116 protein-coding genes, 2 riboswitches and 2 other annotated features (2 of these 120 cut by a window edge) are annotated in these 115,343 nt (G+C 41.6%); of the genes, 30 read left to right on the top strand and 86 right to left on the bottom strand.

What is annotated here, in order from left to right; translation table 11 throughout:
• Nucleotides 1-28 carry the end of a long-chain fatty acid--CoA ligase gene (locus tag L1765_RS01190; protein WP_236403519.1) on the top strand. Its footprint begins 1,589 nt before the window's first position, so 28 of the gene's 1,617 nt are visible here — the last part of the coding sequence; its start codon lies off the left edge, out of view; it ends in the stop codon at nucleotides 26-28.
• 84 nt (nucleotides 29-112) lie between these two features.
• Nucleotides 113-262: a tetratricopeptide repeat protein gene (locus L1765_RS01185; protein ID WP_236403517.1), complete on the top strand. Its 150-nt coding sequence runs from the start codon at nucleotides 113-115 to the stop codon at nucleotides 260-262.
• 54 nt (nucleotides 263-316) lie between these two features.
• Here L1765_RS01185 and L1765_RS01180 read toward each other — a convergent pair whose 3' ends face one another.
• From L1765_RS01180 to L1765_RS01165, 4 genes are all read right to left on the bottom strand, one after another.
• Nucleotides 317-1,291, bottom strand: coding sequence for an electron transfer flavoprotein subunit alpha/FixB family protein (locus tag L1765_RS01180; RefSeq protein ID WP_236403514.1), 975 nt, complete (start codon nucleotides 1,289-1,291; stop codon nucleotides 317-319).
• A 20-nt stretch (nucleotides 1,292-1,311) separates the two neighbouring features.
• Complete coding sequence (locus L1765_RS01175) at nucleotides 1,312-2,079, bottom strand: electron transfer flavoprotein subunit beta/FixA family protein (RefSeq protein ID WP_236403510.1); 768 nt, start codon at nucleotides 2,077-2,079, stop codon at nucleotides 1,312-1,314.
• A gap of 14 nt (nucleotides 2,080-2,093) precedes the next feature.
• Nucleotides 2,094-2,873: an enoyl-CoA hydratase gene (locus L1765_RS01170; RefSeq protein WP_236403508.1), complete on the bottom strand. Its 780-nt coding sequence runs from the start codon at nucleotides 2,871-2,873 to the stop codon at nucleotides 2,094-2,096.
• Nucleotides 2,874-3,177: 304 nt separating this feature from the next.
• A complete protein-coding gene (locus tag L1765_RS01165; protein WP_236403506.1) occupies nucleotides 3,178-3,765 on the bottom strand; it encodes a TetR/AcrR family transcriptional regulator in 588 nt (195 codons plus the stop codon).
• Between the two features lie 339 nt (nucleotides 3,766-4,104).
• Here L1765_RS01165 and L1765_RS01160 point away from each other — a divergent pair, with 339 nt between their 5' ends.
• From L1765_RS01160 to L1765_RS01145, 4 genes are all read left to right on the top strand, one after another.
• Nucleotides 4,105-5,493, top strand: a complete 1,389-nt coding sequence (locus L1765_RS01160; protein WP_236403505.1) for a cbb3-type cytochrome c oxidase subunit I — start codon at nucleotides 4,105-4,107, stop codon at nucleotides 5,491-5,493.
• 11 nt (nucleotides 5,494-5,504) lie between these two features.
• Entirely contained in the window at nucleotides 5,505-6,011 is a 507-nt protein-coding gene (locus L1765_RS01155; RefSeq protein WP_236403504.1) for a cbb3-type cytochrome c oxidase subunit II, read from the top strand.
• Between the two features lie 105 nt (nucleotides 6,012-6,116).
• Nucleotides 6,117-6,572 (top strand): c-type cytochrome, encoded by a 456-nt coding sequence (locus tag L1765_RS01150; protein ID WP_236403503.1) that lies wholly within the window; start codon nucleotides 6,117-6,119, stop codon nucleotides 6,570-6,572.
• Nucleotides 6,573-6,583: 11 nt separating this feature from the next.
• A complete protein-coding gene (locus L1765_RS01145) occupies nucleotides 6,584-7,069 on the top strand; it encodes a hypothetical protein (RefSeq protein ID WP_236403502.1) in 486 nt (161 codons plus the stop codon).
• 10 nt (nucleotides 7,070-7,079) lie between these two features.
• On the opposite strand, the gene L1765_RS01140 is transcribed toward L1765_RS01145, so the two are convergent.
• The 8 genes from L1765_RS01140 to L1765_RS01105 all read right to left on the bottom strand — a co-directional run bounded on the left by L1765_RS01140 (nucleotide 7,080) and on the right by L1765_RS01105 (nucleotide 17,232).
• Nucleotides 7,080-8,771, bottom strand: a complete 1,692-nt coding sequence (locus L1765_RS01140; protein ID WP_236403501.1) for a long-chain-fatty-acid--CoA ligase — start codon at nucleotides 8,769-8,771, stop codon at nucleotides 7,080-7,082.
• Nucleotides 8,772-8,952: 181 nt separating this feature from the next.
• Entirely contained in the window at nucleotides 8,953-10,434 is a 1,482-nt protein-coding gene (locus L1765_RS01135; RefSeq protein WP_236403495.1) for a spore germination protein, read from the bottom strand.
• Nucleotides 10,435-10,552: 118 nt separating this feature from the next.
• The gene (gene thiE, locus L1765_RS01130; protein WP_236403997.1) at nucleotides 10,553-11,185 is read right to left on the bottom strand and encodes a thiamine phosphate synthase; all 633 of its coding nucleotides are present in this window, start codon (nucleotides 11,183-11,185) and stop codon (nucleotides 10,553-10,555) included.
• A gap of 31 nt (nucleotides 11,186-11,216) precedes the next feature.
• Nucleotides 11,217-12,026, bottom strand: a complete 810-nt coding sequence (gene thiD / locus L1765_RS01125) for a bifunctional hydroxymethylpyrimidine kinase/phosphomethylpyrimidine kinase (RefSeq protein ID WP_236403494.1) — start codon at nucleotides 12,024-12,026, stop codon at nucleotides 11,217-11,219.
• 107 nt (nucleotides 12,027-12,133) lie between these two features.
• A riboswitch (TPP riboswitch) is annotated at nucleotides 12,134-12,235 on the bottom strand.
• Between the two features lie 86 nt (nucleotides 12,236-12,321).
• On the bottom strand, nucleotides 12,322-12,822 hold the full coding sequence (locus L1765_RS01120; protein WP_236403491.1) for an OsmC family protein: 501 nt from the start codon (nucleotides 12,820-12,822) through the stop codon (nucleotides 12,322-12,324).
• A gap of 85 nt (nucleotides 12,823-12,907) precedes the next feature.
• On the bottom strand, nucleotides 12,908-14,524 hold the full coding sequence (locus tag L1765_RS01115; protein ID WP_236403488.1) for a sodium:solute symporter family protein: 1,617 nt from the start codon (nucleotides 14,522-14,524) through the stop codon (nucleotides 12,908-12,910).
• A gap of 163 nt (nucleotides 14,525-14,687) precedes the next feature.
• Nucleotides 14,688-14,801, bottom strand: a riboswitch (SAM riboswitch).
• A 203-nt stretch (nucleotides 14,802-15,004) separates the two neighbouring features.
• Nucleotides 15,005-15,901, bottom strand: a complete 897-nt coding sequence (locus tag L1765_RS01110) for a cation diffusion facilitator family transporter (RefSeq protein WP_236403486.1) — start codon at nucleotides 15,899-15,901, stop codon at nucleotides 15,005-15,007.
• A gap of 365 nt (nucleotides 15,902-16,266) precedes the next feature.
• Nucleotides 16,267-17,232 carry an LCP family protein gene (locus L1765_RS01105; protein ID WP_236403484.1) on the bottom strand — a complete coding sequence of 322 codons (966 nt, stop codon included), beginning with the start codon at nucleotides 17,230-17,232 and terminating at the stop codon, nucleotides 16,267-16,269.
• A gap of 143 nt (nucleotides 17,233-17,375) precedes the next feature.
• Between L1765_RS01105 and csaB the strand changes: the two genes are divergently transcribed.
• The 4 genes from csaB (at nucleotide 17,376) to L1765_RS01085 (ending at nucleotide 20,546) form a co-directional block, all read left to right on the top strand.
• A complete protein-coding gene (gene csaB, locus L1765_RS01100) occupies nucleotides 17,376-18,473 on the top strand; it encodes a polysaccharide pyruvyl transferase CsaB (protein ID WP_236403482.1) in 1,098 nt (365 codons plus the stop codon).
• A 297-nt stretch (nucleotides 18,474-18,770) separates the two neighbouring features.
• A complete protein-coding gene (locus tag L1765_RS01095; protein WP_236403478.1) occupies nucleotides 18,771-19,217 on the top strand; it encodes a hypothetical protein in 447 nt (148 codons plus the stop codon).
• A gap of 42 nt (nucleotides 19,218-19,259) precedes the next feature.
• Entirely contained in the window at nucleotides 19,260-20,306 is a 1,047-nt protein-coding gene (locus tag L1765_RS01090; protein ID WP_236403475.1) for a cytochrome b N-terminal domain-containing protein, read from the top strand.
• A gap of 6 nt (nucleotides 20,307-20,312) precedes the next feature.
• Nucleotides 20,313-20,546 carry a hypothetical protein gene (locus L1765_RS01085; protein WP_236403472.1) on the top strand — a complete coding sequence of 78 codons (234 nt, stop codon included), beginning with the start codon at nucleotides 20,313-20,315 and terminating at the stop codon, nucleotides 20,544-20,546.
• Between the two features lie 203 nt (nucleotides 20,547-20,749).
• On the opposite strand, the gene murJ is transcribed toward L1765_RS01085, so the two are convergent.
• Together murJ and L1765_RS01075 are read right to left on the bottom strand one after the other, a co-directional pair.
• Nucleotides 20,750-22,270, bottom strand: coding sequence for a murein biosynthesis integral membrane protein MurJ (gene murJ / locus L1765_RS01080; protein ID WP_236403468.1), 1,521 nt, complete (start codon nucleotides 22,268-22,270; stop codon nucleotides 20,750-20,752).
• Nucleotides 22,271-22,272: 2 nt separating this feature from the next.
• On the bottom strand, nucleotides 22,273-23,409 hold the full coding sequence (locus L1765_RS01075; protein ID WP_236403994.1) for a glycosyltransferase: 1,137 nt from the start codon (nucleotides 23,407-23,409) through the stop codon (nucleotides 22,273-22,275).
• Between the two features lie 350 nt (nucleotides 23,410-23,759).
• On the opposite strand from L1765_RS01075, the gene L1765_RS01070 reads away from it, so the two are divergent.
• Genes L1765_RS01070 through L1765_RS01055 form a run of 4 tightly spaced genes read left to right on the top strand, consistent with a single transcriptional unit; the run spans nucleotide 23,760 to nucleotide 29,084 of the window.
• Nucleotides 23,760-24,995, top strand: coding sequence for an O-antigen ligase family protein (locus L1765_RS01070; RefSeq protein WP_236403465.1), 1,236 nt, complete (start codon nucleotides 23,760-23,762; stop codon nucleotides 24,993-24,995).
• A complete protein-coding gene (locus tag L1765_RS01065; protein WP_236403462.1) occupies nucleotides 24,988-26,634 on the top strand; it encodes a hypothetical protein in 1,647 nt (548 codons plus the stop codon). Before L1765_RS01070 ends, L1765_RS01065 begins: the two co-directional genes overlap by 8 nt.
• Nucleotides 26,624-27,496, top strand: coding sequence for a hypothetical protein (locus tag L1765_RS01060; RefSeq protein ID WP_236403451.1), 873 nt, complete (start codon nucleotides 26,624-26,626; stop codon nucleotides 27,494-27,496). Before L1765_RS01065 ends, L1765_RS01060 begins: the two co-directional genes overlap by 11 nt.
• A complete protein-coding gene (locus tag L1765_RS01055) occupies nucleotides 27,459-29,084 on the top strand; it encodes a glycoside hydrolase family 88 protein (protein ID WP_236403448.1) in 1,626 nt (541 codons plus the stop codon). Before L1765_RS01060 ends, L1765_RS01055 begins: the two co-directional genes overlap by 38 nt.
• Before the next feature lie 135 nt (nucleotides 29,085-29,219).
• Here the strand turns inward: L1765_RS01055 and L1765_RS01050 are convergent, their stop codons facing one another.
• The 8 genes from L1765_RS01050 to L1765_RS01015 form a co-directional block, all read right to left on the bottom strand.
• Entirely contained in the window at nucleotides 29,220-29,924 is a 705-nt protein-coding gene (locus tag L1765_RS01050; RefSeq protein ID WP_456238226.1) for an ABC transporter ATP-binding protein, read from the bottom strand.
• Nucleotides 29,902-31,698 carry a branched-chain amino acid ABC transporter ATP-binding protein/permease gene (locus tag L1765_RS01045; protein ID WP_236403442.1) on the bottom strand — a complete coding sequence of 599 codons (1,797 nt, stop codon included), beginning with the start codon at nucleotides 31,696-31,698 and terminating at the stop codon, nucleotides 29,902-29,904. The genes L1765_RS01050 and L1765_RS01045 overlap by 23 nt, the downstream gene beginning before the upstream one ends.
• A gap of 1 nt (nucleotide 31,699) precedes the next feature.
• Nucleotides 31,700-32,584 (bottom strand): branched-chain amino acid ABC transporter permease, encoded by an 885-nt coding sequence (locus L1765_RS01040; protein ID WP_236403439.1) that lies wholly within the window; start codon nucleotides 32,582-32,584, stop codon nucleotides 31,700-31,702.
• A 143-nt stretch (nucleotides 32,585-32,727) separates the two neighbouring features.
• A complete protein-coding gene (locus L1765_RS01035) occupies nucleotides 32,728-33,987 on the bottom strand; it encodes an ABC transporter substrate-binding protein (RefSeq protein WP_236403436.1) in 1,260 nt (419 codons plus the stop codon).
• A gap of 49 nt (nucleotides 33,988-34,036) precedes the next feature.
• The gene (locus tag L1765_RS01030; RefSeq protein WP_236403434.1) at nucleotides 34,037-35,608 is read right to left on the bottom strand and encodes an acyl CoA:acetate/3-ketoacid CoA transferase; all 1,572 of its coding nucleotides are present in this window, start codon (nucleotides 35,606-35,608) and stop codon (nucleotides 34,037-34,039) included.
• A 297-nt stretch (nucleotides 35,609-35,905) separates the two neighbouring features.
• Nucleotides 35,906-36,646: a 3-oxoacyl-ACP reductase FabG gene (fabG, locus tag L1765_RS01025; RefSeq protein ID WP_236403431.1), complete on the bottom strand. Its 741-nt coding sequence runs from the start codon at nucleotides 36,644-36,646 to the stop codon at nucleotides 35,906-35,908.
• A gap of 117 nt (nucleotides 36,647-36,763) precedes the next feature.
• Entirely contained in the window at nucleotides 36,764-38,119 is a 1,356-nt protein-coding gene (locus tag L1765_RS01020) for a sigma-54 interaction domain-containing protein (RefSeq protein WP_236403429.1), read from the bottom strand.
• A 54-nt stretch (nucleotides 38,120-38,173) separates the two neighbouring features.
• Nucleotides 38,174-38,494, bottom strand: a complete 321-nt coding sequence (locus tag L1765_RS01015; RefSeq protein WP_236403992.1) for a type II toxin-antitoxin system VapC family toxin — start codon at nucleotides 38,492-38,494, stop codon at nucleotides 38,174-38,176.
• A gap of 95 nt (nucleotides 38,495-38,589) precedes the next feature.
• Nucleotides 38,590-38,825 (top strand) — a binding site (T-box leader).
• A 24-nt stretch (nucleotides 38,826-38,849) separates the two neighbouring features.
• Between L1765_RS01015 and proB the strand changes: the two genes are divergently transcribed.
• On the top strand, nucleotides 38,850-39,986 hold the full coding sequence (gene proB / locus L1765_RS01010; protein WP_236403414.1) for a glutamate 5-kinase: 1,137 nt from the start codon (nucleotides 38,850-38,852) through the stop codon (nucleotides 39,984-39,986).
• Nucleotides 39,983-41,230 (top strand): glutamate-5-semialdehyde dehydrogenase, encoded by a 1,248-nt coding sequence (locus tag L1765_RS01005; protein WP_236403409.1) that lies wholly within the window; start codon nucleotides 39,983-39,985, stop codon nucleotides 41,228-41,230. Before proB ends, L1765_RS01005 begins: the two co-directional genes overlap by 4 nt.
• Before the next feature lie 6 nt (nucleotides 41,231-41,236).
• Here the strand turns inward: L1765_RS01005 and L1765_RS01000 are convergent, their stop codons facing one another.
• The 9 genes from L1765_RS01000 to L1765_RS00960 form a co-directional block, all read right to left on the bottom strand.
• On the bottom strand, nucleotides 41,237-41,896 hold the full coding sequence (locus L1765_RS01000; RefSeq protein WP_236403407.1) for a response regulator: 660 nt from the start codon (nucleotides 41,894-41,896) through the stop codon (nucleotides 41,237-41,239).
• Complete coding sequence (locus L1765_RS16050) at nucleotides 41,865-43,142, bottom strand: sensor histidine kinase (protein ID WP_236403406.1); 1,278 nt, start codon at nucleotides 43,140-43,142, stop codon at nucleotides 41,865-41,867. Before L1765_RS16050 ends, L1765_RS01000 begins: the two co-directional genes overlap by 32 nt.
• Nucleotides 43,143-43,253: 111 nt before the next feature.
• A complete protein-coding gene (locus L1765_RS00990) occupies nucleotides 43,254-44,723 on the bottom strand; it encodes a NarK family nitrate/nitrite MFS transporter (RefSeq protein ID WP_236403405.1) in 1,470 nt (489 codons plus the stop codon).
• A 16-nt stretch (nucleotides 44,724-44,739) separates the two neighbouring features.
• A complete protein-coding gene (locus tag L1765_RS00985; protein ID WP_236403404.1) occupies nucleotides 44,740-46,047 on the bottom strand; it encodes a NarK family nitrate/nitrite MFS transporter in 1,308 nt (435 codons plus the stop codon).
• Between the two features lie 119 nt (nucleotides 46,048-46,166).
• Nucleotides 46,167-46,874 (bottom strand): respiratory nitrate reductase subunit gamma, encoded by a 708-nt coding sequence (gene narI / locus L1765_RS00980; RefSeq protein ID WP_236403402.1) that lies wholly within the window; start codon nucleotides 46,872-46,874, stop codon nucleotides 46,167-46,169.
• Nucleotides 46,871-47,422: a nitrate reductase molybdenum cofactor assembly chaperone gene (gene narJ / locus L1765_RS00975; protein ID WP_236403400.1), complete on the bottom strand. Its 552-nt coding sequence runs from the start codon at nucleotides 47,420-47,422 to the stop codon at nucleotides 46,871-46,873. Before narJ ends, narI begins: the two co-directional genes overlap by 4 nt.
• Before the next feature lie 3 nt (nucleotides 47,423-47,425).
• Nucleotides 47,426-48,907 carry a nitrate reductase subunit beta gene (gene narH, locus L1765_RS00970; protein ID WP_236403396.1) on the bottom strand — a complete coding sequence of 494 codons (1,482 nt, stop codon included), beginning with the start codon at nucleotides 48,905-48,907 and terminating at the stop codon, nucleotides 47,426-47,428.
• Complete coding sequence (locus L1765_RS00965; protein ID WP_236403394.1) at nucleotides 48,897-52,586, bottom strand: nitrate reductase subunit alpha; 3,690 nt, start codon at nucleotides 52,584-52,586, stop codon at nucleotides 48,897-48,899. Before L1765_RS00965 ends, narH begins: the two co-directional genes overlap by 11 nt.
• A 28-nt stretch (nucleotides 52,587-52,614) precedes the next feature.
• Complete coding sequence (locus L1765_RS00960) at nucleotides 52,615-53,499, bottom strand: GAF domain-containing protein (protein ID WP_236403393.1); 885 nt, start codon at nucleotides 53,497-53,499, stop codon at nucleotides 52,615-52,617.
• A gap of 704 nt (nucleotides 53,500-54,203) precedes the next feature.
• On the opposite strand from L1765_RS00960, the gene L1765_RS00955 reads away from it, so the two are divergent.
• Nucleotides 54,204-54,605, top strand: coding sequence for a hypothetical protein (locus L1765_RS00955; RefSeq protein ID WP_236403390.1), 402 nt, complete (start codon nucleotides 54,204-54,206; stop codon nucleotides 54,603-54,605).
• Nucleotides 54,606-54,977: 372 nt separating this feature from the next.
• Here the strand turns inward: L1765_RS00955 and L1765_RS00950 are convergent, their stop codons facing one another.
• The 8 genes from L1765_RS00950 to L1765_RS00915 form a co-directional block, all read right to left on the bottom strand.
• The gene (locus tag L1765_RS00950) at nucleotides 54,978-56,339 is read right to left on the bottom strand and encodes a glycosyltransferase (protein WP_236403384.1); all 1,362 of its coding nucleotides are present in this window, start codon (nucleotides 56,337-56,339) and stop codon (nucleotides 54,978-54,980) included.
• Nucleotides 56,340-56,399: 60 nt separating this feature from the next.
• Nucleotides 56,400-57,698 (bottom strand): nucleotide sugar dehydrogenase, encoded by a 1,299-nt coding sequence (locus tag L1765_RS00945; protein WP_236403381.1) that lies wholly within the window; start codon nucleotides 57,696-57,698, stop codon nucleotides 56,400-56,402.
• A 199-nt stretch (nucleotides 57,699-57,897) separates the two neighbouring features.
• Entirely contained in the window at nucleotides 57,898-59,448 is a 1,551-nt protein-coding gene (locus tag L1765_RS00940) for a polyamine aminopropyltransferase (RefSeq protein WP_236403991.1), read from the bottom strand.
• A 104-nt stretch (nucleotides 59,449-59,552) separates the two neighbouring features.
• The gene (locus L1765_RS00935; RefSeq protein ID WP_236403376.1) at nucleotides 59,553-59,954 is read right to left on the bottom strand and encodes a DUF350 domain-containing protein; all 402 of its coding nucleotides are present in this window, start codon (nucleotides 59,952-59,954) and stop codon (nucleotides 59,553-59,555) included.
• Between the two features lie 47 nt (nucleotides 59,955-60,001).
• Nucleotides 60,002-60,568, bottom strand: coding sequence for a DUF4247 domain-containing protein (locus tag L1765_RS00930; RefSeq protein ID WP_236403990.1), 567 nt, complete (start codon nucleotides 60,566-60,568; stop codon nucleotides 60,002-60,004).
• 31 nt (nucleotides 60,569-60,599) lie between these two features.
• A complete protein-coding gene (locus tag L1765_RS00925; RefSeq protein WP_236403373.1) occupies nucleotides 60,600-61,274 on the bottom strand; it encodes a PspA/IM30 family protein in 675 nt (224 codons plus the stop codon).
• 51 nt (nucleotides 61,275-61,325) lie between these two features.
• The gene (locus L1765_RS00920; protein WP_236403366.1) at nucleotides 61,326-61,835 is read right to left on the bottom strand and encodes a DUF4178 domain-containing protein; all 510 of its coding nucleotides are present in this window, start codon (nucleotides 61,833-61,835) and stop codon (nucleotides 61,326-61,328) included.
• Nucleotides 61,836-61,974: 139 nt separating this feature from the next.
• Nucleotides 61,975-64,335, bottom strand: coding sequence for an endonuclease MutS2 (locus L1765_RS00915; protein WP_236403987.1), 2,361 nt, complete (start codon nucleotides 64,333-64,335; stop codon nucleotides 61,975-61,977).
• Between the two features lie 156 nt (nucleotides 64,336-64,491).
• Here L1765_RS00915 and L1765_RS00910 point away from each other — a divergent pair, with 156 nt between their 5' ends.
• Nucleotides 64,492-64,887, top strand: coding sequence for a phage holin family protein (locus L1765_RS00910; RefSeq protein ID WP_236403363.1), 396 nt, complete (start codon nucleotides 64,492-64,494; stop codon nucleotides 64,885-64,887).
• Nucleotides 64,888-64,963: 76 nt separating this feature from the next.
• Here the strand turns inward: L1765_RS00910 and L1765_RS00905 are convergent, their stop codons facing one another.
• The 11 genes from L1765_RS00905 to L1765_RS00855 all read right to left on the bottom strand — a co-directional run bounded on the left by L1765_RS00905 (nucleotide 64,964) and on the right by L1765_RS00855 (nucleotide 72,238).
• Entirely contained in the window at nucleotides 64,964-65,140 is a 177-nt protein-coding gene (locus L1765_RS00905; RefSeq protein ID WP_236403361.1) for a hypothetical protein, read from the bottom strand.
• A 253-nt stretch (nucleotides 65,141-65,393) separates the two neighbouring features.
• Complete coding sequence (locus L1765_RS00900; RefSeq protein WP_236403359.1) at nucleotides 65,394-65,864, bottom strand: TlpA family protein disulfide reductase; 471 nt, start codon at nucleotides 65,862-65,864, stop codon at nucleotides 65,394-65,396.
• Between the two features lie 59 nt (nucleotides 65,865-65,923).
• Entirely contained in the window at nucleotides 65,924-66,061 is a 138-nt protein-coding gene (locus L1765_RS00895) for a CcmD family protein (RefSeq protein ID WP_236403357.1), read from the bottom strand.
• A gap of 57 nt (nucleotides 66,062-66,118) precedes the next feature.
• Nucleotides 66,119-66,802, bottom strand: a complete 684-nt coding sequence (locus tag L1765_RS00890) for a cytochrome c biogenesis protein (protein ID WP_236403355.1) — start codon at nucleotides 66,800-66,802, stop codon at nucleotides 66,119-66,121.
• Between the two features lie 3 nt (nucleotides 66,803-66,805).
• The gene (locus L1765_RS00885; protein ID WP_236403351.1) at nucleotides 66,806-67,459 is read right to left on the bottom strand and encodes a heme exporter protein CcmB; all 654 of its coding nucleotides are present in this window, start codon (nucleotides 67,457-67,459) and stop codon (nucleotides 66,806-66,808) included.
• The gene (locus L1765_RS00880; protein ID WP_236403348.1) at nucleotides 67,452-68,114 is read right to left on the bottom strand and encodes an ABC transporter ATP-binding protein; all 663 of its coding nucleotides are present in this window, start codon (nucleotides 68,112-68,114) and stop codon (nucleotides 67,452-67,454) included. Before L1765_RS00880 ends, L1765_RS00885 begins: the two co-directional genes overlap by 8 nt.
• A complete protein-coding gene (locus L1765_RS00875) occupies nucleotides 68,111-69,016 on the bottom strand; it encodes a hypothetical protein (protein WP_236403345.1) in 906 nt (301 codons plus the stop codon). The genes L1765_RS00880 and L1765_RS00875 overlap by 4 nt, the downstream gene beginning before the upstream one ends.
• Nucleotides 69,013-69,375 (bottom strand): c-type cytochrome biogenesis protein CcmI, encoded by a 363-nt coding sequence (gene ccmI, locus L1765_RS00870; RefSeq protein WP_236403341.1) that lies wholly within the window; start codon nucleotides 69,373-69,375, stop codon nucleotides 69,013-69,015. The genes L1765_RS00875 and ccmI overlap by 4 nt, the downstream gene beginning before the upstream one ends.
• 36 nt (nucleotides 69,376-69,411) lie before the next feature.
• Nucleotides 69,412-69,882, bottom strand: a complete 471-nt coding sequence (locus L1765_RS00865) for a cytochrome c-type biogenesis protein (RefSeq protein WP_236403336.1) — start codon at nucleotides 69,880-69,882, stop codon at nucleotides 69,412-69,414.
• Nucleotides 69,879-71,834 (bottom strand): heme lyase CcmF/NrfE family subunit, encoded by a 1,956-nt coding sequence (locus tag L1765_RS00860; protein WP_236403333.1) that lies wholly within the window; start codon nucleotides 71,832-71,834, stop codon nucleotides 69,879-69,881. Before L1765_RS00860 ends, L1765_RS00865 begins: the two co-directional genes overlap by 4 nt.
• The gene (locus L1765_RS00855) at nucleotides 71,834-72,238 is read right to left on the bottom strand and encodes a cytochrome c maturation protein CcmE (RefSeq protein WP_236403330.1); all 405 of its coding nucleotides are present in this window, start codon (nucleotides 72,236-72,238) and stop codon (nucleotides 71,834-71,836) included. Before L1765_RS00855 ends, L1765_RS00860 begins: the two co-directional genes overlap by 1 nt.
• Nucleotides 72,239-72,503: 265 nt before the next feature.
• On the opposite strand from L1765_RS00855, the gene L1765_RS00850 reads away from it, so the two are divergent.
• A complete protein-coding gene (locus tag L1765_RS00850) occupies nucleotides 72,504-73,556 on the top strand; it encodes a cell wall-binding repeat-containing protein (protein WP_236403984.1) in 1,053 nt (350 codons plus the stop codon).
• 67 nt (nucleotides 73,557-73,623) lie between these two features.
• Here the strand turns inward: L1765_RS00850 and L1765_RS00845 are convergent, their stop codons facing one another.
• Nucleotides 73,624-73,929 carry a nucleotidyltransferase family protein gene (locus L1765_RS00845; RefSeq protein WP_236403328.1) on the bottom strand — a complete coding sequence of 102 codons (306 nt, stop codon included), beginning with the start codon at nucleotides 73,927-73,929 and terminating at the stop codon, nucleotides 73,624-73,626.
• The gene (locus L1765_RS00840; RefSeq protein ID WP_236403325.1) at nucleotides 73,926-74,318 is read right to left on the bottom strand and encodes a nucleotidyltransferase substrate binding protein; all 393 of its coding nucleotides are present in this window, start codon (nucleotides 74,316-74,318) and stop codon (nucleotides 73,926-73,928) included. The genes L1765_RS00845 and L1765_RS00840 overlap by 4 nt, the downstream gene beginning before the upstream one ends.
• 822 nt (nucleotides 74,319-75,140) lie before the next feature.
• Between L1765_RS00840 and L1765_RS00835 the strand changes: the two genes are divergently transcribed.
• Complete coding sequence (locus L1765_RS00835) at nucleotides 75,141-75,959, top strand: ExeA family protein (protein ID WP_236403324.1); 819 nt, start codon at nucleotides 75,141-75,143, stop codon at nucleotides 75,957-75,959.
• A 1,137-nt stretch (nucleotides 75,960-77,096) separates the two neighbouring features.
• Nucleotides 77,097-77,471 carry a hypothetical protein gene (locus tag L1765_RS00830; protein ID WP_236403322.1) on the top strand — a complete coding sequence of 125 codons (375 nt, stop codon included), beginning with the start codon at nucleotides 77,097-77,099 and terminating at the stop codon, nucleotides 77,469-77,471.
• Nucleotides 77,472-77,542: 71 nt separating this feature from the next.
• Here L1765_RS00830 and L1765_RS00825 read toward each other — a convergent pair whose 3' ends face one another.
• Together L1765_RS00825 and L1765_RS00820 are read right to left on the bottom strand one after the other, a co-directional pair.
• Nucleotides 77,543-77,968 carry a tetratricopeptide repeat protein gene (locus L1765_RS00825; RefSeq protein ID WP_236403320.1) on the bottom strand — a complete coding sequence of 142 codons (426 nt, stop codon included), beginning with the start codon at nucleotides 77,966-77,968 and terminating at the stop codon, nucleotides 77,543-77,545.
• 8 nt (nucleotides 77,969-77,976) lie between these two features.
• Nucleotides 77,977-78,438 (bottom strand): helix-turn-helix domain-containing protein, encoded by a 462-nt coding sequence (locus L1765_RS00820; RefSeq protein ID WP_236403317.1) that lies wholly within the window; start codon nucleotides 78,436-78,438, stop codon nucleotides 77,977-77,979.
• Nucleotides 78,439-79,111: 673 nt separating this feature from the next.
• On the opposite strand from L1765_RS00820, the gene L1765_RS00815 reads away from it, so the two are divergent.
• Nucleotides 79,112-79,657 (top strand): hypothetical protein, encoded by a 546-nt coding sequence (locus tag L1765_RS00815; protein WP_236403314.1) that lies wholly within the window; start codon nucleotides 79,112-79,114, stop codon nucleotides 79,655-79,657.
• Nucleotides 79,658-79,820: 163 nt separating this feature from the next.
• Here the strand turns inward: L1765_RS00815 and L1765_RS00810 are convergent, their stop codons facing one another.
• The 7 genes from L1765_RS00810 to L1765_RS00780 form a co-directional block, all read right to left on the bottom strand.
• A complete protein-coding gene (locus L1765_RS00810; protein ID WP_236403313.1) occupies nucleotides 79,821-80,129 on the bottom strand; it encodes a hypothetical protein in 309 nt (102 codons plus the stop codon).
• Nucleotides 80,130-80,500: 371 nt separating this feature from the next.
• Nucleotides 80,501-80,923, bottom strand: coding sequence for a DUF1284 domain-containing protein (locus tag L1765_RS00805; RefSeq protein WP_236403312.1), 423 nt, complete (start codon nucleotides 80,921-80,923; stop codon nucleotides 80,501-80,503).
• Between the two features lie 28 nt (nucleotides 80,924-80,951).
• On the bottom strand, nucleotides 80,952-81,665 hold the full coding sequence (locus L1765_RS00800; RefSeq protein ID WP_236403311.1) for a cytochrome c biogenesis CcdA family protein: 714 nt from the start codon (nucleotides 81,663-81,665) through the stop codon (nucleotides 80,952-80,954).
• 46 nt (nucleotides 81,666-81,711) lie between these two features.
• Nucleotides 81,712-82,440, bottom strand: a complete 729-nt coding sequence (locus tag L1765_RS00795; RefSeq protein ID WP_236403310.1) for a hypothetical protein — start codon at nucleotides 82,438-82,440, stop codon at nucleotides 81,712-81,714.
• Nucleotides 82,437-82,973: a TlpA family protein disulfide reductase gene (locus L1765_RS00790; protein WP_236403309.1), complete on the bottom strand. Its 537-nt coding sequence runs from the start codon at nucleotides 82,971-82,973 to the stop codon at nucleotides 82,437-82,439. The genes L1765_RS00795 and L1765_RS00790 overlap by 4 nt, the downstream gene beginning before the upstream one ends.
• Nucleotides 82,970-84,382: a HAMP domain-containing sensor histidine kinase gene (locus tag L1765_RS00785; protein WP_236403307.1), complete on the bottom strand. Its 1,413-nt coding sequence runs from the start codon at nucleotides 84,380-84,382 to the stop codon at nucleotides 82,970-82,972. Before L1765_RS00785 ends, L1765_RS00790 begins: the two co-directional genes overlap by 4 nt.
• The gene (locus L1765_RS00780; RefSeq protein ID WP_236403303.1) at nucleotides 84,379-85,071 is read right to left on the bottom strand and encodes a response regulator transcription factor; all 693 of its coding nucleotides are present in this window, start codon (nucleotides 85,069-85,071) and stop codon (nucleotides 84,379-84,381) included. Before L1765_RS00780 ends, L1765_RS00785 begins: the two co-directional genes overlap by 4 nt.
• A 103-nt stretch (nucleotides 85,072-85,174) precedes the next feature.
• On the opposite strand from L1765_RS00780, the gene L1765_RS00775 reads away from it, so the two are divergent.
• The gene (locus tag L1765_RS00775) at nucleotides 85,175-85,738 is read left to right on the top strand and encodes a QcrA and Rieske domain-containing protein (RefSeq protein ID WP_236403301.1); all 564 of its coding nucleotides are present in this window, start codon (nucleotides 85,175-85,177) and stop codon (nucleotides 85,736-85,738) included.
• A 118-nt stretch (nucleotides 85,739-85,856) separates the two neighbouring features.
• On the opposite strand, the gene L1765_RS00770 is transcribed toward L1765_RS00775, so the two are convergent.
• Nucleotides 85,857-86,114 carry a metal-sensitive transcriptional regulator gene (locus L1765_RS00770; protein WP_329609971.1) on the bottom strand — a complete coding sequence of 86 codons (258 nt, stop codon included), beginning with the start codon at nucleotides 86,112-86,114 and terminating at the stop codon, nucleotides 85,857-85,859.
• Between the two features lie 116 nt (nucleotides 86,115-86,230).
• Here L1765_RS00770 and L1765_RS00765 point away from each other — a divergent pair, with 116 nt between their 5' ends.
• Both L1765_RS00765 and L1765_RS00760 read left to right on the top strand, forming a co-directional pair.
• Nucleotides 86,231-86,977 (top strand): cytochrome c biogenesis CcdA family protein, encoded by a 747-nt coding sequence (locus tag L1765_RS00765; RefSeq protein WP_236403294.1) that lies wholly within the window; start codon nucleotides 86,231-86,233, stop codon nucleotides 86,975-86,977.
• Nucleotides 86,978-87,109: 132 nt separating this feature from the next.
• Nucleotides 87,110-88,426, top strand: coding sequence for a YVTN family beta-propeller repeat protein (locus L1765_RS00760; RefSeq protein ID WP_236403292.1), 1,317 nt, complete (start codon nucleotides 87,110-87,112; stop codon nucleotides 88,424-88,426).
• 36 nt (nucleotides 88,427-88,462) lie between these two features.
• Here the strand turns inward: L1765_RS00760 and L1765_RS00755 are convergent, their stop codons facing one another.
• The 3 genes from L1765_RS00755 to L1765_RS00745 form a co-directional block, all read right to left on the bottom strand.
• Entirely contained in the window at nucleotides 88,463-89,122 is a 660-nt protein-coding gene (locus tag L1765_RS00755; RefSeq protein ID WP_236403290.1) for a response regulator, read from the bottom strand.
• A gap of 14 nt (nucleotides 89,123-89,136) precedes the next feature.
• Nucleotides 89,137-90,342: a sensor histidine kinase gene (locus tag L1765_RS00750; RefSeq protein WP_236403288.1), complete on the bottom strand. Its 1,206-nt coding sequence runs from the start codon at nucleotides 90,340-90,342 to the stop codon at nucleotides 89,137-89,139.
• Nucleotides 90,343-90,520: 178 nt separating this feature from the next.
• A complete protein-coding gene (locus tag L1765_RS00745; protein ID WP_236403286.1) occupies nucleotides 90,521-91,690 on the bottom strand; it encodes a cupredoxin domain-containing protein in 1,170 nt (389 codons plus the stop codon).
• 263 nt (nucleotides 91,691-91,953) lie between these two features.
• Here L1765_RS00745 and L1765_RS00740 point away from each other — a divergent pair, with 263 nt between their 5' ends.
• Nucleotides 91,954-92,433: a hypothetical protein gene (locus tag L1765_RS00740; protein WP_236403284.1), complete on the top strand. Its 480-nt coding sequence runs from the start codon at nucleotides 91,954-91,956 to the stop codon at nucleotides 92,431-92,433.
• A gap of 7 nt (nucleotides 92,434-92,440) precedes the next feature.
• Here the strand turns inward: L1765_RS00740 and L1765_RS00735 are convergent, their stop codons facing one another.
• From L1765_RS00735 to L1765_RS00705, 7 genes are all read right to left on the bottom strand, one after another.
• Complete coding sequence (locus L1765_RS00735) at nucleotides 92,441-93,193, bottom strand: sulfite exporter TauE/SafE family protein (protein ID WP_236403282.1); 753 nt, start codon at nucleotides 93,191-93,193, stop codon at nucleotides 92,441-92,443.
• A 43-nt stretch (nucleotides 93,194-93,236) separates the two neighbouring features.
• The gene (locus L1765_RS00730) at nucleotides 93,237-93,827 is read right to left on the bottom strand and encodes a CvpA family protein (RefSeq protein ID WP_236403280.1); all 591 of its coding nucleotides are present in this window, start codon (nucleotides 93,825-93,827) and stop codon (nucleotides 93,237-93,239) included.
• A complete protein-coding gene (zapA, locus tag L1765_RS00725; RefSeq protein ID WP_236403278.1) occupies nucleotides 93,828-94,091 on the bottom strand; it encodes a cell division protein ZapA in 264 nt (87 codons plus the stop codon).
• A gap of 70 nt (nucleotides 94,092-94,161) precedes the next feature.
• Complete coding sequence (pheT, locus tag L1765_RS00720) at nucleotides 94,162-96,597, bottom strand: phenylalanine--tRNA ligase subunit beta (protein ID WP_236403276.1); 2,436 nt, start codon at nucleotides 96,595-96,597, stop codon at nucleotides 94,162-94,164.
• Between the two features lie 13 nt (nucleotides 96,598-96,610).
• Nucleotides 96,611-97,645: a phenylalanine--tRNA ligase subunit alpha gene (gene pheS, locus L1765_RS00715; protein WP_236403275.1), complete on the bottom strand. Its 1,035-nt coding sequence runs from the start codon at nucleotides 97,643-97,645 to the stop codon at nucleotides 96,611-96,613.
• Between the two features lie 46 nt (nucleotides 97,646-97,691).
• Nucleotides 97,692-97,923: a binding site (T-box leader), on the bottom strand.
• 97 nt (nucleotides 97,924-98,020) lie between these two features.
• Nucleotides 98,021-98,869, bottom strand: coding sequence for a TrmH family RNA methyltransferase (locus L1765_RS00710; RefSeq protein ID WP_236403269.1), 849 nt, complete (start codon nucleotides 98,867-98,869; stop codon nucleotides 98,021-98,023).
• A gap of 5 nt (nucleotides 98,870-98,874) precedes the next feature.
• A complete protein-coding gene (locus L1765_RS00705; RefSeq protein ID WP_236403980.1) occupies nucleotides 98,875-99,534 on the bottom strand; it encodes a potassium channel family protein in 660 nt (219 codons plus the stop codon).
• A 157-nt stretch (nucleotides 99,535-99,691) separates the two neighbouring features.
• On the opposite strand from L1765_RS00705, the gene sspI reads away from it, so the two are divergent.
• Nucleotides 99,692-99,943, top strand: a complete 252-nt coding sequence (sspI, locus tag L1765_RS00700; protein WP_236403267.1) for a small acid-soluble spore protein SspI — start codon at nucleotides 99,692-99,694, stop codon at nucleotides 99,941-99,943.
• 197 nt (nucleotides 99,944-100,140) lie between these two features.
• Here the strand turns inward: sspI and L1765_RS00695 are convergent, their stop codons facing one another.
• The 4 genes from L1765_RS00695 to L1765_RS00680 form a co-directional block, all read right to left on the bottom strand.
• Entirely contained in the window at nucleotides 100,141-100,659 is a 519-nt protein-coding gene (locus L1765_RS00695; protein ID WP_236403266.1) for a cysteine hydrolase family protein, read from the bottom strand.
• Between the two features lie 29 nt (nucleotides 100,660-100,688).
• Nucleotides 100,689-101,510: a hypothetical protein gene (locus tag L1765_RS00690; RefSeq protein ID WP_236403265.1), complete on the bottom strand. Its 822-nt coding sequence runs from the start codon at nucleotides 101,508-101,510 to the stop codon at nucleotides 100,689-100,691.
• A gap of 478 nt (nucleotides 101,511-101,988) precedes the next feature.
• Nucleotides 101,989-102,528: a hypothetical protein gene (locus L1765_RS00685; RefSeq protein ID WP_236403263.1), complete on the bottom strand. Its 540-nt coding sequence runs from the start codon at nucleotides 102,526-102,528 to the stop codon at nucleotides 101,989-101,991.
• A gap of 442 nt (nucleotides 102,529-102,970) precedes the next feature.
• Nucleotides 102,971-103,411 (bottom strand): hypothetical protein, encoded by a 441-nt coding sequence (locus L1765_RS00680; protein WP_236403262.1) that lies wholly within the window; start codon nucleotides 103,409-103,411, stop codon nucleotides 102,971-102,973.
• Between the two features lie 251 nt (nucleotides 103,412-103,662).
• On the opposite strand from L1765_RS00680, the gene L1765_RS00675 reads away from it, so the two are divergent.
• Nucleotides 103,663-104,049, top strand: coding sequence for a transposase (locus L1765_RS00675; RefSeq protein WP_407942171.1), 387 nt, complete (start codon nucleotides 103,663-103,665; stop codon nucleotides 104,047-104,049).
• A gap of 179 nt (nucleotides 104,050-104,228) precedes the next feature.
• On the opposite strand, the gene L1765_RS00670 is transcribed toward L1765_RS00675, so the two are convergent.
• Nucleotides 104,229-104,657, bottom strand: a complete 429-nt coding sequence (locus L1765_RS00670; protein WP_236403254.1) for a hypothetical protein — start codon at nucleotides 104,655-104,657, stop codon at nucleotides 104,229-104,231.
• Between the two features lie 73 nt (nucleotides 104,658-104,730).
• Nucleotides 104,731-105,051, bottom strand: coding sequence for a hypothetical protein (locus L1765_RS00665; protein ID WP_236403252.1), 321 nt, complete (start codon nucleotides 105,049-105,051; stop codon nucleotides 104,731-104,733).
• A gap of 572 nt (nucleotides 105,052-105,623) precedes the next feature.
• Between L1765_RS00665 and L1765_RS16155 the strand changes: the two genes are divergently transcribed.
• Nucleotides 105,624-106,205, top strand: coding sequence for an accessory gene regulator ArgB-like protein (locus L1765_RS16155; RefSeq protein WP_407942170.1), 582 nt, complete (start codon nucleotides 105,624-105,626; stop codon nucleotides 106,203-106,205).
• Here L1765_RS16155 and L1765_RS00660 read toward each other — a convergent pair.
• Nucleotides 106,122-106,601, bottom strand: a complete 480-nt coding sequence (locus tag L1765_RS00660) for a hypothetical protein (RefSeq protein ID WP_236403249.1) — start codon at nucleotides 106,599-106,601, stop codon at nucleotides 106,122-106,124. The genes L1765_RS16155 and L1765_RS00660 overlap by 84 nt on opposite strands.
• A 346-nt stretch (nucleotides 106,602-106,947) precedes the next feature.
• Here L1765_RS00660 and L1765_RS00655 point away from each other — a divergent pair, with 346 nt between their 5' ends.
• A complete protein-coding gene (locus L1765_RS00655) occupies nucleotides 106,948-108,231 on the top strand; it encodes an APC family permease (RefSeq protein WP_236403247.1) in 1,284 nt (427 codons plus the stop codon).
• 160 nt (nucleotides 108,232-108,391) lie between these two features.
• Here the strand turns inward: L1765_RS00655 and L1765_RS00650 are convergent, their stop codons facing one another.
• The 7 genes from L1765_RS00650 to L1765_RS00620 all read right to left on the bottom strand — a co-directional run.
• The gene (locus L1765_RS00650; protein ID WP_236403245.1) at nucleotides 108,392-109,477 is read right to left on the bottom strand and encodes a M42 family metallopeptidase; all 1,086 of its coding nucleotides are present in this window, start codon (nucleotides 109,475-109,477) and stop codon (nucleotides 108,392-108,394) included.
• Between the two features lie 150 nt (nucleotides 109,478-109,627).
• Complete coding sequence (gene cysK, locus L1765_RS00645) at nucleotides 109,628-110,548, bottom strand: cysteine synthase A (RefSeq protein WP_236403244.1); 921 nt, start codon at nucleotides 110,546-110,548, stop codon at nucleotides 109,628-109,630.
• Complete coding sequence (locus L1765_RS00640; protein ID WP_236403243.1) at nucleotides 110,541-110,882, bottom strand: rhodanese-like domain-containing protein; 342 nt, start codon at nucleotides 110,880-110,882, stop codon at nucleotides 110,541-110,543. The genes cysK and L1765_RS00640 overlap by 8 nt, the downstream gene beginning before the upstream one ends.
• 123 nt (nucleotides 110,883-111,005) lie before the next feature.
• Entirely contained in the window at nucleotides 111,006-112,751 is a 1,746-nt protein-coding gene (locus L1765_RS00635; protein WP_236403242.1) for a B12-binding domain-containing radical SAM protein, read from the bottom strand.
• Nucleotides 112,752-112,837: 86 nt separating this feature from the next.
• On the bottom strand, nucleotides 112,838-114,136 hold the full coding sequence (locus tag L1765_RS00630) for a sensor histidine kinase (protein ID WP_236403241.1): 1,299 nt from the start codon (nucleotides 114,134-114,136) through the stop codon (nucleotides 112,838-112,840).
• A gap of 19 nt (nucleotides 114,137-114,155) precedes the next feature.
• Complete coding sequence (locus tag L1765_RS00625) at nucleotides 114,156-114,827, bottom strand: response regulator transcription factor (RefSeq protein WP_236403240.1); 672 nt, start codon at nucleotides 114,825-114,827, stop codon at nucleotides 114,156-114,158.
• A protein-coding gene (locus L1765_RS00620) for a ferric reductase-like transmembrane domain-containing protein (RefSeq protein ID WP_236403238.1) crosses the window boundary here: on the bottom strand, nucleotides 114,802-115,343 show its 3' portion. 49 nt of this gene lie beyond the right edge of the window; only the last 542 of its 591 coding nucleotides appear in the window; its start codon lies beyond the right edge, outside the window; the stop codon is at nucleotides 114,802-114,804. The genes L1765_RS00625 and L1765_RS00620 overlap by 26 nt, the downstream gene beginning before the upstream one ends.

Here is a 115,343-nt window from a genome sequence, read left to right as displayed (position 1 = left end):
GGTGAAAAGTCTGTATAAATCTTCATAGTTTTATACCATAGTAAAAAAATGCAATAATCTCCTCAATACGTCCTTAAAAACAGAAGAAAAAGCGGTAAATGCCTTCAATCAAATGTTGGAATTATTGAAAAATGATTGTTCAATAAATGTTCTGCATAACGATCTACCAGACATTGCCCATCTGTTTTATGAAAAAGGTGAATATAAACATGCGGCTCATTTTTATCATTTTGCTTACAAAAACCCGCCTCCTGTCCAATGACAGAAAGCGGGTTTTTTTCAAATCTGGCTATTATTCACTTATTCGCTTATTCACTTATTCACTTAACAGTTTCTTAAATTCTTCTGTTAATAAGGGAACCACTTCAAATAAATCTCCTACGATCCCGTAATCGGCCACCTGGAAGATGGGGGCTTCCGGATCCTTATTGATTGCTACAATCACCTTGGAGTTGGACATACCGGCTAAATGCTGGATCGCTCCGGAGATTCCGCAGGCGATATACAGGTCTGGAGTAACTACCTTGCCTGTCTGCCCAATCTGCAAGGAGTAATCGCAGTATTCGGCATCACATGCCCCGCGGGAGGCTCCAACTGCACCGCCCAACAGATCAGCCAATTCCTGAAGGGGCTTGAATCCGTCGGCACTTTTCACTCCCCGCCCCCCGGAAACAACCACCTTGGCTTCGGAAAGATCCACGCCGGTGGAAGCTTTTCGCACCACTTCCTTTACAAGGGTACGCAGATCCTTGATATCCACAGAAAAGTTGACCACTTCTGCTGTTTTTCCTGTCTCCGGTTCATCGAGGGCTATGTTGTTGGGACGAATGGTAGCAAAGATGGTTCCGTCTACCACTTTCTTTTTGGCAAAGGCTTTCCCGGCATAGATGGGACGGGTAAAAATCACCTCATCTCCCTCTACAGAAATGTCTGTACAATCAGATATGAGTCCCAACCCCAGCTTTGCTGCCACTCTGGGTGCCAAATCCCGACCAATGGAAGTATGCCCCATGAAGATGGCATCCGGTTTTACCGCATCGATCACCTGTACAAAGGCCTGGGTATAGGCGTCATTGGTATATTGTTTTACCTGCTCATGTTCTACCAGATATACCTGATCCGCCCCATATTGAGCTAATTTATCTGCTATTGCAGATGCTTCTCTTCCGAATAGTACGGCAGCTACTTTTCCGCCATTGGCCACTCTCCGGGCCGCAGACAGGGATTCCAGGGATACATTGCGCAATTGTCCATCTCTTGTTTCGGCAAATACCAATATATTTTTACTCACGGTTTCTTCCCCCTTCTCTACTATATGACTTTGGCTTCATTGCGAAGAAGCTGTACCAGTTCTTTTACCTGATCTCCAATTTCACCCTGAAGGATTTTTCCTGCTTCTTTTTTGGGTGGAAGATATTGATCAACCAATTCGGTTTTACTCTTGATCACGGACAGGTCTAATCCGAGGTCACCGGCGCCTAATCTTTCAAGGGGTTTCTTTTTTGCCTTCATGATCCCGGGCAAGGAGGGATATCTTGGCTCGTTTAATCCTTGCTGGGCCGTGACCAGAACGGGAAGATGAACTTCGATCACTTCGGTGTCTCCCTCCACATCCCTTTCTACACGGGCTTTGTTCCCTTCCACATCCAACTTGACAATAGTGGAGACATGGGGAATTCCCAGCTCTTCGGCCAACCTTGGCCCCACCTGGGCGGAACCATCATCCACCGCCATATTTCCGCCGAGGATGATATCGTATTCCCTTTGTTTTACGACGGCTGCCAATACTTTGGCAATGGTGTACTCATCTCCAAAGAGACTTTCATCATCGACGATCACCGCTTTATCTGCTCCCATGGCTAAGGCGGTGCGCAAGGCAGATTCAGCCCGGGTTGGTCCAACGGTTATCACGGTCACTTCTCCGCCGTGCTGTTCCTTTAATTTCAGGGCTTCTTCCACGGCATATTCGTCATAGGGATTGATGATAAATTCAACCCCTTCTTCACTGATTTGACCATTCTGAATGACAATCCTTTCTTCTGTATCAAAGGTTTGTTTTAGACATACTAGTATGTTCATATATTAGATCCTCCTTAGCGGTTTTTAAATTGAGGGGGTCTTTTCTCTATAAATGCTTGAACCCCTTCCTTTTGATCTTCTGTTGTAAAGGCTTTTCCGAATAAAGCCGCTTCCTTTATAAGTCCCTCCTGCAGATTGCCTTTTTGAGCCGCGGCAATGGCTTCCAAAGCCAAAGCTATCGTTGCACTGGATTTGCCGGCAATCTTTTCCGCCAATTGCTGAACCGTATTTTCCAGCTCTTCCAATGGAACTGAATAGTTGACCAACCCCATTTTTTCAGCCTGTTCTCCTGAGACCATTTCACTGGTAAGAATCAGTTCAGTAGCTTTGCTAAAACCAACGATGCGTGGTAAACGCTGGGTGCCACCAAATCCGGGAATTAAACCTAAATTAAGTTCAGGAAGTCCTAATTTGGCTGAATGAGCACTGACTCGAATGTGACATGCCATCGCTAACTCTAATCCACCGCCTAAACAGGCTCCATTAATTGCCGCAATCACAGGTTTCTTCAAATTTTCAATCCGATCAACCAGCTGCTGTCCAACCCGAGCCATCGCTTCTCCTTGTTCGCCATCTTTAACTTGAGTAAATTCCTTAATATCCGCACCAGCAACAAAAAATTTACCTGCTCCGGTAATGATAATTACCTTTACCTGATCGTTGGCCTCAATGGTTGATATGGCATCATCTAAGCCTTTCAGGGTAGCGGTACTAAGGGTATTGGCCGGCGGGTTATCGACGATAACCTTGGCAATGGAATCCACTATCTCCACTTTCACATTGGTAAATCCCATATATTTCCTCCTATCCCGTTTTAAAATTTTCATATAGTTAAGGTTATTCAGTTTAATTATATAGGAAACTTACTTCAGGCGGAATGTATTCTCCATATGAAGTTTAGTTGATCTTATCCAGAGGCATAGCGCCATTAATTTAATATGAACGGAAGCTAATGAATTTACTAAGAACAGCCTTCGATTTCTATGCCAAACTTTGGGACTAAAAAACGGAAATTAGTCCTCAAACTGACCCCATTGATATGAAAATACATTTCATATCAATTTGTGATCCTTTTGGTTATGGATGTTTAATTCCGCTTCATTTCCCAGACAATCCAGATAAGAAAAGTGAATGGATGGAATCAACACCTTCCAGCAAATCAAATTTTCCATCTTTCATGACCCACGCCGTTACGGTTTCATCTAAAGTCCCAAAAATCATCATGCGAGCCATTCTGAGATCAATATTTTCAGAGAATACTCCTTCTTCAATTCCCAACTTAACTATGGAATCAATAATTCGGAAATATTGCTTTAGAGTTTCACTAATCGCCTCCCGAACAATGGGATTGGATTGGCGCAATTCAATCTGAGTCACAATGGCCAAATCCTTATCTGCAGCCAGTTGGGCAAGATGGGTCCGAATCAATTCGTGCAATTTTTCTTTGGCAGTTATCCTTCTCCCAATATTCTCCTGAACCGTTGCAACAAACTGACCCATTTTTTCTTGAAAAAGTGAAATTAAAACATCATCTTTGTTTTCAAAGTAGAGATAGATGGTCCCATCAGCTACATTTGCTTCCTTTGCAATTTTAGTAACATGGGCATTGTGATACCCGTGTTTAGCGATGACCCTAACAGCTGCTTCAATAATTGCATCATACTTTTCTCCGGTTCGTTTCGCCATACTTATCCCCCCAATTACACAAACTTGACATTCTCCAATTCTTGGCGAAGGTCAAAGATGCAGAACAAATTAGCTTTGCCATTTACTCAGATACCAAAAAATGAATGACTATTCATTCAGTATACATTTATTATATCTATCTGAAAATTTAATTGTCAATCATTTTTCTAAATTATTTTAACATGTTTTTATATGCATGGGTATCTTTTTTTATTCATGTTATTCCCTCTTTTCCTTGCATTAGAATATTTTTACCACCGTTGGAAAATATATAAAGAAGTATCGTATGCCAAGTGAGTCGGTAAGATTTGTGTGTGAGCCAGAAAGGAGTTATTTGTCATGGCTGCTGATACAGGAACAATTCGCGCAGTGAAATATTTTTATTACTCTTCTTTTATTTGGCTTTTAATCGGGATGTTAGTTGGTCTTATTGTCGCCATAAAATACATTGCTCCAGATTTTCTAGTTTGGGGTCCCTTGGGGAAATTCCTATCTTATGGAAGAATCAGGCCCATTCATACAAATGGAGTGTTGTTCGGTTGGTTATCAATGGCTTATGTTGGAGGAATTTTTTATGTTCTCCCTTCGTTAACGAGGACTCCTTTAAGTAATCCTCGATTAGCCGTTGCAACTGGGGTACTATGGAATATTTTTATGGTTCTTGCTGTCGTTGTCCTGCTGTTGGGATATACCACTTCTATTGAATACGCAGAGCTGCCCCTTTTCATGGATGTCTATGTCGTAATTCTTGTTGCCCTGGTTATCTTTATTTCTTTTCGAACGATCGTCAACCGTAATGAAAAGAAACTATATGTAAGTATTTGGTATATTATGGGCTCCTTATTGTGGCTCCCCCTGTTATACATTGTGGGAAATCTTCCCTATCGCTGGATCGGAGGAGTTCCTCAGGCCAATATGGCCTGGTTTTACGGCCATAATGTGATTGGATTATGGTTTACCACTGTTGGTGTTGGTTTCATTTATTTCTTACTACCAAAACTGACAAAAAACCCATTATACAGCCACAAGCTCTCTTTAATCGGCTTTTGGACCATCGCCACTTTCTATGTCTGGAACGGTCCGCACCATTTGCAAAATGGGCCAATTCCACTGTGGCTGATGAAGGCAGGAGTGATCCCTTCCGTTCTTCTCATCATTCCGGTTTGGACAGTTTTGGCTAATGTTTTTGGAACCATGAAGGGGAAATGGCATGTGGTGGCAGACAGTATTCCCCTTAAATTTATGATTGTTGGAGCTATTTTTTATCTGATCACATGTTTGCAAGGCCCTTTTCAATCACTTATGGGACCCAGTGCCATCCTGAAATTTACCAACTGGGTCATTGGACATGCCCATATGCCCTTGTTTGGAGCCTTTTCTTTTGTAGTGTTTGCCCTAATGTATTACAGCCTTCCGAAAATGACGGGAAAACAGATATATAGTACATCGTTAATGAATTGGCATTTTTGGCTTTCTACTGTGGGATTTCTCCTCTTTGCCTTCAGCATGTGGGTGGCTGGAGTATTGCAAGGTTTTGCCTGGGCAGAAGGCAAGCAGTACGGAATGCAGTTCGTGGAAGTCATCCTTGCCTTAAGGCCCTTTAGCATGATTCGGGCCATCGGAGGCGGAATGATGTTTATCGGGCAATTTATCTTTGTATATAACGCCATTCGATCGGTGAGGGACGGAAAACCAATCCCTCAACAACCAACAGCACTAATTAAATAGGGGGAAAATAGATGGCAAACAATCATGAACAATCCATGTTTCCTTTTATCTTGGGTTCCCTGCTTCTTTTCTTAATAGGAGTAATTGGTACAGTTCTCTTACCCTTTTATGATGCTTCCATGCAGGAACCAAATATAAATGCGGATGCCCGCAACTATGATTTCAACACTGCTGAGTACAGGGGAAGGCAGATCTATATCAGGGAAGGGTGCCATACCTGTCATACTCAATATGTAAGACCGGTAAAAGCAGATACGGCCCTTGGTCCGGTAACCGTTCCTCAAGACTATTATTATGACAAACCCCACTTACTGGGTTCGGTAAGAACCGGTTCCGATTTAATGTGGGTAGGAGCCCGTTGGAATGAAGAATGGCACAGGCGACATTTGCTTAATCCAAGGGAAATGTTGCCTGGATCTATCATGCCAAGGTATGATTACTTATCTGATGCGGAACTGGACGATTTGATCACTTATCTCATGAGTCTAAAGCCCGCTTCACAGGCACAGGGAAGATAAAGAAAACTTCGTTTAGCTGTGTATATGGTAGGAACTCTCGCGTCATAAGAAGTATATAAAGGGCGGTAAACGGCATAAATAAACTTCAGATGGAGGTGTCGCATCTTGACCGATAAGGAACATAATATAGGGAACGAAATCGAAAAGAAAGTATTAACTCAGCCAAAAAATGAAAAGAAAGAATACTATGATGAAGTGTCAGGAATTCGAATGGGAAATGCCAAAGTTCCTAAATTTTTGATGTTCGTGTACGTGACGTTAGCCATTTGGGGGGTGGTTTATGCTCTTACGGCAAAACCGTTAAATGACCGGTTGGAAGCCACTCAGGACCCTAAATCCATCAACGGGGAGCAAATCGTAAAACAAACCTGTCTCGGCTGCCACAACTTAACCGCAGAGATGAAAGTAGGACCAGGACTTAAAGGAGTTTCTACCCGTTTGACCGAGGATCAGTTAAACGATGTATTAGACAACGGCCGCGGTGCCATGCCGGCTTTGCCCACTTTAGGATTGAACACAGAGCAAATCAATGCAGTAAAAGGATTCTTAAAAGGATTATAAGGAGGAATACCATGAAACCTCATCTCATCGCTACTTTTCCAGACCCAAAACAGGCTGAAGAAGCTTTTCATCAATTGAAACATTGGGTGAAACAAGAGGATATCTCCTTCATTCATAAACCGGAAGAAGAAAAGTCCCCAACAGAAGATGCCAGTGCAGATTCCATTGGGGACGGAGTAACCTGGGGAAGTGCCATTGGAGGAGTAGTAGGATTAACTGTTGGTATGAGCACACTGCTTGTTCCAGGTATTGGACCAATTATGGCCGCCGGTCCAATTTATGCGGCATTGGCAGGGGTAACCACCGGCGGTATTCTGGGAGGCCTGCTCGATTTGGGAATCAACCGATACACTGCCGAAAAAATTGAAGAACATCTTCAATCGGGAAATATCGTCATTACCGTTGAAGTTCCTAATGAATCACTTCATTATCAAATTGCGGAAATATTAAAGAATAATGGGGCGATCGATATCCATGATGAGCTGGTAAAACCATAAACCTGACTTTTTATCCAGTGGTATCGTTCTTCATTTCTATTTTCTTTTTTTCCTCTTCCAATAGTGCCCGGCGCAGAACTTTGCCTACCATGGTTTTTGGGAGCTCTTCTCTAAATTCATAAATTCTAGGAGCTTTATAGGAAGCCAATTTGGAACGGCAAAAATTGTTTAGTTCCTCTTCAGAAACGGACTGGCCCTTTTTCAATACAATAAATGCCTTCACCGTTTCTCCCCGGTAAGGATCAGGAATTCCAATCACCGTTGCTTCCTGCACAGCAGGATGTTCAAAAAGAACCTCCTCTACTTCACGCGGGTAAATATTAAATCCCCCGGCAATAATCATGTCCTTCTTCCTGTCTACAATGTAAAAATATCCATCCTTATCCATATAAGCCATATCGCCGGTCAAAAACCAACCATCCCTCATCACTGCACTGGTTTCCTCCGGCATGTTCCAATAGCCTTTCATCACCTGGGGTCCACGGATCGCTAATTCTCCAATTCCTCCAACAGGAATTTCTTCTCCATTGCCTGGATCAACGATTTTACATTCCGTATCCGGCCAAGGAAGCCCTATGCTTCCATTAACTCTTCTATCCCATATGGGGTTGGCGTGGGTAACCGGGGATGTCTCTGATAACCCGTAGCCTTCAACAAGCCTTCCTCCGGTTAGTTCTTCAAAACGTTCCTGAACCTCAATGGGTAGAGGAGCAGACCCACTTAAACAAGCCTCGATTGAAGACAGATTATATTTCTTAATATCTGGATGATTAATGATTCCAATGTACATCGTAGGGGCTCCAGGAAAGAGAGTCGGTTTTTTTGTTTCAATTATCTTCAATATTTCTCCCGCATCAAATTTAGGAACTAAGATCATGGTGCTTGCAAGATAAACAGCCAAATTCATGACGACACTCATTCCATACACATGAAAGAAAGGTAAGACTCCCAAAATCGTTTCTTTTCCATATTGGGATTTATACATCCAGGCTCTTCCCTGGACCACGTTGACCACTAAATTACGATGGGTCAGCATGACTCCCTTCGGCAATCCTGTTGTACCTCCGGTGTATTGGAGCAAAGCGAGATCATTTGAATCAACTTCAGCCTCTATCGCTTCGTTTGAAACCGATTTCATAATGGATACAAATGAATGAATCCCCTTTTGCGGCTCAAAAGAAATTTTAGGGATATTCTTCTGTATCAAAGGATATAAAATGTTTTTAGGAAAAGGCAAAAAATCCTTTATACTGGTGACAATCACGTGCTCTAAAGGTACTTTATCTCTTACCTTCTCTACTTTCGGATAGACCAAGTCTAATGAAACAATAACCTTAGCCCCAGAATCGGTCAATTGATGAAGCAGCTCTCTCTCCATATACAGAGGATTGGTTTGGACGACTACCGCTCCAAGCAGCAAGGATCCATAATAACTGATCACACCTTGAGGGCAATTTGGGAGCATAATGGCAACCCGATCTCCTTTTTGTACCCCAAGAGTTTGAAGATAACGAGCAAACCGGTAAGCGAAATTTAACAACTGCCTGTACGTGATTTCTTTCCCCATAAAGTGTATGGCTACTTGTTCTGGAAGCTTTACTGCTGCATCCTTTAAAAAATGAGTAATGGGCACCTCCGGATAGTCAATGGAAGCCGGAACTTGGGGAGGGTAAAACTTAAGCCAGGGTTTTTCGTGATACATCATCATTCCTCCTTTCATCTATTATCATGAATATCCCCGTGGAACAAAAAATGAATGAGTATTCATTCTTTAACTTGTATTATACTGAATATTTATTGTTTTTTAAATAGATTGTACAAAAAATATTGAATTAAAAAAATCCCCCTTACACATGATTATGTAAAGGAGATTGTCTCTTTTCCTATCTTCTTGTTGGATCCTCAGGAGATAACATGCTGGGTCTTGAACTTTTTGCCGGAACCGGGGCTCTTATTAAAATATCCATTAACGCTTTTCCATTAAAGGGAATCAACGGCCACAGATAGGGGGTATTTAATGATTTTGTAAAAGTAAGAAGTAAAAACCACAGTCCAGTACCAATTAGCAAACCTGGAAGTTTCCATAAGTAAACAAAAACCAGCAGGACGATTCGCACCAATCGATTGGCCAGACTTAATTCATAAGATGGGGTAGCAAAGTTTCCAATAGCAGCAACAGCCAAATAGAGAATTACTTCTTTGGTGAACAAACCCACATCCACCGCCATTTGTCCGATAACGATGGCTGCCACCAGTCCCAAAGCCGTTGCCAATGGACTGGGAGTATGGATAGCTGCCATTCTTAAAATATCTACTCCAAATTCCGCAAACAAAAACTGCCAAAATAGCGGAACATTTCCTTCTTTCTTCGGACCAATGTAGTCTAACCAATCCGGAAGGATGGAAGGATCTAATACCGCCAAAAACCAGAGGGGAAGAAGAAACACAGATATCAGCATGGCGGCAAACCGTACCCAGCGCAGATAGGCACCCACCACAGGCTTCTGCCGGTATTCCTCGGCATGCTGAACATGGTGAAACAGGGTGGTTGGGGTAATCATTACACTCGGGGACGTATCCGTATAGACAAGAACATGTCCTTCCAGGAGATGGATCGCTGCCACATCCGGCCTTTCCGTATACCGTACCATAGGATAGGGGTTCCAATGATTTTTAAAGATATATTCTTCAACGGTTTTTTCCGCCATTGGCAATCCGTCTATTTCCATGGTTATCAGTTCATCTCTGATGGAACGGACCAGATCGGGATCTGCCACATCTTCTAAATAAGCAATACAAAGATCTGTCTTTGAACGTGTTCCAACCTGGATATATTCCATTCTCAAGGAAGGGTCCCTTATCCGCCGCCGGGTAAGGGCGGTATTAAAAATCAGTGTCTCGGTAAACCCATCCCTTGCCCCTCTAACAACCCGCTCAATATCCGGCTCTTCCGGACTACGGGCAGGATATTCTCTGGCATCAATCAGAATGGCTTCCCCTTGCCCATCAATAAATAAGGCAAGGGGACCGGATAAAATAGCCGTGATTATTTTTTCAATATTATCAGTTGACTCTACTTCCAGATATCCAATATGGGTCGTAAGCAGCTTCTTCAACGAATCAGGTGCCAAATCGCCGTGATTCAATCTTCCTAAATACATCATCAGTTGATTCATGATGTAATCCTTGGCAAAACCGTCTACAAAATAAAGGGCAAATTCCTTTCCCGCGTAGTGGAGCTCTCGATAGATGACATCAAAGCTTTTTTCCACACCTAAGGCATCATTCATGTATCTGACATTATCTTTGATTTTCTTGCTAACTTTTTGTTGCAATTGATCCTTTCTTGAATCTGGATTCGCCATGAACGGTACCTCCAATAAAATGAAAATTTATAAGCCTTCATACCCATTCATTATTGACAAATCCAGGAAGAAAAAAACCAACTCAAACGAAGCTGGCGATTGATTGAAACGACAATAATTAAACACGCTCTCTTAATTGTTCTACCCCTTTTCTAGGTGAAGAATTTTGTGTAATCGCAGATATAACCGCTATCCCATCCGCCCCTGCCTGGATCACTTCTTTAGCATTGTCCGCGGTAATCCCGCCGATTCCAACGATAGGAATGTCTATTCCGTTCTCCCTTAAGAAACGAATCCCTTGAGGGCCCTGTACCTCTTTTGCATCTTCTTTTGTTTTGGTCGTGTACATAGGGCCTACTCCCAGATAGTCTGCGCCATAGCTAACGGCTTCTTTTGCCTCTTCTAAATTGTGAGCAGAGACCCCTAATATTTTGCTGCCAATCTTCATCCGAACTTTCTCTACAGACCCATCATCCTGTCCAATATGAACCCCATCCGCATCAAGTAATAAGGCCAACTCCACATCATCATTGACGATAAAAGGAATCCCTGCTTTTTTGCAGATCTGCTGCAGTCTTTTACCCAAACGATATTTTTCTATTCCTTCCAGGGCACCACTTCCCTTTTCCCTATATTGAAAAAGCGTAATCCCACCCTCAATAGCTTCCAACAGAACCTTCTCAGGAGAATTGATACAATTGACACTTCCCATCACGAGGTATACTTTTAGTAAATCTTTCATCTTTTCCATCTCCCAATGTCCATACTTTTGACGATTGATTTTAATATTCGTCTCTTTTTTTGCGGTAAGCCCAATGGTTGGTAGGTCCATGTCCTCCTCCAATGCCAAGCCCATCTTCGATTGCCGCATGGATAAATTCTTTTGCCTTTTTCACGGCATTATTTATGTTTTCTCCTTTAGCTAATTGAGCGGTAATCGCAGCAGAAAAGGTGCATCCGGTACCATGGGTATGCCTTGTATCCACTCTCTGATATTCCAGTTGTGTAAATTGGGTTCCATCATAGATCAAGTCTAGTACCTTTTCTCCTTCTTCATGGCCGCCCTTAATCACTACCGATTTAGCACCCCATAAAACAATTTTTTTTGCCACTTCTTTCCTGTCGTCCATCGTACGAATGGACATTCCCGTCAGAACTTCTGCCTCCGGAATATTTGGAGTGACGATCTTCGCCAAAGGAATCAGATCCCTTCTTAGAGCTTCTACAGCCTCTTCCTGAAGAAGGGAGGCCCCTCCCTTGGCAATCATCACTGGGTCAACCACAAGGTTTTTCCATCGGAATTTTTTTACTTGTTCGGCTACTCCCTGAATGATTTCTCTGTTAAACAGCATCCCGGTTTTTACAGCATCAGCCCCTAAATCTGATCCGACAGATTCAATTTGTTGGATAATCCCTTCAACCGGAAGGGGATATATCCCTTGCACACCCAGGGTGTTTTGGGCCGTCACTGCGGTAATCGCAGTCATTCCATATACCCCCAACTCCTGGAATGTTTTAAGATCGGCCTGGATTCCTGCTCCTCCTCCGCTATCTGACCCGGCAATCGTCAAGGCTTTATAAACCGTCGCCATTTCTTGAATCCTCCTTTCTGAACTGATTTCTTAAAAATTAAAAAACCATCCCGAAAGTGGGATGGCATATCATCTTGAATGATGATCAATAAGAGTCTTGACAATATTCATCTGCACTTCCACTTCCCTACGCTGGTGTGATCCAGATCAGGTTCCAAGGGTCGAAGCAGTCTCCTCTCAGCTCTGTCAGAGCTCCCCTAGTGGTCTGAACAAAAATATTCAGTTGAATGATGTCCGATGGCTAACCACCACTAAAACTCTTACTTCTTGAAGTGAAAAATAAGTGGCACTAAGTCTACTTTAGACTAGAGCATGAACTATCGTCAATAGAAAAACGTTCGATTTTCCAGTCCAAATTTACCGGAATTCCGGTATCTTTGATCAAATTATACAGTGGACACCTTTTTTTTACGGTTTTCTTCAGTTGTTCAAGTCGCTCCGGTGATTCAGACGTGTAAAAAACAATAGAATTATACACTTCCTTGTAGTAAGGAGATACATTTTCCACCCCATAAAGTCCGCGGCGGTCCACCCAGGCAGTGCTGGATATTTTTACATCATCAAATCGAAACCCAATCTCCTTTGCCACCATTTCAATCACGACAAAGATGCAGCCGTTAAAAGCACCCATCACATATTCCAAAGGAGTAGGCGCCTGGTTATCTCCTCCTATTTTTTCCGGCTCATCTACCAGAAAGGAAAAGTCCCTCACCTGATGTTCTGTTTGAAATTTTCCCTTCCAATCGGATTGGACCTCTATTTTTCTTAAGTCTTTATTCACTGAAGTTTGTGTCATTCTGCCCATTCCTTTCCCATAGCAAATTCTCTTATTCCATCCATAGACTGACCTGTTTCTTGAAGCAATTATCCATCAAACAATCTTAAGCCTGATGCACCGACACCCCAGCCACAACCTCTTTTTGTTTGACAAAACTGATCAGGCTGATAAAAATACCCACGACGATAAAGAAAAGAACCATACCAAGGAGACCGGAAGAATAAAGAACTTCATAAGAATTCCCCAGATAGATCCCAAGACTTCCTGAAAGAATAAGTCCAAAATACCCGGCTTTTTTAAAGGGTCCCTTCCATTGCCAGCTCGTTACTCCCGCCGTCTCTATTAACGTGACAAGGCTCAGAGTCAAAATATTGGCAATCATCCCTATCCATACCGGATGAGTGTTCAAATAGAAACTAGAAACTTCCCATCCTCCCAAGTGATACCATAATAGTCCTGCAAATGAGCCCATAAACAAGGATGCCAAAACGGCCCGTCTGGTCACGATTGGCCAAAATAATGCCGCAATCACAGGAGCAAAGGTAGCAGAATTTCTAGCAACCCATGCAAGGATATTCCACCATGCTGACTGCTCAGGCCTTAATACGGCGAAAACAATCATTAGTAAGGTAAGAAGAAGCAAGGACCATTTGGTATAACGAATCAAATCCGTTTCTGTCGCCTTAGGACGAATCGCCTTTCCCACATCCCTTCCAAGGCTGGTTGCACCAGAAAACTGGCAGGGGGCTCCCCAACTTAATGCCGCGGCCCAGAATCCAAGGAAAAACAATGCAACGAGAGGTGCAGGCAAGGTTTCCATGAGATAAAGGGGAACAGCAACAAGTCCCTTCGTTTCTCCGGGCACCACATAGGCAGCCGCTAATCCGAACAATACTGCGCCTATGATAAGGGGTACTCCAATAATCGCAGCTATGACTAGTCCTCTCTGCCCTTCTCTTTCTGTTTTGCAGGAAAGGGCCATTTGAAAAGCGGCCTGAGCCAATATTACATTTAAAATAAAGGTACCAAACCAGGCTACGATGGTTTGTATCCCCACAGTTGCAGGTTCAAAAAGCTCCGGCCTTTGCTGAAATAATTCTTTTAAACCGTTGATGCCAGGGTTGATGAAAAAGGCATATACGCCAATTGCCAGCATGATAAAAAATACGATAACATTGCTTAGCTGGGTAAAACCAATGGACCACATTCCTCCAAATTGAAGATATAGAAGGAGAAGCAATGCCGTTAAGGCCACTGACCAAACAATGGAAATCCCGGTAAATACACTTAGTGCTGAAGCAAAGGCTAGGGCTGTTGCCACAGACCACATGGGAAACGTTAAACCAGTAATAAGACCGGCTAATCCCCTGACTTTATCACCAAAGTGATCCCCAAGCAGACCGGAAATGGTGACCAATGCTCTTTTTCGAAAAGGAGCAACAAGAACCAAAGCGATAATTAAGACCTGAATTGTCTCGGCTACCCCATACCATATGGCAGAAACCCCTTTAAGATACGCCAGTTCCAGAATCGCTATATAAGAAGATCCGGAAAAAAGGCCGGTGATGCATACCGCTACAAAAAGGGTACTGAAATTTCTCCCTCCAACAAAGAAGCCATTCCCATCAACCGCTCTCGTTTTAGCAATACGACCCGCTGCAATTAACAGAACCGTATAAGCTAGTGCAATTCCAATAAACCAATAACCAACACTCGTCATCTGACTTTCACTCCTCTTCTCATCAATCTAAATGAATAATCAATTTCTCGTTATTGTCTTTAGTCTTCAGTTACGAGTAACCTAATCGAAAATTAAGATATTTTTGTTCAAAATGAAAACCCCCTTCGAGAAGGGGGTTAAGCAATCAAATAACCGACACCTCCCCTTATCTCTCAGAAATTGCATTTCTGCAGGAATTGGCACCATCTCAAACGTTGTAACGCTTGAAGGTTGCCGGGTTTCATCGGGCCAGTCCCTCCACCTCTCTGGATAAGAAGCAATAAAGATTATGAAATTGTGGTAAATTTAGATATGATTCTAATAGAGTGTACTTGTCTATGTCAATCCTTTTTTACAGTTTTGTTTTTTGCAAAATATTACATATCTGTTACAAGCAAAAACTCCCCATGCCGGGGAGTTGATCTGGACCGTGGATGAAATGGTATTATTTAAGACGAACATGGGATTTTCACCCATGTATCAGCCCATTTCTGTTTTTCCGTTCGGCAATAAATAAGGTTCTACATGAACATGGACATACTCGATATCATCAAAGCCGATTAATGCATCTTCAATATTTTCCGTCAGTTCATGACTTTCCATTACGGTTAATTCATGGTCCACTTCAATGGTTGCATCCACATACACGCTACTGCCATGATATCGTCCTTTCACATCAACCACCGTTCTGACCCCTTCAATGGATTTAATTTTGTCTTTAATTCTCTTTAATCGGGCCTCATCAAATCCATCGGTCAAGGAGAAAGATGCATGATATCCAATGCTCCAAGCGGTATGGACAATTAAAATCCCAACGATTAAAGCGGTAAGCGAATCCAACCAGAACCAACCAAAAGTTGAACTAAAAATACCAACCGCTGCACCCAAACTGACCAGGGCGTCGGAACGGTTATCATAAGCCGCAGCCATGATCGCCTGGCTTTTCACCTTACGGGCCAATTGTTTGTTATAACGGTAAACAAAATACATGACGATTGATGATGCGATGGCTACCCATCCCGCCAGGGGGTGGGGGGCGATTTTACCCTCATCCCAAAGGGAACGGAATGCTCCCCAGATCACATCTAATCCAACAAGGGCCATAATGCTTGCTGCAATGATAGCAGCCACCGTTTCTGCCTTATAATGCCCGTAACGATGATCCCGATCGGCCGGCCGGATGGCAATTCTTAAACCTACTAAAATGGCGATAGAACTGATAATGTCCGTTGTATTATTTAATCCGTCAGCTACCAATGCTTCTGACGCAGCCCAAATTCCTATGGAAACTTTAATGATCGATAAAATAATATAGGCGATTATACTAATCCATGCACCCTTTTGTCCCTGCTTTAACCTTAACCCTTGTTCCCCCATAATCTCCTCCCAAATAAATAAACTCCCCCCATATCCATGATAAGTAACAAAGTGTAAGTTAGTCCAGAGAAACGTTTTTTCATAAACGAATCAAAAATGTGATATAGAAAAAAAATTAACTTCGAGCAAAAATTATGGTACAAAATACCAATACAGGAAACGCCTTATTTTCAGATTTGTCCGTATAAATTGCACGTGTTATTTCTTCTTTCTTACCATAAACCAGAACAAACCTAGGATTGCTCCCAGTGGAAGCAGGACTAAAATAAACAAGTTTCTATAAGCTATAAAAATGGGATCATCCATGAACTTTCTCCTTCCGGTTTTTTCATTTTTTTAATTTCGAGGAGTACTAGCACCCCCGATTAATTCAGAACTTTCTCTATCATTTCTTTTAAACGTGCCTTTTCCCCATCGTCCACCACATAAAACCATAACGATAAGTTTTCGGTATATGGCATTCTCTGGCTAACTCCGCGAACGTCAGTGGTTTCAATTTTATCGGAAGAAAAGTCGGCAAATCTAGTAATTAAGGTGGAAATCTGTTTTTGTGTCAAATCCGTCCGTACATGATCCCCCATAATATCCATAATGGAAAAAACCTTGAAAAGCGAAGTAAACTGGGTCCCTTTGTCAATCATGGCTTTGATTACTTTTTGCTGTCTTTCCATCCGCTGAAAATCACTGTCATTACCTCCGATGCTGCTCAATCTGTATCTTGCATAGTCCAAGGCATTTTTTCCGTCCAAAATCTGTTCCCCCGGCTGCAAGTCGATATTGGTCCCATCGGTTGGATCTATATATTTCATCCGTTTTTCCACGTCGATTTCTATTCCTCCCAATTCATCAATGACCAGACGAAACCCCTCAAAATCTACTGTGACATAATGATCGATCTTTATATCGAGAAATTTTTCAACGGTTTGTTTTACCAGTCCCGGGCCTCCAAAAAACATTGAATGATTTAGTTTCTCATACCCGTAGCCCGGAATGTTGACATAGGTATCCCTTGGCAACGAAAAAAGAAGCACCTTCTGTTTTTCCGGATTAACCGCAGCCAGCATGATGGTGTCTGACCTAGAATTCTTCTCCCCCCTCGAATCCACCCCCATCATTAAAATCGTAAACGGTTCCATCGGTTCCCTCTCAGTGACGGGTTGAGGTTCGGATGAATGGTCGGTTCCGGTTGTCCCATGGTCTTCAACTGAAGGCGGATTTAACGGTTGATACCACCTATTGTTCAGCGTGTTATATTGATACGCCCCATAACCCACCAAAAAAAAGGAAGAAAGAATAAGAATAGTTACCATATATAAAAAAAACTTTTTCACTAGATCACCTACATACAAAAAACGAAGTATTTTTCAAATGTCAGTCTTTCTCATTATACCCTAATAAAAAAAGGGATTTCCATTCGTTTGAGGAAATTGTTATACTAAAGTGTGCACTGTGTATGGAAAGAAGGTACCTTAACATGGCAAAAATTCTAATATCCGGTTATTACGGATTTGATAATACTGGAGATGACACGGTTCTTTTTGGAATCATTTCATCCCTAAAAAAACAGCATCCTGATGCAGAAATTACCGTGCTATCAAATAAGCCTGATGAAACTGCATCTCTGTTTGGCATCAAATCCTATAACCGATGGAAAGTAAGTGAAATCATAAAACAAATAAAAGAATGCCAATTGTTAGTCATGGGGGGAGGTAGCCTCCTTCAGGATGCCACCAGTCCTCGCAGTGTCATTTATTACCTTGGAATCATTTTGCTCGCTAAACTTTTTAGAAAATCGGTTGCTTTTTATGGCCAAGGAGTGGGGCCAATTTCCCATCCCCTTAGCAAATGGTTGATCAAGCAAGTGGTCAATCGTATCGATGTCATCACCGTCAGAGATGCCCAATCCGGAGAGGATTTTCGCTCTTTTGGGGTAAATCAGGTGCCGATTTACGTTACCGCAGACCCTGCGGTAACCATTAATCCGAACGAGATAGATCTCTCCATTGGAAAATCAATATTAGAGCAGCATCAAATTGATGCAGCCGATCAAATATTAGCTATCTCAGTCCGTGATTGGAAGAACCAGCAGAAGTACAAGAAAGAAGTGGCCCGTTTCGCCGATAACATGGGCGAAAAAGGCTGGAAAATTGTGTTTATTCCCATGCAATATCCTTCCGATGTAGAGCCATCAAAAAAAATCGCCAGTTTTATGAAACATCCATCCGTAATCATTGAAGAGAAACTGAACTTCAAAGAGATTATGAGCATGATTGGAAATGTGGATATGGTTCTTGGTTTAAGATTGCATGCGGTGATCTTGTCTGCGGTCATGAATACTCCATTTATCAGCATTTCTTATGATCCGAAAATCGATCGTTTTGTCCAGCGCTTGGGATTGAAAACGGCTGGGCATATCGAATCCCTTACCTACGAGGATTTAATGAAATCAATGCACTACATACAGAAAGACGTTGCCGCTTTTAAACAATTGGTTCAGATAAAGATGAAAGGACTCGTGGAAGAGGCGGAAAAAAGTTCAGTTTTAGCATTAAGCTGTTTGCCCGATAATTAAGAACAGATGAATAAAATAAAAACAACGACCACACTACCTCCTTCAGGTCATCCTGAAAGGAGGTTTTTTGTATTCATATCATTGTGTGTTAAGTATTATTTTAATTATATGGTAAGCATCATTTTAAAAAACCACCTTTTCTTAACCCTTTTAATCATACCGTAACAATCATGTCACAAATTACGAATAAAAATATGACAATTTTTTGATTAAATATAACTATCCTAAAATAGTAATACTTCCATGGAAAATATTACTGATTACTTTGGGAGAACATAGATAAAGGAGGTCTATATATTGCGTTACTTTCTCATTCTAACCGCACTATTTCTGACAATAGCTTCATTCTCTCCCGTGTTTGCCGACGGCGGAGGTGAAGAAGCAGATATGGATGCTGTATTACTCACAAAACAGGCCATCGCCTTTTTATTAAGTGAACAATACAGTGAGACAGACAGGGCCATGTATGCCATGGAAAAGGTAAAAGATGCACTGGAAGATGATGAACAAGAGGGAGTAAATCTTGATGCCCTGAAAAAAGCTTTGACGCTACTGCAGGAGGAAAATAATGAGGAGGCAAAAAAAATTCTGTATGAGGCTCTAATAAATCCTTCTGACAGAAATTCCTTTGTTGAACCCGTTGAAAAAAAGTTTAAGGGAACATCTCAGGAATACAGTTTTCTTGCTGCTGCCGGAATTAGTATTTTACTTGGCGGATTCATCTTAAGGCGTAAAAATGAGTAAATGATGTTTTTCTATACGAAGTCATTAAAGAGAGGTGTAAATATGGCACAACCATTCACCCAACGCAACTGGGTTATCAAATTAAATGAACGTCTCCGTTTTCTGGACATGAATTATGAGGTTCCCTCCCATGCCAATACCATCTGGTATTCATTGGGCGGCATTACCTTAATCGGAATTGTTTATCTTTTTATCAGCGGGGTGTGGATGACCCAATTTTATGCACCCCTGCCTGATCAGGCTACAGCAAGTGTAAACCAGATGATTAATCAATCTTCATTTAATAATCTGATAAGAAGTATCCACTATTGGGCGGCACAGTTTGTGATCTTATCCATGGCTCTGCATCTTCTCAGGGTATTTATCTCTGGTTCCTTTAAAAAACCTAGGGAAGGCAACTGGTACATCGGAGTGATACTGTTTGGAATCATGTTTGGGTTGTATTTCTCCGGAACCATCATTAAATGGGACCAGGAAGCTTATGAAGCATTGCTTCATGCAGCTGCTTTAAAAGATTTCATCGGGGTTCTTGCCCTTTGGTTTACTGATGAATTTGCTCCAGGAATCCCAGTGCTCCTGAGAATTTATGGGCTTCATGTAGCCATTTTACCTGCCCTCTTATTGGTATTTATTGGAGGACATCTCTACTTGATCAATAAATTAAAGATATCCCCCCTTCCAAAGGAACACGAAAGACTGGCTTCCAACAAAAAACAAACTTTTGGTGGACATGCCAAAAAGCTAACGGGGTATGCCTTTGTGATTCTGGGTTTATTAATCGCCGTTTCTGTCCTCCTTCCCCCAGGTTTAGGTTTTTCACCGGTTGAGGGATTGGAAGTCACCAAACCGCCAGGTTGGTTCCTATGGATTTACACGGTAGAAAATTTCTTCGGTTTACCTGGACTTGTTTGGTCTTCAGTCATTATCGGGGTTTCCCTGCTTTTGGTCCCGTTCATTGACAGAAAAATTTCCCCTCATTTGAGCGAAAGAAAATTGGTGTTATCCATAGGGATGATTTTAACTTCTGTTCTGGTCGTTGCCATTATTGCTGGATATTTCTCAGCTCCGGTACCCCATATAGGGATGTGATTTGAGATGAAAAAGAAAGGAAAGGGTTTATTCATTTTCTATACCCTCCTCTTGTTTGCCACTTTTATGTTGGGAAAAATCTCAGCGATATTAAAAACCCATCCATTCCTAAAGTATGGTTGGCACGACATCTTATTCTTCGTTCTATTTGTGATTTCTGGTTTACTTTTAGTCCGGATTATTTATCAGGTGGAAAAGAGAAAATATGAAATGAAAAAGCAGCAGGTGATCACTGGCTAGTTAAAAACGGAACACAGCCCTCAAACTAACTCCATCCTTTGATATACTCAGATGTTTTTGAGGGCTCCGTTCTTTAGACTTGAAGCGGACCTGAATTACATCCTTGACGAACTCGACTAGCGGACGAATAAATCTTTAATCCATCTATATAGAATTGGAGGCTTCTTTATTTTTATCTTGTGAGTTGAATTAGACCTGTTTTCTTATTTTCTCCTGAAAATCCTCCCAAGCATTTCGAATAACATGGGTTCTTTAAGGATCCAAAGAAATAACACATACAATACGGCTCCAATGACAATATAACTGGGAACAAGAATAAGAACCGATGGATACCAAATAGATTTCAAATAAACTAAAACTCCTCCCATTCCAGCTGCAGCCACGCCCCCCCGGATAAAAAGGAAGCCTAGGGATTTGTGAATTTTCCATTTCTGCCTTTTTATCAGTATCACCCATAAAAAAATCATGCTGAAGATGGCCGCAAGGGAAGCTCCCAGGGCAATGCCCCCATGCTCAAAATAGGGGATGAAGAGTAGGCTGCCCCCAATATATAAAAATATATTGATTATCCCGATCATCACAGGAGTTTTGGTATCCTCCAGGGCATAATAAACTCGGGTCAGCAGATCCCTTCCAGCCAGGCCAAACATCCCGATACTGTAAAAAAGAAGAGCTCCATTCGTAAGGACGGTATCCTCAGCAGAAAATTCCCCCCGTTGAAAAAGAAGCTGAATCAGTTCATTCCCCAGAACCAACAAACCACCCGTGGTTGGAATCAACACCAGCCATAACAAACCGATTCCTTTTTCCACAGTGGTTTGCAGTCTCCTCCACTCCCCCTGTTTTACATATTCAGAAAGAAGGGGAAACAGGGGAACAGTAAAAGCCCCCACAAAAACAGCCATTGGAAGCTGCATCACCGTAAACCCATAATTTAGGGCAGATATCCTTCCGGCTTCCATTTGGGAAGCAAGAAACCGATCAATAAAAACGGTAAGCTGAGTAATTCCCGCACCGATTAGAATCGGGACAAACCGTTCTCCCATTCCCTTTATTTCCGGGTGTCGATAAAAATGGGGATCTACAGAAAGAGAATAGGATCGTTTCAAAACAGGCGCAACCAAAAGCAATGCATACCCGGCAAACCCCAACATTGTTCCCAGGGCAAGACCCTCTATTCCTAAATACGGAGTCAACCAGATAATTGAGGCAATGACGATCAGACTGTTAACCACTGTCCCAAAGGTGGGTATAAAAAAATGATGGTGGGCATTCAATACGCTGGAAAACAAACCAATAATACCGATAAACCAAAGGGAAGGCACCATCCAATTAAATAACTGAATCGCAAGTTCCAATGCCTGGTCAGAAAAACCAGGAGCCAACAGAGAAATCACCCGCTCCCCCTGCCAATAAAAAAGAAGCGCGATCAATAAAAATATGACAAATACCATGGTCCACATCGCCCGAAACAGTGATTGTTGTTCAGAGCGTTGCCCCTTACCCATGAACCCCTTCATTCTGGGGATGAACACCGCACTAATGGCTCCGGGAACCACAAGAAAAAAAGTCATCGGAATGGCCAACGCGATAAAATAGGCGTCCGTTTCTACGGAAGCCCCAAATTCCTTTGTTATAAAAATGTTTCTGACAAAGCCAAGTAGCCGACCAATCATGGTAACAGCTACAATCATCATTGCCGATTTTAACAGCGTGTGTGCCATGCTTACTTCTCCTTTTGCCCTGCCAACTGAACGTACAGCTGGTAGGTCTGTTCAACCATACCCTCAACGGAGAATCTCTTTTCTACTTCCTGTTTTGCCTTGATGCTTAATTGAAAGTAGATTTTGGGATGAATAAATAAACCCTCTAGGGCCCGAAATAGCGCTACCTCATCATCAACCGGGATGAGAACTCCATTTTCTTTGTCTCTGATTAATTCCTTTACTCCTCCAACACCAGTCGCCACTACGGGTTTACCTGCAGCCATGGCTTCCAAAACGGCCAAACCAAGCCCTTCTGTTCTGGAAGGACTTACAAATATATCAATCCCAGCCAAGACCGATGGAATATCTTGTTGAAATCCTAAAAAACGAACCCTATCGGTAATCTCTAATTCACTGGCTAACTTCCTTAAATTTTTTTCTTCAGGACCTGACCCCACCAGTACAAACATATGAGGGAATCCTTCTTTTTTTAATAAAGAAGCCGCTTTAAGAAGGACATCAAAGCCTTTGATTGGAACCAGTCTTCCCACAGCCCCCACGACCGTAGCATCGGAGGGGAGATCAGCCAATCTTCTAATCAATTGGGGATCTTTCACATGAGAAAAATAGGAAATATCAATCCCGTGATAGATGACTGAAATTTTATCGGATGATACCCCCGTTTCGTACAAATCCTCTTCGATGGCCTTCGATATCGCAATGAAATGGGTGGTCCACTTCCTCGTCCACAGTTCCATCTTAGAAGCAAAAAAACGAGCCAATGGATGGGCATAATCATATTTCAGCAAACTATGTATGGTGGTTACCACCGGGGAAATGTTAAGGCGGCGGCAAGCCAACCTTCCAAAAAAATTAGCCTTAACCCCGTGGGTATGTACGATATCCGGTTTTTCGTGATCCAGAAATTGAGTAATCCCCTTTAACAGCCGAAAATCAAAACGGCCATATTGATCCATGACATGGACCTTTATCCCGTTTCGGCGCAACTTTTCAGCGAAAGTAGAGTCATAAAAACAGAGAACTTCCACCTGAACCTTTTGAGGATTGAAGCGAGACAACAGATGGATGATGTGCTGTTCAGCTCCTCCAAATTCCCCTCCGCCGATGATATGGATGACTTTAAGTGGTGTTAACATATTCTTCACATCCATTTTCTACTCCGCATTGTCTCCATTGTATCGCAAATTTCCTTTTCCGTGCAATTTATCTTATAATCGGGGTGGGATAAAATCATAACGATTGAAATGAATGGAACTATTGAATTTACAAAGGACAGCCTCGAGTTCGTACTTAGTGAAGGGACTATAGAACGGGAATTAGCCCTCAAACTGACTCCATCATCGAAATACCCAGATGTTTTTGAGGGCTCCGTTCTTTAGTCTCGGAGCGGACTTTAACTACTTCTTGATCGAACTCGACACACGGACGTGTAAATTCTTTAGTTCCATACATCGGATTAAAGAACATAGAATTGGGGATTCATATGATGAACAAAATCATAAACTCTTTTAAAAATTATTCGATTTGGCTTTATATCTTTCTTAGTTATCCTGTCGTAGACTTTTTTCTGAGAAATATTTTAGGAATCCCTGTCATCTCTTCCCTTTGGGATGATGGGCTGCTTGTTGTTCTTTTAATGTTCACCGCAGGGGCCCTTATAGAAGGCAGGGAGCAAACCATGTCTTCGATAAAAGCCCCCTTAACCGCCTTTACTGTATATGCCGTTGCCCTTTTAGTGATGGACATGCCATATTTCTCCGTCAGCTTTGAAGGATTTCGTGCCATTTTTCAGTATATCCTGTTCTTCTTTGTCGGATTTTTCCTTTTCAAGAAAAGGGATGAGATCCTTCCCTACCTTCGCGTGCTAACCATTGTCGGGATCCTTGTCGGAGCCTACGGATTATTGCAAGTGATCCTAGGAGTGGAAACTCCCCAGAGTTGGATCAGCTCTGGAGAATCCATCCGCACCCGAGCATTTTCTATTATTGGAAGCCCCAACATTTTGGGAAGCCATATGGCTTTTTTAGCTCCTTTATCCATCGGCCTTTTCTTCTTTGAAAAAGATAAGAAATGGCGTCTATTTTGGCTGCTGGGTGCTCTGGTGATGATCGGTGCCTTAATGTTTACATTCTCAAGGGGAGCATGGATTGCCTTTGCCGGTGCCCTTTCCTTATTGGGGGTGTTGGTGGAAAGACGCCTTTTGATCATTGGAGTGATTGCAGCAATTCTGGTAGCGGTGTTTGTTCCTACGGTCACCGAACGGATTACTTATCTATTTACTGATGAATATATTCAAAAGAGCAGCAGCGATGGCCGGATTGCCCGCTGGCTAGGCGCTTACGATCAAATTCGTTATGAACCCCTTTTTGGCAAAGGATTGGGCCACTATGGAGGGGCGGTTGGCCAGCGCAACTTTGGGACGATTTATGTGGACAGCTATCTGTTCAAAACCTTGGCCGAGACGGGGCTAATCGGCGTTATACTTTTTTTCTGGTTAATTTTTAAGATATTAAAGGAATCTTACTATGCCTGGAGAAAAACAAATGATCCTCCTTATTTTTGGCTTTTGGCCGGAGCATTTACCGGGATGGTAGCTGTATTGATTCACAACATGGTGGAGAATATCTTTGAAGTTCCCTATATGAGCAGCTATTTCTGGTTTATGACAGGAATCATTCTCTCTTTTCCATTTCTGAAAAAGGGGGAACCCGATTATGAATAAAATCCTTTCCTCCATATGCTGGATGTTATTTGCCGTCTATCTTTATTTTAGTTATCAACTATTAGTGATCCCTGCTTTGCTTGATTTTTCCTTATACGGACTTGTTGCTTTTCTTTTGGTTTCTTTTATCCTTTTATGGTTAACCCCCACTGGCGAAAGGAGAAAAATGCTCATCTTTGGCATTGCCTTTTTGCTGTTGGATAAAGCGTATTATGAGACCAGCTATTATTCTTTCTTTCCATACCTGTTTAGCCTGATCGTAATCACGTTGGTCATTGGTTTCATTGCCTTTTTCTATGGAAAATTGGCAAAACACGTGGTTTTCGCAATGATCGGCACGGCCCTTTTGCTTCATCTTCTGATTCCCAGAGATGAAGCAAAAGCACTGAATCATTTCTGGATTCAATGGAAGAGTCCTCCCTTGTATCTTGGGGAAATGTTTGATTATTTTCCTCTTCTCATCCGGGATATCAACAACGATGGAAAGGATGAGCTGATTACGCTAGGAAACAGGGATGAGACCCTTGCCAAATGGAAGGAAGAGAACAGCGGAACCTTAAGCGAAGAAAAGGTAAAAGAAAAACTGGAGGAGGAGCGAATCCGTTCCCGCTATCCATTCCTGTTAAAGCCTGAAGAGCTTTTCCTTTATGCCTTTACCCTGGGCGATGGGAAAATGGAGAGAATTCCCGTTGAAAAGGAACAGGCCCAGATAATCATGGCGGAGATGATCAAGGATTATATCGGCTTTCCTTATTACACCATGACATCAACAGGAATAATTACTCCGCAGATTCAGCGTCAGCCCCTGGTTGAAGGAATGATGCAGATTGGAACGTCTCCATTTCGGGCAATGCTTTTGGATGCCAATGCCATATCTCAAATACTTGTTCAATCAAATGGTGCATTCGATGCTCAAAATGGATGGCCTGATTCAGCTTTTTCTGAGGTATCCATTGTTGGAGATGAATTAAGGGGAATCTATAATGGGGATCCGTTCCGGATCAAGACAGAGGCCACAACGATTTTAGGACCCGTAAAGATGTCTTCTGATCAGGAATCCCTCCTTCTATTGGGTAATTCCCTGGAGTTGGTAGGAATTGAAAACGGAACACCAAGGGTGACCCATCAATTAACCAATGAACAGATCAAAAATTTGTCCACCAGCCAGTTTATCATTGGGGATGTCAACCGGGACGGTTCAGATGAAATTCTGGTTTCTTCCGAACAATCGAGAATTTTGAAGCCAACGAAGAGTGGAACATGGGAAATCCTGTGGGCTGCTACTGACGAAAGCTTCCGTTTTGAGGATTTTACAACCGTAGGCGGAGAGAACCAGAAGGAAATTGTCGCCCTTGGCAAGAGTGAAGTCCGCCAGCATCCACTTCGGTATCTAACAGGATATACTATGGAAAAAGATGTGTTAAAAAGAGAATGGAGAACCTTCCTCTCGTTTATAAATGTACGGGGCGCTGATGTAGATGGAGATGGAAAGAAGGAATTGGTTGCCTCCATGTATCGTACCCACCGGATCTATGTCCTGTCGAAACACAATATCCCGGTTGAATTGATCTTGTTGGCAACTACGGTGTTTCTGGCCATCATTGCCGGATATAGGAGGTTTCGCCGCCATGGGTTATAATGTGAAGCAATATCCATCCAATCAGTGGAATAGACAGAATATATGGATCCCCCTTCTCCTCGTTCTTGTGGGAATGATTTTCTTCAGCGGATGCTCCTATGAATCAGGACCCAAAACCTTTGATGACGCTGTGGAGAAAATCCCCGGACAGCCAATGGCCAACGGGAAAGAACTCCTTGGGAAGGCCATTGCAGCTATGGAATCCAAGGAAACGGTAAAGTTCTGGTATACCGGTTATGTAGCCAATAATATCCAAAAGAGACGGACCACCAGCATGTACGATGGGGTGGTAATTCGCCCCAACGGATACCTGGTAAACGCACGAATGGCAGGCCAGCCTTTTCGGTATTACCGCTGGGATGACAAGGTATATCTCAAACTGGGAAATACCTGGTATCCTGCCGAGGAGCCTTACCTGCCGATGGACCCCTTTAAAGGCTTTTCCTTCTGGGAATATTACATCGATCAAGCCGTTCAGCTTCCCGATGCTGAAGTCCTTGGGGAAAAAACCAGGGTGGTGAGACTGGAGTTAAAGGGAAAACAGCTGTATGATTTGGCGGTTCAATTTCTGGAAGATCACACCTATTTTCCAATTGAAGATACGGAAGATCTGAGAGACACCTTGGATCGGACAACGGTAACGACAACCTTTTGGATTAGTAAGGAAACTTACAGAATTGTTCAATATCAAACCCGGATTAACCTGCCGATTCCCGGAGCAGGTTATATGGATCAAGAAATCTTTTTCCGGCTATATAGGTTTAACGATTCAGGCATCAAAATGGCTTCTCCTGAAGATATTGAGAAATACGCATTTAAACCGGATGAAATGGAGTCGAAGAGTGATGAAAATTCTCCATAAAGGGAAATGGCTCCTCCTATTGGCCATCCTTTTCGGCATTTTCATGTATAGTCTAAATATGAATGTCAGGGTGGTGGATAAAGCCACCTTCTCCTTTTTCCAAGAGCCGATATCTAAGCAGCCTTCTTCAACCAATGAGCAACCTTCTTTTTTTTCATTAACCCTGTATGACCCCAGCCTTACTATCCAATTGACAGCGGAAGATGAACGAAATGAACAATACCTGTCAGGGAAGGATTTGACCTACTCCGTGTTGGAAGGGAGAAAGGTAATCGGAGAACTCTTTGTTCAACAACTGCGGTTTTCCAATCAGGATCTCTATTACTTTATCCGATTTACGGCCGAGGAGAATCTTGATAGGGTGATTCCGTTAAGAATTACATTTCCCGGTATAGGCAAACCAACCCTTCATACCCTTGATTATCCCGGAGCATTATCCAATCAAACCTCGGTATGGAAAGAAAAAATGTCCATTGATTCCGGGGAATCTCTACCAAAGGGAGCGTTTTTTTTGGATGGTGAGGATTATTTTTTGTTTTCCAGTCCAATTGATGTATTTCTTCCGCTAGCCAATGGGGTAAGAAAAGAGAGGTTTGAAAAAAGTCTCTCAGCCCAGTTTAGGCAAGAAAAGGGAAAGGTGCAGCTTCTCCTGCCCCTGCCTGTGGTAAAGGGCAACTTCACTGAGAACTGGGGAATGTTCAGCACCCGCCAGCTGGTGGATTGGAGAAATGAAAACGCACACAAAGTACTAAAGATTGCTGACTTGAACCGGGTTAGAAAGTGGTCCAGGGAAGGAATGTTTTATGTTACTCCGGATTCCTACGAACCCACCGACCCGAGGGGCTTTTGGATGAACCCGGCCCACCACGTGGGAGAAGTATTCCTAAGAACAGAGGGAGCTATCTTTTTCGAAAATTTTGCGGTCCTTTCCCTTTATACAGCAGCAGAAACTCAAAATGAACAAGGTTTCTGGCCAACTACGCCCCGATCCAACTGGCTGTATAACGATTATGGGATCAATGCCGGGTTTTATGATACCCGCTTTAATACGGATGCCGGATTATTTTTGCTGAGAGGCTACCGGAAATTGGGAGATGAAACCTGGTTAACAGCGGCGGTAAAGTATGCAGACTTCCTGGTGAAATTTGCTCAAACCCATCAGTACAGGACGAAAAATGGAGGGATTCTGGTATATGATTACAGCAACGGCAACGAGTCTGAAGAAGAACAAAAGAAACCGATTCAAACCCATGTTTCTTTGAACCACCATATTACCGAAATGAATTTTTTATATGAAATGTATAAAACCATGAAGAATACAACCTACTTCAATATTGCCGAAAAGATGAAACAGGGAGTAAAAGACACGGCAAAGGACTGGAAAAAGGAAGAGGACGGGGATCTCTGGTATGCCTATCTTCCCGATGGAACGTACGGATTAAAGGATTATCCCCTTCTGACACTGAAAGATTTGCGCTACAGCCAGGAGCTGATCACTGAATTGTACGGTGTGCCGGATCCCGATTTTCAATATCTGATACAGGTGAAAGAGGAGTATTTAAGAAAGAACAATTTGCCGCTATATTAGATAGAATAGATAGAAGCCCTCAAAAACATCCGAGCATTTCAAATCTGGAGTCGGTTTGAGGGCTAATTCCCGTTCTAAAGCCTCTTTATTAAGTAAAAACTGGAAGACTGGCCTTAGAAAATTCTTGTTCAAAAATCACGACGCTCCCAGATACGTTTTTAAAATCCGGTCATCCTTCAACAGATCCCTTGATTTGCCGTTAAGTTTTACCTCGCCCAGCTGTAACACATATGCCCGGTCTGAGATGGATAAGGCTGCGGTGGCCAATTGTTCCACCACCAAAATGGTGACTCCCTCTTTCTTCAACTGCAGAAGGGTGTCAAAAATATGCTTTACATAAAGGGGAGATAATCCCATGGAGGGCTCATCCAACACCAGCAATTTCGGCTCAGACATCAACCCCCTCGCAATGGCCAGCATCTGCTGCTCTCCGCCGCTTAATGTTCCGGCCATCTGTCTTCTTCGTTCCTTTAACCTAGGAAATCTTTCATATTCCCTTTCAACCAATTCCATCATTCTTTTCTTATTTTTACGGTTGGTGTAGGCACCCAAGATCAGGTTGTCCTCTACCGTTTGGTCGCCAAATACCTGCCTCCCTTGGGGAACATGGGAAATTCCCAATTTGACGATTTGGTGGGCAGGAATATTTGTTAGCTCCTGATCCTGAAAATTGACTTCTCCATCCTTTGCTTTCACCAGACCGGTAATCGTCCGCAATACCGTCGTTTTTCCCGCTCCGTTTCGGCCGATCAGTGCAACGATTTCCCCATCATTTACCTCCATCTGAACATTCCTCAAAACAGATGCCGATCCATAATCAACTGATAGATTTTTGACCACTAACAAGCTCTGTCACCTCTTCTCCCCCCAGATAGGCTTCAATTACTTTGGGATTGCTCTGAACGGCGGCGGGATCTCCTTCCGCAATCTTCTCGCCAAAATCAAGAACCGTGATGACATCACATACATTCATGACAATTTCCATATGATGCTCAACCAATATGATTGAAAGACCTGCATCCTTTAAGGTTTGGATTACTTTCATGATTTTTTCGATTTCAACCGGACTGGCCCCGGCTGCCGGTTCATCCAGAATCATAATAGATGGTTTTACGGCCAGACCTCGTGCGATTTCTACCAACCTCTGCTCTCCATAGGACAGCCTTCCAGATATCTCATGGGCCTTCTCTTCCAAACCCACCAATCGAAGAAGCACCAGAGCTTCCTTTCGAAATTGACTCTCCTCCCGAAAGAAAGATGGCCAGTGAAACAGATTATGCCAGAATCCGGTTTTGTAATGCTTATGAAAACCCAGCATCACATTTTCCAATACTGTCAATTCATAGAACAGCTGCAGGTTTTGAAACGTTCTCGTCACTCCCAGATGTGCCATTTTATGGGGAGCATATTGGGAAACATCGCGATTCAGCCAGATAATCTTCCCCCCTGACGGTCGATATACACCGCTTAGCAGATTGACTGTTGTACTCTTGCCCGATCCGTTAGGACCGATTAATCCATGAACCCGGTTCGGTTTAATTACCATGTTTAGCTGATTAACCGCCCTCAATCCGCCAAAATCCATATTTAGTTCTTTGATCTCCAGCTGCTCTTCATGATTCAGATGGTGCCGGAATGAAAAATCCCCCATTTCACCTTCTTCAACATCTCCCTGTAGCTGCTCTTTTGATTTCCATCTTTGAAAAAGAGATAGTTTGCCAAGGCTCCCGGCAATCCCATCAGGCAGCAGTACCAGACTAAGGAGAAGAATCGTTCCGAAAATGATGAGATGATAATCATAGAGAGAGGCAAATACTTGTGGAATCAGGAAAACAACGGCTGTCCCGATCAAAGGTCCCAAACGGGTTCCAGCTCCCCCAACGATCACACCGACCAGGAAAAGGATCGATTTATCAAAGGTGAAGGTTTCGCTGTTAAAGTACCCGTTTTGAAAGGCAAAAAACGCTCCACCGATCCCGCCCAAAAAGGCGCTGATCATAAAAGCCAGCACTTTCCAATTCCGAACATTGACACCAATCACTTCAGCGGCAATTTCACTTTGTCCAATCGCCCGAAAGGTTCTGCCGAATCTGGATTGGAACAGATGATTGGCCAACAGGGTAAAAAACAAAGCCACAAATCCTACGAAATAGAAGTATTCCACTTCATTTAACGCATATCCAAAAATATCTGCTTTATCCAAATAAACCCCCGCCGGACCTCCTGTCACAGAAACCCAACGATTGGCAATGATCTCAATCAAGACGCCAAAAGCAATGGTTACCATGGCAAGGTAAGGGCCCTTGGCTCTTAGTGACAGCAAAGCGACAATTCCACCGGTAACCCCAGCTACGAAAGAGGCAATCACAAGACTGATCAGAAAAGGAATTCCCTGAACCGTTAATAATCCCGTGACATAAGCACCGATCGCATAAAAGCCGGCATGGCCCAACGACAGCTGCCCGGATAGGCCCACCAATAAATTTAAACCTAAAATCACCAGATAAGTATAAGCAAAGCCTTGAGCCACATGAATGAAGAAGGAGTTGGGAATAAGCCATGGCAGCAGATAAATGAAAATAGCAGCAGTTCCATAGGTGATCCACTTTTTCATATCAAAACTTCTCCTTTCTCCGCGCTCCAAACAATCCCTGCGGCATCACGGCAAGAACAATAAGAATCAATACATAGGCGCTTGCATCCTTAAAAGAAGAATCCCAAAGGGCTACCAGTTGTTCCAACACGCCAAGGAGTAACCCACCAACTAAAATACCCCCTGGACTTTCCAAACCTCCAATAATAGCTACGGCAAATGCTTTAAGGCCGAGGCCTGCTCCCATATAAAAGGCGGTATTGGTGATGGGGCCTACCAAGATTCCGCCAATCCCGGCCAAGGCTGAGGAGAGGGCAAAGGAAAATAAAGCCATAAAGCGGGGATTGATCCCCATCAGAGAAGCTGCATCCTTGTTGAAAGCTACGGCGGACAATGCTTTTCCTAGCAACGATTTTTTCAGAAAGAAGAAGAGAAGGGCCATTATGACCACCGCCGAAATTGCAGCAAATATTTCATGGGGGGCAATGCCGATGGTTCCAATGCGAATCACTTTCTCACCCAAAGGAGACGGAAAAGGAATCACATTTCTCCCCCAGATCAACATGGCAATATTTCTGATGATAATGGAAACAGCCACTGTGCTTAAAATCCAGCCGATCGAGAAAAAATGCCTCAAGGGCTTAATTGCCACCTGCTCCAGCAGAATTCCCAGCACACTTTTGATAATAATGACAATCGCGATGGCCAGGATGAGTGATAAATAAACGGGAACTCCTGCTGCTGCAAGCATCCCAATCGATGTTAATCCCAGTAGAGCCCCCAGCATCAAAAAATCTCCCTGACCAAAGTTGAGGGTATTGGTCGTAATATAGGTGATATAATATCCCTGGGCAATAATCGCATAAATACTGCCAAGGATAAGACCGCTTACAATTGCTTGCTCCAATTCTGAACCCCCCCTTTTTTCAATAGATACGGAACTATAGGTCCGGTACTAAAGATTTAGTTCCGTCCATACAAATGTAATTTCAGATGAAACGAGGGGAAGGAAGGGAGCCCTCTCCTCCCCCGTTTTCATGGCCTTGCCAATTACGGTTTGGCAATGACACCATCCTTATAGGTCGCCAAAAACATATTATCCTTAGTTAGTGCTTCATGATTATCCTTGGAGAAGGGTTGCGCCCCTGCAGAAGTAACACCGTCAAAATCCGTCATGTTTTCTATGGCATCGCGAATTTTTTCCGAATCAAGACCCACTTTCTTAATGGCGCTTAGGATGACCTTTGCGGAATCATAACCCTGCGCGGTGGCAATTGGGAAAATATCCTCTCCATACTTGGCAACGACCTTCTCATGAAATGCTTTCGCTTTATCGCTTTGGTCTATGGTAAACGATTGAACGAAGTACAGGTTTTTGTTGACCAGATCTCCAACCAGTTCCTTGACCGTGGGGTCTCCCATTGCCCAGGAGGCCACGGTAATTGGGTAGTATCCAATTTTATCCCTGCTCTTCAAATAAACAGCAACTTCAGGGGCCAAACCGTAGAAAATAATGGCATCTACATTTGCATTTTTTATCTTTGTCAACTGGGGTTCCATGCTGGGGTCCCCTACCTGGAAGGATTCTATAACTGCCGGTTCCAAATTGTAATTTTCTTTCAGCTGCTTTAATACGTCTTCCTTACCCCCTTGTCCGTAGCCGGTTGTATCATGGAGCAGCGCCAATTTCTTAAATCCTTTTTCTTCCACTGCCCATTTCAGCATCGTTCCTACCTGACCGCTGTCAAAGGGTGCAATACGGAAAATATAATTTTTTTCCTCTCCAGCATAGGTCTGGGTAATGGCTGTACCTGTTGCTACTGGAATCACCTCAGGAACTTTTGCTTCCTGGGTAAACTTGATATGAGCTTTTGCATTTCCACTGTTTGCCGGACCTACGATGGCAACCGCCTTATCCTGAGTAATCAGGCGCTGAACCACTTCTACGGATTTTTCCGGTTTTGCCTCATCATCATACAGTTTTAATACCGCTTTTTTCCCGTTGTATCCACCGCTAGCATTAAACTCTTCAATCGCCATTTCAACTCCCCGTTTGGCTGCTTCTCCATATTTGGCTGTACCACCCGATAAGGAAATGGCCATTCCCAATACGAATTCTCCTCCTTCAATGGAAGTGCCGGATGTTCCTTCACTGCTAGACGGACTGGAACTGGAGCCGGAAGAAGAACTGCTGCTGGATGCAGGCTGGCTTGAACCCTGATCCAATTTTGGTCCACAGCCTGCTACCAATAGAGCAATCACAAAAAAAATAGCAAGTAACAATCCCTTTCTCCCAATCTTTCTTCTCATGTAAAATCCCCCTTTGATTTAAATTCTTAATTCTCTTTATATTATATGATTATACAATTTTCTGTAAATTTAATCCGTGACTGGTGTTCATTCTCCCCCTTCCAAAAATCCTTGGATCCATCTGCTTTACATGAGGCGATAATAGTGGCTTAAACTCCATATTGGCCAGAATATCCTTTTCCAGATCAATACCCGGGGCGATTTCGACAAGTTCCAGTTTTCCATCACGGATGTTGAATACCGCCCTTTCCGTGATATATAAAATAGAAATTCCGGTTTCGCTGGCGTATCTTCCGTTAAAGGTAATTTGTTCAACGTTTTTGATCAATTTTCGATGTTTACCTTCCTGCAAAATGGTTAGTTTCCCATCATCGATTTTCACTTTAAGTCCACCTGCTGTAAATGTTCCGCAAAAAACCACTTTCTTTGCATTTTGGCTGATGTTGATAAAGCCACCGCAACCCATGACCCTCGGACCAAACTTGCTAACATTGACATTGCCAAACTGATCCAATTCAGCCATTCCCAAAAAGGCTACATCAATTCCCCCACCGTCATAGAAGTCAAACTGTGAAGGCTGGTTTAAAATCGCATAGGGATTGGTGGCAGCCCCAAAGCTGAGTCCCCTAGCCGGGATTCCACCTACAGGTCCCGATTCCACGGTTAGGGTGAAGTCCCCAATTCCTTCTTCCATCGCCACAAAGCCTACAGCCTCCGGCAATCCGATACCCAAATTGACAACATTGACTCCATCCAGCTCCATGGCCGCCCGGCGTGCAATCACCTTTCTCTCATCCAGCGGTAGGTAGGGCATTTTCCCTAAAATTTCCCTAATTTCTCCGGAATATGCCGGATTATACTGCTCAGCGAAGGTTTGTTGATGCTGTTCAGGGGTTGACAAAACCACCACGTCCACCAAGATGTTGGGAATGACAACCAGCTTAGGATCCAGACTTCCGCCCTGGACCACCCTTTCCACCTGGACAATCACTATGCCCCCTGAATTTCGTGCCGCCTGGGCAATGGCAAGGGCCTCAAGCACCACTGCCTCTTTCTCCATAGAAATATTTCCAAATTCGTCTGCGGTTGTTCCTCTAAGGAGAGCGACATGAATGGGAAAGGATTTATAAAATAATCTTTCTTCCCCACCGATCTGAACAATTTCCACCAGGTCATCCTTGGTTACGTCATTTATTTTCCCTCCAGACTGACGGGGATCAACAAAGGTATGAAGTCCTACATGAGTAATGGTTCCTACTTTTCCAGCGGCAATATCGCGAAACAGATGTGAGATGACCCCTTGGGGCAGATTATATGCTTCTATCTTGTTCTCTACAGCCAATTGTCCAAGTTGGGGAGCCAGCCCCCAGTGGCCTCCAATCACCCGCTTTAATAATCCCGCATGGGCTAAATGGTTCATCCCCTTGGAATGCCCATCTCCTTGTCCTGCAGCATAGACCAGAGTCAAATCCCTGGGAAAACCATTATCAAGAAAATGCTTTCCCAAGGATGAAGACAGGGCCTCAGGGTGAGCGGTTCCCACAAATCCGTTTATGGCGATTGTTTGTCCATTTTGAATCAGTTTTACCGCTTCTTCTGCTGATAATATTTGTACTGGCATTCGGCGATTGATCCCTCCTTTTTTATTATGCCAGTACATTAATGCAAATCTCATGCCAATTGAACAAAATCATTGAAATTCGGCGAAGAAGAGTGAAGGTCCGCTTCGATACTCAAGAACGGAGCCCTCAAAAACATCCGGGTATTTCGGTGATGGAGTCAGTTAGACGTTGAATAGACAAGGAATTTCTTTCCGGAAATTCGGACAAAAATCATGTTAACGCTTTCAATAAGCTATGATTCTTGTAATCTGATTATTGTTTTCCGATTTTTCGGATTATTCCACTTTTCCGGAAAATTAAAGGGTTATTCCTCCGTCTACATGAAGTATGGAGCCATTGATATAATCTGATTCATCAGAAGCCAGGAATAAGTAAGCCTTTGCAATGTCAGATGGTCGTCCCAGGCGCTGAAGGGGAATCCTTTCTATCATTTTTTGTATTACCTTATTAGGGACCTTGGCTACCATATCGGTTTCTATGAAGCCAGGAACAACCGCATTGACGCAAATTCCTTTTCGTCCCAGCTCTTTTGCCCAAGTCTTTGTCATTCCCACCACGGCAGCCTTGGCGGCTGCATAATTCGTCTGTCCTACATTTCCATAAATTCCGGAGATGGAAGAGGTGTTGATGATCTTTCCGCTCCCCTGTTCAATCATATGGGGAACTACGGCTTGAGTACTGAAAAAAACGCCGCTAAGATTCACCTGAATGACCTGATTCCATTCCTCTTCCGATAATTTGGTCAACAATCCATCCCTTGTAATCCCTGCATTATTGACGAGGATGTCTATTTTCCCGTATCGGGTTAGAGCTGTTTCTGTCATTTTCCTCACACTTTCAGAGTCTGAAACATCCACATGGACAAATATTCCATCACCCCCTTGCTGAGTGATTAATCCAATCGTCTCTTCTCCGCAAGCCTTATCAAAATCACCAATCACCACCTTGGCCCCTTCTTTGGCAAATAACAGTGCCCCCTCCTTTCCGATACCTCTGGCCCCTCCTGTAATGAGGGCTACTTTTCCTGTTAATCTCACAGCCTTCTCCTCCTTTGTGAATAATAATCGATTCACTATGGAGTGATGTGCAAAAAGCATACCAAAAAGACATCAGTACAAAAAAAGAACAAACATCACGATCAGGACATTTGTTCCTTATATTCCATATTTATTAATCTTGTCATAAAGGGTGGTTTTACTGATCCCCAGAAGATCGGCCGCCTTATATCGGTCCTGATTCGCCGCGTTTAAGGCTCTTTTTATCGTTTCCTTCTCCACCTGGGCTAAAACTTTCTTTAAATTAAGTTCATGGGAGGGCGCGTGGATTCTTTTATCCTTTTTCAAATATAAGGGCAAATGCTCTATTCCGATGACTGAAGATTCAACAATATTAAGAGCCCTTTCCAGTACATTTTCCAGCTCACGGACATTGCCGGGCCAATCATGCTGGTATAAAATTTTCATGGCTTCATCATCAATCTTGGTTACCCATTTACCAAATTCAAAATTTAATTTTTCCAGCAGTTTAGAAATCAGTAAAGGGATATCTTCCTTGCGCTCCCTTAAGGGGGGAATGTCCAAACGAAAAACATGCAACCGATAATAAAGATCTTGGCGAAATTGATCTTTTTTCACCAATTCTTCCAATGGTGCATTTGTAGCAGCGATCACTCTTACATCAATGGGTATCGGTGCGTGTCCAGCAATTCGTTCCACTTCCATTTCCTGCAATATACGCAATAATTTCGTCTGCATGTTTATCGGCATATCGCCAATCTCATCCAGAAAGATGGTTCCCTCATTGGCCAACTCAAATTTTCCAGGTTTTCCTCCCTTTTTCGCGCCGGTAAATGCCCCTTCTACATATCCAAACAACTCTGATTCCAGTAAACTTTCCGGGATCGCTGCGCAGTTGATTTTAATGAACGGCTTGCGTGAACGGGGACTGGCATGATGAATCGCATGGGCAAACAGCTCCTTGCCTGTACCTGATTCCCCGATCAGCAGAATTGTCGAATGGCTCTTTGCGGCTTTCAATGCCAGATTTTTTAGTTCCAGTATTTTAGAACTTTGACCAACAATATGTTCCAAACGATACTTGGCGGTACTTTCACGCTGTAGCTCATTTTGATAATATTCCAGTTCCATGGACAGGCGGCGGACCCTTTCGGTTAATGCATTTAACTCCTTGGTGGTTCGGAACATAACACTTCCAACGGCACCAATGATCTTTCCATCTTTCCTAATGGGGAACCGATTGGCAATCATGTCGTTTCCACGGATTCGCTGGACGTCGGCAATTTCTTCCTTTCCGGTATTGACCACGATATGCATACGGGTGTTTTCGATGACATCCTGAACAGGCTTTCCGATCACCTCTTCCCGGGTGACTTCCAAAAATTTGCAATACGCATCGTTCATCATCACAATCCTGGCATCGGCATCGACAACAACGATCCATTCATAGGCTGTATTAATAATCGATTCAAGGATTTCCTGATTAATTTCCATATTTATCCACCTCTTTAGATTTCATACACTTAACAGTTCTACATTTTTTAAAAATTACATTTCACAAACCATTTCTGCCAGTTCGCTCATGGAAACAACCCTGATTTCTTTTATTTTCTCCAGTCTGTTATCGTTCGTCAATAACACATGGGCTCCATACTCGATGGCAGTAGCGATGATGATAGCATCAGGTGTCCGAATTCCGTATTTGGCCCTGAAAAAACTGACTCTTTCAGCTACAGAAATATCTACCGGGGCTACACGTAAGTTCGGAAAGTGATAAAATAATGCCCGATAGTCCGTCTCCAATTGGTAATTTCCATCGTGAATCGGTTTGGTGAGGATTTCGGTTAGGGTGATCGAAGAATTCCACATCAATAGAGCAAATTGCGACCATAGATAAACACTTGACATCTTTATGAAAATTGAAGCATAATTATGTACAACATAAGAAACGAACCGAGACTAAGTTAAACGTGATGACAGGGAATAGTAAGAGTGAGCCCGCGATAAGAGAGTAAAGTCCACTGGCTGAAAGACTTTGCCGCACGGCCTTCTGAACCCGCCCTTGAACAGCCGGGGATGACCCGGACAGGATTCTCCTGCCTGTTATCAATAGGAGTCAGCCGTTAATAACGGTTGTTTGAGCAGGATAGTTTAACTGTCAATTAAGGTGGTACCGCGGAAGAACCCTTTCGTCCTTAACTGGATGAAGGGGTTGTTTGTTTTCATGATTCAAGAGAAAGGAAGTTACAGGATGGAGAATAAGGGTAAAAAACGGATCGTGATCAAATTGGGAAGCAGTTCCCTAACCAATAAATCTGGCGGCCTTTCCATCCCAAAATTAAAGACTTATGTTGATGATATTGCGCGAATAAAAGAACAAGGTCACGATGTCATTCTTGTATCCAGCGGTGCGGTAGCTGCGGGATTTAAAGCCCTGGGATATCCGACCCGCCCGGTAACGCTAGATGGAAAACAGGCTGCAGCCGCTGTAGGGCAAGGATTATTGATGGAAGCTTATAATAAGCTGTTTAAAAAACATGGTTATGTTGGCGCTCAAATATTGCTTACTCGTCATGACTTTTCCGACCAGACTCGCTATAGAAATGCGCATAATACCCTTTCGGTCTTATTAAAACGGGGGGTTATTCCCATCATTAATGAAAATGATTCTGTATCCGTTCATGAGCTAACCTTCGGAGACAACGATATGCTGTCCGCTCTGGTTTCAGGATTGATCCATGCTGATATGTTGCTGATCATTACGGATACCAATGGATTGTATTCCGCTAACCCCCTCACCGATCCGTCGGCACGAAAATATGACGTTGTTGCAGAGATCACGCCTGAAATCGAAGCGATGGCTGGGGGAAGTTCTTCAAAAGTGGGTACCGGCGGAATGAAATCAAAGATTGAAGCTGCTAAAGTGGCATTATCTTTGGGGGTTGAAGTATTTATCGGGAAAAGATCAGAAAAACTTTCCTTGATCCAAGCCATGGTTCACAAAGGGGATGGAACTTATTTCACACCGTCCGCCACTACCCTTAAAACAAAGAAACAGTGGATTGCCTTACACTCCGGCTCTAAAGGTTCCATTCAAATCGATAACGGGGCAAAAAAGGCGCTGCTGGAAGATCATAAAAGTTTACTACTGCCGGGGATAATCGATGTGCACGGGGATTTTCGTTCAGGAGACGTAGTGGAAGTGATTGATCTGGAAAACACCCCGATCGGAAAGGGAAAGGTAAGCTATTCTTCAAAGGAATTAAAAGAATGGGTAATAAAAAAGAAAAAAGTAAATGGCAACCCAAAGGAAGTGATCCACCGGGACGAATGGGTTGCACAAAGGAGGATTTATGTATGAGCGATATCATCCAACAGGCATCTAAGGCGAAAGAAGCTGCCAAACAGCTGGCTCAACTTTCCACTAACAAGAAGAACCAGGCTTTGCTAGCCATGGCAGACAACTTGTTAAAAAACCAAAAATTCCTGATTGCTGAAAACAGGAAGGACATTGAAGAAGCGATACGCCAGCAAGTGAGTTCGGCTCTAATTGACCGCTTGACCCTAAATGAATCAAGAATTGAGGGAATGGCTGAAGGACTTAGACAAGTTGTGGAATTGACGGATCCTATCGGTCAAATTCTGGAAAGCTGGGAACGTCCCAATGGGCTAAAGATTGAGAAAGTAAGGGTTCCCCTTGGCGTAATCGGCATGATCTATGAAGCCCGCCCCAATGTTACAGTTGATGCGGCCGCCCTTTGTCTCAAGACTGGAAACGCCGTGCTTCTCCGGGGGAGTTCATCTGCATATCAATCCAACAAAGCCATTGTCTCTGTTCTGCATCAATCACTGAAAGAATCTGGCATCTCGCAAAGTGCCATACAATTGGTGGAGGCAACAAACCGTGAATCAGCCGCCCAGATGCTAACCTTAAATCAATATTTAGACGTTCTTATTCCAAGGGGAGGAGCAGGACTGATCCGCTCTGTGGTCGAAAATGCGACCGTTCCCGTATTGGAAACCGGAGTAGGAAATTGTCATGTGTATATTGATCGATACGCCAACCCGGAAATGGCTATATCCATTGCCATCAATGCAAAAACGAGCCGGCCCGCCGTATGCAACGCTGCGGAAACTTTCCTCGTCCACCAGGAATGGGCGAAAATGCATCTGAACCAATTAATCGCATCCTTGAAGGAAAAGGGAGTTGCCATAAAAGGATGTGAAATTGCCCAAACCTATGACAGAGATATCCAGCTAGCCAGTGAAGAAGATTATTATACGGAATTCCTTGATTTAACTGTCGCTTTAAAAGTAGTATCTAGTATTGATCAGGCAATCGATCATATTGAAACATATGGAACAAAGCATTCAGAAACCATCGTTACTGATGATCAGGAAAGGGCAAAACAATTTCTTCAACGGGTAGATGCAGCAGCTGTATACCATAACGCATCCACCCGGTTTACCGATGGATTTGAATTTGGCTTCGGGGCAGAAATTGGGATCAGCACCCAAAAGCTGCATGCAAGGGGACCGATGGGTTTGCCTGCCCTCACTTCCTCTAAATACGTGGTATATGGAACAGGGCAAATCAGGGATTAATTGCTGTTAATCATCAAAATCCAATAATCCACGTTTTACCGCAAAGCGAATTAAATCACGGCGAGTGCTTAACCCCAATTTTTCCATTATGTTTGCTTTATGATTTTCAACGGTTTTTGTACTGATGGCCAATAAATCGGCCACTTCCTTATTGGTATATCCTTTGGCCACCAAGCTGAGAATTTCTTTCTCTCTCTCTGAAAGAAGATCAAAGGCATCTGTAATATCATGAGCAGAGGATTGCAGATACCCATCAATAACCTTTTTCGCTGCACTGGGATGCAAATAGGCTTGTCCCTGATAAACCTGACGAATGGCTTTCACAAGTTCTGAACCGGGGGAAGATTTTAATATATATCCGGATGCACCCGACTTCAGTCCACGGAACAAATACTGCTCATCATCGTGCATAGTTAAAATAAGTACTTTAATATCGGGATCACTTTGGGTAATTTCCGCCGTTGTTGAAAAACCATCCCTTCCGTTAGGCATGCTCAGATCCATAAGAATGACATCCGGTTTAAGATTGATGGCTGCTATAATCGCTTCATTACCATCGGCTGCTTCACCAATGACGGTAATATCCGGCTGTGCGTTAAGCAGCATCTGTAATCCATTTCTAACTACGGCATGGTCATCGACCAACATTACGCGTATATTGTTCATCCCATTCTTCCCCCTGTTCGATTGGAATATTGACTTCTATAAGAGTACCACTATTTGGCTGTGAAGAAAGATGAAATGTTCCGCCTAGGATTCTGGCTCGTTCCTCCATGCTATACAATCCGACTCCACGCTTTGCCGGATGTCCAGGATCAAAACCCACTCCATAATCTTTGACGATCAGTTTGATCTCATGCATGGTTTGTGTAATAAGTACATCAACCCGTTCGGTTTGTGCATATTTTACCGCATTGATCAATGCTTCTTGAACAATGCGGTAGATCGCAGTCTCAACTGTTGATGAAAGACGTTTTTTGTCGCCATCGTAAGAAAAGTTAACCTGTATCCCGAATTTGTATCCATAGTCTTTAAGATACGTCCGCAAGGCAACGATCAACCCGAGATCATCAAGGGCAGAAGGACGAAGTTCTACTGATAGGTGGCGGATGTCATCAATGGTTTGGCGAATAGTTTCCTGCACTTGTTTCACCTGTTTAGCTGTTTGATCGTTCTCCGCCATCATGGATTCCATCACTTCTGTTTGGATTAAAATGCTATATAGGGACTGCCCAATTCCATCATGCAGTTCCCTTGATATTCGTTTTCTTTCCCTCTCCTGAGCCTGTAAAATAGAGTGGGTAACCATTTTGGCGATTCGGCTTTGCTCGTCTTTACGATGGTCACTTACTTCATGAATACTGAGAACCGTCCATGTTTCACCATCAGAACGGGAAAATCGGGAGGTGGTAATTGAAACAGGGACAACCTTTCCATTACCTGTCTTCAGCTGGATTTCGACAGATTCTCCTACTTTGTCAATCACAAAACATTTATCATAGGAGCAAATCTTTCCTACTCCTGGATAATTTGAACAAACCGTACAAAAATTAAAATTTTCCTTTCCTAATTCCACCTGTAACAGACGACTTGCCGCTGGGTTGGATCTGACGACATCCAATCTTTCATTAAGAATCAACATCCCGTCCGATATATGCTCAAAAACGGTAATTAACTGCTCTTGCTCTGACCGAAGCTGTTTGCCTTGACGAAATATGATGGCAAAGAAAACGGTAGTTACAACTAAAACAAAAATAAATACGGAAAAAACAGACTTGAATGAAACATCGTGCATTCCAATGATTGCATAAAGGGACGCCACAATAATAAGGGAGGTAATGGATGTTAATACGCCATTGATAACCATAAATCGGATAAAGGTACGGGTTTTCCACTTCTGTTTAAATATCACGGTGAGTCCCCCTTTACTTTTTTGTAGATGTTTCGTATGAATTATCCATTACGATTCCCTTTATCATTGTAACGAAATTTTCGGTTATAAGATGTGAACTTTTTCACAAAATTAAGATGCTTTTTCACGATCTACAGAAGATACATTGTAGTCATCAGCAAATGCACCCTCAGGTTCCTCCAGAAAAAGAAGGGCAACGAGAAAACTTATGAATGCACCTGTTGCCAAGATAAAAAAGAATTGTTGAACAGATACCATAGTAAATAAGGTAAGATAAACAACTGCACCTACATTCCCATAAGCCCCTGCCATGCCAGCGACTTGACCGGTAATTCTCTTTTTAATCAAGGGGATCATGGCAAAAGTTGCTCCTTCAGCACCTTGAACAAACAAGGAGGTTGCAATCGTAATGCCAACGGCAAGAATGACTGGCCAAGTGGAATTTAAAAATCCCATCATCACAAAACCAATGCCTATCCCAATCATATACATCAACATGACCAAACGACGATTTTTCATTCTGTCAGAAAGCCAGCCCCCAAATGGTCTTGCAAACAAATTGACGAATGCAAAGGAAGCAGCAATTAGTCCCGCCGTGGTTGGCGTTAGTGAATAAGTTGTTTGAAAGAACGCTGGCAGCATGGATACAACAGCCAACTCTGCACCAAAATTTGCAAAGTAGGTAGCGTTAAGAACCGCTACATTTTTGAAACGATACTTATCATCTTCTGGTACTCCCTTGCGCAAAATGGGAACGTTCACCTTAATAATTTGTCCCACTTGATAGATGAAAAGCAGAAGAAGTAATGCGTAAATTATATTTAAGGCATTAGACGATATAAACCCTAAATTATTCAACCTCCAAGAAAGTAAGCCTAGGGCTCCAACTAAAGGAAACGTCCATAAGATGAGTTGAATCAAGTCACCCCATGTACTAACTTCCATTGCCGATATCTTTTTAGGTTTATGATAGACTTTTCCCTTGGGAGTATCTGTAACAGCAAAATAATAAATAATCCCATAGATAAAGCTGATTGCACCTGTAGCAGCAATGGCATAACGCCACCCATCATCACCACCAAACAAATTAAATGCCATCCACGGAAGAATGATAGCCGCAGCTGCTGATCCAAAGTTACCCCATCCGGCATAAAATCCCTCGGCAAATCCAACACTCTTCGGTGGAAACCATTCCGATACCATTCGAATACCAATAACAAAGCTAGCACCAATCGTACTTAAAAATAACCGCGACACTGCCAATTGAGTCCATGTATCTCCAAAAGCAAAGACGAATGTAGGAATGGACATTGATATTAATAATGTTGAAAAAACTATTCTCGGACCATATTTATCGAGCAACATTCCAATAATAACTCTAGCGGGTATGGTTAAAGCAACATTTAAAATTGCTAAAGCTTTCATATGGTCTGCCGTTAACCAACCACTCGTTTTCACCATGGTTGTAGCCAATGGGGCCATATTAAACCATGTAAAAAAAGAGATAAAGAATGCAATCCATGTTAGATGAAGAACCTTTATACGTGGAGAACGAAATTGAAATAGTTCTGCAGGTCTCATTTTCTGTCACCTCCAACTAACACTTAATTTCAGCATTTTTCCGTGCGTAATAGTACCATGTGACGATAAGGGATATGAAGTAATATGCGATAAGAATGTAAAGCGCTACATCGATAACGCCAAAATTGTCAATGGACCACCCAAACATTTTGGGTATAAAGAATGCGCCATAAGCCGCGATTGCAGAGGTAAATCCTAATACGGCTGCCGCTTCTTTCGATTCGAAAATAATCGGAATCATACGGAAAGTAGAGCCATTCGCAATTCCCGACGCAGCAAATAAGACCATAAACATAAGGAAGAAGCCAGTGAAGCTCTTCGTATCAGGATTAATGTAGTAAATCACTCCAAACGTTCCAATAATCATCACGATAATATCCCAAAATGTGACAATCGCCCCACCCAATTTATCTGAAATCCAGCCACCAACAGGACGGATTAGTGCCCCTACCAGTGGGCCCAAAAATGCAAATTGTAATGGATTGACTTCAGGAAATTGTGTCTTGATCAACAACGGAAAAGCGGCAGAAAATCCAATAAAAGAACCGAATGACATCACGTAAAGAATTGTCATCAAATACATGTGTTTTCGCTTAAAAATTACCAATTGTTCCGATACCGACGCCTTGGCGGTACGCAAGTTATTCATTCCAAAAAACGCCGCGATTAAGGTTAGTATAATGGGAATAACCCACACAAATGCAGCATTTTGTATCCATACTTCTTTGGTGACATCACCCTTCGTCCAAATTTGCGGGGCTCCTCCCAAAGCACCAAATATACCAACCGAAGTAACCAAAGGTATTACAAACTGCGCGACACTTACTCCTAAATTACCGAGACCAGCATTTAAACCGAGTGCGGTACCCTGTAATTTTTTGGGAAAGAAAAAACTTATATTGGACATGGAGGATGCGAAGTTCCCTCCACCAAATCCGGTAAGTGCTGCCAGAATGGCCATGGTTATAAAACTAGTGTTAGGATCCTGGACTGCTATTCCCAGACCGATTGAAGGAATTAATAATGTTGCCGTACTGATAATGGTCCAATTACGACCACCAAAGACAGGGACTACAAAGGAGTAAAAGATGCGTAATGTTGCACCGGTTAATCCCGGTAAAGCTGCAAGCGTAAACAACTGACTCGTACTAAAGTTAAAACCAATATTATTTAAATTTACAGCTACGGCTGACCAAATGAACCATGTAGAAAATGCCAGAAGCAATGCGGGTATGGATATCCATAAATTCCTGTAGGCTATTTTTTTTCCTTTTCTCTGCCAGAAGTCTTTATCTTCAATATTCCATTCTGTAATTAGTGCCACGTAAAATCCCTCCTAAATCATGTTTGGAAGATCATCTTTTATTTTACCCCTGCCAGTTTTTTAAATTCCGGCAGGGAAAAATCACTTTGAATTATCATCGTTCGTAAATAGCAAAAAATTCATCTTTGTTTGGAAGTAATCACCCTCGGATTGCGTCGGCGGTAAATGACATAGCTTCGCCATAGATACGTAATCGGCAGACTAAAGACATGGACTAACCTTGTAAACGGCCAAACGGCAAATAAACTGAGTGCTGAAATCACATGAATCTTAAAAGGCTGAGGAACTTCCGCCATAAATGAAGCATCGGGTTGCAACGTGAAGACTCCTCGTATCCATGGGCCAATGGTCGTCCGATAATCAAACTCCGATGAACCGACCGCATTTGTTGTGGTAGCCAGCATTCCGGTAACTATGGCAATCGCCACTAGGACAATAGCTGCCATATCTCCCATGCTCGTGGTTGAACGGATGCGCCTCATACTCAGCCTTCTAAACAACAAGATAAATACTCCTATGGCTGTGGCAAAACCGGCTAACCCACCAATCCCAACGGCTATGATGTGATATAATTCATCGGATACACCCAGTGATTGATAAAAGGAGATTGGAATGAGAAGTCCGGCGATATGCCCGAAGAATACAAAGACAATTCCCCAGTGAAATAGGATGCTTCCCCACTTTAGTATCCTTTTCTCCAACAGTTCACTTGATTTGGATGTCCACCCATATTGATCCGTATTAAACCGATAGATATGACCCACGATAAAAATCGTGATCACCACATAAGGATAGATTACCCATAAAAATTGATCTCCCCAGTTCATATGACACCTCCTGCTGCGGCAGCCTCTAAACCGACGCCTTTCATACCCTGAAGGGTTGCTTCAAGCACCAAGGAATAAGGATTTTCCAATCGGATCAATTCATCCCTTATTGTCTCTATTTGCCTGATATAGCGCCCCAATATCTGTTTTGCCGATTCAATGGGTGCTGCTGCGGCAAATTCCAGCATTAAGGGCAAGTAATCCGGAAGCTCATCATCGGACATCATCAATCCTGCCTTCTCATACTGCTGTTTTAATTCAAGCAACGCAGGCCCCCGTTCTCGCTCCTCTCCGAATTGTACATACGTGAGATATAAATTGGTTTTCTTAGAAAAATCAAAGGTTAGGACATACTTTTCATTCCATTCCTCTTCATCCGCCTGTTCCACCGCTTGTAAAAACTGATTGAAAGGTTTACAGATCTTTTCATCGCTGATATCCGCTAATTCGCGGCGGAAATCCTGCAAAGACTTCCGCCAATCCACATCTGGATACTGTAAAAGAGATGATGATAAGTGGCAAACGCGCTGAAAAATTTCGATTTCCATCATTTATACCCCCTGACCCAATACACCGCATGAGCCTGGTCCGCCAATGAAGTCAAGTCCACAGCTTCCCTGTTCACTTAACATATCCGCAACCAGTTCCCGATGGGCTGCCGGAATGACAAAGCGGTCGTTGTATTTGGCAATGGCCAATAGCCGATACATGGCTTCTACCGATTCTTCCGTCAAACCGCTTTCCTTTAACATTTCTTGGTTTGGCTTCTTTCCAAGGTTGACGGACCGCATGTAATTGCGCATGGCAGCCATTTTTTTCAATACCTTTCGAATCACATCCGTATCTCCGGCAGATAACAGATTGGCGAGGTATTCAATGGGAATTCTCATTTCATCGATCGCCGGAAATACATCATCGGGATTTGATTGGCTTCCTTTCCCTTCGAATAAGTTCATGATCGGACTTAATGGCGGCACATACCATACCATCGGAAGCGTTCTGTATTCAGGATGAAGGGGAAGAGCAATTTTCCACTCAATAGCCAATTTATAAATCGGTGATCTTCGCGCAGCTTCCAGCCAATCCTCGGGAATTCCGTCACGCCGTGCCTGTTCGATGACTTCTGGATCATTCGGGTCAAGGAAAACACTTAACTGGGATTCGTATAGGTCCTTTTCATCAGTAACAGAGGCCGCTTCTTCCACGCGGTCAGCGTCATATAATACCAATCCCAGATAACGAATCCGCCCGACACAGGTTTCCGAGCAAATGGTTGGCAATCCGGCTTCTATCCGCGGAAAACACAGGGTGCATTTTTCTGCCTTATTGGTTTGCCAGTTGAAATACACCTTTTTATAGGGACAGCTGGAAACGCACATGCGCCAACCGCGGCAGGCCTCCTGATCCACCAATACAATCCCGTCTTCTTCACGTTTATACATGGCTCCCGACGGGCAGGAAGAGACACATGACGGATTCAGGCAGTGCTCGCAGATACGCGGTAAGTACATCATAAATACCTGTTCAAAATCCATTCGAATGGACTCTTCCATTCCCTTCATGTCCGGATCTTGCATTCCGGTGACGTGGGCTCCTGCCAAATCATCTTCCCAGTTGGGTCCCCATTTCAAATCCATCGTTTCTCCGGTGATGGTTGATTTAGGACGGGCAACCGGCTGATAATTTTTTTCAGGACTATTGGTTAATTTTTCATAATCATAGGTCCAAGGTTCATAGTATTCGTCAATGGTTAGTTGATCCGGATTATAAAAGATGTTGGTCAATTTGCTTAGCCGATCTCCGGAACGCAACTCCAATTTCCCGTTTTTTAATACCCAACCGCCGCGATGCTTCTCTTGATTCTCCCATTCCTTCGGGTATCCGATGCCCGGCTTTGTTTCGACATTATTGAACCACATATACTCCGCGCCGGGACGATTGGTCCATGTGTTTTTACATGTCACGCTGCATGTATGGCACCCGATACATTTGTCCAGATTCATGACCATACCGACTTGTGCTTTAATCTTCAAGCCAATCCACCTCCCGCAACTTCCTGATAATCACATTTAAATCCCGTTGATTTCCAGTTGGGCCATAATAATTAAATCCATAGCTAAGCTGTGCATACCCTCCGATCATGTGGGTGGGCTTTACATGGATGCGGGTCGGACTGTTATGGGTTCCTCCCCGATTTTCGGTAAGGGAAGTTCCAGGAACATTGATATGCCTGTCTTGGGCATGATACATGAAGGCAATCCCCCGGGGCAGACGATGGGTCACCACCGCACGGGCCACCACAACCCCATTGCGGTTAAAACATTCAATCCAATCATTATCCTGGACATCCGCCTCTGCCGCGTCTTCTTTGTTCATCCAAATGGTTGGTCCTCCCCGGAAAAGAGTCAGCATCGGCAGTGAATCAAAATAAGTGCTGTGAATGGACCATTTGCTATGGGGAGTCAAATAGTTCAATGTTACCTCTTTTCCATCCACATCGGGACGATTCTTGGAAGGATGAAAAGGTGTATGCTTCAAAATCGGTTTATAGGTAGCCAAGCTTTCCCCGAATTCAAGCAGCAGTTCATGGTCCACGTAATATTGCTGACGCCCGGTTAAGGTTCGCCATGGGATCAGTCTTTCTACATTTGTCGTAAAGGGAGAGTATCGGCGCCCTCCTTTTTCCGATCCGCTGAACGCGGGAGAAGTTATCACCGTTTTGGGACGGCTGGTAATCTCGTCAAATGTAAAACATTCTTCCGCCCGTTCTTCAGCAAGATCCTTCAGTTCAAGGGATGTTTTTTGTTCAAGGGCCTCCCATGCCTTTACTGCCATTTTGCCGTTTGTCGTAGAGGAAAGGGTTAGTATCGCTTCCGCAACCTGCCGGTCTGAAGCAATATCGGGACAGCCCCGGGTAATTCCCTGCTTATGAACAGTACCCAAGGTCTTCTTTAGCTTGTTGTACTCCTCTTCAGCTGACCAGTTGATCCCTTTCGTACCGAAGGGCTTTTCCTTTACAAAGGGTCCAAGGGCGATCATTTTTTCATATACAGCGGCATAATCCCGTTCAACCACATGGATTCGCGGCATCGTTTTCCCTGGAACCGGGTCAATTTCTCCTTTGCTCCAATCCTTGATTTTCCCAAAGGGTTGAGCCAGCTCATCTGGAGAGTCGTGGAGCAGTGGTGTAGTGACAATATCATGCAGCGGTTTTTCAAACTGATCCTTGGCCATTTCCGAGAATGCACGGGCCAATTCCTTGAATGCTTCCCAATCGGAACGGGTTTCCCATTGGGGACCAACTGCCGGATTAAACGGATGTATAAAAGGATGCATATCGGTGCTGCTTAGATCACTTTTTTCATACCAAGTTGCTGCAGGGAGTACGATATCCGAGTACAGGGCTGTTCCGGCCATGCGAAAATCCAGATTAACCATCAAATCCAGCTTTCCTTCCGGCGCTTCCTCATGCCATGCGATTTCTTCCGGCCTTAAGCTTGCTTCATCATCGTTCATCAATCCATGGGAGGTTCCCAGCAAATGTTTCAGAAAATATTCATGGCCTTTCCCGGAGCTGGATATTAGATTGGCCCGCCAGACAAACATGACCCGCGGAAAGTTGTTTGGGTGGTCTGGATCCTCAACAGAAAAGTGCAATTTCCTCTTTTTTAATTCTGCTGCTACAAAGTTAGCAATTTCCTCCGGGGTTTTAGCTCCAGCCTTTTTCGCATCTTCATATAATGCGAGAGAATTGCGATCAAATTGCGGGTAAGAAGGTAGCCATCCCAGCCGTGCAGCCATCACATTATAATCGGCGTAATGCTGATACTTTGGTTTCTCCGCCAGGGGTGAAATCAATTCTCCGACGGGGGTCTCCTCATAACGCCATTGATCAGTGGCAAAGTAGAAAAAGGATGTGCCGTTTTGCAACCGGGGAGGCAGTGTCCAGTCCCGGGCAAAAGCCACGGTTTGCCAGCCTTCAGCGGGACGAAGCTTTTCCTGCCCCACATAATGGGCCCATCCTCCACCATTGACTCCCTGGGAGCCAGTTAAGAGGACCAGATTCAAAATGGCCCGGTAAATTAAATCGGAGTTATACCAGTGATTGATTCCTGCTCCCATTACAATCATGGAACGTCCCTTGGTATCTACGGCATTCTGGGCAAATTCACGGGCAATCTGAATCGCCAAATGACGGTCAACCCCTGTAATCCCTTCCTGCCAAGCAGGGGTAAAGGGCTGAATTTCATCATAGCTGGCAGCCAATCCGTCACCCAGTCCCCGATCTATTCCGTAATTGGCAAGCATTAAATCATAAACCGTTGTCAGATAAACAGGTTGTCCATTTTGCATGATTCGTTTTACTGGAACAGCACGGTTCATGATCTTTCGCCCATTCTCATCGAAGTAAGGCAGTTGGACTTGAACGATCTCGTCCTCAATTCCTAATAAGGTTAAGCGAGGCTGAATATCCTGCCCGGTTTCTATATCCTGCATTTTAAGATTCCATTTGCCGTTTTCTCCCCATCGGGATCCGATGCTTCCCTGTGGGATGGCAAAATCATTCGTTGATTCATCATATACAACCGTTTTCCATTCCCCATTGTTCATCTCTTTGCCCAGGTCACTGGCAAGAAGGAACCGGTCAGCCTTATACTCGCCATTCTCTTCCTGAAGGGTAATTAAAAATGGAAAATCGGTATATTTTTTTGCATAGTCAACGAAATATTCCGTTTCCTTTTCCACATAAAACTCTTTAAGTATTACATGGGCCATTGCCATGGCTAAGGCCCCATCAGTTCCCGGCTTGACGGACATCCAATTGTCAGCAAACTTGACAAATTCGGCATAGTCGGGACTAATGGAAACGACCTTGGTGCCGCGATACCGTGCCTCCGTCATAAAATGGGCATCCGGTGTTCGGGTCATTGGAAGATTGGACCCCCAAACCAGCATATAACCTGAATTAAACCAATCGCTGCTCTCGGGCACATCGGTCTGATCCCCCCACATTTGCGGTGATGCGGGAGGAAGATCCGCATACCAATCGTAGAAACTTAACAACGGAGAACCCAGCAGTGAAAGGAACCGGGAACCGGCTGCGTAGCTCACCATGGACATGGCAGGAATGGGTGAAAATCCAAAAACCCGGTCAGGTCCGTATTTTTTAATGGTGTAAATTAATGATGCCGAAATGATCCGTGACACTTCATCCCAGGAAGCCCGGACGAATCCGCCTTTCCCCCTGGCTGATTTATACTTCTTCGTTTTTTCCGGATCTTCCACAATTTGCGCCCACGCCTGAACGGGATCGCCGGTCTGTTTAAAGGCTTCACGCCACATGTTAAGCAATACTCCCCGTATATAGGGATATTTGACTCTCAATGGACTGTAAATATACCATGAAAAGCTTGCCCCTCTTGGACAACCACGGGGTTCAAATTCCGGCAGATCCGGTCCTGTAGACGGATAATCCGTTTGCTGGTTTTCCCAGGTGACGATCCCATCTTTTACAAAAATTTTCCAACTGCAGGATCCGGTACAGTTTACGCCATGGGTGGAGCGAACCACTTTGTCATGCTGCCAGCGCCTACGGTACACGTCCTCCCACTCACGCCCATACGGCGATACTTCGCTCCAGTTGTTAGAGTATTTTTCTCTTGAAGTAAAATACCGAAGTTTATTAAATAAAGGTGACTTCTTCTTTCCCATTTTCTTCTCCCCTTTCTAATCCCAGGTTTCAGTTTCCATTTCTATGGAAATTCCAAGGTTGATTGTCTAACAGTAATCCAATGGAGAAATTCATGAGTAACCTGAACTCATTGGGCTCATTGTACATTTCCACATTTCCCTTTAACGATCCAACCTTTTCTATCAGGTGAGCAAATGTCTGATAGGGGGAATCAATTCTTCTGTTTACCTTCACTTCAAAAACCATTTGCTGCTCTTTTTGCCGTTCGATACTGATGACGATTTGATCCCTTGATTCTGTAATCAGGCGGTCAAGCAGATTTTTAAACAAACCGATAAATTGTAATTGATACCTTTCAGAAATGTGGGCAACCCGTTGGTCCAACAACTCAATGGTCACTTGATTCACTCTCGTTTTCATTTCCTGTAACAAAAATGAGACAAGTGGTGAATCACTTTTATGGGACTTGGGTTCCTCAAAACTAACCGATGATTGCAGCTTAGAGTAAAATTCTGTAATGGACATTGCCGCCTCGTTTATGGCAGCTAAATGCTTCTCGCTAAATATCCGCTTTGTCCGCTGTCCGACAAGGAGTACTCCGAACAGGAACGAATCTGTTCCTACAGGAACGGCAACGGCAGACTTTAATTTTTCTACCCATAAAATCGGATACTCCAATGGGTTTTCCGGTACATCCTCCGGATAGGAGGGAATCACCATTGGTCTTTTGGTTTGCAGGACGGTACCTGCCACCCCTTTTCCTACGCGAATGGCAATGCTGAGATATCGGTCACTTAATGCTCCATAGGCTAAACGCCATCGAATCTCAACATTGACCGGGTCAAACAGAGCCAACGCAACAAAATCAATTTCTATCTTACGGGACAGGTTCTCAAGCTCCATCCGTATGGTCTGTTGCATATCAGGCAGCATAGACTCACCCCCTTCATCTGTGATTCCTCTATGATTCCATTGTAAATAACCCCCCATAAACAAAAACAGAGGGGGAATCCCCCAAACCTATGGAGGGGATTCCCCCTATCTGCTTAAACTCTATATTTTCTCTACTCATTTCACTGCATTCATTTATATATATGAACATTTAGATAATAATAAATTCCTGATTATATGAGTTTTCCATGATTTTATATGAAGATTGCCTGAATTTATATAAATTGGTCCATATTCCCTTTTATTTTATGGTATATTTTTGGCAATAACTCGGAATTAACATGCGATCCTGATTTCAAAGAAGTATGACATGCGTTTTCAAAAAAATTTAATTCTGAAAAGCTCAAATAATAGACTGGTCTTTTGCGAAGATTTTTTTATCCTCTTTCAGAGATCGTATTCGTTTTTGTAAATCGTATAAGATCTGATTTCCCATGTAGACGTATCTTTGTCCAGTATTTTCAAAGATTTATTGGAAATTAAGAGAAAGAATCTATCTTGAAATCACTGCTAGTGGCAAAGAGCCGATCGTATGTTTCGACATTCAAATAGGAAATAAATAGGAATCCGACTAGTTTTCTAGATACATATAACTTGAGGTCTTCTGGTTAAATCGTTATTTAAAGGTGATTCAATTGGTAATTAAAAGTAAAAGGCTTATCTTAATTATAATTATAGCGATTATAATGTTCGGTATTTTTTTATATTGGTTGGGTTATTTCACGCCAAATTTATATAAATCACCGATAGAGATTGAACAAATTCCTAAAGTATTAAATTTGACTAACCCACCATCTATCCCTAATAACTGGGTTGTTCAATCTGTAGAAAAATATGATGATGGTTTTTTAAGTCCAATAATAACAATTTATTACAACAATAATATTTCCCTGACTTTATCAGAAGGTAAAATAGTACTCCCAAATAAAGACAAGAAATTAATTTTAATTGGAAATAAAACTGTAACGGTTTATAAAGATGGTGGGCAGGTTTACTACGTGGTAAAGCATAATAAAATATTCTACTTTTTTAGATTTGAAAGAATAAATCAAAATGTCGTTGAAAAGTTTATTGAAACATTGGGGTGATAATCTTGATTATAAGGTACAAAATCATTATAAAAACTGTTCTTTTTACCCTCTTTTTATTGTCTTGTATATCAGGTATTACATAATCTCCTCAAACGTTCGAGACTAATGCTTTCCGTTTGGAGCACACCATCCAAACGGGTTGGTCTATCGAATCAAGCTAACAGTTACATCTCATACTATTAACGACTATTCTTCTTATGGATAGACGTTAAACACATTGTTAAAGGAAGTGTAAAGCATGGAATTTTCATCAAGTACTTTTTCATTAAGTACCGCAGTCATGCAAATATTATTAGTGTTTTTACCTACAGTAGTTATGATTATTTTTATATTTAGGTTTATTAAAAGGAAGAATCGAAATAAGTAAATTTATATTAAAGTTTCCATCACTTCGGCCAATTGTTCTGCCTGATACTTCCTGTTATAAATGTTAATGTCTTTTTTAAATGATCTTTCAGTTTCGCCATAACCATTTCCGTTTACCCATAGTTGATACATCCTTAGATATGCCTGCTTGATTTCCTTCTGGGAAAAGGGATTCACCACTTCACCAAGTCCATATTCCCTAATGATTCGTTCTGACTCGCCCGGTACGGTTAGGGCCAATATTGGATTTCCAATGGCCATGTATTCAAACAGCTTCCCTGGAATATAATCCCCGGAGCCGGGAGCCGTATCTCCTATCAGGAGTAACAGGTTGGAGCCCTTTAACAGGGACAATACTTCGTGGTGGGGCAGATGTCCCAATACCTCCACGACGTCTTCCAAACCGAGCTGCTTTACACAGTCATAATTTTCTGAGTAACCCGGATAATCAAACACCCCGGCAAACTTACATGAGAGATGCTTCCGGTCAACCAATCCTTCCTGAATCAGCTCATAGACAGCCTCCAGGAAAAGCCTTGGATTCCTTTCCTTGTAGAAAATACCGGCATATGAAGCCGTAAAAAGTCCCCTTGTATCTATTGGAGTAATCTTGTCATAATCTTCGGGATCAAATCCGTTGTAAATCACCTGCAAATTCTTGATGCCCGGATGTTTTTTCTTGAAATTCCGGGCAAAGGACGGGGTTACGGTGAGAACAACATCGGATGTATTCATGACCCGTCTTTCCATCGTTTCCTCTATCCATTTCTTCCAGGGAATATCGGATTGATGCATATTTTGAGTCCAAGGATCGCGGAAATCGGCTATCCATGGCTTACCTGTCTTGTTTTTAAGGGCCAAGCCCACCAAATGATTGGTATAAGGTCCTGAAGTAGAGAAGATGACATCAATATCATGGGAATAAATCACATCTAATCCTTTTTTTACGGCATCAGAGTACCAAAGGATTTGATCGTCGGGGATAAGCAATCCCTCTTTGGCCTTTTTTAAATACGGTTTTGCGATCCTGATGAATTCCTTCTTCCAACCTTTATTTGAACCAGGATGTTTATTTGAAGATAATTGACGATCTTGTGAGGAGACAAAATCTGCTTTCCCTCCGGGTATGTTAGACCCTTTTCCTACTCCCCTTTCCGATGCCCGATGAACCATCGTTCCTTCAGGAAGCTGCTGAAGCAGACTGTGATCCAAGGAGACATGGGCAGGAGAATCAACGGTTAACACATGGACCTGCCAACCATACTGCGGCAGGTATTTGGCCATTTTTAAAGCCCGTTGAACTCCCCCACCACCAATGGGGGGAAAGAGATAGGAAATCATCAAAACTTTTCTCGGATTACTCATGGAATTATTCCTTCCCTGTGTGAAATCAATTATTTTTTGCGTTATTTCCTTTGTAACAAGCTAGATTCGGATTAATATCATATCCTTATCCAATGAACGTGGGATTTGGTTTTTTCCATCAAGAATGACTGGTTTTGAAGACATTTTATCAATCACTTGTCTTTTCCAATCGACATATTTAAATTCTTCCTGCATGGTCAGCAAGAAAAGGGCTTTGGCATCGGCAACGGCTTCCTCCAATGAGTTTACCTTATAAGGGTAGCTTTCTGGCACTCCCGGGTCATAGGCAAAAACATGGGCACCCTCCTCCAGCAGCAGTGAAACCAATTGGTGAGGAGGGCTGATCCGGTCATCATTGGAATAATCCTTCATAGCCAGACCCAGGACAGCTACTTTTAAACCTTTTAGAGACCTCCCCTGTTTTTCCAATGAATCCTTCACCATCTGAACAAGGGCATAGGGAACGCTGTCATTGATCTGGCGAGCCTTCTCCAATAGAGATATATCCACTTGAAGTTCCTTAGCTTTAGGCTGTAAATAGTATAAGGCATTGGGAAGACAGTACCCTCCAACACCTGGACCAGGGGTTAAGAGATTGACTCTCTTATGGGTATTGGCAATTCGAATTAACTCAAATGTGTCGATTCCCAGCTTTTCGGCAAATCGGGCAAACTGCTGGACCATGGCAATATTCACATCTCTCTGGATGTTTTCGATCACCTTTGCCGTTTCCACCACTTTAATATCTGTGACATGAATGTCCGCCTTCGTGACAAAGGAAAGCAGGCTTTTTGCCCTTTCTGCACTTTCCTCATTCACTCCGCCGAGGGCTAAAGGCATGTGAATAAACTCTTCGAATGCCCTTCCTTCTGCAATTCGCTCTGAGCAATAGGCGAGATAAAAGTCTGTTCCAGCTTTCAATCCGCTCTTTTCCAAAATGGGCAGTACAAGTTCTTCTGTTGTCCCGGGAACAACAGTGCTGCGGAGAATGATCGTATCTCCTTTCTTCAACACCTTTGATAAAGAAAGGCAAGATTCTTCCAAATATGAAGTGTCCGGGATTTCCTGTCTAACCGGAATTCCAACGGTTATCACATAGTTGTCCACCTGGCTCGCAGCCTCTTCATAACAGGTTGTCGCGTAAAAAGTTTTCGCTTCCAACTGCTCCCGTAATATATCTGAAATACTTTTCCCCTGATAGTACTCCATATGATGGGTTATGCCTTTGTTTATATTTCCAACATGCTCCTTTAACACATCAATCCCAATCACTTTGGCACCATTCATGGCATAGCTTAATGACAAAGGCAATCCAATGAAACCTAATCCAATCACTGCTAAGCGGGGTTTATCAACCAATCCAATCTCCTCCAGACCTTAACTCAACAAGATAATTTTTATTCCTTCATTAAATATAAAACAGCCAGTAAATGATCCCTCCCAAGAGGAATATCCCGGCAACGGCATATAACACTTTCCATAATAGGTTCATCATTATTCTTCCTTCCAAAACATCATCTATCTTTCAAGAAGTCATCTTCCCTATTTTACATCAAATCTAGTAGTATCTCCATGCCTTTTCATACATGGGGACAAGAATGGAATGGTCAATCGTATTGATATCCAGCCCGCCTGGATTGTCTTCATCTTTGCCAAAAACAAATAAGGACGGAATCACCTTTTGTGTCAAATAGCGAAGGGGAATCTCCGGCAATTGAATGTTCGAAGTATCAAGGTTTTCCCTTGCCCCGATGACAAATCCCCAATCACCAAAAGAAGGAATATCCACATGATAGTTGAGCACATTAAATCCGGCGCTTTTCACGGTTTCGCTAATCGTCCAATACACATCCCTTGCAAACAAAGGACTGGTGGCTTGAACCACCAGAATTCCTCCCGGCATTAACCTTTTACCGATCAGGCTGTAAAATTCCCTCGTATATAGCTTGTTTAAGCTTTCATTATTGGGATCAGGAAGGTCGCCAATCACCACATCATACATTTCATCGGTTTGAAGGAGAAATTGAAATGCATCGGAGAAAACCAGTTTTACCCGTTGGTTATCCAAACTGCCCTGATTCACTTCGGTTAGCAAAGGAGACGTGCGAGAAAAATTAACCATCATCTCGTCCAGATCCACAAGGGTGATCTCTTTAATTTCCGGATATTTGAGGAGTTCCCTTGCCACCAAACCATCCCCTCCGCCAAGGATGAGCACTTTTGCTTTATTCCTGGCAAGAGATAAGGGAACATGAACCAGGGATTCGTGATATCGGTACTCGTCAGAAGTGGAGAACTGCAGATTCCCATCAATAAATAACCGGATATCATCCATCTCCCTTGTGACCACAATCCGCTGATAGGGAGTGTCAAGGGTCTCCACAATCTGGGCTTTATACAGTTTTTGTTCAAAGGAAAAAGCCGCTTCCTGTCCAAATAAAATTCCGCCGACCATAATAAACAGCAGGATAATCGCTATCCCCCGCAGCAATCTCCACCGTCTAATTTCTTTTCTAAATACAAACAGCATCCATACTCCAGCCAAAAGATTGATCAAGGCAACAACAAAGGCTGTTTTCACCAAACCAAGGGAAGGGCGAAGCAAAATTACGAAAAGAATGGCTCCAATAAGACTTCCCGCATAATCGGAAAAAAGAACCCTAGCTGCACTTCGGTTCAGCTGGGTTCCGATCTCCGTCGCCTTTCTGATTAGAATAGGCAGTTCCAAACCGGTCAGGGCTCCAATCACTACGGTTACTCCATAGAGAAACAGGGCCTCTACCCCCGACCCAATAAAAGCCATCACACCAAATAGAAACAGAATAGAAGTCCCGCCAATCAGGGCAATGGCAAATTCAATCCAGACAAATGCAGCCATTAACTGCTTCAATATTCGCTCACTCAGGCTTGCCCCAATGCCCATTCCCGTTAAAAACAGGCCGATGGTAATGGTGTATTGCTTTACTCCATCCCCCAATATATAACTACCGGCAGCACCAAACAACACTTCAAAAATGATACCGCAGATGGAAACAATTCCGCTGGCCCAATATATTTTTTTCGTGAGGTTATCCTTATATTCTTCTTGTTTGTCTACATTGTGCTCCATCATGTTAACCTCTTTCACCATAATAACCTCATTTTTTAGAAGTGGAACTAAAGATTCACACGTCCGCAAGTCAAGTTTGTCAAAGAAGTGATTAAAGTCCGCCGTTAAGTAATGCTTGCTCCTACTACATAAGACAATCCGATGGAAATAATCATGGATAAAAGTCCAACGGCCCTGTTGTCCTTCCCTATCTCTTCATCAATTTTGAAACGGGGGGTCATGAATTCAAAAATAAAATAGCCAATTAAGAGGAGAATAAATCCAACGCCACTCCATATCAAGGACTGGGCAATCGTATCATTAGAGGTAATAGCAAATCGAAAAATATTGGAAATCCCGAATATTTTTCCCCCGGTCGCCATGGCAACGGCAAGATTTCCTTTCTTGATTTCCTCCCAGTCTTTGTATTTCGTAACCATTTCAAAAATGGCCAAAAAAACAATGATGGCCAATACAGCCACTGCATAATAGGCAATCGTTTCGATGTAAGGATTACTCCAACTCAATGCATTCACCTCTTATTCCTTTTTACTTGTTTACTTTGCACGAAAGGCTACTTTCCAACTCCGGGACCACCGCCACGGGGACTCTGACCTGTTGCTGATCCGTAACGGAGGGAACCCTCCCTTCCTGCATACTTGGTATACCCTCCAGGCCCTGCATAGCCTTTATATCCGCCCTTGTATTTCGCTTTATTTAATTTCCATCCAATATCAAACAAATCATCAACGATACTCGCAATTAAATAGGCTTCCAGCAAATCGAAGTCATAATTATTCCGTACAAATTCCTGGTTTGCTACTTCAATCAACGTATCCTGGGGATTTTCCGGGTCTCTCATCAAAGAGACCAATTGATTCTGATAAACCAAGAACATCCTTTCTTCATTTTCTGCAGAGGTTTCTACAGGAGGAAACGATGAAGCTATTTGCTTGGCCACCTCTGTGACACCCTGGTTTGTTGCACGGTATACCTTAGCTGCCGTACCAAAATCTCCTTGGACTACATTTTCAAAAGGATATTGTCCTGCGATTTGTGACGCTGCATCACCGCACCCTGCCAAAAACAGGGTGGTGATGAGCAATAAGGCGAGAATAGATTTCCACCGTTTAATCTTCATCACCACCTATTCAGGTGTTATTCAAATTGATCTACTCTTCTTTTTTGTTCGCCAACTGTGCCTTTAGCGCGGCAAGCTCAGCGTCCACATCATTCTTTCCCAATGACTCCAGTTCATCATCTAAAGAACGATTGGCTTTGCGAAGGTCTTTACTGGCCTCTGCCTCAGCCTCCATTTGAAGAACTTTTTCGTTCATTCTCTCGAAGCCCTTAGCAGCATTTTCCGTTCCAATACCGCTCATAGCTTGGTTAATTTGTTTTTGCGCTTTGGCCGCTTCAGCCCTGGCAATGAGGGTATCCTTCTTGTTTTTCATTTTGACAAATTCATCTTTCATCTCTTGAAGTTGCTTCCGCAACTGATCGGCATTGGATTTGGCATTGTCGTATTGAAGTTTAAATTCGTCGGCTCGCTCCTGGTGTTCCTTTTTATCCGCTAATGCACGACGCGCCAAATCTTCATTGCCTGCTTCCAATGCTTTTACCGCCTGTTCTTGCCGTTTCTGCACCATTTCCATAGCTTCTTCATACTGCTGCTTAAATTTCTTCTCAATGGCAATCTGCTTGGCAACAGAAACTTCAGCATCGGCAATATCCTGTTCCATATCCCGCAAAAATTGATTCAGCATTTTTACCGGATCTTCCGCTTTATCCAATAAATCGTTGATGGTAGCTGTCGTCAGATCCCTTAATCTTTTAAAAATACCCATTTTGATATTCCTCCCTTAAGATCCGTATTTATAACAAAAATTTATATTCTACTAGCTTCCGGCAATAATTTTCAGTTCATTCTCTCCAATGGAATAGCCTTTGCTTAACTCTAAATCACCTCCCCATTTTTCTACGGAAAGGTATTCTTCATCTTCCGATTCAAAATCCCAATATTCTACTTTCTGGCCAACAACCGCTCCTGCACGGCCTGAAACATGGGTAATGGTGGCAAGCCCATGCTCCTCCATATAATAAGTCGTTCCATCAATGGTTAACTTCTGGGGTATGGAAGGACCCACTGAAGTTGTCACCCGTTCATAGATTCCAATCTCCAATTCATCATCCAATTCGGCAGCAAGCCATATTGACCTGCTCTCACCTTTCAGATTATAGGCATGCCATTCATATCCCGAGTCATTGTAAGTAATTTTACCCACCACAATGTAATCTTCTAAGTCATAGGTGACAATATCATTCACCTGAAGATTTAATACATTCCGCTGTATCGGACGATCATTCTCTTCTTTTTTCTTTTTGAACAGAAAATCAAACAATCCCATCCGCCCACCTCCTTTTTTCAGCTAAAGGATATCCATGTTTCTCATTATTCGTATACGAAGCAAGGATTATTGGGTTTCAAATGAAGTAAAAAATTTATGAAATTTTTTTCTGACACTCGTGCATTTAATCAAGAGTGGTTTAATTGAACTTGACGACTGTAACCCCACTTCCTCCTTCCCCGTGAACACCAAGGCGAAATTCTTTTACTTGGGGATGTTTCTTCAAATATTCCTGAATTCCTTTTCTGAGGGCTCCGGTTCCTTTTCCATGAATGATGGATACCTGATTCAAGCCTGAGATAACCGCATCATCTAGATATTTATCGATGGAATGGATCGCATCTTCTATCGTATCCCCTCGAATATCCAATTCAGGACGGATATGTTCCCGATTCCCTTTTATTGTGGCAAGAAGATTTCTTTCCGGTTTTTTTTCGGTTGAAACGGGTCCAACATCGGCTTTGTTTACTTTCATTTTCATCAGTCCGATTTGAACTAGAATTTCATCCGAACTTATTTCCTCCAGAATTTGACCTCTTTGATTTAGTGAATATACCATCACGTCATCTCCAGGAAGCAAATTATTTTTCACCTCGGCCCCTTTTCTCTGGTGAACAGGTTCCTTTTTAAAGCGGGGGAGGGCAGCCTCCAATCTTTTCTTCGCTTCAATCAACCGATGCTCTTTGATGCTGGTTTGTTCCTCCAGCGCCATCTTCCGCAGCTGTGCGATTACCTCTTCTGCCTCTTTTCTGGCTTTCGCCACCGCTTGGGCTGCTTCCTTCTCGGCATTCGTCAGAATCCGATTTTTCTCTTTCTCTAGCTCCTGCCGCTCTTTTTCCAGCTGATTACGCATATTCTCCAATTCTTTTCGGAGACCTTCCGCCTTTTCCCTTTCGCGTTCTGCAGTCATCCGATTCTCTTCCAGGGATACGATCATTTTTTCAACTGACATTTCCTCCTGGGACATTTGTTTTTTCGCCAAGTCAATGATCTCCCGGTTTAAACCCAATCTTTCGGCAATGGCAAAGGCATTGCTGCGTCCCGGAACTCCCACAAGAAGCCGATAAGTAGGACTTAAGGTGGCCACATCAAATTCTACGCTGGCATTGATAACCTGTTTCCGATTATATGCGTATGCCTTCAGTTCACTGTAATGGGTGGTGGCAACCACTTTAGCTCCTCTCTGAATGATGTGATCCAATATGGCGATGGCCAGGGCAGCCCCTTCGCTGGGATCTGTCCCTGCTCCTAATTCATCCAGTAAAATTAAACTGTTTTCATCCATCGATTGAATAATTTTAATGATGTTTGTCAGGTGGCTGGAAAAGGTACTTAAACTTTGTTCAATGCTTTGTTCATCTCCAATGTCAGCATGAATCTGTGAAAAAACCGAAATTTCACTTCCTTCTTCAGACGGGATTTGAAGCCCCGACATGGCCATCAGCGTAAGAAGCCCAATGGTTTTTAAGGAAACGGTTTTTCCCCCTGTGTTGGGTCCGGTTACCACCATCGCCGTAAAATGATCTCCCAGTTCCACATCAATAGGGACCACAGTCTCTGGTGAAAGAAGGGGATGGCGTGCCTTTTTCAAGCGGATTTTCCCCTTTTCATTTAACAAAGGCTGAGTTCCTTTTATGCTCTCACCATAAAATGCCTTGGCAAAGATAAAATCTATCCTTGCCAGGGATTCTACGTTAACTATTAAAGGATCCGCATGGTTGGCCACCTGTCCGCTAAGATGAAGCAGAACTTTCTCCACTTCCCTTTGCTCTCTGGCAAACAACTCCCTCAACCTGTTATTTAATGAAACGACTGCTTCAGGCTCAATAAACAGAGTGGCTCCAGAGGCCGACTGGTCATGTATAATTCCCCCGAAGCTTCCTCTGTACTCCTGTTTGACGGGAAGGACATAGCGGTCATTACGTATGGTGATGATTCCTTCCTGCAGCATTTTCTGATAAGAAGAAGTGCGAAGAATTCTTTCCAACCTTTCCCTCACCTGTGACTCCGTTTGCCTGATTTCATTCCTGATTTGGCGCAATTGAGAACTGGCACCATCCATCACTTCTCCATGATCATCAATGGATTGGGTGATTTCATCCTCCAACGGCCGGAGTCTTTCAATACTTTGAGCCAAACCGTTAAGGATAGGAAGAGATTCATCCTCTTCCGCCAGTTGAAGAATAAACTGCTTTACCCGTCCTCCGGCAGAGAGCACACCGGAAATATCCAGTAGTTCCTGGGGTGACAACATTCCTCCAATTCGGCTTCTTTGGATGGCTTTTCGAATATCGCGAATTCCCCCAAGGGGAACACTTCCTTTTAGACGAAGAACAATGGATCCTTCTCTTGTTTCCTGCTGGGCCAATTCCACTTCCTCTATGCTGATCATAGGTGTCAAAGCGTCAACCATCTCTTTGCCAAGGGTTGAGGTAGCTTTTTCCCTTACTTTTTCTTTGACCTTGTCAAATTCTAATATATGCAGCACACGGCGCGTAATCATAGGTTCCTCCAATATCATGCTTTCTCCATGATCTTCCTCGATCACCACCCATTATATCACTATTCCCATTAAGATTACATAAAAGACAAATGGATTGGAAAATATATAGATGCATTCAAAATATCAACAATGATGAATGAGAGGATGAGAAATATGACCTTTTTAACACATGTAATTCGTTTTGCTGTAGCCGCCATCGTGCTTTTACTTATCGGATATATTGTTCCCGGGTTCAGCATCTTTGGTTTTTGGAGTGCGGTGTTTGCCGCTCTTGTCATAGCTGCCCTTGGCTGGGTGGCCGAATACTTTTTTGGCGATCGCATTTCTCCTTATGGTAGAGGAATCGTTGGTTTTTTGGTGAGTGCGGTAATCATTTATGTAGCCCAATTTTTTGTGGGAAGTATGAGGACCACCTTCCTGGGAGCATTATTGGCTGCCTTGGCAATTGGTATCGTTGACCTGTTTGTCCCTGTACGACCCATATTCGCCACCGGGGAGAATAGGGGAGGAGGAAGGGTTGGAGGAAACGAACGACCGAGGCAGAATTGAAGGAAAGAAGAATGATTAGCAACGGAAAGAACAATGAATACATCGATAGGCCATCCACTTTCAAGTGATGGCCTGTTTACTTTCTCTTCTCACGATATAACATCATTTTCATATGCTGAATTTCATGGTTTAATTTTCCCAGCTGCTTGTTAATCTCAACCATTTGGGAATAGGTCGTCGACGGATCCCTTAATTTCTCGATTAACTCTTCCTTTAATGTCCTTAAAAATGCAATCCTTGTAAGATCAGACATACCACTTCACTTCCTCTCACTGTATTTTTGTTAATATACAGGATTTTGAGGAAGAACACAAGATTAAACGTTAAGTTTTATAACATAAATTAAGCGTTTTCATCCCATTTATTCAGGTGTATGCTTATTCTTTCGCTTTATTTTATTTTTTATGTTAGTTTTTATTACATAACAATCATGAACATCATTAATTTAATAAAAAAGTCCTCTGTACAGTTCTACAGAGGACTTTGTTTTGTCTCAAATCTATTTTCTATTGTACATTCACCAATTTCTCATATGAGGCAACAAATTGTTCAAACCTTCTCGGTCCTATGATATGCTCCCTGACGATTCCGTTTGAATCAATGAAAAATGTTTCGGGCTGGCCGACAATTCCATATGGTTTGGCCAATGAATCATTGACATCCATCACATAGGTGGATGTGGACCCATATTCCTTGATGAAATTCTGCACCAATATCTTGGGTTCCGCCCGATCAATAATCAATATTTTAATCTTGTCCCCATAGGCTTCCTCAAATTTTTGGATTTCGGGGGCCTCCTCTTTACATGGGGGGCACCAGGTGGCAAAGAAGTTGATCATCACCGGTTTTTCCAGATAATCCGAAAGGCGGACAGGATTATCATTCACATCCAGCAGTTCAAAGTCAGGGGCCTTTTCCCCAATTTGGACTGCCGTATTGGTCGCCGCCAATTTAACCGCCGAAATGATGAAAAACACCAACAATCCCCCTAATATAATTCCCCACAACCATCGCCACTTCATTTTTCGATCACCCACTATTGATTCCTATCGCCCAGTCTCTCTTTCAACCGCAATAATTCTCCCTCTACCTTTTTGGTTCGTGAAATCAGGGTGAATACATACCCCAAAATACCCAGCCAAACCACTGCTGTTCCAAGGGCTAAAAATGCCATATTGATCCCTCCAGTTTATAGTCAGAACTAAAGAATTCACACGTCTGCTTGTCGAGTTTAACCATCGGTCAAACTTAACTTCCGCTTCCCTTCATCAATGATTCCCCTTGCCGTTTCAATCCGATAGCGGAAAAACAGCAACAGAAGGTAGATCGTCAAAAAAGTAAAGGCACTAAAGAAAAGGGTAATTGCCATCTCCAGCGTCATGTTAATTCCCCGATCGGTGATGACCTGGGGATGAATGGACCTCCACCAGGTGACAGACAGATGGACAATGGGAACATCAATAAACCCGATGATTCCAAACAGGGCAGCCATCCTCTTGCCCCTTTCATCCTGTAGACTGGTCTTCCTTAATACCAAATATCCCACGTAAATAAACCATAGGATCAAAGTCGTAGTTAACCGGGGATCCCAAGTCCACCAGGTATTCCAAACGGGTCTGGCCCAGATGGGTCCTGTAATTAATACCAACGTGGTAAAAAATACCCCGATTTCTGCGGAAGCCAATGCCAAACGGTCAAATCGGTCAGACCGCTTCCACAAATATAATATCCCGCAAATAAAAACGACAAAAAATGAAATGAAAGCGACCCAAGCACTGGATACATGAAAGTACATCAGCCGTTGGATATCACCCATAAATTTTTCCGTTGGAGCGTAGAAAAAAACCATATAAATATCTGCCAATACAAGAACGGCCACCAAAGCGACAAATATGCGCATCCACGAATATTTCAACAGCTAAACCTCCTTTACCAAAGATAACAAAAGGGTGGGCAGTACCGTAAAAATGATGGTAAAGCCGACAATCAGGCCAAACCATAGCCAAGGAAAGGATTCCCCCCCAAAAAAGAGATACTTGGACATCTGAATCACTCCAATTAGCAGGGGAATCAGAACGGGAATTTCCAATAGCAAAATGACAAACTCAGCAAGGCTGGTATAGATGGTAATCACAGACATAAACATGGCTACTGCGATAAAGCCCCCGGTTGCAAAAAAGAGGGTGATGAGAAATGGCACGATATTCACCTGATCGACCTGAAAAAAAAGAAAGTATAAAGGCAGAACGATGAAGTAACTGGTCCCGACAAGGGCCATCATGACGATCCATTTGCTTAGAAAGACCGCTCCCAGATCCACCGGGGCCATCTGGATCCCTTCCCAGGTCTGGTTTACCGTTTCCCTTGATATTTGCCTTTGGGAAACCTGGGCCGTCACAATGAGTAAGACTACCCAAAGGATCGATTCCTCCACTCCGATGCTATCTTCCAAGGACATGCTGATCGTAAAAAAGAGAAGGAAAGAAATTAAAATCATCATCGAAAAAAGCCATTTGCTTCTCCATTCGATGAACCAGTCTTTTTTTACCAAGGCAAGGATTTGTTTAGCCAAGGGATTGATCCTCCCTTTCCATTTCCCTTACTTTTTTGCCTTCCACAAGAAAATGGCGATCACTTAAAGCATCCAGCTGTCCCATATCATGGGAAACCAGAAATATCGTGCATCCTCTGGCTTTTTCCTTGAATATCGCCTGCGTCAAAATTTGCTGCGACTCCAAATCCAACCCGTCAAAGGGCTCATCAAACAACAGAAGGGGGGGTTGATGGAGCAAAGCCCTCGCCAAAGAAACCCTTTGGGTATATCCTTTGGATAACTGACCTGCAAATTCATGAAGAACATTCTGAAGATCAAATTGATCCATCAGTTCTTCGATCCTCTCTTTTATAACTTTCCCATCCAGACGGTATAGCGAACCATAAAACTGCAAATTTTCCAAAACTGTCAGCTGGTCGTACAGATAGGATGAGGAGAATACTGCTCCCACTCCCCTTTTTCTTTCTTCCAGTTGATCATTCCATATCACTTGGCCTTCATGGGGACGAATCAATCCGGCAGCCAACCGCAACAACGTACTTTTTCCCGTTCCGTTTCTTCCGCGAAAACCAAGGACCTGACCAGCATGAGCCTCAAAGGAGGTATCATACAGCACCCACTGATTTCCATAATGAAAGCCTACCCCCTGAAACCGTATTGTCCAGGTTATCATGCTCCCCGTCCATCCGTTTCTCTAGCCAATTGAAGGAGCTGCTGTTGAATCCTTTGGTAATCATCGGCATACTGCTCTTCTCCGATTATCCCTTTTTCCCTTTTCCGATGAAGGGAGACCAGCTCCTGCAGCAAAATCTCCTTTCGGGCAGGAAGCTGCTGCTTCTTTTTCCTCTCCCGCCAACCCATGGTCATGCGAATACTGAGTATCCCCAAAGTTAAAATTGAGACAATTAATCCCAAATTGGCAAAGGCGATGGCAGGATTAGCTCCATGTTCATGGCCCAAAATTTTTAACCCGTCTTCGGTAAAGTCCTGTTCGTCTCCAACATGGGTATCAGAAAAGGAGGTTTGACGAAACATCAGATCCCAGGGTTCATTTTCATGGATATCTAGCCTGGTAAAACGTCTAAAAGGCTGTCCATTCAAGTCCAGAGATTCCGATTGGGTAAGAAACCTTGATGCCATCACGGAAACCTTTTCCGACTGTATGGTCACCCTCATTTCCTTGGTCCAGAAGGACTGCTGATACAGATAGGATGCCGATAAATCCTCAGCAGGCAATTGAAAGGCGAAAATCAGGCGGGTATTTCCTTTGGGCAAATCCAAAACCATCTTTCCTTGGTTCAGTTGAACACTTTCTGGACTTACTCCGTCCATCACAACCACATTTTCCGCCCTTTGCGGTATGGATATCTCCATTCCTTTTCCTTTTGCCTCATTTGCAATTGAGAAATCAAGGGCCTCTACCAATTGAAATGTGCCTTCTTTTTCAAAGACGATCATTTCTCCGCTTTCCACATACGCATCCGTTCTGCCATCAGCCGATACAGTTGAATTGAGGCTAATGAAAAATATGGAAAGCAACAGGAAGATTTTAAAATCGGGTATTTTCTTACTCATTTGGACTCCTCCGCTTCCCTTAACCATTGTTCCACCATGGCCCGAGCCTTTTCTTCATTTTTTTCTTCCTGCATATAGATTTCCTTCAATTTTTCCTCAAGCTCTTCCTTTACTTCTTGGTAATCTTCCTCACTGATTTTATCCATCTGAAAATCATACTCCAAATCAGCCAACTGCTGAAGATAAAGCACTCGCTCATCTGCCAGTGTTTCATGATGTTTCAGGAATCCCTCAGGTTTTCTCTTCTTCCTGCCGAGCCATGGAGAAGCCAGAAACAGAATGACCAGAAGCAAAATGAGGGCTTTGATTATCCATTCCATATTGCGATCAACCCTTCTTCCTTGTAGATGGATGTTCAAAAAATCCGGTAATAATTGCTGAAGCTGAACTGGTTCTTATAGGTAATCCTTTAAATCCTTATCTATTTTTTCCTTAATCCTAGGATCCATTTCCCTTCCAGGTGCCCTTTCTCCTTTTATGGAAGGACGGCGCCATCTTCTCAATAATATTACAAACCCCACGGAAGCCCCTGAAATGACAACCCCCGGCATGACCCAGGCCGTCCATTGGAATCCTCTTCTTGCCGGGGAAGCGAGGATCCTTTCCCCATACTTATCCACCATTTTGTTTATGATTTCCTTATCATGATACCCCTGCTTCAACAATTCATATATTTCCTGGCGAAGGGGACCTGCTGTAGCAAGCATACAGTAATCGGCTGTCATGCTGTTGGTACATCCGGGAGGGTGCAGTTCTTTGGCTACACGAAGAACATCATCCCTGGTAATCACCGGGTCATGATCAGCCAAGACTTGAGATCCGCCAAATAGTGTGAACAACAAGATGAAGCCGAGTAATTTCTTCATTCAATCATCACATCCCGTCTCCGATCCGGCCATAGGGCAATAAGGGTGCCAAGGATAATCAGATATCCGCCAAACCAGATCCATTGAATCAGCGGATTCCAATGAATTTCAAATACGGCATTGCTTGTTCCTTCTTCCCAACCTGCCAGGACAACATAAATATCCTCACTCCATGTGCTGTAAATGGCAATTTCAGAAGTGGGCTGCAGTCCATTGGCATAAAAAATTCGCTCCGGTCTCACCACACCGATGGTTTTATCCCCTTTTTGCAGTACCACATCAGCAAAAACCGTTGATTTGCCAGCTGATTTTTCTTCAGATAATCCCCGATAGGTCAAGGTGTATTGCTTCATGTTCACCCTTTCATCCGGCTTTAACATCACCTGTATCTGGCTGGAATAGGCACTGGACATGGTAACCCCAATCGCGATAAAGACCACCGCTAGATGGATCATGTATCCGCCATATCGACGGCGGTTCCGATTGATCACCTGGAAGAAGGAAATAAATTTGTTTTGTCCGGTCATTTGAGCCCTGGCTTCCACACCCCGATAAAACTCAAAGGAGATAGTAGCAACAACAAACAGGGCACTGGTAAGGGACAACAATGTAAATAGACCCCTAACGCCTAAAAGAAAAAGAAAGACGGCCGAAATCACGGCAAAGATCAAGGGATACAAAAAATTCTTTCTCAGATTCCTTAACGTCGATTTCTTCCAAGCGATTAAAGGACAGATTCCCATCAGGACAACAAGCAGAATAAAGACAGGAAGGCTTACCCGATTAAAAAAGGGTGCCCCTACCATCACTTTATCCCCCGTAAGAGCCTCTGATATGACTGGGTATATGGTGCCCCAGAAAACGGTAAAGGCAACTCCTAACAGCAGCAAATTATTCAGCATAAAGCTGGTTTCCTTGGAAACGGCTGCTTCAAACTCTACTTCACCTTTTAAGGAAGGCCATCTTACAACCAACAATCCAACACAGAAGACAAGGGCAATTCCGATAAATGCGAGAAAATAGGCGCCTAGAGGTCCATTAGCAAAGGCATGAACGGACCAAAGGATGCCGCTTCGGGTTAAAAAGGTGCCAAAAAGGGTGAGCAAAAAGGTAAGGATGATTAAAGAAACATTCCATTTCTTCATCATTCCTTTTTTCTCCTGAATCATGGCAGAGTGAAGAAAGGCCGTTCCGGTCAGCCAAGGCATAAAGGAGGCATTTTCAACAGGGTCCCATGCCCAGTATCCTCCCCAACCCAATTCGACATATGACCATTTTGCACCATAGATAATGCCCATCGTCAGAAAGAACCAGGAGATAAGAGTCCATTTTCTAGTAACCTTTAGCCAGACGGCATCTGTTTTTTTCAAAATAAGGGCAGCAACCGCATAGGCAAAGGGGATCCCAAAGCCGATATATCCTAAATAGAGGGTAACAGGGTGGACGGCCATCCCCGGATTTTGCAGAAGGGGATTGAGTCCGCTCCCTTCGGTCACCACATTAGCAGCCAATTTGAAAGGCGGTGCCGCCGTTTCCAACACTATGGCAAAAAACAACCCAATACTTAATAGAACTGTAGAAACGATAGGCAGCATCTGTTCTGAATCCTTATGTTTGGAATAGGTGACCAATGCCGTGTACAGGCTCAACAGCCATAACCAAAGAAGAAGGGAGCCGGCATTCCCTCCCCAAAAGGCAGCAATTTTGTAAAACAGACTTAAATCTGTACTGGTATATCTGGCCACATATTCATAACGAAAATCGCCGATTGATAAAAGATAAATTAAGGTTAATGAAGCCGCAGTGGTTAAAAAAGCAAGGGCCAATGTGGCTCTTCTGCCAGTTTCTATCCAGCGGTCCGACTTTTTTATCATCCCGTATACATAGGCAAAAAGCCCAATTCCTATCACATAAGGCACGATCATTAATGAAAAATCCCCGATAAAACCCATTATTTCTTCTCCTCTTCAACCGCTTCATATTTGGAAGGACATTTGATCAAAAGCTGCGATGCAACAAACTGGCCGCTATCGTCCATTTTTCCTTCTACAATGGCTTCCCAGCCATCGACAAAATTATCCGGCTTTAATCCTTTGTAATAAACAGGGATCACCTGACCCTCTTCACTCTTCATATCAAAGCGGAGTTCAACGGTTTGCGGATTCCAGTTGACGGAATCCCCAACAATGGTTCCGCTTACTTTCACGGGCCGGTCATTCCATTTATCCGCCTTCGCCAAATACTCATCCACCGTTAAGTAATAGGTTGAGGCCTGAGACATCCCCATGGTTACCAAGGCCACAATAATTCCAATGACAACGACTGCCGCAATGGTCACTTTTGTCCGAACCTTCATCATAGTCCCTCCTGCAAGAAGTATCCTTGATATTTTATTACATCCATCTCATTATAACAAATTTTTTATTATATTTAATATAACAATAGTATTATTATCAAATGTGACAATTTTGTGAACGAATGATTTATTGACAGTATACCCAAAACATGTGATGAATCTGTGGAGACAGGAAACTTTTTCTTATTTTTATCATAAGGTAGGGATGAGGCCCATTTCAGGTCCTAAGACCCTCAATGATCAGGAGAGGAGGTTTGTCGTGTATATGAGTTCAAACACGGTAGATACTACGAGAATTTTAGCCCATGATGCGTATTCCTTTGCGGTGAGTGTCACCCAGTTGGTCTATCCCAATCCGGAAGTTCCCTGGAGACCATCAGCGATCATTTTGGCTCCTGTCTCCCAATTTCATGATTCATTGACAGCGACCAGCCTGGTTCATTTTCCGATAAATGCTCCGGTTCTTTATTCATCATCCAGCCATCTTACCCCCATTACCCTAGGTGAAATAAAGCGCCTTTCGCCAATGGGAAAGGATTTGCCTGCCCAGATCTTCTTAGTGGGGAATTTTTCTTCCCAAGTGATCAAAGCACTTGAGGAGGAGGGATGGAAAACCCAGCATCTGAATGGCAGCAATTTTTACGAAACTGCCGTAAAGGTGGCTATTTACCGGCAGGAAGTTGTCCCTTCTGCATCAAAGGAAGGAAGAACCAGTGTCTTGCTTGTTTCAGCAACATCGCCTCTTGTTTCTTTGCCAGCATCATACTATGCTGCCCATATGGGCGTTCCCATTCTATATGTGAACAAAGATTCCATCCCGCCCGCTACCGCCAGGTTTTTACAGATGAAGAAAGGCATCAATTACACCCTTTTTGGCGGGGAAAGCATCATTTCTACAAAGGTAGAAGAACAAATAAAAGCATTGACGACCGGTAAGATTTTTCGAGTAACAGGAAATAATCCCTATGAAATCAGTGTCAACCTTTCAAAAAAAACCAGCCACGGGGGAGAGCTGGGATGGGGAAGAAATATGCCCGGAAGAGGGGATGCCTTTACCTTTGGTTCCACTGCCTCCTGGCAGGAGGTGATTGCCGGATGCATTCTGGCTCATTTGGGAAAACATACCCCTCTGCTAATGGTGGAGAAAAACCGGGTTCCCGCAGTCACCAAGAAATACTTAAGATTTCTTAACCCCTTAAAAATCGGCCATCCGGAACCTCCTTATATGCACGGCTTCATCCTGGGAGGCTATGAACAGTTTTTCTTCTCCACCCAGGTCCAACTGGAAACCCTGCTGATTCAAAGGGAAAAGGATTGATACTTAAAGTAATTTTTGTTGAAAAACACCAAAAAAGCCAGGGAAACTTTGAACTGTTCCTGGCTTTTTATCTCTCAAAAATAACTTCTCCTACTCGAGCAATATGCTCTTTAAGATCTTCATGCTTAAGATGGGTCCCATCGATCACATCAAAAAAATACGGCATATTACTTTCATCTTCCAATAATGCATGAAGTTTTGAAAGGGTATGTATATTGATCTTTTCCCCGTAAATCGCAATATCAATATCCGATCCTCTCTTATAGTTGCCTTTGGCACGGGAGCCAAAAATGACCGCCTTCTCAATTTCATCGAATCTAGAGATCGCCTGTACAATGTCATTTATGTCCTGATCACTTAACCCGAACTTCATACTTGTTCCTCAAGCTTCTCATAAAGTTCCTTTAAAACCAAGTAGTACTTTTCCCGAATCAGTTGTTCTGCTTCCTCTGCAAACTTTTCATTATATGTATGTGCCATCAGATTCCTTTTCTGAAGCATATCGATCCACGTGTGTCCATCCGTTACCAATTCGGATTGAAATGCGGTCTGTATCGCTGCACGGGGGCTTTTTACTTCAAATCCTTCCTGCTCAAGGTAATCCTTGATTGTTTTCCAAGCCAGTTCAAAGGTATATTCAAAACATTGAATAAGCCCCTGAATCTCAAATTTGTTTAAAGCATCCTTTTCAATAAATTCAGTCAGCTGAAAAAAAGCTTTTCTGTAGTTATTAAATCGTTGTTTCCAACGAATATCCTGCATTATGCAATCACTCCTTTAATCCACGATCATTCCAATTACCTTAACAAATCATTCAAGTAACGGACAGGACTGTTAAGTCCATTATAAGTATTAACCGACCCAGGGGTCAAATGGTATCCAGTAAGGAGAACATAAGGAAAAAGTCCCATTCTCATTAATTCTGAGATGAGAAAAGACCGATATGCATATTTACATATTGTTTGATGCCAGAGGGAGAAAACGCTAGGAAAGGAAGTCTTAATCTCCCATATTCGCTGAAAATGGGAAAATCACATTTTGTTGAACCTGTTATAGTCAAGTTGCAAACTCATATATCTTTTGGGGAGGAGGGAAGGTGATTTGAAAAAGAAGATTGTAATCTCCTTAGTTTCCACAATGATGATGACTATGTTTGCATTTCTAGCAACTTACGAATCCAATATTAGTAGTATTCAACCGGAAAATTCGATCGTTGAACCCCTCGATTTGCCATATTTGCATTAGATTGTGAAAGTAAGCAAAAAAAATTTTGGGGGAGGAATTTACTACCAAAGAAGAATTACTAAAAAATATCATAAAATTGTAACCGCTCAGATAATCTAACGGGAAAAGAGCGGTTTTTTCTTGCCTAAAGTGGCGGTTATAGTGGACAATGATCGACAGATACACTCCTTTGAGAAAATGTCAATCATTTAAAAAGGAGCAGGCATCCAGAGAAAATAAAAATAGGAAGACTCCTAAGGTTGGGCACCTCGTCTTCCTATTCCACACTCTCTGGCTTTCGCCAATATTATCGTAAGAAGATCCCGTTACCTACATCCGCCATGAGGGAGGGAAGAGAGGATGAATACCACAAACCACCCTTCTGCGGTTTCCCCTTTCAGCAGAGAATTGGATCCTGCTTTTTGCTACCCATCCAGGGGATACCAGGAAGCCTTAGCGAGATTGGAATTGATGGTAGAAAAGCGATACTTGGGTGTGCTTACCGGAGAGGTGGGCAGCGGAAAATCCACCCTGATCCGACGGTTATTTACACAACTCAATCCCATGGTCTATACTCCCATCTACATCAGTATGGCTGGCTTAAAGCCTCGGGACTTTTATGGGATTCTTCTTAGTCATGTCGGGGAAGAGCCGGTTTACTCTGTAGCCAAGGCGAAACGGCTATGGGAAGAAGTGCTTTATACCCGAAATGAACAAGGAGAACGAACTTTGGTAATCATTATTGACGAGGCGCAAGAGATGAAAGAAGCCATGATGATGGAGCTTCGTTTTGTGATGAACCACCAGATAGACTCCTGTTCTTTATTTCCCCTCATCCTGGTCGGACAGCCGGAGTTAAGAAAAACCTTAAGACTTAAGAAGTATGAAGCCACCGCCCAACGAATCGGACTTCAATACCACTTAAGTGGACTTTCCAAAGAAGAAACCCATTCCTACATCCGGCATCAGTTGAAAGTCCATGGGATACAGGTTCCCATCTTCTCAGAAAGTGCCTTGCAACGAATTTATGCAGCAAGCCAGGGAATTCCAAGAGTGATTAACCACATTTGCAGCCAGGCCCTTTACGAAGCAACCAATAAGAACCATGAAGTGATAGAGGAAAGCCACATTGGGCGAGTGCTGACCGATCTGGATCGGCAAAGGGGTATAACGGGGTAATTCATTACCCCGTTATACCCAAAATCCCCTAATTCCACAAGGGTTGGCATGTGTAACTAACAAGATTCACAAAATCCACAATGAATGGCATATGCAAAATCCAAATGAGTAACGGTACATTTTTCATTGTAATGGCTAATTGACGTTAAAAAACTCACGTCATTTTCGGTGAGAAATACGCCGTCAAATTGCGTGAGCCGCAACAATAAAATCACGTGGGAAACATGGGATACAGCAGATTCTATATCAGTTACAACTGAGGGTAGTTAGCCCAGCACTTTTTAGACCCGGTACCGCTTGGTTATCAACAGGTACTTATGCAGGAAATGATATATACACTGAAGGATATGTAAAGACTATGGTGGACAATTAAGAACAATTACTCAAACTAAAAAATACAGGTACGGCTACTAAATTAAGTGAATCTAAGAATTGCAATCAAATGGATTCTACTTTAGTCTAGATATGAGCTAAAGAGTTAGCTCATATCTAGTTTTTTGCAAAGAAATGGAGGTGATATATTTGCCTAAAGACAATATTTCTTTATTTATTGTCTTCTGCATCATATTTCCAATAGTTTACTTATTGATTACCATGAACTTATCTGACTCTATCGGTTTTGAAACGATTAATCAGTTAAACTTTTCTCTTATTATAGGAGCATTGATTTGGATTGGGATAAATACACGAAGATTCTAATACTAACGTGATGCGGAAAATTCAATGATCTGTATAGAGTAACAGGACAATGGAATATATTTGATTCACAAGTAACACTATCAAATCGAAATGTTAAGATTGCACAGATCGGTTATGGAACAAGCATGAACCTAGTAAACCAACAAACAGATCGCTATCCAACAAATAATACTCTTGATTATAATATACCATCTGAATAGGAACCAGTTATGGCTGTTACTCCATATGAGGTAGGTGAAAAACATACTGTGCAAATTAATCGCGGAGGTAGTAGTTGGCAGTTCTCTTTTGATGTATCCCAAAGTGGTTAACTATTGTTATCAATTCAAGAGCTCCAATCCTTCACCAAAAAATGTTCCTTTAGACTATTAAAAATATATAATAAAAGAGGGGGATAGCCAATAAAAATCATATGAGAGTTCTTTGGAGGTGATAAGAATGATAAGAGTGATAAGAATAAATCTTGTTGTAGTATTAGTTATATTCTCGATCATATTGACAGCCTGTTCAACCGGGGATAATTCTGATTCTTCCAACAAGTTCCCATATCCTGAACTTTTATCCAAAGAAGAGGGACGGTATTCAATCTTTGTTGTTTATCCAAAAAAACAAGAAGAAGAAATAGTATCCTTACTTAAAACGAGCCGAAAAATAAAATCCATCAGAGGTGAAGATACCCTTGAAATGGCAAATGAATTATTCCCAAGATTAAACATTAATCGTGTACCGATGGTCTTCATCTTCGATACGGAAAAAATTGTATTCAAGACGTCTGATTACGATAAAGCTATTGAGTTTGTTGAAAATAACTAGCTGATAGCTAAAGTGATTCCCCGTAAATTTCCAATATTTGAATTAAGAAACCCTTTGGCTTCTTAATTCTTTTATATGCTCATATTTAGAAGTTTCCGCGTTTCATTGGCAAAAGATTCATTTCCGATGAGTTCAAATATCGAAATCGCCTTTTTAAGGGACTGTTCTCCTTTACTTTTGTCCCCTATTTTTAACAAACACTCTCCTTGCTGATAATACAATTCGCCGAAAGAGTACAACGTGCTGTGGTGAATACATTGTCGTATCGCTTTTTCACAATATACGAGTGCATCATTCCATTTTTCTAATGAAGTATAAGTCTTGGCGAGATTATAATACAATCGGATTTCAATTTGGTAGTCTTTTATATGTTTTATCCTGGTTAACAACTTTAAAGCATCTTCAAAATGATCAATACCCTGTTCCAGTTGACCAATCTCGCAATAGATGATGCCCATGCTATTCTTAATCTCAATCTCCCTTTCAGAAATGACCAAGGGATTCCTCATCTGGAAAGCTTTCTCCGCAGCAGTTGAAGGGATTTATCTTTTTGATTGTATAAATAGTACGCAATAATACCTTCATGACATATGATGAACTGCCCTTCTCTAATCTTTAGAAACAGAGGATTATTCCTTATCCCTTTTAATATTTTCTCCACCTGACTATAATCTCTGTTTTGAACAGCTTTTCTTATCTCGTTAAAGGCTGACATGACTTCTTCCTTTTTTGGGTTTTCCGCCATTTGAAATACTTCATCCAAGTCTATGATTAATCGCTGAGCTAATTGAAACGTTATCTCAACAGAAGGAATGGACCCCCCCTTTTCTATCCTGCTTAATTGACTTTGGGTACAGATTCCTAAAGATAAATCCTCCTGAGTTAAACCAAGTGACTCCCTCATTCCCGGATTATAAACCCAACCGCATTCATTTTGACATTCCCACTCTTCCCTCATTTTCCACATTTATACTATAATACTATTTTATATCCTGTAAAGAGAACATAAGGAAAAAGTCCCAATCTTATCATTCTGAAATGAGAAAAGACCAATATGCATATTTGCATATTGGTTGGAGTTAGAGGGAGAAAACACTAGAAAAAGCAGCCTTATTCTCCCATATTCGCTGAAAATGGAAGAATCACGTTTTTGTTGAACCTGTTATAGTCAGGGTGCAAACTGGTATATCTTTATTTGAGAGGAGGGAAGGTAATTTGAAAAAGATTATGATCTCCTTAGTTTCCACAATGATGTTGACTATATTTTCATTTCTAGCAATTGACGAACCCAATATTAGTAGTATCCAACCGGAAAATTCGATCGTAGAACCCCTCGATTTGCCGTATTTGCATTAAAGTAAGGGAAAAACTGTAGAAAGATTGAAATATCTATGAGGTTAACCTAATCTTCGCATATTTACTTGAGAACATATTGAAAAATATTATCTGAGGAGAGATAGAAATGAAGAAAAAAAAAGATTCTATCAACAGTTTGGATACTTATCCTTAGTATAGGAGTAGTTTCTCTTGCTAATGCAGCAGTCGGTTACGTATCTGCTACTTATTTAAATACAACTAACAATCCTGATACATGGAACTACGAAACTGCTTATGGAAGTGGTTATATTGGTGCTGAAAAAGTGAAACGTGGATTAACAGGAACTAGTGATGGTATTTGGCAAAGAGTATGGATGCAGGCGAAAAATGGTATGCAAGAGCCACTTCAAGCGACAACGGTTGATATCAACAACTTAGGTAAACCTAGTATTGCACCACTAGGTAGCTACGAAATGCCATCAGTAGAGGTTATACAGTCTTATTCAAATCCTAATGAATTTACTTACAGAAATATTTGGGGACGATTAGCTGAGGATGCTTGGGGAGGAGTCTACTATTCTTACACATATAAGCAACAATACAATTGGAATAGTATGAGTGGGTATCATGGAGTTTTTGAATACGGTCATACCGTACCAGCACAGTACGATCTGGCCGATAAAATATCAGTAACTATTAAAGATAAAAATGGGAAAATACTTAAAAAAGTTAACGGTAAAGAATGGAACGATAATCTCCCTGCAATAGAAAATGAAATAAATATTTATTTAGGTTCAGAAGAAAATAGAAAAAAATGGAATGAAGGGAAGTTTTCAAATAAACCAGATAAATTTTTATCAAAACAGTAAGATAAGTAAAATGAAATCCTACCAATAGGCTTCAGATTGATCATAAGGGGTCGTCCTAAACGCAGAGAAAAATCTACTAAAGGATGGCTCTCTTTATTTTTTTATTGTTTATTTGTTTTTAAATGTCGGATCGGAAGAGGCTTATTCGAAGATTGTGGATAACTTAACGAGTTAAATTTTCAAAGAAACTAAAAAACTCTTCAAATGAATTCGTACGTAATTCTTCACCTTTATTATCAATAACAATTATTGTGGGAAATTCTTTAATATGTGATGGCTTATTCATATTATAGTCTAACTCAAAAATTTTCCCGGAGTCTAATATATTATTTACTTTATCCTGAATTTCTTTTGATGGGAATTTATCAATAAATATTATTACTTTATACTTTACTTCAACAGAATCATTTTGACATGCTGATAAAAAAAGAGTAATAAAAATTATTAATATTATTCTTACTATTTTAAACAAAATATGAGTCCCCTTTACTTAATTCTTGATTCTTGAGGGATTATCATTCCCTTTTCTATCCTGCTAAGTTGACATTGAGTACAGATTCCCGAACCAGAGTTAATCCGAGTGACTCCCTCAACTCCCGGATTATAAACCCAAAAGAATTCATTCTGATATCCTCGACCTTCTCCTAGATTAATTTCCATCTTTATACCATAATGCTATTTTATATCCAGTAAAGAGAACATAAGGAAAAAGTCCCATTCTCATTAATTCTGAGATGAGAAAAGACCGATATGCATATTTACATATTGTTCGGTGCCAGATGAAGAAAACATGAGGAAATACAGCCTCACTTTCCCGTAATCGCTTCACCATTTTTCGGGAAATTACGTATTTCTCAATCTTTCTAATCCATCCTTACAATACCCATACTCCAGCCAGGAGCAACCTTCACATAAGTGATCCAGGTCACCCGGCTTTACCCGTTCTTTGGTTCGCCTAACCAGATCATTTTTCATATAGGTCTGGTTTGGTTCCAGATCCAGAAATTGAATTGCGCGGGTATCCATGGACACCACATGATCCTGTGATCCTTCATTAGCGATACAAAGATTTTGGACTAAATCGGCATTGGGGCAAACCTGACAGGTTTCATCCAGTCCAACAATCACCTTGATGGGAAAATCAACATCATGGTTTCGGATATCCGCAACCACTTCTCTCATTTTCTCAATAAATTCTGGACTGTAACCTGCTCCCTGGAATCCATGAATACATAACAGATGATGACCCCGTAACGTTCTTCCCATGATCATCCCTCCAAAAAGTGAGCGTATCTTAAAACCAGCTGGTGCCAAAGAAATTATTCAGATAAACAGTAATTTTGGTTAGCTGGTCTGTAAAAAGAAGGATACCCATTACAATCATGACTCCTCCGCCCACTTTCATCAAAACAGGAGAGTATTTCAGTATCCACTTGGTGGAACCAATGAAAAAGGCAAGCAGGAAAAAAGGAACGGCAAAGCCTGCGGTATAGGCCAGAATCAGCTTGAGGCCCTCATCAGGATTTACGGCTGCCATGGCCAGAATCGCGGTAAGAATAGGTCCGACACAGGGAGTCCATCCCGCGGCAAAACCAAAGCCTACCATGGTGGAGCCGAGATACCCTGTTGGTTTTTTCTTCCATTCGAAACGAATATCTTTCATCAGCCATTCCGACTTTAGCCAGCCCAATAGGAAAAGTCCCATGACTACAATGAGAATTCCACTTAATTGGCGAATAAGGTCCCCGTATTGAAAAAATACCCTTCCGAGGAAACTGGCCCCAAGACCTAAGGCAATATAGATGATCGAGAACCCCAATATGAAAAACAGGGTGTGCAATATCGTTCGTTTTCTCAATTCCTTTTGGGAGCCCTCTTCCTTTAGCCTGGAGACGGATACTCCCGTAATATAGGACAGATAGGACGGATATAGCGGCAAGCAGCAGGGTGACAAAAAGGAAAGAAGTCCTGCAGAAAAAGCCAGCCATATGGATACCGATGCTTCCAACTCTCTTCCTCCTTTTCCTTTGATCTGAGCCAGATGGTATGGTTGATTATATACCAAAGGTGTGGAGAAATCTTGTAACCCTTTGATAAAAAAGATGAAACAACACTAAAACCGCAATAACTGCCCATTGAAGGATCGTTAGTCCATAAACAGGAGCGGATAGAGTAAATATATCGGTGATGAACAACACTGCACCCATCCCGTTGACAAGGAATAATACACCCTTATCATCCACTCTTTTTTTCATCCACTCATAAGTGATTAAAATGATCAAGAGAAAGGCCTTGTACCAATTGACTGGATGATAGGTGATCTCACTTTCATCCACCGCTTTGATCCCTGTAAACCAATCGGTGGTTTTGCCGTAGTCGGGAACCAGGATGGAATAGATGGTATAGGTAATCACTGCTGCAAAAAGGGTATCGTACAGCGATCGTTCAAATGGAAGCCTCTGCTTAATGATTGTCCAAAACCAACCGATAATCGCCAGGAGATAAACGAGTATCATCATATTTGGTGTAGCACGGGCATACAGGATCATCAACGGATTTTCCAGGTAAGTAAAAGGAGATAAAAAAACGGGAAGTAGCTTGAATGAAATGAGAAACCAAATCAAGCCATTAAACCATGCATCCGTAAGAGCCTCTCTCTCCTCCTTGGATAATCTCAAAAGGCCAATGATTCCTCCACCAATAACAAGGGACACGATAATAGCCAGCCACTCTCCGCTGATCTGTAAAGGTCCTAACTGCCATGCTGACTGAGTCCATCTCATGATTGCTTCTCCAATAGCTGATCAAATGCTTCACTCAAAAATTTTTCCGTGACGGGGCCCACCATTTTTTTCACAATCATCCCATTTTCATCAAGGATGAAACTGGTTGGTATGGAAACAATCCTGTAAGCATCACTGACGCTTCCATCCCTGTCGAGATATACAGGGAACGTGATCCCGTAATCCTTTACAAACTTTCTCACATCCGATTCTCTATCCTCTGCCGTGATGTTGACGGAAACAAAGGTGATTTTATCCCCATACGCCTCATATGATCTTTGTAAGTCGGGCATTTCTGCCTGACAAGGAGGACACCATGAGGCCCAGAAATTGATAAAACTTGGCTGATCAACCTGAGATAAAACAATCCCGCTTCCGGTCAAAGCCGGAAGCTGAATGTCCGGAGCCTTAAATCCCATTTCAGGCTGTACGTCCCTATTGGTACTATTTCCTGTTGAATTGGCGTTATTATAGTAAATAACACCGCCTACCAAAAGAACAATTAAGAGAAAACCAAGAATTGTTTTTTTCACGACTTGTCACCTTCCTTCTTTATTTTTGGAAGCCAGATAAAAAAGGTCGTCCCCTTTCCTTCTTCACTCTCGACATTAATTTCACCTTCATGTAGTTCCACAATCTGTTTGCATATGGATAGTCCCAGACCAGAACCTCCCAAGTCCCTTGCCCTTGATTTTTCCACCCGGTAAAGTCGATCCCAAATATATGGAAGTTCATTTTTCGGAATACCTTGCCCTGTATCTGAGATGGCAATTTCCACACCATGATCCCCCTCTGAAAGGCTAACCGTAATCTTCCCTCCAGGAGATGTATGCCTCATCCCGTTATCTATGATATTTAACAAGACCTGCTCCATTCTCTCTCCATCCACATGAATGATAAGAGGGAATGTAGGGGCAAATACCTTTAGAGAGATTTCTCTTTTCGCAGCTGCTGGTTGAACTTTTTCCACCAAACCTCTGACGATCTCTGTAATATTTCTTTCTTGCTTCCTTAATGTAAAACTTCCTTCTTCCAGCTTGGACAGCTCAAATAAATCCTGTACCAGACGCTGAACTCTGGATGATTCCGATTGAATAATTTGCAAATACTTCTTTTGCTCCTCGGGAGACTGAATCATCCCTTTTCCAAGTACTTCGGCATATCCTTTCAGATAAGTAAGCGGAGTTCGTAATTCATGGGATACATTGGCTAAAAATTCTTTTCTGGTTTCCTGGTAATGTTTCAAGTCCTTGGCCAAGGATTGAATCGATCGACCCAGTTCCGCCACTTCATCATCGCCCTTTACCTCCAGCTGCAGGTCGTAATGACCTGCGGCAATGGCCCCGGTAGCATACTTCATCTTAATCAATGGCTTGGTGATAAGCACCGTTAATAAAAATACAAAGCCGGATGAAACCAGAACGGCTCCAAAAACAGAAGAAATTATCATCCACTTTAAGATGGAAACCGTTCGCTTCACCGGTTCGGTCGGCGAAAACATCACCACAGTGCCAAAAAATAAATTGTTATGAAGAATGGGAGATTTCGTGACGATGTATTCATTATTCTCCCAATCGGTACTCAACACCATCTCACTTTTTTTGGGAGTCTCCAAAACCATGTTCATATATTTTGAATGAAGTTCTCTAATCGGTTCCGATTGAGAAATAATTTGTCCCATGTTGTTAAATACAACCACACTGGTATCTGCCTCCTTTTCCATCATGGCTACATGTTCCAATGTATATTGAGTAAAATCTTCAGAAAGCAGTTGAGCATGGCTGTGACCTCTGTGAAGCAGATCCGTGGTCAATCTGTCCAAATACAGATTAATAAATAAATAATAAAATACAAGTCCGACGGCAGAAACCGTCACTACAATCAGACTGACCATTAACAAACCAAATTTTGTTGTAATGCTCTTTCCAAATACATGTTTCATACAAGTTTATACCCAATCCCCCAAATCGTTTGAATCAATTCATCACTGTGAATTCCAGCTCTTCTCAATTTTTCCCTTAAATTTTTTACATGGGAATCTACTGTTCTGTGTTCACCCAAGTAATCAAGTCCCCAAATTTTCTCCAACAGCTGTTCCCGACTCATTACCTTGCCCTTATTCAACATTAATAAATAAAGAAGGTCAAACTCCCTTGGGGTTAGCTTTATTTCTTCTCCTTCATAATACACCTCATGGGCATCCACGATAATTTTGATCCCCTTATATTGCAGGATCTCCTCTTCCTCCTGTTCAGGCTGACGTAGGCGGGAACGACGAATCACAGCATCTATTCTGGCCATTAGTTCAACCTCTTCAAAGGGTTTGGTAATATAATCATCAGCTCCCAAATTTAAACCATATACCTTATCCAACGTATCATCCCTTGCCGTTAGCATAATGATGGGAACTTGGCTGAAAGTTCTGATCTCTTCACATACCTGCCACCCATCTTTAGCAGGCATCATCACATCCAACAAGACCAAATCATATGACTCTTCTTTTACTTTTTTTATCGCTTCAATTCCATCTTTTGCTTCGGTAACAGAATATCCGTATTGCTTCAAATATATGTTTATCAACGTTCGCATATATTCTTCATCATCAACAACCAAAATTTTCATTTTCTTCATCCTTTCCAATCGGTATTGTTCATATTTTCTTAATAAGTTCTTTATATTTTTTCATTACATTTATGTATATATGATATTACAAGATGAAAGGAGAGAGCAAACCGTGGAGTTAGAGAAAAATCCTAAGCAAGTGAATCGCAGGGTTTTTTTAAAGCGTTCCGGTGGTGGAATTTTAGGATTTATCCTGGGTGGGATGGCTCTTCCTCTGTTAGCGACACCGCTTGCCCCCAAACCGGTAAAATCTGATTCTTCCCTAGTAGATTTGGGTTCTATTGATGAATTGGAAAAACAATTGCGGGAAAGTCCTGTTCCAATTAAAATCAGTTATGATACAAAAGTCAAGGACGGGTGGGCTGAAGTAAATACAAAAGGGTACGTGTATATTACCAAAGAGAAAGAAACAAAAGATTGGTTGATCATGTCACCTATTTGTACTCATTTGGGTTGTACGGTCCCTTATTCCTCAGAAGTTGATAACTGCTATACCGATGAGAACGGAATCGTTTTCCATTGTCCCTGCCATAACGCAAAATATGATGAACAAGGAATTAATATTGCCGGGCCAGCCAGAAGACCCTTTGATATCTTTAAGCCGGTTGTTAAAGACGGCCGCCTTTATGCCAATGTATTAAGTCCCATTAAACGTCAACCAGTCGAAAAGGCATAATATCTTATATACCTTAACAATAGTAAAAAATGATTCTTAAAAAAAGAGGTACATTTTTCGTACCTCTTTTTTCTACCCAAATATTATTCTTGCAAAACAAAAACCGCCTTGATATTACCTACTTTACAAAAGATCGAACAACCTCCATCAATTCTTCAATGGCTTTATCTCCGTCCCCTGATTGAATGGCTCCCCTGACACAGCCTTGGGTATGTCTTTCCAATAAAGCAATACCCACCCGATTGGTAGCAGAGCGAATCGCTGCCAGTTGAATCAGAATATCCACACAATAACGGTCTTCTTCAACCATTTTATGGACCCCGCGAACCTGCCCTTCAATCTTCTTCAGTCTTTTGAGAATATCATCTTTCTCCATTACCATACCCCCCTATCGTAATTATAACCTTAGTTTAAATTTTTTTATTCATTATGTAAAGGGAAATATGTGGAATTCGTCCACATATATATAATCAGTGAAAGGAGGAAGTAATTTTGGAATGGATACATTTATTGAGTGAAAATTTAGCCGCTTATTCCATGTTGACAGCCTTGGTCCTGTCCTTTGCGGTAGGTGTTTTAACCAGCTTCAATCCCTGCATGCTTGGTATGGCCTCCAGCATCTCTGCCTTTTCCAGAAAGGAACATGGATCTCTTTTGGGGATTAGTCTGTTATTTATGATGTCATTTTCTTTAACCCTTAGTTTTTTGGGGGCCGTTGCTGCCTTATTTGGTGATACCATTATTCAGTACCAAAAGGAAAACACGAGCCTCTTATACCGGTTGATTGCGATTCTTTTTCTCGGTTTATCCCTTTATATCTTTGGCTTGCGATTGCATCATATCTCAAGATACAGCCCGATCACATTCGTCTCCTTTTATGTAAGACCAGAAAAAAAGAGACAGGCAAGTCGTTATAAACAGGCCGCTTATTTTAAAGTGCTCTCTTTAGGCAGCTTGTTCGGCTTGACTCCTTCACCATGTACCACCCCCATGATTATTGCCATCCTAGGATATATTTCTATTACCGGTTCCCTTTGGTTAGGGACTGCCGTTTTGTTTGCATACGGACTTGGACACAGCCTTCCTTTTCTACTGGCAGGATGGTTTACGGGAACTCTTCATAAAAAACCATGGATGGTACGCTGGAACAGACGCTTTAATCATGCAATAGGTATTATGCTCTTACTCTTTGCGGTCTATTTTATTTTCCTCTCCTTTGGGGATCTAAGTTCTCACTAATCACTAAATTATTAAAAACAATTCTCCCTTTTTAAGGGGGAGTTGTTTTCTTAATAGGAACTTCATAATTTGTGTTTATAATACCCCTGTAGGTATTTAAGATGATTCATTAAACATTACGGAGGTATGAACATGAAAAAAAAATTCCTTTTGACAACTGCACTAACTTTGGCCCTGACCAGTCCTTTGGCTTTTACTACTGGTCCTGTCTACGCCGATGAAGGTCATGACGATGAAAAGAGCGGGATAGAGTATCAAATGTTTATGGGAAGCCGCCAGATCAAGGGAGAGATACCATCTCACGAGATGAACAGCAAACTGTTTGTTCCCTTGCGACTGACTGCTGAAGAGTTGGGTTATGAAGTGAAGTGGGATCCAGATACTAAAACGGTGGATTTACTTAAAAATAATCAATTTTATAAAAATATTATTCCGGATCACATGATGGGCGGGAGAAGTATGGTATCCTTAGATGTTTTATCTTCCTATGCAGAGAACATGAATATTAAAGTAACGAAAGGGAGCATCAATCTATTTAAAAAGAGCTCGGTTTCTCTTTCCCAAAGGGGATATGTGGTTATGGGACCGGGAAATGCTGTTATCAGTTTTGACATGAAAACAAATGATATCATCGCGATCTATAATGATACCGAAATACCAGCCGCGAAAAAAGCACATGGATTAGCTGTATCACCTGATGGGAAAAAACTTTATGTATCAAGCATGGTGGAATCAGAAGTTTCTGTTTTCGACTTAGAAAAAGAATCCCTTGAAGCTTCTATTCCAGTTGGATTTAAGACTCATCATATTGAAGTAAACCCTAATGGAAAATATGTATATGTTACAGAACTTAAAGGAAGTAAAATCTCGGTCATCGATACGAAAACCAATCAAGTCGTTAAAACCGTTACCACTGGCAAAGGTACATATCTTCCCTATTTAAGCCAAGATGGATCAAAACTGTTTGTCACCAATAAAGTAGATAACAATGTTGTGGTTATTGATACTATAACAAATGAAATTATAAAAACCTTTGCAACTGGAAAAGCGCCCAGTCACATTGCCTTTGATGATCAAACAGAAACGCTATATGTGACAAATACCGGGGACGGAACGATCTCCATCATTAACGAGAATGAAAATATAACGGTTTCAGTAGGAAAAGACCCCCATGGGATTGGAATCAGCGACGACTTGATCTTTGTAGCCAATGCCGGCGATGAAACATTAACCCTCATTTCCAAAAAAGATTTAAGCGTCATCGAAACCAAAATCATCGGTAAAACTCCTGGACATATTTCCATCTCACCAGATGGTGGCTATGTCTATGTGCAAGTGGAAGGTGAGAAAAAGGTTTTAATTCTTGATGCAACCACCGGAAAAGTATTGGAGTCTATCCATCTTATCTCGGATGGACATCAAACTAGTTTTCCAAAAAATAATAATTAATGATTGAAAAAATAAAGACTAACTCTCTCGACAGGGTTAGTCTTCTTTTATTAATCCCTTTTTGATAGCATAAGCAGCAGCTTCTGCTCTATTTTGAACATGCAGTTTTTCCATAATGTGCTGAAGGTGTTTCTTAACCGTATGTTCAGATATAAATAATTGATCGGCAATTTCTTTATTTTTTGCTCCCTTAGCCACCAGTTCCAGAACTTCTTTTTCCCGTTGGCTTAACAGGGAGTCATCACTTTTCAACTCTTCCACCTGCTTGGACAGCTTGGAAAATTCAGCAAGAACCTTTGTGGCTAAACCGGGTGAAAAAGGTGGATTACCCTCATAGGCTTGCTCAATGTAATGAAAGAGATCATCAAGATTCATATTTTTCAACAAATATCCGTCTGCTCCATTTTTTATTGCAATAAAGAGATTGTCTTCTTCTTCTGAAATCGTGAGTACAATAACCTTTATCTTAGGGTTCTCTTTTTTTATATAATAGGTTGCCTGGATACCATCCATAATCGGCATGTTAATATCCATTAATACAACATCCACTTTAAGGTTCGCCACTTTATCAACCGCATCTCTTCCATTCCCGGCTTCTCCAACCACTTCAATTTTGTCGCTGGTTTGGAGAAGGGTAACAATTCCTTTTCGCATTAATTCATGGTCGTCACAAACAAAGACTCGAATTTTTGGCATTTTATCCCCCCTAACTATTTTTTGGGAACTTCAATAATCACCGTTGTCCCTCTACCTTCTTGCGATTGAATGTAAAATTGTCCATCAATAATTTCAGTTCGCTCCTTCATAATGGATAACCCAAAATGATCTTTTTTCTTTTTTACTTCTGAGAAACTAAACCCTTTTCCATTATCTTTTATCTTGATTTGAATTAAATCTGCAGGAATTTGATTTATCGACACTTCCACTTCAGTTGCATTGGCATGTCTTCTCACATTATGAAGAGCTTCTTGTATGATTCTTAACAATTGCAACTCCATAGAATCAGAAAAACGATATTCCTCTGACAAGTTTGTATCAAAATGAATCGTAAAATGATTTTGTTTTTCAAATCCTTCCAGATATTGCTTAATATGATGAATAAAACCTTTCTCTGGATTTAATGAGGTTTTCAAACTATAGATGTTTTGTCTTACCTCCTGGTAGGACTTCTCTACAATTTCCCGCAATTCATGAATATGGTCATTTAAAATCGGGCACCCCGCACCATCCTTTGCATTCTCATTTAATTTGGAAAGTAATTGAACTTTTATGTGAATGGAGCTAATAAGTTGGGCCAATCCATCATGCATTTCCCGGGCAATTCGCTCCCTTTCCTTTAAAATAGCCACATTTTGAATTTGGCTGTGCAACTCTTCTTCCAACTTCTTCTTATCTGTAAGGTCCCGTAATATGACAGCATACTTCTTTTCCGATTTTTTTAATTCAAGAGGATATATAACCAACTCTACAATTTTTTGTCCTTCTTTTGTTTGTATATAAACTTCTTTTTCTTGCTCTCTCTCTAATAAATCAAACGAGAGATCTGTTCCAATGATTTCCGAAAAATATTTTTGCAATAAATCTTCTCTTGTTATACCTAATATTCCTATAACAGCAGAATTCATGTCAATCATTTGTTTGTTTTTATCGAGCATCAAAATGCCATCTTTAGAATTTCCATACAAAGCGGATAACTCTGCTGCCTTCTCCTCTTTTTCACGTTCCAGACGGGTAATCAATGAAAAGACAAATTGAGTAAACAATAAAGCTCCCATGATCAAAATGGATAGAGATAAAATAATGTCTATCTTTGGGCTTACCCGAGACAGCCACAAGGTATGTCTAATGTATTCAATACCAGCAATAAATACAACCGTTAAGACGGCGGATAATACTTTGATTTTTGTATAATTCATACCGCACGCTCCCCGTTCTCAATCTGTCCAATATGTAATTATACTATAAGTTACGAACGAAGTGCGAATTGATTCGTGACAAATAGATTGAGATTCCATTGAATGATATGATTAAACAAAAATCCCCCCTACTTTCGATGAAAGTAAGGGGGGATTCACCAAGGGAAGTGAAAGTGTATTATTGAACGACAACTTCTCCGATCATTCCTCCATGCTGTTCTGGAGTTCCGCATTCAGGAACACTGCATAGGAACTTAAATGTTCCAGTTTTTTCAGCATTGATTTCCAATGTAACGGTTTCCCCGGCGGCAATATCTTCACTGATAAATCCAAGTTCAGGAATCAAGACTCCGTGCGGCATATTTCCTGTATTGGTAACTGTCACCACATTGCTACCCTTTTTCAATTCCAATTTATTTTCAAAACCCCAGTCTTTAATCGTTAATGGAATTCCTTCTTCCTCTACTGAAGTCTCATTCTTAGCTGTTGAGCCGATTACTTGAACTTGAGTTGAGACAGATTTCATTTCCATTACAGTACTGGCTACTTTTTTATCCAAGTCATGCTGGCTTTCATGGGCTGCTTCAGCTGGTCCTTTGGCCGCTTCCACATCATTAGCAATGAGGGCTTTCTCCAATTCAGTTACATCCTTCAAGAATGTGTCTGCTTCTGCTTTCACTTCGTCTGACCATTCAATGCTTTCAACCGTTGCCTTTGCCTTTTGAACTTTTCTCAAGAACCCTTCATCCAGATTTCCTTTTTCCAATTCCTCAGCCATTAAATGAACGCCTTGCTCAGCAATGATGTAGTTTGCAATCATCATTTGGGCTTTTATATCCCCACCTGTCATCTCTTTTACAACTTTAGCCACTTTCTTATCCAAGTCATGCTGGCTTTCGTGGGCTGCTTCGGCTGGTCCTTTGGCCGCTTCCACATCATTAGCAATGAGGGCTTTCTCCAATTCAGTTACATCCTTCAAGAATGTGTCTGCTTCTGCTTTCACTTCGTCTGACCATTCAATGCTTTCAACCGTTGCCTTTGCCTTTTGAACTTTTCTCAAGAACCCTTCATCCAGATTTCCTTTTTCCAATTCTTCAGCCATTAAATGAACGCCTTGCTCAGCAATGATGTAGTTTGCAATCATCATTTGGGCTTTTATATCTCCAGAATTCTCAACTACACCTTCTTCCTTCGGTGCATCCGTTTCTTGTTTCTGCTCTTCCTTCGCCTTGACATTGGTTTGTTGTTTATCGGCTACAGGTAGTTCTTCAGTAGTTGTTTTGGAGCAACCAATTGCTACTAGCGCTACTAAAGATAGCGCAAATAACAATATAATAACTTTTTTCATATTTAATAACCCCCAACCTATTATAATTTTGAGGCGCCCTGAACCTCTTCGCCCTAAGTGTAACAACTTGTGAAAGTTGTTACATTCCCTCAAAGGGGGTATTTTCTTTTAAAGGGTGGTATATGCATTTACTACTTTTGCATAATTTTATCCGGTAATTCAAAAGTAGCTTCTATCAAGAGTATCAAGGGAGTAACTATTAAATATGAATAATAAAATCCAAAACCAAAAGTTCATAAAATATTCACAATTGAGGGGTCAAAATGTCAATAATCATTTTAATTACCCTTATTTTTTCTCAAGCATTATATATCCCTATATTGCTGCAGAGGGGAAATTGTCTTGATTCCATGCAGTTGACCATGCAGATTATGACCATTCTTACTCTGGGATCCTTTTTATTGGGTATGACTTTCTACTCTTTTTTTGAATCAATCATTATTGCTACTCTATTAACACTAATGACCAGTTTAATTTGGGCTACAGGAATTACGATCCCCTTTGGAATCCTACCTTTTGTTGAAGGAGTTGTTTCAGCAATTATGGGAAGCACCATGGGACCAATGCTCCATTCGATGATCGGTAATAATTTCTCCATCGAATGGATAATTTTTGCTATTTTTCTCTCACTTCAACTCTTGTTCTTCATAGGTCTGAACAAATTTTTCATTGCTCCCCGAAAATTTAATTTCTATCGTCAAAAAGTGACGATTCAGCGGATACTGCGCCGTTTCTACCGATAAAGAAAATCTATAACGTCCAATAAATAAGGGTATCGTTTATACCTATTAGAATGAATAGGATACCTGATACAATCTGAACAACCTTCCCCCATTTTTTCATCCTTTTCACCAACCATTGGTCCAACTGAAAGGAATAAGCTGCAACAAACAAAATGATAAGAGGCATTGCCGTTCCCACCGCAAATATCGGCGGTAATGCCAGTCCATAAGAAACATTAAGCATCATCGGTGCTAATAAACCAAAGAAAACCCAGAACATCGTGGGGCAAAATCCCAGTGAGAAAGCAAATCCCATCAAAAATGCCTTGGTATTTCCATGAAAGGAATTGGCCCAAGTTTCAATTCGTTGTGAAACGGAAAATCCTATATTACCAGGGAGTCTCAGCCAACCGACAAAATATAATCCGATCAATAAAAACAAGGGGCCAATCAGTTTTCTTGCCCAAATGAAAACCGGCAGCGATTGATTGGAAACTTCTTTACCTATCAAAATGACCGCTGCACCAAGTAAAGTATAAACAACCGCTTTCCCCAGAAGATAAAATAATATCTCTATTCCCTTTCCCACTTGATGGATCGATCGTTGACTAAAATAAGTGATGGCTCCCATATTGGCAGAAACCTGACAAGGAGAAAGGGCCCCTACGATTCCTAATAATAACCCTCCCAAAATCGGAAGGCTTGTACCATAAAACATGGTGACAAAGGGTTGGCTAAACCAGGCACTCCACTGACTTAACCATTGATAGTATTCAATCATATTCTCACCTTCCCATCGCATGCTCTTCCATTATAGGCACCATCTAAACTTCATATTTTTTACTATCAGGCGTTTCTGAAGGAGATTCTCCATCTTTTTTCCACCACTTTTGCAATTCCTCTGTAAGATAAGGGGTTTGTTTTAAAATAAGGGAGCCGCTTTGGGAATCAATGACAGGTTCTCTCAATCCCTGAAACGGAAGTACGGTGATCAAATTTACTACCAGAATAATAATAAACAAAGACTCCAGTCCGGCTAAAATCAAGCCAAGGAATCGATTGGCAGTAGCTAATACCGGAACTTGAAATACAAAATGCAACAGATTCCCCAAAAACCGTATGACTAATCGGGCTGTAAAAAATAGAAGGGCAAAGGCAATGGCATTATAAAACATGGTTTCCAGTTGAAACACATCGGTCACAAAATCCAAAAAGGCATTTTCCTTTATGGAGGGAAAGGGGACCCATGTTTTCAAGACAGGACTTATAGCAGGAAAAAATCGGTAGGCAATCCACAGCGATAAGAAGAAACCTGCCAATTGAACCGATTGTCTGATGAATCCCCTTTGAAAGCCCATAAACAAACTTCCCGTTAAGAAAAGAACGATCACTAGATCAACCCAAGCTCCGCTCATTTATTGCCATTCACCCTTTTTCATATGTGATATTAATTCCTCATATTCCTTTTTCAGCCGAAGATATTCATCAGCAATATTCACCGCAGACAGAACAGCTAATTTTGCCGTATCCAGACTGGGGTTGATCTTTGCAATTTCTTCCATTTTATCATCCACATATCGAGCCACCGTTTTCATATGATCAATTGGAGCATTGCCTACTATCTTATAGGGTTGACCATATATTTCAACGGTAACTCTATTTTTATCATCCTTCTTCACATTTTGGCCCCCTTGACCAGATACAATTCTTCCTGAATGATTCTCTACAAGGTATGCAAAATCCTTCTGTTTATCGCAGTTCTCCACCATGTTCTACTCGTAAGGATGAAATTACTTTATCCTGCAATTGATTCACTTCCTCATCGGTAAGGGTCCGTTCCGGATGGCGGTAAATCAGAGAAAAAGCCACACTTTTTAAGCCTTTGCCAATTTTTTCGCCGACATACACGTCAAACAGGCGAATCTGTTCCAGTAAATCACCTGCAGCTTCTCTAATGGTTTTTTCCAAGCTTTCAGCGGGTATGGAATTATGAACCACGACCGCAATGTCCCTTGAAATCGATGGATATTTGGGCAGCTGGGTATATGTCCCCATTTCTTTCATATGGGAGAAGAGTTGATTCAGGTTTAACTCAAACACATAGGTTTCATCCAAATCATAATACCCTTCCCAAACCGGATGAACCTGTCCCAGATAGCCAAGCATTACCTGCTTACCCCCTGCTTCCAGCCAAATATTGGCCGTTCTTCCCGGATGCATCCCTTCCCTTACTGCCGATTGGTATCTTACCGTTACACCCAATTGGTCAAAAAGCTCTTCCAACATCCCTTTGATCAGGTAAAAGTCTGATGTTTGTGTCGATGCAACCCAATGATGAGCTACCCAAGGCCCGGTAATCAACCCTGCCAGATGGAGAAGTTCGTCGGGAAGTTTCGTCAAGGTTTCTTCTTCTGCTAAATAGACACGACCCATCTCAAATAATGCCACCTGTTGCTGTTGCCGATTTATATTATATGCTGCGGATTCCAACAAATGGGGAACCAGAGATGTGCGAAGTACACTTCTTTCCTCGCTCATGGGCATCGTAAGTGGAATCGGTCTTACATGCCCATGAATTCCCTCCCACTCCAGGCTCCGCCCATTGTCCGTAAAAGAATAGGTAATGGTTTCCGTAAGTCCCATTCCATTCAGCAGATCTTTGATCTTTCTTCGCAGATGCTGTTCTCTGGTTAGTCCGCCGGGATTTGCCGGACCTACCGGCAAAGTGGTGGGAATTTCATCATATCCGTATAAACGGGCCACTTCCTCGATTAAATCCGCCTCAATAGTGATATCTCCACGACGAGTGGGAATGTGAACAACTAAATGATCCCCTTCTTCTTCTGTAAGGAACTGTAGACGATCCATAATGGACTTTATCTGACTCCGGTTAAGATCTGTACCCAGAACCTCATTTACAACAGATATACGCAACGGAATGGATACCGGTTTCATCTGTACCGGATATTGATCAACCATCCCTTTCGCCACTTTTCCTCCAGCCAACTCTTCCATCAATTGGGCTGCCCGATCAAGGGCGAGAACTACCCGTTCGATATCAACCCCTTTTTCAAAACGAAGACTGGCCTCTGAACGTAGCCCCAGTTTGCGCGAAGTTTTTCGAATGGAAGGTCCGCTGAAATATGCCGATTCCAGTAGGATTTTTTTCGTTGAAGGCTTCACCTCTGAATTGGCACCTCCCATGACGCCGGCAATCCCTACCGGTTTGTTTCCATCCGTAATCAGGAGCATCCCTTCATCCAATGTTCGTTCTACTTCATCAAGTGTAACCATTTTCTCCCCGTCAAAAGCAGTTCGAACCACAATTTCACCGCCAGATACTTCATCATAATCAAAGGCATGAAGGGGTTGTCCATATTCCAGCATCACATAGTTGGTGATATCCACTACATTATTGATGGGTCGAATTCCCGCTGCCATTAACCGATTTTTCAGCCATTGCGGAGAGGGACCAAGCTGAACATTTTCTATATAGCGGGCGGTATATCGGTAACAATGATCAGGCTGATCAATCTGTACCTTGACATGCTCTTCCGTATCGGAATCCAGTTCCTCTTTTACTGCTGGAGAAGGGATTTTTACTTCTTTTCCCAGGATCGCCGCCACTTCATAAGCTACGCCAAGCATGCTTAGACAGTCAGATCGATTAGGAGTAAGATCCAACTCCAATACGTAATCCTGTAGGCCCAATACCTCCGTAATGTCCGTACCTATCTTCAGTTCTGGGGAAAGAACAAGGATTCCCTCCTGCTGTTCTTTGGAAAGGAGTTTATCTTTCAGCCCTAATTCTTTTGCAGAGCAAATCATCCCCTGGGATTCAATTCCCCTTAATTTTGCCCTTTTGATTTTAACACCCCCCGGAAGAGTTGCCCCTACGAGAGCAACAGGCACCTTTTGGCCGGCATTCACATTTTGTGCCCCGCACACAATTTGAAGCTCTTCTTTTCCCTCTTCCACACGAACCCTACATAGGCTCAATTTATCTGCTTCCGGATGTTTCTCCTTCGACGTAACATAACCGACCACGACTTTGGATACTCCTCGGTTTAAAGACTCCACCACATCTACGGCAATTCCGCTTAAGGTCAATTTGTCCGCCAATTCCTGGGGGGTGACATCTGATAAATCCACGTATTCTTTTAACCATTGGTAAGAAACTTTCATCTCTCAATCCCTCCTACACCCGTGAGAACTGTTTTAAAAAACGAAGGTCGCTCTGATAAAAATGCCGAATATCCTCAATTCCATATTTCAAAAGGGCAATTCGCTCCACACCCATACCAAAGGCAAAACCGGTGACCTTTTCAGAATCATAACCGGACATCTCCAACACCTTCGGATGGACCATCCCTGCACCCAAAATTTCAAGCCATCCTGTTTCTTTGCAAACCCGGCATCCCACACCATTACAAATGACACAAGAGATATCCACTTCCGCACTGGGCTCTGTAAAGGGGAAGAAGCTTGGACGCAAACGGATCCGCTGGTTTTCTCCAAACATCTGCTTTGCAAAGGCAAGTAATGTTCCCTTTAAATCACTCATCCGTATCCCTTTATCCACCACCAGTCCTTCTATCTGGGTAAACATATGGGAATGGGTGGCATCGTCATCATCCCTGCGATAAACTTTTCCCGGGCAAATGATTTTAACGGGAACTTCTCCCTGTTTTCTTTCCATAGTTCGGGCCTGCACCGGTGAAGTATGGGTCCGCATTAAGATCTCATCGGTAATGTAGAAAGAGTCCTGCATGTCCCGGGCCGGATGGTTCTTCGGCAAATTCAGAGCCTCAAAATTATAGTAATCCGTTTCTACTTCAGGTCCCTCCGCCACTTCAAAGCCCATAGCAATAAATATATCCTCAATCTCTTCAATCACCTTTGTTAATGGATGTCGGTTTCCAAAATGAACAGGGCGACCGGGAAGGGTGACATCAATGGTTTCTGACATCAACTTTTTCTGAAGGACTTCTCTTTCCAGCTCCTCTTTCTTTCTTTCCAAGGTGGATTCAATGGCAGCCCTTACGTCATTGGCCATTTGACCAATCACAGGCCTTTCTTCGGCTGAAAGCTTTCCCATTCCCCTCAGGATTTCCGTTAACGGGCCTTTTTTGCCCAGATACTTCACCCTTGCTTCATTTAATTCATTCATGTTTTTAGCGGCGTGGATGACTGCAATGGCTTCATCCCGCAATGCCGTTAGTTGTTCCTTCATATACAATATCCTCCTTTCAAAGGTTAAACATAAAAAACTCCTCATCTCAAGGGACGAGGAGTATCGCGGTACCACCCTAATTGAATCTGCCTGTAACAGCAGCATTCCACTTTGCAGTGATAACGGTCGTGACGGACCGGAATCCCCCTACTTGCCAGTTCAGGGGCCAGCTCCAGAGTGAAATTCATCGGCTCCTTCCATAGAGGGGCTTCCAGTCTACGGCACCCTCCTCCCTTTATGCAGGAACTCCGATTACTCTTCTCTTTCTTCGCCTTCTCAAATATTCATTACCTAACATTTATTTGTCCAACTACCTAACGCCATACGGACTCTCACTTCTTTACCGCTCATTATAGGCATAGAAGGAAATCGATGTCAACATCCATGTCTCCATCCATGTCGTTGGGATCTGTATCTCTGATTAGCTGCTTCATACATGAAAATGGAAGCGGCGGCTGCTACGTTAAGGGATTCTGCTCTTCCGTAAATGGGAATGGTTAATATTTGGTCAGCTTGTTCCATCATCCTTTGCTCCACACCCTGGGCTTCATTCCCCATGATAAGGGCAGCGCCGCTCTGAAAGGATGATTCATAATAAGGTGCCCCATTTAGACCTGTGGCATACAGAGGAATATTTTGACTCTTGCAAAAGGATATTATTCTTTCAGAATCGCTATGAATGACATGAATGTGAAACAAGGAACCCATGGTGGAGCGGACGACTTTCGGGTTATACACATCTACTGTTCCTTTTAGCAGAATCACGGCATCAAATCCGGCAGCATCTGCCGTACGTATCATTGTTCCCAGATTACCCGGATCCTGGATTCGATCGAGAACTAAAAATAGCGGCTGAATTTTGCGATTGTTCATTTGCTCACTTATCGATTCCAAGGATATTTCATTTATTTGAATGACGCCAATCACACCCTGGGGATTTTCCGTATCACTCAGCTTTCTTAACACCTGTTGATTGACAGGAATGAGATTTATTCTCCTATCAGCTGAGGGGTACATCCCCTTGGTCAAAGAAAGAATTTCATCGGGAAGTCCCATTGAACGATCATAAAAAAGGTGTGTGAGGGGTGCCTTTGACTTTAGCGCTTCCTCCACCAGATGAATTCCCTCAATAAGATAGGAGGACTGTTCTCTTCTTCCTTTATTTGTTAGAAGCTTGGCCATTCTTTTGATTAACGGATTATGTATTGAAGTAACGGGTTCCATTACATTTATGCCCTTTCTTCAAATTCCTTCAGGTCGTCATTGCTGCCCAGCACGACCAATACATCTCCCTCGATAATGATATCATCGGGGTTGGGAGCTACGTTCATCTTGCTGCCGCTTCGAATGGCAATCACATTACATCCGTATTTAGCCCGAATATCCATTTCTCTTAGAGTTTTGCCTGTACCCACCATTTTATTGCTCATGGAAACCTCGGCGATGGAATAATTATCCGCCAATTCAATAAAATCAAGGATGTTGGGCGAGATCAAATTATGGGCAACCCGTACTCCCATATCTCTTTCAGGAAAAACGACCCGATCAGCTCCTATTTTATAGAGAACTTGTCCATGCCGTTCATTCTGGGCTTTCACAACGATATACTTCACTCCCAGTTCCTTAAGGACAAGGGTGGTTAGGATGCTGGCCTGGATATCCTGCCCAATGGCAACAACAACCACATCAAAATTGCGGATCCCCAGGGATTTAAGGGCCTGCTCATCTGTACTGTCCGCCCGGACGGCATGGGTGACATGGTTGATATGTTCCTGAATCCGCTCTTCGTCGGTATCAATTGCCATCACGTCATAATCCATCTCATATAAGGTTTTAGCCACACTGGAACCAAAACGCCCCAGCCCAATGACGGCATACTGCTTTGCCATCCATTTCACTCCTCTCGATCCATCCAATACTCTGTTCATCGTTAAGTCACATATTTACCTTCTCATTATAACAAAAAACCGGATAATTACTATTTTCCCCGTGCATGAAAAAAAAGAGATTGGTAAGAATATGAAAAAGAAAAAGGAGGGTAAGAACATGGATATTGATTTAAGAAAAGCGGTTCTGATGAATATTCAAGGAAGTTCTGAAGAAGATTTGCGAAGTATGATTGTGGATGCCATTCAGACCCGGGAAGAAAAGGCCTTGCCCGGCCTTGGGGTGCTATTTGAAATCATGTGGAACAATACCGATAACAATTTCCAAAATCAAGTGCTAGATACTTTACAGGATGGCATCGGCAAACAAGAACGGGTTTCTGGAGTAAACGAAATTCTCAAATCTCAGTAAAAAAAAAGGGGGTGATGGATGCAATTCATTCACCCCAAATGATTTTCCCAAATTCATTTCACTTCATTCTATCATACTTGAATCGAACTGACCTTGAACCGGACTGACACCGTAAATTTATCCGACGGCTAACCGTTACTAAAACTCCCACTTCTATAAGCTAGCAGTTAAATGTGATAGGTGAGACAGCTTTTCCTTTATCGAATTTCTGTTTTAAAAATGCTTGCAAAATGACTCAGACAAAATTCATGGGCTTGATGATTAAAATCGGCCACACCTTCACGGTAAACAACCGTTTTAAGACCCTTGAAATAGGCCCCTTGAACAGTAGCATAAATACATATCGATGTACAAACTCCTGTGATGTGAACCTCGTTCACCCCGTGAGTTCTTAGGATTTCATCCAGTTCTGTGTTGTAGAATGCATCATATTTGGTCTTACCCAAAAGGATGACCTTTTCTTTCAGTTCATTTAGATTGCCATACGGTTCAGATCCCCAGGTCCCTTTAACACAATGGGGTGGCCAAATTTTGAATTCATCATCATTTGGCAAATGATTGTCATTGGCAAAAATGACTAATTGACCGTCTTTAAGAAATTCTTCCACTTTTTTTGCAATAAAAGGTACGATTTTTTGTCCAGCCTCACCACAAGTAAGAACCCCATTGTCGTGAACAAAATCATTGTTCATATCGACTACAAGCAATGCCTTCATTTTTCTAATCTCCCTTAAACAAAATTATATTATTCAACCCTAATATTCTCTAGCCAAAATGTAAGAATTTGACCTTCTTGCCCGAACACTTCTACCTCAACTGCAGTTACCAACTCATCTATATTAACGGGGGTCTTTAATTCCAATGTTATCCCAACTGAAAGTTCTTCACCTTTTTTTATCGTATATCCCTGTCCATCTGGGGAATATAAATCTTTACCTATTGTGATCTTCTTTTGACCAATCGATGAAACAAGTTGTTCATTATATAGGTTAATGGTTGCATAGAACGGACCCACATCAGATTTGCCTGAATTTTTAAGGGTAATCATAAATGCGATTAAGGTCCCGTCTTTATTAAGTACGATGAGACTTTCTTCTTTAACAGGCTTTAATTCACTTTTCCCAGGTACAATTAATGGGATCTCTTCTTTATATTCCCCTTCCTCATCTTGCCATGTAATGGTAAAAACTGAATCGGCAAAAATTTCATAAAGATCATCTTTATTTTTCAAATCAATATTTTGGGATGGACCCGTTACAAAAAGATCCATGGTTTGATTAGGCTGAAAATTAGGTTGTTTGACATTACCGGAGAATATACTATTATTGCTAAATTTCACATCATAATCGATATACTTAATTTCCTTGTCCGTTAACTTCTTCAATTTTCCTGCATAAATGAAATTGGGCACTTTTCCCTTGGATGGCTTTACTTCAAGGGTGAATTCCCAATTGAGGGTACGATTGGTTAATGCATACTCCCTATTGGATTTTTCAATAATATAAAGGAAAAGTCCTATCATGAAAATAATAATGATGAGCAAAGGGATGACCCTTTTCTTATACATATCTCCACCCCATAACTAAAAAGAAAAACTCTGTTGAAACAAGAAATTATTTTTTTATAAAATAAACTAATGCACTAATAATCAAAAGAATAAATATTACAACCATTAATATATTTTTCCCACTTAAAAATATTCCATTATATTCCATCATAAGTTCATGCCTCCTAGTAGAAAGTATAAGAGGGTTTCATTTTCAATTAATGAAATAGAACTCATTTACTCTCCTAATCAGCAAATTTAATAAGAAATCAAAAAGTTAATTATTCCGATCAAAATAATCAAAATTGTTGGGATCACAATGATCAATATCATTCGTTTCGCTAAATCATTATTATTATTATCCATATTTTTATTATAAACCTTCCTCTCAGTTGGTAATATTCATGATTGTTGTAATGAATTTCCCACTGCCAGCGATGCAGGGGTTTCTTGCTTCTATGACCGGATACAGTATCCCGATAATAGATCAACGTACTTTTTATTTGTTTTCCAATAATTTCATCACAGTTTCACTTATTCGCTTATTTTCTTCATGAAAATTTCTATCAAAAAGCACAGTCAACTCTGTAATCCCATCTTCCTGGTTCTTATCTAAACTAGGGTGTTGAAGAAAAATAGTATCCCCTATTTCATTACCAATACCAAAACTGATTTTAACTACTCTGTATACAGTTATATATTTATTATTGTAATTAATGGAAATATACTCTGGATCATCATAAATAAATTCAACCAATTCTCCCTTATTTCGATACATTTCAATATCCTTAGGCGACAATTCTCTAGCAATTCTACTTATCTCCGGTGAATGATTAATTCTTTGAACTAGCTCGTTATAAACTAATTGAGAGGTTTTCCCAGAAATATCTTTTGAGCCCCATCTAATCGTATTAGGTTCTTTAATAAGATTTTGTTTAAATAAAGTTTCTAGCGATTGTTTTTTTAAATCCTGACTATTACAACCACTACTTAAAACTAGAACAATCAAAACCAAAAACAAGTATAAAATTCTTAACATAAGTACCTCCGAAGACTACAAATTTGACAAGTCAATGCGACTTATTGAAGTGATGCTACTTCTTCTTCAATTAGATCTTTTAATTGTTCAACCATTCTACTATGATATTTTATTTCATCTTCGTTTTCATTTTTTGGATATAATTCTTTAATTAGTTAATAATGGTACTTGAATATTAAAGGAAAATGAGCAAATCAATTCGGATGACGTTCAAACCGAAAAGGAGGAGTCGCCTGATTCTTACAAGAGTGCATACCTACTTATAAATAACCGTCATGATGCTCCGGAAGAAGTGTTACAAACATATATAAAACGCTGGTGAATTGGCAGTTTGCAAGATGAATTGAGTTATTTTGGTCAGAGCATTATTTAATGCTTCTTTGGGTTACTCCCAGACCAGAAATTTACCAATGTTTACCTTCAACTGCGTAGGTTATGTATTTCAAATTGATAAAACAAATAATGTAATTCCTAACAGAATATAAATTCCAATATTTACAATCACTGATTCATACTTTTTCTCTGCAATTGAATAAAAAAATACCCCAAATAATATAGTCTCTATGAGATGTAAAAGCTCGTAATTATCATTATGAGCTAGTTTAAATATACCAAATGCAAATAATAAATATAACCCAATTTTTTCTATTTCTCCTTTATAGGTTTTCTCCAATATCCGATATAAAATAAACACAACTATTACAACTATAATAATTTGCTCTAAAAAATTATTCTTAATAAAAAAGTTTGAGTATAATATTTGCAGATTAATGACGGTAAGGAGATACTGTGCCTTTTTTTCTCTTTCTGTTTTATATTTCTTTTCAATAATTATATAAAAAGGCAGAATCATTAATAATGATAAAATAAGTTTAGAAATCATAATTTCACTCTTTTCTTGGATAAATCCCCCATCTAACAAATTAGATGGGGACAATATTAATCATATAACAATTAAGATTTCATATGCATCTTCTACATCACCATGTGCAACTCCAGAAACACTCCAAATTTGGTATGCTAAAACAGCAGAAATTCCTAATCCGCCAATTAGTCCAATAACCGTTGCTGCAGTTATATAATGCTCCCATAGGGTGAGACACGGGAGCGTGATAAATAAGTTATAATAGAGCTATGAAAAAACGAAACCGATATACCGCAGAATTTAAAACAAAGGTGGTTCTCGAGGTCATGCGCGAAGAGCAGACCGTCAATGAGATAGCTGCCAAATATGAACTAAATCCCGTGATGATTAGTCGATGGAAGGCCGAGTTCTTAGAGCGCTCCTCAATGGTATTTGAAAAGGGACAAAGTGAGATGGATAAAGTTCGCAAAGAATATGAATCGAAACAGGAACATCTAGAGAAGCTGGTCGGTCAATTAACCGTTGAAATTGACTGGCTCAAAAAAAATCTGGACTTAAATAAATCGCTCCAGGAACGGAAGAACATGATCGAACGCGATCATCCGACGATCAGTATCAAGCGGCAGGCGGCCCTGAGTAATTGCAAGAACTTATAAGCTGTTAGTTTCTTGACGTACCTATCAATGTCAATAACATTGATAAGATTTGTAAAATTTTTTGAATCAAGTGCAGATAATAGTTCCTTTATTGCGGATTTTGTGGTATCCTTGTCCATAGCTTCTCCTTATTATTAGGGATTTTGACAGGACTATCTGTTACCTTTGGTTAACAAGAACTATGGATTAATTGGATACAAAAATATGGTTTCTGTATTAATCTCCTTATTCTTACCCCATGCTACTGTAATTTTTGCGTACTCAATTTCTTTACTAAGTTCTTCAAAATTAAGGTTTGTTGTACCACCTGAATAGTTGTTTTCCCCGTAAGATTTCCAATTTGAAATATCCTGCCCCGTTAATTCATTAGATTGCTCACCTATCTTGTTAGTATTATATGAAGTTGTATATTTCAAATAATCTATATTCAGCTTTTTCTTTGGTTTTATTACCGTGTTAACAAAATATTTACCATCCATTACTTTGACTGTAACTGTACTGAACCATTGTTCAGATTCTCCCTGAAGTATAATCGCAGGATCATTTCCACAACCTTGTAATAAAAATAAAAAGAATAAGAGTAACATTTTTACCATTATTTTTCTCATAATTTCACCACCACAAAATTTGTATAAACCCCCCAAGCCTGAGAAAATTTCGGGGGGGATTTTGTACACTTTTTTATTTAATAGGTGGCACTGATGCTGTACCAAATCCGGCACTTAATTCATCAGACCAGGTTGAAGTACCCCTCTTAAAGTCAAATCTTACATTCATGGCATTCCAAGTATCGTTTTCAATGATACTTATATGGCCCCAATCTGCTGGAGTTTTATGATATTCTATCCCAGAACTGGGGGAGTCAATATAGTAGCTATTAGATACTCCATACACACTATAAATTATGTTACTTGGATCTTCATACTTCATCCCTTTTGCATCAGCATATATGCTCATTTTTGTATTAACTACTTGCGAATCCAATTGATCCCATTTTGCCATATAGTCGAGTGCTTTAACCCACCTGTTGTCTAACATTTCATATTTAAAATTAGCATAAATCGTATAACTAATAGAGGAACTTGTTTTTTTATCAGATCTATCACCTATTGAAGAAATACTTACCGTATTTTCCTTTTCCTTATTTTTATTTTTAGCTTCAACAATTATATAGGTAGAATAAGTTGTTTTAATTTTACCATTCTTTTTAGATTTTTCTTCCTTAATTTTTTGGGTTGTTTCATAGATGGTGCGATAGCGGGGTCTTACGACCCAGATTCATCAAATCAGATTTTCTTTGTCACTTTTTCATAGATCTTTTGACACTACCCAAATCATACACCAACAAAAAATCACTGCAATAGATTTTGGATAACTAAGAATAAATTTGGTATAAATCCTTAATTTGCCGGAATAAAATCCGTTGATATCATGTTCTAAAGAATTTATCCCTGAAAACACCTAATTTATCCTCAATTTATAAGGAATTATCCTCTTTCTCTTGCTTTTATCGTCCAATTATAGGAAACTGTTCTTGAAAATATCTAAATTATCCCACCAAAGGTTGATTGTGTATGATCACCCGTTTATCTCAAAATCTAGCAAAACGTCTGGCAAAGCAAACTCATCAATCTCAAAATGAAGATCATATTCGCTATGGACTGGAAGTCATAATTGGTTATTCGATCAAAATTGTCCTTTTGTTCATACTCGCTTATAGCTTTGGCATCACTTTGCCCGTTCTTTTCCTGGTACTCACATTCGCGGGATTACGAATAGTCTCTGGAGGAACCCATTTATCCACTTATCTTTCCTGTATGGTGTTTAGCCTGCTTTCTTTCTTGCTACTGTCATGGTTGTCCGTTATTGGAGCATTACAATATAAAAATCACATGATCCTGTTAAACAGCGCTACTCTAATGACCGGTTTATTTATTTGCTACAAATACGCTCCTTATGAAAATAGTCGAGCTGGAAACCGCAATCGCAACATACGTTTCAAAATACTATCTATTATTTTTCTTTCTGCTTGGTACCTTACTGTAACATTGGGATATATTTTAGAGGTTGATTCAACCTGGCATTTCATACTTAAATTCAGATATTTGCTTTTCTTTTACAATAAAATAATTTGTGTTGGCATCTATTGTCAGTAAGACCGATTGCTTATTCTGTTTAATAATATTAACGTCTTCCAGTTCTCCCAATAGTGGCATCGTTGGAATTTTTCCTTTAAACTGTCCGATTAACTTCTCATAACGATCTGCATCATATTCTTTTTCTGAAAGGGAATTTAAAAATTCTTTGATGTTTTCTAAGGCTTCCCCCGTATAATACTTTGATAATACTTCAAGAACTTGCTCCGTATTACGATTTTCAGCACTTTTTCCCCATTCCTTGCTGATTAGCTCTGCGGCCTTGGCCACAGCAATTCTGGTATCCAGATATATTCCCTGTTTTTCTTCAAAAGTGATCTTCTGCTCAGTGCTGCATCCCATCATGAATAATAATAGAAAAGATATAGCAGTTATCCGAGTTAGAATGAGTTTCAAATCAAGTAGCACCTCCTTCCTTACCGTTTTCAGAAGCAATCCTTTCATCTTTCAATGTCACTCAGAATACTGCAAGTTAAGGGATTCCTCCTGTCTCTAATCCTATCTTAATCAAAATATTTTTCAATAAATTTTGGATAATTCAGAATAAAATAGGTATAATTCCTTGATTTTCTAGGATGATTTTGGAACCATTAGGCATCAAAATCATTGATGGTGAGGAATAAACACCCGTTATTTATGGTATCTGTATTAATAAATCTCATTTTAGAACATGATAATAAAGCATGGGTATAATTTTCCCAAAACATCACAGGTTGGTTGACAATTCAGAGGGGGTTGAATAGTGGAGGAATATAAAAAAAACAGTTTGACTCTAACAGGTGCAATAGGTTTAGGTACCGGAGTGATGATCGGAGCAGGAATATTCGCACTCATGGGGCAAGTTGCTGAATTGGCCGGGACATTTTTTCCATTCACTTTTATTGTAGGTGCAATTGTTACCGCGTTCAGCGCTTATTCATATATTAAAATGTCAAACGCATTTCCTTCAGCCGGTGGAATTGCCATTTTTTTAGTGAATGCCTATGGTAAAAGCACGATTGCAGCGACGGCTTCACTTTCAATGGCTATTTCAATGGTGATTAATCAAAGTCTTGTTGCTCGTACGTTCGCCGTGTACACACTTCAATTATTCAATGTTAAATCAGAAAATTTTCTTGTTCCAGTTATAGGTGTTGCGCTCCTTGCTTTTGCTTTTGTAATGAATATTTCCCGCAACCGATTTATCGAAGTCTTCTCTTCGATCACATCCTTACTCAAAATTGGCGGTATTGCCGTATTCGCAATTGTTGGATTATGGATCTCAAATTTTTCTTTTGACAGCATGAAAGAAAGTGTGCCTGATCAAACCATTAGTGGATATGTTGCTGCTGTAGCGTTGACCCTTATCGCTTTCAAAGGATTTACAACAATCACCAACAGCGGTTCAGAAATTATTGACCCTCATCGAAATGTAGGCAGAGCGATCATTATTTCCACCTCCATTGTTGCAGTTATTTATATATTAGTAGCTTGGGCAGTAGCAAGTAATCTTTCTTTAGGTGAGATTATTCAAGCTAGAGACTTCGCGTTAGCAGAAGCGGCACGACCAGCCTTTGGCAATTACGGACTATGGTTTACAGTAAGTATAGCGATTATCGCAACCGTTTCCGGTGTAGTTGCAAGTGTTTTTGCCGTATCCCGTATGACAGCCATGCTTACAGACATGAAATTAATTCCTCATAGGCACTTTAAGATGCCAGGAAGTATTCAAAAACACATGGTTGTCTACATGATTGTGATTGCCATGATTTTAACAATTTCATTTGATTTAAGCAGAATTGCCTCTCTTGGGGCTATCTTATATTTGGTTATGGACATTATTGTTCACTGGGGAGTCTTGCGGCATCTTCTCGATAAAATCAAAGCAAATCCTTATATTGTAATCACAGCGATTGTTTTTGATGTAGTTGTATTAAGCGCTTTCCTTTGGGTAAAAGCAACCACCGATATTTTTGTAATCGTAGCCTCCTTTATTATGATGCTGCTTATTTTCTTCGCTGAAAAGTTCTTTTTAAAGTCAATTTGACCTAATAATAATCAAAACTCTACAATGGATAAATGATAATCGACAAAAGGGATGCGCTTATGGCATCCCTTTTTACTACAAATCATATTTTGGACGACTATCACTTCTTAATTGGAGTAAACCACCTTCAAACTCCAATCTGAAGTAAATTTCCTCTATCTTACCGATGCTCCTTTAGTTCAGCCACTTTGGCGGCATCCAGCTTCTTAATCACTTCCACCATCAATTTCACCGCATGATCAAAATCATCCCGATGAAGGATGGAAGCATGGCTGTGGATGTAACGGGTCGCAACGCTAATTACCATGGACGGAACCCCTTTTCCATGGAGATGCATACGACCGGCATCGGTTCCTCCACCTGCCATAGCATCGTACTGATACGGAATCTTGTGCTCCTCGGCCGTTTCAATCACCAGATCCCGCAGACCACGATGGGGCACCATGGTGGCATCATATATGAGAATTTGCGGACCCTCACCCATTTTGGATTGAGCATACTCCGATGGCATTCCTGGTGTGTCGCCAGCAATTCCCACATCGACGGCAAAGGCAATATCGGGTTCAACCGTATTTACCGAGGTTAAAGCACCCCGTAATCCCACTTCTTCCTGGACGGTTCCGACTCCATAAACGGTATTGGGATGGCTTTCCTCAGATAGACGTCGGAGTACTTCAATGGCAATGGCACAGCCAATCCGGTTATCCCAGGCTTTGGCCATTAACATTTTAGGATTTTTCATCACCGTAAATGGACATACAGGGATAATGGGATCTCCGGGGCGAACACCCATCTTCTCCGCTTCCTCTTTGCTGGTTGCCCCGATATCAATAAACATATCTTTTTTCTCCACCGGCTTCTTTTTTGCTTCCGGTGGCAAAACATGTGGTGGAACGGATCCAATCACCCCTTCAATCACTCCCTTTCGGGTATGAATGGTGACTCTCTGAGCCAGCATCACCTGCTCCCACCAACCCCCCAATGCCTGAAAACGTAGGAAGCCTTTATCGGTAATCATCGTGACCATAAAGGCTACTTCATCCAAGTGTCCGGCTACCATAATCTTCGGCTGTTCTGAAGCTCCCTTTTTCATCGCAATGAGACTTCCCAAGTTATCGGTTGTTACTGAATCAGCATAGGGTTCTATGTATTTTCTCATCACATCTCTGGCAGGCCCCTCAAATCCAGGAGCACCGGGAGCTTCCGTTAACTCTTTAAACATTTGTAATGTGCGATCCAATTCCATCGGTTACCCTCCTATTATCAAAATACAGGTATATTATACCAACCTATGCATGGATTTCATACATAAAATTTCGAAAAACGAAACACCCTGCCAAAATGCTCATGTAAAACTCCGACAGGGTCATAATCAATATTAAATGAATTCATCCGTTTAACTAAACACATCCGTCGTTAAATATCTTTCACCGGTATCTGGAGCCATGCAGACTACCCGTTTTCCTTGACCAAGCCTTTTGGCCACCTTTAAAGCAGCAAATACAGAGGCCCCTGATGAAGGCCCAACCAATATCCCCTCTAATCTGGCCAACTTTTTGGTTACTTCTGCCGTTTCCTCATCGGTCACATGAATGATTTCATCATAGATTTCCTGATTTAATATAGGCGGTATAAATCCAGGGCTGGTTCCCGGTATTTTGTGGGGTCCCGGCTGTCCTCCGGCCAATACGGGAGAATTCTTGGGTTCCACCACAGCGATATGAAGATTGGGGTATTTTTTTCTCAGCACCTCACCTGCCCCGGTGATGGTCCCGCCAGTTCCTGCCGTTGCTACAAAGGCATCCAATTGATCTCCCATCTGGGCAATGATTTCTGGTCCAGTTGTTTTCCGATGAATGGCCGGGTTGGCCCAGTTTTCAAATTGCATGGGCATAAAGCTGTTTGGAATTTCTTTTAAAAGTTCCTGTGCTTTGCGGATGGCTCCTGGCATTCTCTCATTTCCCGGAGTCAATACTACCTCAGCCCCATATGCTTTCAAAATATTGATCCTTTCTTCACTCATGGTATCCGGCATCGTCAGTATCGCTCGGTATCCTTTCGCCGCTGCTACCAGAGCCAAACCAATTCCAGTATTGCCGCTGGTCGGTTCGATAATGGTTGCTCCCGGCTTCAACAGGCCTGCCTTTTCCGCCTCGGCAATCATATTGGAAGCGGTTCTATCCTTGACACTTCCTCCAGGGTTAAACTTTTCTAGCTTCACAAATACCTCTGCATCATGGGGCCCAACGATTCTGTTTAATTTGACCAGCGGCGTTCTGCCAATGGTTTCCATGATATGATTGAAAACATTATTCATGAACCCTTTTCCCCTTTTCCACGGTTTCGCCTTCCCATTCCAGCATACCACCCTTCAAATTATACAGCTTGGCAAACCCCAATTCATTTAAAAGATAAGCAGCAAACACGCTTCTTCTTCCACTTCGGCAAACGATCAAGATATCTTCATCGGGGTTTAGCTCCCCCGCCCTTTGTTCCAGTTCATCCAGAGGAATGTGAACGGCATCAGGAATCATCCCTTGTTCCACTTCCTCATCCCTGCGAACATCAAGGATTCGGTAATGATGACCTTTAGGATATTGTTTGCTGAAATCCCTTGCTTCTATATCGATATATACCTTTTGATCCTCCATTTTTCACACCTCGATTTCATTAAGTCTAAAATTATTATTCATCAAATCATGTTTCTGCCATTTCTTTATATTGTAACAAACCCCATCCGAATAGTAATCATTTTCTGCCCATTTAATGTGCAATTAAAATAAACGGGAAAAGACTTCTGTTCCGCCTTTTTCATGGGGGTCGTAGGTAACAAGAAGCAGGCTTTTCTGTTTCTTAATTGTCCCGGTTTCAAGATACTCCTTTAAGTTAAAGGGAAGAATCTCGATCATTCCGTGTTTGTGGAGCTCCCTTTCAGTCCATCCTTTCCCATGAAACTTGTCCCCCATTCGAGCAGGTTGCTCTAATATTTTTTTCATGATTGAAGCAAATTCCTGTTTATCCAGCGAAAACTCCCACCAGGTTTTCCTCGGTTTGTACTTATGTCCTCTCAAATAATCAAATTTCATCAGTCCAACGGCCACATCCATATTTCTAATATTCCTATCCTTTAAGAATTGTAAAAGGCGAACAAATAAATCCTCTAGCTGGTGACCAATTCTTCTCCATCCCTTTGATTCCCAGTAATCCCCAAATTCCTGAAAAAAATCAAAGGGGGAATCAAAATTCTCGGCGATCAGATACTGAACGGTCGTGTCCATGCGATGGGCATTCCAATATTTTTCCAACACATCTTCTACTCTCTTGATTCGGATCACATCGTCAAAGGAAAGAACATCATTGTAGAGAATTTCGTAGGGAGCATGTTCCATATAGACATATCCGTATTGATCTGCATTTTTTCTCACTTCTGTTCCTCGCAGCATTTTTAAGAATCCCAACTGCAGTTCTTCTGGCTTTAATGCAAACACATCATTAAAGGTTTTCCGGAATGATTGATAATCCTCCCCTGGAAGACCGGCAATCAAATCCAAATGCTGATCAATTTTTCCACTCTCTTTGATTTTAACTACCGTTCTTGTCAGCTTTTGAAAGTTTTGTCTGCGTTTGACTATGGCATTGGTCTCATCATTGGTGGACTGAACTCCAATTTCAAAGCGAAAGATGCAGGGCGGAGCGTGTTCCGTTAAGTAATCAAGGACTTCCGGCCGCATAATATCAGCGGTAATCTCGAATTGGAAGATGGTATCCCGATGATTGTCGATCAGAAATTGAAAAACCTCCATGGCATAGGAACGGTTAATATTAAAGGTCCGATCAACAAATTTTATTGTTTTGATTCCCGCCTTTATCAGTCGAAGCAAGTCTTCCTTGACCCGTTCCATCGGAAAATAACGAACCCCGAACTCAATAGAAGAAAGGCAATAAGAGCAGGTAAAGGGACACCCTCTACTGCATTCATAATAAACGATCCGATTTTTTAGTCCCTTTAAGTCCTCCAAATCTCGATACGGAGATGGAATCTCTGTCAAATTCACCTTCGGCCTAGGAGGGGTAATCACAGGCTGCCCGTCCTTTAGATACCCGATGCCAAAAACCATGTGATACTTCTGGTCAGCGGCTATTTCTGTAAGCAAATGGTGGAAGGTTTCCTCTCCTTCCCCATATACAATGAAGTCTACCCCAGGTAGCCTCTGGAGCCATTCATCTATGTCATAGGAAACCTCAGGTCCTCCAATGATGATTTTCACATCTGGCTTCACCTGTTTTAGCATTTTTATCACTGGAATGGTTTCTTCAATGTTCCATATATAGCAGGAGAAGGCCACCACATCCGGATGCAATTGATAAATTTCACTCACGATATTTAGTGCCACATCATTTATGGTAAATTCTTTAATGGCAATCTGGGGAAAATCCTTCTCCGCATAGGCTTTCAAATATCTGAGTGCCAGCGAGGTATGAATATATTTGGCATTCAGTGTCGCTAACACAATATTCACTGATTTCTCTCCTTTCACTGTATTGACGGAATTAAAAAATTCACATCTATCGTTTAGTAAGATATTATCAGGTTAACATGATTCACTTATACGTCAATAGTATGATTGCTGGTTGGCAATATGATAGTAAAAGTACTTCCTTTACCAATTGTACTTTCTACAGTTATTTCCCCACCATGGGCCTGGATGATAGAATGAGCAATAGATAATCCTAAACCAGTGCCTCCTGATTTTTTCGTACGAGATTGTTCCACACGATAGAAACGCTGAAAGATATGAGATAATTCCTCTTTAGGAATCCCTACTCCATCATCTTTAACGATGAATTGGATATAATTTGCAGACCCTGTTTCTTTATTTTTTTCTACGACAAACTCAACGCATCCACCTTGGGGTGTGTAATTTAAAGCATTATGTAATAAAATGTATAATACTTGTTGAATTTTCTCCTTATCTACATAGATAACTCCTTGGTATCGCTGCTCAAATATTAAAGTTATTTTCTTTTTCATTGCCAGATATCCAATATTTCTTACTATTGAAGAGACAAGTTCGTTTACTCCAATCCATTTTTTATCCATTTGTAATTGGTTTGAATCTGCCCTAGCTATCATCAATAGATCTGAAACAAGTCCTGACATACGCTTGATTTCCTGTTTCATATCATCCAATAATTGTTGTCCAAATAGAGACATTTTTTCTTTTTCCTCCTCTTCCAAAATTTCTGTTGAAGAAAGGAGTATTCCTAAAGGAGTACGAAGTTCATGGGAAGCATCTGCGGTAAACTTTTTTTGCCGTTCCATGGATTGGATAATCGGCACTATCGCTTTTCCCGCCATAAAATATCCAGACACGGCTGCAATGATGACAAATAAAAACGCGATCCCAGCCATCACATAGAGAAAGTTTTTAAAGACGTGCTGAATACCTGTTACATCCTGTCCGACAAAAAAAAGTCCCAATTGCTTGCCCTCTACAATGATCTCTTGGCCCACAATTGCCAATGTTCTTCCATTCTTCATTGTAAAAAGGAATAATTGATTTTCCTTTGGTTTTTTTCTCTCTATTTCTGATAATATACTTTTCCTTAGTTCAGGATTCCCCTCTACACCATAAACCAATGCTCCATTATTGTTGAAAACATAATAAAATCCATTAGAGCCAGGTTCCCTCCGTATATCAAGCGGTTTACCGGGAGTCCATTCAAGCAGCTGACGAGAAGAATTATTTTTTTCCTTGAGACCGTATGCCAACAGCTCCTGTTTTTCTTCATAATACAAGATTTCAACAAAGGAAAAGTAAATCATGAACAGAAAAAAAAGTAGGACGACCATCATCACCCCACTGTACCACCATGTTAATCTATGTTTTATTTTTTTAAACATTCTTTTCACCCCATTCGCCCTACTTTTGAATGGTATATCCAAAACCACGTATGCTTTTAATTAGTTTTTTGGAATACCCTTTATCCACCTTTTTCCTTAACAGACGTATATAAGCATCTACTGTATTTCGAGTGACTTCTGCATCATATCCCCAAATCCGGTCAAGGATAACTTCACGGGTTAAAACCTGTCCCTTGTTCATCATTAAAAGGGATAATAACTGGTATTCTCTTTGAGTCAAAATGATTTCTGTACCGTCCCGTGTTACTTTGTGTGTTTTTGTATCTAAATAAAGATTGTCTGCCGATAATACCTCTTCTTTTAATGGTAGAGGTTTCCTTTTTCCCAAAGCTCTAATTCTGGCTACTAGTTCCTCAAATTCGAAGGGTTTAACTAAATAATCATCTGCTCCGGAATCAAATCCCCTGATCTTATCATCTAATTCATCTTTTGCAGTAAGGATAAGAATTGGAGTTTGATCTTTTTGTTCTCTGATTTGCTGACACACTTGCACCCCGCTTAAACCCGGCATCATCCAGTCTAAAATAATCAGGTCATATCCTCCCATCAGAGCATACCCCAAGGCTGTTTCTCCATCAGGAGCATAGTCTACGGTATTCATATTCTTTTGCAATTTATGAATAATGAGTTTGCTTAGCTGCTCATCATCTTCTGCCAACAGAATGTGCATCATTTACACCTCTTTGATAAAAGATGGTAAAAAACCGAAGAGTAAGCAGGAAAAGTACAATACCTCCCGTAGCTCCATAAAAAAAGATAAAAAAGAAGGTTCTTGCGTCTGTTCCAATGAAAAGACTATGAAACAACGCAAATAGATAAGTGGGAAAAGAGAAAATATGAATGATTCGCCATATCTTTTTCCCTAAATACTTGAAAATGTCGGAACTAATCAATAATATAGCCATTCCATATAAAGAGAGAATTCCCAATGTAGTCCATAACAGAGTCTGCTTTCTATAAAAAGGGATAAAGATCTCCCTCCAGGTGAATGGGGAATATGAGTCGAAATAGAGTACCATCCCGTGAAAAAGGGCAAAAAGGAATCCGAACCAGGCTGACCATTGATGAATCAAGGTAAACATGACATACAGTTTACCATTTAGTATCTTAAGGGATAAAACAAGCCCTGTTGAAATAGACACAAACAAAAGAAAGTAAGAGGTAACCGCTGCTGCCCTGGACGTTT

The organism is Microaerobacter geothermalis (genome assembly GCF_021608135.1).
GTDB classification, from domain to species: domain Bacteria; phylum Bacillota; class Bacilli; order DSM-22679; family DSM-22679; genus Microaerobacter; species Microaerobacter geothermalis.
The sequence above is the reverse complement of the archived record's forward strand: the minus strand, read 5'-3'. Positions and strand labels throughout refer to the sequence as shown.

Bases quoted from the DNA above. Each gene is read 5' to 3' on its own strand.
- L1765_RS01185 (WP_236403517.1), top strand. From the start codon at position 113: ATGTTGGAATTATTGAAAAATGATTGTTCAATAAATGTTCTGCATAAC.
- L1765_RS01175 (WP_236403510.1), bottom strand. From the start codon at position 2,079: ATGAACATACTAGTATGTCTAAAACAAACCTTTGATACAGAAGAAAGG.
- L1765_RS01170 (WP_236403508.1), bottom strand. From the start codon at position 2,873: ATGGGATTTACCAATGTGAAAGTGGAGATAGTGGATTCCATTGCCAAG.
- L1765_RS01165 (WP_236403506.1), bottom strand. From the start codon at position 3,765: ATGGCGAAACGAACCGGAGAAAAGTATGATGCAATTATTGAAGCAGCT.
- L1765_RS01160 (WP_236403505.1), top strand. From the start codon at position 4,105: ATGGCTGCTGATACAGGAACAATTCGCGCAGTGAAATATTTTTATTAC.
- L1765_RS01155 (WP_236403504.1), top strand. From the start codon at position 5,505: ATGGCAAACAATCATGAACAATCCATGTTTCCTTTTATCTTGGGTTCC.
- L1765_RS01145 (WP_236403502.1), top strand. From the start codon at position 6,584: ATGAAACCTCATCTCATCGCTACTTTTCCAGACCCAAAACAGGCTGAA.
- L1765_RS01140 (WP_236403501.1), bottom strand. From the start codon at position 8,771: ATGTATCACGAAAAACCCTGGCTTAAGTTTTACCCTCCCCAAGTTCCG.
- L1765_RS01135 (WP_236403495.1), bottom strand. From the start codon at position 10,434: ATGGCGAATCCAGATTCAAGAAAGGATCAATTGCAACAAAAAGTTAGC.
- thiE (WP_236403997.1), bottom strand. From the start codon at position 11,185: ATGGAAAAGATGAAAGATTTACTAAAAGTATACCTCGTGATGGGAAGT.
- thiD (WP_236403494.1), bottom strand. From the start codon at position 12,026: ATGGCGACGGTTTATAAAGCCTTGACGATTGCCGGGTCAGATAGCGGA.
- L1765_RS01120 (WP_236403491.1), bottom strand. From the start codon at position 12,822: ATGACACAAACTTCAGTGAATAAAGACTTAAGAAAAATAGAGGTCCAA.
- L1765_RS01115 (WP_236403488.1), bottom strand. From the start codon at position 14,524: ATGACGAGTGTTGGTTATTGGTTTATTGGAATTGCACTAGCTTATACG.
- L1765_RS01110 (WP_236403486.1), bottom strand. From the start codon at position 15,901: ATGGGGGAACAAGGGTTAAGGTTAAAGCAGGGACAAAAGGGTGCATGG.
- csaB (WP_236403482.1), top strand. From the start codon at position 17,376: ATGGCAAAAATTCTAATATCCGGTTATTACGGATTTGATAATACTGGA.
- L1765_RS01090 (WP_236403475.1), top strand. From the start codon at position 19,260: ATGGCACAACCATTCACCCAACGCAACTGGGTTATCAAATTAAATGAA.
- L1765_RS01085 (WP_236403472.1), top strand. From the start codon at position 20,313: ATGAAAAAGAAAGGAAAGGGTTTATTCATTTTCTATACCCTCCTCTTG.
- murJ (WP_236403468.1), bottom strand. From the start codon at position 22,270: ATGGCACACACGCTGTTAAAATCGGCAATGATGATTGTAGCTGTTACC.
- L1765_RS01075 (WP_236403994.1), bottom strand. From the start codon at position 23,409: ATGTTAACACCACTTAAAGTCATCCATATCATCGGCGGAGGGGAATTT.
- L1765_RS01070 (WP_236403465.1), top strand. From the start codon at position 23,760: ATGAACAAAATCATAAACTCTTTTAAAAATTATTCGATTTGGCTTTAT.
- L1765_RS01065 (WP_236403462.1), top strand. From the start codon at position 24,988: ATGAATAAAATCCTTTCCTCCATATGCTGGATGTTATTTGCCGTCTAT.
- L1765_RS01060 (WP_236403451.1), top strand. From the start codon at position 26,624: ATGGGTTATAATGTGAAGCAATATCCATCCAATCAGTGGAATAGACAG.
- L1765_RS01055 (WP_236403448.1), top strand. From the start codon at position 27,459: ATGAAATGGAGTCGAAGAGTGATGAAAATTCTCCATAAAGGGAAATGG.
- L1765_RS01045 (WP_236403442.1), bottom strand. From the start codon at position 31,698: ATGAAAAAGTGGATCACCTATGGAACTGCTGCTATTTTCATTTATCTG.
- L1765_RS01035 (WP_236403436.1), bottom strand. From the start codon at position 33,987: ATGAGAAGAAAGATTGGGAGAAAGGGATTGTTACTTGCTATTTTTTTT.
- L1765_RS01030 (WP_236403434.1), bottom strand. From the start codon at position 35,608: ATGCCAGTACAAATATTATCAGCAGAAGAAGCGGTAAAACTGATTCAA.
- L1765_RS01020 (WP_236403429.1), bottom strand. From the start codon at position 38,119: ATGGAAATTAATCAGGAAATCCTTGAATCGATTATTAATACAGCCTAT.
- L1765_RS01015 (WP_236403992.1), bottom strand. From the start codon at position 38,494: ATGTGGAATTCTTCGATCACCCTAACCGAAATCCTCACCAAACCGATT.
- proB (WP_236403414.1), top strand. From the start codon at position 38,850: ATGATTCAAGAGAAAGGAAGTTACAGGATGGAGAATAAGGGTAAAAAA.
- L1765_RS01005 (WP_236403409.1), top strand. From the start codon at position 39,983: ATGAGCGATATCATCCAACAGGCATCTAAGGCGAAAGAAGCTGCCAAA.
- L1765_RS01000 (WP_236403407.1), bottom strand. From the start codon at position 41,896: ATGAACAATATACGCGTAATGTTGGTCGATGACCATGCCGTAGTTAGA.
- L1765_RS00990 (WP_236403405.1), bottom strand. From the start codon at position 44,723: ATGAGACCTGCAGAACTATTTCAATTTCGTTCTCCACGTATAAAGGTT.
- narI (WP_236403402.1), bottom strand. From the start codon at position 46,874: ATGAACTGGGGAGATCAATTTTTATGGGTAATCTATCCTTATGTGGTG.
- narJ (WP_236403400.1), bottom strand. From the start codon at position 47,422: ATGGAAATCGAAATTTTTCAGCGCGTTTGCCACTTATCATCATCTCTT.
- L1765_RS00965 (WP_236403394.1), bottom strand. From the start codon at position 52,586: ATGGGAAAGAAGAAGTCACCTTTATTTAATAAACTTCGGTATTTTACT.
- L1765_RS00960 (WP_236403393.1), bottom strand. From the start codon at position 53,499: ATGCTGCCTGATATGCAACAGACCATACGGATGGAGCTTGAGAACCTG.
- L1765_RS00955 (WP_236403390.1), top strand. From the start codon at position 54,204: ATGTTCGGTATTTTTTTATATTGGTTGGGTTATTTCACGCCAAATTTA.
- L1765_RS00950 (WP_236403384.1), bottom strand. From the start codon at position 56,339: ATGAGTAATCCGAGAAAAGTTTTGATGATTTCCTATCTCTTTCCCCCC.
- L1765_RS00940 (WP_236403991.1), bottom strand. From the start codon at position 59,448: ATGGAGCACAATGTAGACAAACAAGAAGAATATAAGGATAACCTCACG.
- L1765_RS00930 (WP_236403990.1), bottom strand. From the start codon at position 60,568: ATGAAGATTAAACGGTGGAAATCTATTCTCGCCTTATTGCTCATCACC.
- L1765_RS00925 (WP_236403373.1), bottom strand. From the start codon at position 61,274: ATGGGTATTTTTAAAAGATTAAGGGATCTGACGACAGCTACCATCAAC.
- L1765_RS00920 (WP_236403366.1), bottom strand. From the start codon at position 61,835: ATGGGATTGTTTGATTTTCTGTTCAAAAAGAAAAAAGAAGAGAATGAT.
- L1765_RS00910 (WP_236403363.1), top strand. From the start codon at position 64,492: ATGACCTTTTTAACACATGTAATTCGTTTTGCTGTAGCCGCCATCGTG.
- L1765_RS00905 (WP_236403361.1), bottom strand. From the start codon at position 65,140: ATGTCTGATCTTACAAGGATTGCATTTTTAAGGACATTAAAGGAAGAG.
- L1765_RS00895 (WP_236403357.1), bottom strand. From the start codon at position 66,061: ATGGCATTTTTAGCCCTTGGAACAGCAGTGGTTTGGCTGGGTATTTTG.
- L1765_RS00880 (WP_236403348.1), bottom strand. From the start codon at position 68,114: ATGATAACCTGGACAATACGGTTTCAGGGGGTAGGCTTTCATTATGGA.
- L1765_RS00875 (WP_236403345.1), bottom strand. From the start codon at position 69,016: ATGAGTAAGAAAATACCCGATTTTAAAATCTTCCTGTTGCTTTCCATA.
- L1765_RS00865 (WP_236403336.1), bottom strand. From the start codon at position 69,882: ATGAAGAAATTACTCGGCTTCATCTTGTTGTTCACACTATTTGGCGGA.
- L1765_RS00860 (WP_236403333.1), bottom strand. From the start codon at position 71,834: ATGGGTTTTATCGGGGATTTTTCATTAATGATCGTGCCTTATGTGATA.
- L1765_RS00855 (WP_236403330.1), bottom strand. From the start codon at position 72,238: ATGAAGGTTCGGACAAAAGTGACCATTGCGGCAGTCGTTGTCATTGGA.
- L1765_RS00850 (WP_236403984.1), top strand. From the start codon at position 72,504: ATGAGTTCAAACACGGTAGATACTACGAGAATTTTAGCCCATGATGCG.
- L1765_RS00845 (WP_236403328.1), bottom strand. From the start codon at position 73,929: ATGAAGTTCGGGTTAAGTGATCAGGACATAAATGACATTGTACAGGCG.
- L1765_RS00840 (WP_236403325.1), bottom strand. From the start codon at position 74,318: ATGCAGGATATTCGTTGGAAACAACGATTTAATAACTACAGAAAAGCT.
- L1765_RS00835 (WP_236403324.1), top strand. From the start codon at position 75,141: ATGAATACCACAAACCACCCTTCTGCGGTTTCCCCTTTCAGCAGAGAA.
- L1765_RS00830 (WP_236403322.1), top strand. From the start codon at position 77,097: ATGATAAGAGTGATAAGAATAAATCTTGTTGTAGTATTAGTTATATTC.
- L1765_RS00820 (WP_236403317.1), bottom strand. From the start codon at position 78,438: ATGTGGAAAATGAGGGAAGAGTGGGAATGTCAAAATGAATGCGGTTGG.
- L1765_RS00805 (WP_236403312.1), bottom strand. From the start codon at position 80,923: ATGGGAAGAACGTTACGGGGTCATCATCTGTTATGTATTCATGGATTC.
- L1765_RS00795 (WP_236403310.1), bottom strand. From the start codon at position 82,440: ATGAGATGGACTCAGTCAGCATGGCAGTTAGGACCTTTACAGATCAGC.
- L1765_RS00785 (WP_236403307.1), bottom strand. From the start codon at position 84,382: ATGAAACATGTATTTGGAAAGAGCATTACAACAAAATTTGGTTTGTTA.
- L1765_RS00780 (WP_236403303.1), bottom strand. From the start codon at position 85,071: ATGAAGAAAATGAAAATTTTGGTTGTTGATGATGAAGAATATATGCGA.
- L1765_RS00770 (WP_329609971.1), bottom strand. From the start codon at position 86,114: ATGGAGAAAGATGATATTCTCAAAAGACTGAAGAAGATTGAAGGGCAG.
- L1765_RS00760 (WP_236403292.1), top strand. From the start codon at position 87,110: ATGAAAAAAAAATTCCTTTTGACAACTGCACTAACTTTGGCCCTGACC.
- L1765_RS00755 (WP_236403290.1), bottom strand. From the start codon at position 89,122: ATGCCAAAAATTCGAGTCTTTGTTTGTGACGACCATGAATTAATGCGA.
- L1765_RS00750 (WP_236403288.1), bottom strand. From the start codon at position 90,342: ATGAATTATACAAAAATCAAAGTATTATCCGCCGTCTTAACGGTTGTA.
- L1765_RS00745 (WP_236403286.1), bottom strand. From the start codon at position 91,690: ATGAAAAAAGTTATTATATTGTTATTTGCGCTATCTTTAGTAGCGCTA.
- L1765_RS00740 (WP_236403284.1), top strand. From the start codon at position 91,954: ATGTCAATAATCATTTTAATTACCCTTATTTTTTCTCAAGCATTATAT.
- L1765_RS00735 (WP_236403282.1), bottom strand. From the start codon at position 93,193: ATGATTGAATACTATCAATGGTTAAGTCAGTGGAGTGCCTGGTTTAGC.
- L1765_RS00730 (WP_236403280.1), bottom strand. From the start codon at position 93,827: ATGAGCGGAGCTTGGGTTGATCTAGTGATCGTTCTTTTCTTAACGGGA.
- pheT (WP_236403276.1), bottom strand. From the start codon at position 96,597: ATGAAAGTTTCTTACCAATGGTTAAAAGAATACGTGGATTTATCAGAT.
- pheS (WP_236403275.1), bottom strand. From the start codon at position 97,645: ATGAAGGAACAACTAACGGCATTGCGGGATGAAGCCATTGCAGTCATC.
- L1765_RS00710 (WP_236403269.1), bottom strand. From the start codon at position 98,869: ATGGAACCCGTTACTTCAATACATAATCCGTTAATCAAAAGAATGGCC.
- L1765_RS00705 (WP_236403980.1), bottom strand. From the start codon at position 99,534: ATGGCAAAGCAGTATGCCGTCATTGGGCTGGGGCGTTTTGGTTCCAGT.
- sspI (WP_236403267.1), top strand. From the start codon at position 99,692: ATGGATATTGATTTAAGAAAAGCGGTTCTGATGAATATTCAAGGAAGT.
- L1765_RS00695 (WP_236403266.1), bottom strand. From the start codon at position 100,659: ATGAAGGCATTGCTTGTAGTCGATATGAACAATGATTTTGTTCACGAC.
- L1765_RS00690 (WP_236403265.1), bottom strand. From the start codon at position 101,510: ATGTATAAGAAAAGGGTCATCCCTTTGCTCATCATTATTATTTTCATG.
- L1765_RS00685 (WP_236403263.1), bottom strand. From the start codon at position 102,528: ATGTTAAGAATTTTATACTTGTTTTTGGTTTTGATTGTTCTAGTTTTA.
- L1765_RS00680 (WP_236403262.1), bottom strand. From the start codon at position 103,411: ATGATTTCTAAACTTATTTTATCATTATTAATGATTCTGCCTTTTTAT.
- L1765_RS00675 (WP_407942171.1), top strand. From the start codon at position 103,663: ATGAAAAAACGAAACCGATATACCGCAGAATTTAAAACAAAGGTGGTT.
- L1765_RS00670 (WP_236403254.1), bottom strand. From the start codon at position 104,657: ATGAGAAAAATAATGGTAAAAATGTTACTCTTATTCTTTTTATTTTTA.
- L1765_RS00665 (WP_236403252.1), bottom strand. From the start codon at position 105,051: ATGGCAAAATGGGATCAATTGGATTCGCAAGTAGTTAATACAAAAATG.
- L1765_RS16155 (WP_407942170.1), top strand. From the start codon at position 105,624: ATGATCACCCGTTTATCTCAAAATCTAGCAAAACGTCTGGCAAAGCAA.
- L1765_RS00650 (WP_236403245.1), bottom strand. From the start codon at position 109,477: ATGGAATTGGATCGCACATTACAAATGTTTAAAGAGTTAACGGAAGCT.
- cysK (WP_236403244.1), bottom strand. From the start codon at position 110,548: ATGAATAATGTTTTCAATCATATCATGGAAACCATTGGCAGAACGCCG.
- L1765_RS00640 (WP_236403243.1), bottom strand. From the start codon at position 110,882: ATGGAGGATCAAAAGGTATATATCGATATAGAAGCAAGGGATTTCAGC.
- L1765_RS00630 (WP_236403241.1), bottom strand. From the start codon at position 114,136: ATGTTTAAAAAAATAAAACATAGATTAACATGGTGGTACAGTGGGGTG.
- L1765_RS00625 (WP_236403240.1), bottom strand. From the start codon at position 114,827: ATGCACATTCTGTTGGCAGAAGATGATGAGCAGCTAAGCAAACTCATT.